The sequence below is a fragment of the Brevibacillus sp. SYP-B805 genome (assembly GCF_011059135.1).
GTDB lineage: Bacteria > Bacillota > Bacilli > Brevibacillales > Brevibacillaceae > Brevibacillus_F.
Genome location: NZ_JAALGD010000003.1, coordinates 56,457 through 171,799 on the forward strand (window position 1 = coordinate 56,457; position 115,343 = coordinate 171,799).

General features: G+C 56.9%; 116 protein-coding genes, 1 pseudogene and 1 other annotated feature (2 of these 118 cut by a window edge). Of the genes and pseudogenes, 13 read left to right on the forward strand and 104 right to left on the reverse strand.

Translation table 11 applies throughout. The features are described 5' to 3' along the window. From folE to G3578_RS05255, 7 genes are all read right to left on the reverse strand, one after another. A protein-coding gene (gene folE, locus G3578_RS05225; protein WP_165209586.1) for a GTP cyclohydrolase I FolE crosses the window boundary here: on the reverse strand, positions 1–420 show its 5' portion. The gene continues 144 nt to the left of window position 1, outside the view; only the first 420 of its 564 coding nucleotides appear in the window; the start codon lies at positions 418–420; the stop codon falls past the left edge of the window. Between the two features lie 191 nt (positions 421–611). After that, complete coding sequence (locus tag G3578_RS05230; RefSeq protein WP_165209589.1) at positions 612–884, reverse strand: HU family DNA-binding protein; 273 nt, start codon at positions 882–884, stop codon at positions 612–614. 216 nt (positions 885–1,100) lie between these two features. Next, positions 1,101–2,579, reverse strand: coding sequence for a stage IV sporulation protein A (spoIVA, locus tag G3578_RS05235; RefSeq protein WP_165210210.1), 1,479 nt, complete (start codon positions 2,577–2,579; stop codon positions 1,101–1,103). 453 nt (positions 2,580–3,032) lie between these two features. Continuing rightward, the gene (locus tag G3578_RS05240; protein ID WP_241254477.1) at positions 3,033–3,782 is read right to left on the reverse strand and encodes a hypothetical protein; all 750 of its coding nucleotides are present in this window, start codon (positions 3,780–3,782) and stop codon (positions 3,033–3,035) included. After that, entirely contained in the window at positions 3,776–4,123 is a 348-nt protein-coding gene (locus tag G3578_RS05245) for a 2Fe-2S iron-sulfur cluster-binding protein (protein ID WP_165209592.1), read from the reverse strand. Before G3578_RS05245 ends, G3578_RS05240 begins: the two co-directional genes overlap by 7 nt. A gap of 14 nt (positions 4,124–4,137) precedes the next feature. Beyond that, a complete protein-coding gene (locus tag G3578_RS05250; RefSeq protein WP_241254478.1) occupies positions 4,138–4,428 on the reverse strand; it encodes a 2Fe-2S iron-sulfur cluster-binding protein in 291 nt (96 codons plus the stop codon). A 14-nt stretch (positions 4,429–4,442) separates the two neighbouring features. Beyond that, the gene (locus G3578_RS05255) at positions 4,443–4,631 is read right to left on the reverse strand and encodes a DUF2768 family protein (protein WP_165209598.1); all 189 of its coding nucleotides are present in this window, start codon (positions 4,629–4,631) and stop codon (positions 4,443–4,445) included. 126 nt (positions 4,632–4,757) lie between these two features. On the opposite strand from G3578_RS05255, the gene G3578_RS05260 reads away from it, so the two are divergent. Then, positions 4,758–5,243, forward strand: a complete 486-nt coding sequence (locus tag G3578_RS05260) for a hypothetical protein (protein ID WP_241254479.1) — start codon at positions 4,758–4,760, stop codon at positions 5,241–5,243. Between the two features lie 127 nt (positions 5,244–5,370). On the opposite strand, the gene G3578_RS05265 is transcribed toward G3578_RS05260, so the two are convergent. The 15 genes and pseudogenes from G3578_RS05265 to prsW all read right to left on the reverse strand — a co-directional run bounded on the left by G3578_RS05265 (position 5,371) and on the right by prsW (position 17,546). Beyond that, complete coding sequence (locus G3578_RS05265) at positions 5,371–5,637, reverse strand: stage VI sporulation protein F (RefSeq protein WP_165209604.1); 267 nt, start codon at positions 5,635–5,637, stop codon at positions 5,371–5,373. A 71-nt stretch (positions 5,638–5,708) separates the two neighbouring features. Then, entirely contained in the window at positions 5,709–6,728 is a 1,020-nt protein-coding gene (locus tag G3578_RS05270) for an NAD(P)H-dependent glycerol-3-phosphate dehydrogenase (protein WP_165210216.1), read from the reverse strand. A 28-nt stretch (positions 6,729–6,756) separates the two neighbouring features. Then, on the reverse strand, positions 6,757–7,365 hold the full coding sequence (plsY, locus tag G3578_RS05275) for a glycerol-3-phosphate 1-O-acyltransferase PlsY (RefSeq protein WP_165209607.1): 609 nt from the start codon (positions 7,363–7,365) through the stop codon (positions 6,757–6,759). Between the two features lie 14 nt (positions 7,366–7,379). After that, entirely contained in the window at positions 7,380–8,693 is a 1,314-nt protein-coding gene (gene der / locus G3578_RS05280; RefSeq protein WP_165210219.1) for a ribosome biogenesis GTPase Der, read from the reverse strand. Positions 8,694–8,792: 99 nt separating this feature from the next. After that, the gene (locus G3578_RS05285) at positions 8,793–9,449 is read right to left on the reverse strand and encodes a YphA family membrane protein (protein ID WP_165209610.1); all 657 of its coding nucleotides are present in this window, start codon (positions 9,447–9,449) and stop codon (positions 8,793–8,795) included. Positions 9,450–9,504: 55 nt separating this feature from the next. Then, positions 9,505–10,577, reverse strand: a pseudogene (gene fni / locus G3578_RS05290) (type 2 isopentenyl-diphosphate Delta-isomerase). Between the two features lie 343 nt (positions 10,578–10,920). Continuing rightward, positions 10,921–12,099 (reverse strand): 30S ribosomal protein S1, encoded by a 1,179-nt coding sequence (gene rpsA, locus G3578_RS05295; RefSeq protein ID WP_165209613.1) that lies wholly within the window; start codon positions 12,097–12,099, stop codon positions 10,921–10,923. A 184-nt stretch (positions 12,100–12,283) separates the two neighbouring features. Beyond that, complete coding sequence (locus tag G3578_RS05300) at positions 12,284–12,877, reverse strand: 1-acylglycerol-3-phosphate O-acyltransferase (protein WP_165209616.1); 594 nt, start codon at positions 12,875–12,877, stop codon at positions 12,284–12,286. Then, positions 12,874–13,545 carry a (d)CMP kinase gene (gene cmk / locus G3578_RS05305; RefSeq protein WP_165209619.1) on the reverse strand — a complete coding sequence of 224 codons (672 nt, stop codon included), beginning with the start codon at positions 13,543–13,545 and terminating at the stop codon, positions 12,874–12,876. Before cmk ends, G3578_RS05300 begins: the two co-directional genes overlap by 4 nt. 143 nt (positions 13,546–13,688) lie before the next feature. Next, positions 13,689–13,868 (reverse strand): hypothetical protein, encoded by a 180-nt coding sequence (locus tag G3578_RS05310; protein ID WP_165209622.1) that lies wholly within the window; start codon positions 13,866–13,868, stop codon positions 13,689–13,691. Between the two features lie 3 nt (positions 13,869–13,871). Continuing rightward, the gene (locus G3578_RS05315) at positions 13,872–14,558 is read right to left on the reverse strand and encodes a flagellar brake protein (RefSeq protein ID WP_346773961.1); all 687 of its coding nucleotides are present in this window, start codon (positions 14,556–14,558) and stop codon (positions 13,872–13,874) included. Between the two features lie 107 nt (positions 14,559–14,665). Further along, complete coding sequence (gene ypeB, locus G3578_RS05320; protein WP_165209625.1) at positions 14,666–16,018, reverse strand: germination protein YpeB; 1,353 nt, start codon at positions 16,016–16,018, stop codon at positions 14,666–14,668. A gap of 21 nt (positions 16,019–16,039) precedes the next feature. Then, positions 16,040–16,504, reverse strand: a complete 465-nt coding sequence (locus G3578_RS05325) for a cell wall hydrolase (RefSeq protein WP_481752721.1) — start codon at positions 16,502–16,504, stop codon at positions 16,040–16,042. A 181-nt stretch (positions 16,505–16,685) separates the two neighbouring features. Continuing rightward, positions 16,686–16,850, reverse strand: a complete 165-nt coding sequence (locus tag G3578_RS05330) for a hypothetical protein (protein ID WP_165209631.1) — start codon at positions 16,848–16,850, stop codon at positions 16,686–16,688. A 21-nt stretch (positions 16,851–16,871) separates the two neighbouring features. After that, positions 16,872–17,546 carry a glutamic-type intramembrane protease PrsW gene (prsW, locus tag G3578_RS05335; RefSeq protein ID WP_165209634.1) on the reverse strand — a complete coding sequence of 225 codons (675 nt, stop codon included), beginning with the start codon at positions 17,544–17,546 and terminating at the stop codon, positions 16,872–16,874. A 91-nt stretch (positions 17,547–17,637) separates the two neighbouring features. On the opposite strand from prsW, the gene G3578_RS05340 reads away from it, so the two are divergent. Then, positions 17,638–18,606, forward strand: a complete 969-nt coding sequence (locus tag G3578_RS05340; protein WP_165209637.1) for an asparaginase — start codon at positions 17,638–17,640, stop codon at positions 18,604–18,606. A gap of 179 nt (positions 18,607–18,785) precedes the next feature. Here the strand turns inward: G3578_RS05340 and G3578_RS05345 are convergent, their stop codons facing one another. Together G3578_RS05345 and G3578_RS05350 are read right to left on the reverse strand one after the other, a co-directional pair. Beyond that, positions 18,786–20,018: a Glu/Leu/Phe/Val family dehydrogenase gene (locus tag G3578_RS05345; RefSeq protein ID WP_206529520.1), complete on the reverse strand. Its 1,233-nt coding sequence runs from the start codon at positions 20,016–20,018 to the stop codon at positions 18,786–18,788. A 114-nt stretch (positions 20,019–20,132) separates the two neighbouring features. Then, positions 20,133–21,662, reverse strand: a complete 1,530-nt coding sequence (locus tag G3578_RS05350) for a DnaB-like helicase C-terminal domain-containing protein (RefSeq protein WP_165209643.1) — start codon at positions 21,660–21,662, stop codon at positions 20,133–20,135. A gap of 117 nt (positions 21,663–21,779) precedes the next feature. Here G3578_RS05350 and G3578_RS05355 point away from each other — a divergent pair, with 117 nt between their 5' ends. Continuing rightward, entirely contained in the window at positions 21,780–22,538 is a 759-nt protein-coding gene (locus G3578_RS05355; protein ID WP_165209646.1) for a PIG-L deacetylase family protein, read from the forward strand. A 61-nt stretch (positions 22,539–22,599) separates the two neighbouring features. Here the strand turns inward: G3578_RS05355 and G3578_RS05360 are convergent, their stop codons facing one another. Beyond that, a complete protein-coding gene (locus G3578_RS05360; RefSeq protein WP_165209648.1) occupies positions 22,600–23,196 on the reverse strand; it encodes a genetic competence negative regulator in 597 nt (198 codons plus the stop codon). A 357-nt stretch (positions 23,197–23,553) separates the two neighbouring features. On the opposite strand from G3578_RS05360, the gene G3578_RS05365 reads away from it, so the two are divergent. Beyond that, on the forward strand, positions 23,554–24,420 hold the full coding sequence (locus tag G3578_RS05365) for a polysaccharide deacetylase family protein (protein ID WP_165209651.1): 867 nt from the start codon (positions 23,554–23,556) through the stop codon (positions 24,418–24,420). 6 nt (positions 24,421–24,426) lie between these two features. Here the strand turns inward: G3578_RS05365 and G3578_RS05370 are convergent, their stop codons facing one another. The 6 genes from G3578_RS05370 to G3578_RS05395 form a co-directional block, all read right to left on the reverse strand. Continuing rightward, positions 24,427–24,855 (reverse strand): hypothetical protein, encoded by a 429-nt coding sequence (locus tag G3578_RS05370; RefSeq protein ID WP_165209654.1) that lies wholly within the window; start codon positions 24,853–24,855, stop codon positions 24,427–24,429. Positions 24,856–25,111: 256 nt separating this feature from the next. Next, positions 25,112–26,053 carry an NAD(P)/FAD-dependent oxidoreductase gene (locus tag G3578_RS05375; protein ID WP_165209657.1) on the reverse strand — a complete coding sequence of 314 codons (942 nt, stop codon included), beginning with the start codon at positions 26,051–26,053 and terminating at the stop codon, positions 25,112–25,114. A gap of 58 nt (positions 26,054–26,111) precedes the next feature. Continuing rightward, entirely contained in the window at positions 26,112–26,750 is a 639-nt protein-coding gene (locus G3578_RS05380; RefSeq protein ID WP_165209660.1) for a LysM peptidoglycan-binding domain-containing protein, read from the reverse strand. Between the two features lies 1 nt (position 26,751). Continuing rightward, on the reverse strand, positions 26,752–27,327 hold the full coding sequence (locus G3578_RS05385) for a CPBP family intramembrane glutamic endopeptidase (RefSeq protein ID WP_165209663.1): 576 nt from the start codon (positions 27,325–27,327) through the stop codon (positions 26,752–26,754). 1 nt (position 27,328) lies between these two features. Next, entirely contained in the window at positions 27,329–28,891 is a 1,563-nt protein-coding gene (locus G3578_RS05390; RefSeq protein ID WP_165209666.1) for a RecQ family ATP-dependent DNA helicase, read from the reverse strand. Continuing rightward, on the reverse strand, positions 28,888–30,000 hold the full coding sequence (locus G3578_RS05395) for a YpbB family protein (protein ID WP_165209669.1): 1,113 nt from the start codon (positions 29,998–30,000) through the stop codon (positions 28,888–28,890). Before G3578_RS05395 ends, G3578_RS05390 begins: the two co-directional genes overlap by 4 nt. Before the next feature lie 85 nt (positions 30,001–30,085). On the opposite strand from G3578_RS05395, the gene G3578_RS05400 reads away from it, so the two are divergent. The 3 genes from G3578_RS05400 to G3578_RS05410 all read left to right on the forward strand — a co-directional run bounded on the left by G3578_RS05400 (position 30,086) and on the right by G3578_RS05410 (position 31,953). Further along, positions 30,086–31,012, forward strand: a complete 927-nt coding sequence (locus G3578_RS05400; protein ID WP_165209672.1) for a hypothetical protein — start codon at positions 30,086–30,088, stop codon at positions 31,010–31,012. A 97-nt stretch (positions 31,013–31,109) separates the two neighbouring features. Next, the gene (locus G3578_RS05405; protein WP_165209675.1) at positions 31,110–31,319 is read left to right on the forward strand and encodes a ferredoxin; all 210 of its coding nucleotides are present in this window, start codon (positions 31,110–31,112) and stop codon (positions 31,317–31,319) included. A 136-nt stretch (positions 31,320–31,455) separates the two neighbouring features. After that, positions 31,456–31,953 carry an inorganic diphosphatase gene (locus G3578_RS05410; protein ID WP_165209678.1) on the forward strand — a complete coding sequence of 166 codons (498 nt, stop codon included), beginning with the start codon at positions 31,456–31,458 and terminating at the stop codon, positions 31,951–31,953. Between the two features lie 47 nt (positions 31,954–32,000). Here G3578_RS05410 and G3578_RS05415 read toward each other — a convergent pair whose 3' ends face one another. Then, positions 32,001–32,564, reverse strand: a complete 564-nt coding sequence (locus G3578_RS05415) for a DNA-3-methyladenine glycosylase I (protein WP_165209681.1) — start codon at positions 32,562–32,564, stop codon at positions 32,001–32,003. A gap of 218 nt (positions 32,565–32,782) precedes the next feature. Next, positions 32,783–33,021, forward strand: a binding site (T-box leader). Positions 33,022–33,083: 62 nt separating this feature from the next. On the opposite strand from G3578_RS05415, the gene G3578_RS05420 reads away from it, so the two are divergent. From G3578_RS05420 to G3578_RS05430, 3 genes are all read left to right on the forward strand, one after another. After that, positions 33,084–34,238 carry a pyridoxal-phosphate-dependent aminotransferase family protein gene (locus tag G3578_RS05420; RefSeq protein WP_165209684.1) on the forward strand — a complete coding sequence of 385 codons (1,155 nt, stop codon included), beginning with the start codon at positions 33,084–33,086 and terminating at the stop codon, positions 34,236–34,238. Next, on the forward strand, positions 34,231–35,814 hold the full coding sequence (gene serA, locus G3578_RS05425; RefSeq protein ID WP_165209687.1) for a phosphoglycerate dehydrogenase: 1,584 nt from the start codon (positions 34,231–34,233) through the stop codon (positions 35,812–35,814). The genes G3578_RS05420 and serA overlap by 8 nt, the downstream gene beginning before the upstream one ends. A gap of 122 nt (positions 35,815–35,936) precedes the next feature. Then, positions 35,937–37,178 carry a cation:proton antiporter gene (locus G3578_RS05430; protein WP_165209690.1) on the forward strand — a complete coding sequence of 414 codons (1,242 nt, stop codon included), beginning with the start codon at positions 35,937–35,939 and terminating at the stop codon, positions 37,176–37,178. A gap of 161 nt (positions 37,179–37,339) precedes the next feature. Here G3578_RS05430 and G3578_RS05435 read toward each other — a convergent pair whose 3' ends face one another. From G3578_RS05435 to G3578_RS05735, 60 genes are all read right to left on the reverse strand, one after another. Next, positions 37,340–38,476 (reverse strand): HAD family hydrolase, encoded by a 1,137-nt coding sequence (locus G3578_RS05435; RefSeq protein ID WP_165209693.1) that lies wholly within the window; start codon positions 38,474–38,476, stop codon positions 37,340–37,342. Further along, positions 38,454–40,232, reverse strand: a complete 1,779-nt coding sequence (locus tag G3578_RS05440; RefSeq protein WP_206529521.1) for an ATP-binding protein — start codon at positions 40,230–40,232, stop codon at positions 38,454–38,456. Before G3578_RS05440 ends, G3578_RS05435 begins: the two co-directional genes overlap by 23 nt. Before the next feature lie 37 nt (positions 40,233–40,269). After that, entirely contained in the window at positions 40,270–40,986 is a 717-nt protein-coding gene (locus G3578_RS05445; RefSeq protein WP_165209699.1) for a response regulator transcription factor, read from the reverse strand. Positions 40,987–41,077: 91 nt separating this feature from the next. Next, on the reverse strand, positions 41,078–42,301 hold the full coding sequence (ccsB, locus tag G3578_RS05450; RefSeq protein ID WP_165209702.1) for a c-type cytochrome biogenesis protein CcsB: 1,224 nt from the start codon (positions 42,299–42,301) through the stop codon (positions 41,078–41,080). A gap of 12 nt (positions 42,302–42,313) precedes the next feature. Next, positions 42,314–43,948, reverse strand: coding sequence for a cytochrome c biogenesis protein ResB (resB, locus tag G3578_RS05455; protein ID WP_165209705.1), 1,635 nt, complete (start codon positions 43,946–43,948; stop codon positions 42,314–42,316). A gap of 12 nt (positions 43,949–43,960) precedes the next feature. Further along, complete coding sequence (gene resA / locus G3578_RS05460; protein ID WP_165209708.1) at positions 43,961–44,485, reverse strand: thiol-disulfide oxidoreductase ResA; 525 nt, start codon at positions 44,483–44,485, stop codon at positions 43,961–43,963. 103 nt (positions 44,486–44,588) lie between these two features. Continuing rightward, on the reverse strand, positions 44,589–45,320 hold the full coding sequence (locus G3578_RS05465; RefSeq protein ID WP_165209711.1) for a pseudouridine synthase: 732 nt from the start codon (positions 45,318–45,320) through the stop codon (positions 44,589–44,591). 86 nt (positions 45,321–45,406) lie between these two features. After that, a complete protein-coding gene (locus G3578_RS05470; RefSeq protein ID WP_165209714.1) occupies positions 45,407–45,940 on the reverse strand; it encodes a spore maturation protein in 534 nt (177 codons plus the stop codon). A gap of 12 nt (positions 45,941–45,952) precedes the next feature. Continuing rightward, positions 45,953–46,543: a nucleoside recognition domain-containing protein gene (locus G3578_RS05475; protein ID WP_165209717.1), complete on the reverse strand. Its 591-nt coding sequence runs from the start codon at positions 46,541–46,543 to the stop codon at positions 45,953–45,955. Next, positions 46,536–47,717, reverse strand: coding sequence for a D-alanyl-D-alanine carboxypeptidase family protein (locus tag G3578_RS05480; RefSeq protein WP_165209720.1), 1,182 nt, complete (start codon positions 47,715–47,717; stop codon positions 46,536–46,538). Before G3578_RS05480 ends, G3578_RS05475 begins: the two co-directional genes overlap by 8 nt. Before the next feature lie 90 nt (positions 47,718–47,807). Then, the gene (scpB, locus tag G3578_RS05485) at positions 47,808–48,392 is read right to left on the reverse strand and encodes an SMC-Scp complex subunit ScpB (RefSeq protein ID WP_165209723.1); all 585 of its coding nucleotides are present in this window, start codon (positions 48,390–48,392) and stop codon (positions 47,808–47,810) included. Between the two features lie 3 nt (positions 48,393–48,395). Further along, the gene (locus tag G3578_RS05490; RefSeq protein ID WP_165209726.1) at positions 48,396–49,148 is read right to left on the reverse strand and encodes a segregation/condensation protein A; all 753 of its coding nucleotides are present in this window, start codon (positions 49,146–49,148) and stop codon (positions 48,396–48,398) included. 61 nt (positions 49,149–49,209) lie between these two features. Further along, positions 49,210–49,875, reverse strand: a complete 666-nt coding sequence (locus tag G3578_RS05495) for a site-2 protease family protein (RefSeq protein ID WP_165209729.1) — start codon at positions 49,873–49,875, stop codon at positions 49,210–49,212. A 278-nt stretch (positions 49,876–50,153) separates the two neighbouring features. After that, complete coding sequence (locus G3578_RS05500; protein ID WP_165209732.1) at positions 50,154–50,591, reverse strand: peptidylprolyl isomerase; 438 nt, start codon at positions 50,589–50,591, stop codon at positions 50,154–50,156. 99 nt (positions 50,592–50,690) lie between these two features. After that, positions 50,691–52,517, reverse strand: coding sequence for an EAL domain-containing protein (locus tag G3578_RS05505; protein ID WP_165209735.1), 1,827 nt, complete (start codon positions 52,515–52,517; stop codon positions 50,691–50,693). Between the two features lie 147 nt (positions 52,518–52,664). Further along, the gene (lysA, locus tag G3578_RS05510; protein ID WP_165209738.1) at positions 52,665–53,987 is read right to left on the reverse strand and encodes a diaminopimelate decarboxylase; all 1,323 of its coding nucleotides are present in this window, start codon (positions 53,985–53,987) and stop codon (positions 52,665–52,667) included. A 161-nt stretch (positions 53,988–54,148) separates the two neighbouring features. Further along, entirely contained in the window at positions 54,149–55,621 is a 1,473-nt protein-coding gene (locus tag G3578_RS05515; RefSeq protein ID WP_165209741.1) for a spore germination protein, read from the reverse strand. Further along, positions 55,548–56,189, reverse strand: coding sequence for a stage V sporulation protein SpoVABEA (spoVAEA, locus tag G3578_RS05520; RefSeq protein WP_165209744.1), 642 nt, complete (start codon positions 56,187–56,189; stop codon positions 55,548–55,550). The genes G3578_RS05515 and spoVAEA overlap by 74 nt, the downstream gene beginning before the upstream one ends. A 34-nt stretch (positions 56,190–56,223) precedes the next feature. Continuing rightward, positions 56,224–56,574 (reverse strand): stage V sporulation protein AE, encoded by a 351-nt coding sequence (gene spoVAE / locus G3578_RS05525; protein ID WP_165209747.1) that lies wholly within the window; start codon positions 56,572–56,574, stop codon positions 56,224–56,226. Positions 56,575–56,576: 2 nt separating this feature from the next. Beyond that, positions 56,577–57,608, reverse strand: coding sequence for a stage V sporulation protein AD (gene spoVAD, locus G3578_RS05530; protein ID WP_165209750.1), 1,032 nt, complete (start codon positions 57,606–57,608; stop codon positions 56,577–56,579). 19 nt (positions 57,609–57,627) lie between these two features. Beyond that, positions 57,628–58,104 carry a stage V sporulation protein AC gene (gene spoVAC, locus G3578_RS05535; RefSeq protein WP_165209753.1) on the reverse strand — a complete coding sequence of 159 codons (477 nt, stop codon included), beginning with the start codon at positions 58,102–58,104 and terminating at the stop codon, positions 57,628–57,630. Between the two features lie 79 nt (positions 58,105–58,183). Further along, entirely contained in the window at positions 58,184–58,603 is a 420-nt protein-coding gene (locus tag G3578_RS05540; RefSeq protein WP_165210225.1) for a stage V sporulation protein AB, read from the reverse strand. Then, entirely contained in the window at positions 58,603–59,214 is a 612-nt protein-coding gene (locus tag G3578_RS05545) for a stage V sporulation protein AA (RefSeq protein ID WP_165209756.1), read from the reverse strand. Before G3578_RS05545 ends, G3578_RS05540 begins: the two co-directional genes overlap by 1 nt. A 95-nt stretch (positions 59,215–59,309) precedes the next feature. Beyond that, the gene (gene sigF / locus G3578_RS05550) at positions 59,310–60,065 is read right to left on the reverse strand and encodes an RNA polymerase sporulation sigma factor SigF (protein WP_165209759.1); all 756 of its coding nucleotides are present in this window, start codon (positions 60,063–60,065) and stop codon (positions 59,310–59,312) included. A gap of 11 nt (positions 60,066–60,076) precedes the next feature. Continuing rightward, positions 60,077–60,523, reverse strand: coding sequence for an anti-sigma F factor (spoIIAB, locus tag G3578_RS05555; RefSeq protein WP_165209762.1), 447 nt, complete (start codon positions 60,521–60,523; stop codon positions 60,077–60,079). 1 nt (position 60,524) lies between these two features. Then, positions 60,525–60,878, reverse strand: a complete 354-nt coding sequence (gene spoIIAA, locus G3578_RS05560) for an anti-sigma F factor antagonist (RefSeq protein WP_165209765.1) — start codon at positions 60,876–60,878, stop codon at positions 60,525–60,527. A 144-nt stretch (positions 60,879–61,022) separates the two neighbouring features. Further along, positions 61,023–62,195, reverse strand: coding sequence for a D-alanyl-D-alanine carboxypeptidase family protein (locus G3578_RS05565; protein WP_481752719.1), 1,173 nt, complete (start codon positions 62,193–62,195; stop codon positions 61,023–61,025). A gap of 111 nt (positions 62,196–62,306) precedes the next feature. Continuing rightward, positions 62,307–64,400: a methyl-accepting chemotaxis protein gene (locus G3578_RS05570; RefSeq protein WP_346773962.1), complete on the reverse strand. Its 2,094-nt coding sequence runs from the start codon at positions 64,398–64,400 to the stop codon at positions 62,307–62,309. A 234-nt stretch (positions 64,401–64,634) separates the two neighbouring features. Further along, complete coding sequence (locus G3578_RS05575; protein WP_165209768.1) at positions 64,635–65,600, reverse strand: ABC transporter ATP-binding protein; 966 nt, start codon at positions 65,598–65,600, stop codon at positions 64,635–64,637. Positions 65,601–65,613: 13 nt separating this feature from the next. After that, entirely contained in the window at positions 65,614–66,609 is a 996-nt protein-coding gene (locus G3578_RS05580) for an ABC transporter ATP-binding protein (protein ID WP_165209771.1), read from the reverse strand. A gap of 24 nt (positions 66,610–66,633) precedes the next feature. Then, on the reverse strand, positions 66,634–67,563 hold the full coding sequence (locus G3578_RS05585) for an ABC transporter permease (protein ID WP_165209774.1): 930 nt from the start codon (positions 67,561–67,563) through the stop codon (positions 66,634–66,636). A gap of 2 nt (positions 67,564–67,565) precedes the next feature. Continuing rightward, positions 67,566–68,492, reverse strand: coding sequence for an ABC transporter permease subunit (locus G3578_RS05590; protein WP_165209777.1), 927 nt, complete (start codon positions 68,490–68,492; stop codon positions 67,566–67,568). Between the two features lie 75 nt (positions 68,493–68,567). After that, entirely contained in the window at positions 68,568–70,259 is a 1,692-nt protein-coding gene (locus G3578_RS05595; protein WP_165209780.1) for an ABC transporter substrate-binding protein, read from the reverse strand. A 544-nt stretch (positions 70,260–70,803) separates the two neighbouring features. Further along, complete coding sequence (locus tag G3578_RS05600; RefSeq protein WP_165209783.1) at positions 70,804–72,114, reverse strand: pyrimidine-nucleoside phosphorylase; 1,311 nt, start codon at positions 72,112–72,114, stop codon at positions 70,804–70,806. A gap of 37 nt (positions 72,115–72,151) precedes the next feature. After that, positions 72,152–72,961 (reverse strand): purine-nucleoside phosphorylase, encoded by an 810-nt coding sequence (locus tag G3578_RS05605; protein ID WP_165209786.1) that lies wholly within the window; start codon positions 72,959–72,961, stop codon positions 72,152–72,154. Between the two features lie 16 nt (positions 72,962–72,977). After that, positions 72,978–74,153, reverse strand: coding sequence for a phosphopentomutase (gene deoB / locus G3578_RS05610; protein ID WP_165209789.1), 1,176 nt, complete (start codon positions 74,151–74,153; stop codon positions 72,978–72,980). Positions 74,154–74,198: 45 nt separating this feature from the next. Then, positions 74,199–75,086 (reverse strand): site-specific tyrosine recombinase XerD, encoded by an 888-nt coding sequence (xerD, locus tag G3578_RS05615; protein ID WP_165209792.1) that lies wholly within the window; start codon positions 75,084–75,086, stop codon positions 74,199–74,201. A 93-nt stretch (positions 75,087–75,179) separates the two neighbouring features. Next, on the reverse strand, positions 75,180–75,419 hold the full coding sequence (locus G3578_RS05620; RefSeq protein WP_165209795.1) for a DUF4227 family protein: 240 nt from the start codon (positions 75,417–75,419) through the stop codon (positions 75,180–75,182). A gap of 64 nt (positions 75,420–75,483) precedes the next feature. Beyond that, the gene (gene ald / locus G3578_RS05625) at positions 75,484–76,614 is read right to left on the reverse strand and encodes an alanine dehydrogenase (protein ID WP_165209798.1); all 1,131 of its coding nucleotides are present in this window, start codon (positions 76,612–76,614) and stop codon (positions 75,484–75,486) included. A 96-nt stretch (positions 76,615–76,710) separates the two neighbouring features. Next, positions 76,711–77,172, reverse strand: coding sequence for a ferric iron uptake transcriptional regulator (gene fur / locus G3578_RS05630; RefSeq protein ID WP_165209801.1), 462 nt, complete (start codon positions 77,170–77,172; stop codon positions 76,711–76,713). A 139-nt stretch (positions 77,173–77,311) separates the two neighbouring features. After that, entirely contained in the window at positions 77,312–77,938 is a 627-nt protein-coding gene (gene spoIIM / locus G3578_RS05635) for a stage II sporulation protein M (RefSeq protein WP_165209804.1), read from the reverse strand. Positions 77,939–77,995: 57 nt separating this feature from the next. Continuing rightward, positions 77,996–78,496 (reverse strand): dihydrofolate reductase, encoded by a 501-nt coding sequence (locus G3578_RS05640; RefSeq protein ID WP_165209807.1) that lies wholly within the window; start codon positions 78,494–78,496, stop codon positions 77,996–77,998. Next, positions 78,493–79,284 carry a thymidylate synthase gene (locus G3578_RS05645; RefSeq protein WP_241254481.1) on the reverse strand — a complete coding sequence of 264 codons (792 nt, stop codon included), beginning with the start codon at positions 79,282–79,284 and terminating at the stop codon, positions 78,493–78,495. Before G3578_RS05645 ends, G3578_RS05640 begins: the two co-directional genes overlap by 4 nt. A gap of 61 nt (positions 79,285–79,345) precedes the next feature. After that, entirely contained in the window at positions 79,346–80,539 is a 1,194-nt protein-coding gene (locus tag G3578_RS05650) for an endonuclease Q family protein (RefSeq protein ID WP_346773963.1), read from the reverse strand. Then, positions 80,532–81,089, reverse strand: a complete 558-nt coding sequence (locus G3578_RS05655) for an NUDIX domain-containing protein (protein WP_165209810.1) — start codon at positions 81,087–81,089, stop codon at positions 80,532–80,534. Before G3578_RS05655 ends, G3578_RS05650 begins: the two co-directional genes overlap by 8 nt. Before the next feature lie 165 nt (positions 81,090–81,254). Then, positions 81,255–82,445, reverse strand: a complete 1,191-nt coding sequence (locus tag G3578_RS05665) for a DUF3866 family protein (protein ID WP_165209815.1) — start codon at positions 82,443–82,445, stop codon at positions 81,255–81,257. Positions 82,446–82,566: 121 nt separating this feature from the next. Next, positions 82,567–83,682: a M20/M25/M40 family metallo-hydrolase gene (locus G3578_RS05670; RefSeq protein ID WP_206529501.1), complete on the reverse strand. Its 1,116-nt coding sequence runs from the start codon at positions 83,680–83,682 to the stop codon at positions 82,567–82,569. A 94-nt stretch (positions 83,683–83,776) separates the two neighbouring features. Then, positions 83,777–85,333, reverse strand: a complete 1,557-nt coding sequence (locus tag G3578_RS05675; protein WP_165209818.1) for an acyl-CoA carboxylase subunit beta — start codon at positions 85,331–85,333, stop codon at positions 83,777–83,779. Then, positions 85,330–86,172 (reverse strand): methylmalonyl-CoA epimerase, encoded by an 843-nt coding sequence (gene mce / locus G3578_RS05680; protein ID WP_165209821.1) that lies wholly within the window; start codon positions 86,170–86,172, stop codon positions 85,330–85,332. Before mce ends, G3578_RS05675 begins: the two co-directional genes overlap by 4 nt. A gap of 34 nt (positions 86,173–86,206) precedes the next feature. Continuing rightward, on the reverse strand, positions 86,207–87,859 hold the full coding sequence (locus tag G3578_RS05685; protein ID WP_165209824.1) for an acyl-CoA mutase large subunit family protein: 1,653 nt from the start codon (positions 87,857–87,859) through the stop codon (positions 86,207–86,209). Between the two features lie 271 nt (positions 87,860–88,130). Further along, positions 88,131–90,242, reverse strand: a complete 2,112-nt coding sequence (locus G3578_RS05690; RefSeq protein ID WP_165209827.1) for a copper amine oxidase N-terminal domain-containing protein — start codon at positions 90,240–90,242, stop codon at positions 88,131–88,133. Positions 90,243–90,636: 394 nt separating this feature from the next. Then, a complete protein-coding gene (locus G3578_RS05695) occupies positions 90,637–91,902 on the reverse strand; it encodes a hypothetical protein (RefSeq protein WP_165209831.1) in 1,266 nt (421 codons plus the stop codon). 306 nt (positions 91,903–92,208) lie between these two features. Continuing rightward, a complete protein-coding gene (locus tag G3578_RS05700) occupies positions 92,209–93,456 on the reverse strand; it encodes a hypothetical protein (protein WP_165209834.1) in 1,248 nt (415 codons plus the stop codon). 143 nt (positions 93,457–93,599) lie between these two features. Further along, positions 93,600–94,307, reverse strand: coding sequence for a HipA family kinase (locus G3578_RS05705; RefSeq protein WP_165209837.1), 708 nt, complete (start codon positions 94,305–94,307; stop codon positions 93,600–93,602). 187 nt (positions 94,308–94,494) lie between these two features. Next, positions 94,495–95,802, reverse strand: a complete 1,308-nt coding sequence (locus G3578_RS05710; RefSeq protein WP_165209840.1) for a dihydrolipoamide acetyltransferase family protein — start codon at positions 95,800–95,802, stop codon at positions 94,495–94,497. Between the two features lie 17 nt (positions 95,803–95,819). Further along, entirely contained in the window at positions 95,820–96,803 is a 984-nt protein-coding gene (locus tag G3578_RS05715; RefSeq protein ID WP_165209843.1) for an alpha-ketoacid dehydrogenase subunit beta, read from the reverse strand. A gap of 12 nt (positions 96,804–96,815) precedes the next feature. After that, entirely contained in the window at positions 96,816–97,817 is a 1,002-nt protein-coding gene (locus tag G3578_RS05720) for a thiamine pyrophosphate-dependent dehydrogenase E1 component subunit alpha (RefSeq protein ID WP_165209846.1), read from the reverse strand. A 16-nt stretch (positions 97,818–97,833) separates the two neighbouring features. Then, positions 97,834–99,255, reverse strand: a complete 1,422-nt coding sequence (lpdA, locus tag G3578_RS05725) for a dihydrolipoyl dehydrogenase (protein ID WP_165209849.1) — start codon at positions 99,253–99,255, stop codon at positions 97,834–97,836. A gap of 129 nt (positions 99,256–99,384) precedes the next feature. After that, complete coding sequence (gene bcd / locus G3578_RS05730) at positions 99,385–100,476, reverse strand: branched-chain amino acid dehydrogenase (RefSeq protein ID WP_165209852.1); 1,092 nt, start codon at positions 100,474–100,476, stop codon at positions 99,385–99,387. A 228-nt stretch (positions 100,477–100,704) separates the two neighbouring features. Next, the gene (locus G3578_RS05735) at positions 100,705–102,780 is read right to left on the reverse strand and encodes a sigma 54-interacting transcriptional regulator (RefSeq protein WP_165209855.1); all 2,076 of its coding nucleotides are present in this window, start codon (positions 102,778–102,780) and stop codon (positions 100,705–100,707) included. A gap of 126 nt (positions 102,781–102,906) precedes the next feature. Between G3578_RS05735 and G3578_RS05740 the strand changes: the two genes are divergently transcribed. After that, positions 102,907–103,164 carry a DUF2627 domain-containing protein gene (locus G3578_RS05740; protein ID WP_165209858.1) on the forward strand — a complete coding sequence of 86 codons (258 nt, stop codon included), beginning with the start codon at positions 102,907–102,909 and terminating at the stop codon, positions 103,162–103,164. A 52-nt stretch (positions 103,165–103,216) separates the two neighbouring features. Here G3578_RS05740 and G3578_RS05745 read toward each other — a convergent pair whose 3' ends face one another. The 9 genes from G3578_RS05745 to G3578_RS05785 form a co-directional block, all read right to left on the reverse strand. Beyond that, a complete protein-coding gene (locus G3578_RS05745; RefSeq protein ID WP_165209861.1) occupies positions 103,217–104,062 on the reverse strand; it encodes a UDP-N-acetylmuramyl pentapeptide phosphotransferase in 846 nt (281 codons plus the stop codon). Beyond that, positions 104,053–104,742: a glycosyltransferase family 2 protein gene (locus G3578_RS05750; RefSeq protein WP_165209864.1), complete on the reverse strand. Its 690-nt coding sequence runs from the start codon at positions 104,740–104,742 to the stop codon at positions 104,053–104,055. Before G3578_RS05750 ends, G3578_RS05745 begins: the two co-directional genes overlap by 10 nt. After that, positions 104,729–105,286 carry a copper transporter gene (locus G3578_RS05755; protein WP_165209867.1) on the reverse strand — a complete coding sequence of 186 codons (558 nt, stop codon included), beginning with the start codon at positions 105,284–105,286 and terminating at the stop codon, positions 104,729–104,731. Before G3578_RS05755 ends, G3578_RS05750 begins: the two co-directional genes overlap by 14 nt. A 9-nt stretch (positions 105,287–105,295) precedes the next feature. Then, positions 105,296–106,459, reverse strand: coding sequence for a putative cytokinetic ring protein SteA (gene steA / locus G3578_RS05760; RefSeq protein ID WP_165209870.1), 1,164 nt, complete (start codon positions 106,457–106,459; stop codon positions 105,296–105,298). 165 nt (positions 106,460–106,624) lie between these two features. Next, complete coding sequence (locus tag G3578_RS05765; RefSeq protein WP_165209873.1) at positions 106,625–106,798, reverse strand: DUF2759 family protein; 174 nt, start codon at positions 106,796–106,798, stop codon at positions 106,625–106,627. A 181-nt stretch (positions 106,799–106,979) separates the two neighbouring features. Further along, positions 106,980–107,756: a class I SAM-dependent methyltransferase gene (locus tag G3578_RS05770; RefSeq protein ID WP_165209875.1), complete on the reverse strand. Its 777-nt coding sequence runs from the start codon at positions 107,754–107,756 to the stop codon at positions 106,980–106,982. Between the two features lie 5 nt (positions 107,757–107,761). Then, positions 107,762–108,544, reverse strand: a complete 783-nt coding sequence (locus G3578_RS05775) for a class I SAM-dependent methyltransferase (protein ID WP_165209878.1) — start codon at positions 108,542–108,544, stop codon at positions 107,762–107,764. Positions 108,545–108,778: 234 nt separating this feature from the next. Next, positions 108,779–109,600 (reverse strand): metallophosphoesterase, encoded by an 822-nt coding sequence (locus G3578_RS05780; protein ID WP_165209880.1) that lies wholly within the window; start codon positions 109,598–109,600, stop codon positions 108,779–108,781. 67 nt (positions 109,601–109,667) lie between these two features. Further along, positions 109,668–110,231, reverse strand: coding sequence for a carbonic anhydrase (locus G3578_RS05785; RefSeq protein WP_165209883.1), 564 nt, complete (start codon positions 110,229–110,231; stop codon positions 109,668–109,670). A 133-nt stretch (positions 110,232–110,364) separates the two neighbouring features. Between G3578_RS05785 and G3578_RS05790 the strand changes: the two genes are divergently transcribed. After that, a complete protein-coding gene (locus G3578_RS05790; RefSeq protein ID WP_165209886.1) occupies positions 110,365–111,138 on the forward strand; it encodes a class I SAM-dependent methyltransferase in 774 nt (257 codons plus the stop codon). Positions 111,139–111,264: 126 nt separating this feature from the next. Further along, on the forward strand, positions 111,265–111,783 hold the full coding sequence (locus G3578_RS05795) for a GNAT family N-acetyltransferase (RefSeq protein ID WP_165209889.1): 519 nt from the start codon (positions 111,265–111,267) through the stop codon (positions 111,781–111,783). A 167-nt stretch (positions 111,784–111,950) separates the two neighbouring features. Here the strand turns inward: G3578_RS05795 and spo0A are convergent, their stop codons facing one another. The 3 genes from spo0A to recN form a co-directional block, all read right to left on the reverse strand. After that, positions 111,951–112,739, reverse strand: coding sequence for a sporulation transcription factor Spo0A (gene spo0A / locus G3578_RS05800; protein ID WP_165209892.1), 789 nt, complete (start codon positions 112,737–112,739; stop codon positions 111,951–111,953). 245 nt (positions 112,740–112,984) lie between these two features. Beyond that, positions 112,985–114,322, reverse strand: a complete 1,338-nt coding sequence (gene spoIVB, locus G3578_RS05805) for a SpoIVB peptidase (protein ID WP_165209894.1) — start codon at positions 114,320–114,322, stop codon at positions 112,985–112,987. A 320-nt stretch (positions 114,323–114,642) separates the two neighbouring features. Next, positions 114,643–115,343, reverse strand: the 3' portion of a protein-coding gene (gene recN, locus G3578_RS05810; RefSeq protein ID WP_165209897.1) for a DNA repair protein RecN. It continues 1,051 nt past the right edge of the window; 701 of the gene's 1,752 nt are visible here — the last part of the coding sequence; the start codon falls outside the window, past its right edge — the gene reads right to left on this strand; its stop codon occupies positions 114,643–114,645.

A 115,343-nucleotide genomic window follows, 5' to 3' on the forward strand; every position in this document is an offset into this window, starting at 1 on the left:
CACCACGCCGTGCGGATCCAGCTTTTTCATGATGGCATCGGCGACCGTCGAGGTGATGCGCTCCTGCAGCTGCGGGCGGCGCGCCACGGTTTCAACGGCCCGGGCCAGCTTGCTTAAACCGACAACGCGCCCGCCTCTGGGAATATAAGCGACGTGCGCCTTGCCAAAAAAGGGAACCAGATGGTGTTCGCACATGGAGTAGAAGGGAATATCTTTCACGAGCACCATCTCTTCATGCTCTTCGCTGAAGACCGTCTCAAAGTATTCCTCTTCGTTGACTCCCATGCCTTCAAACGCTTCTTCATACATCTTGGCTACACGTTTCGGTGTATCCAACAAGCCTTCGCGATCCGGGTCTTCCCCTACAGCCTCCAGAATCATGCGTACGGCCTGCTTGATTTTTTCGTGGTCGACTCTCATTTCTGTGTTTCCTCCTTAACGATCCGGGGAGAATCTGCGAGCTTCAATTCTCCCAAATGCCGGAGCCCGGTCTGTGTCTGCGAGATGTATCCATCGGGCGATAGATCACACCCATCTTACCACAATGCTCGAAAAAAAAGCAAAAAATCCACATTTTGCAATGTGGATTTTTTATGTAGTCTCGTAGTAGATTACTTGATGGAGTCCTTCAGTTGCTTTCCAGGTTTGAAAGCTGGAACTTTGCTTGCTGAGATTTGGATCTCCTTACCGGTTTGTGGGTTGCGGCCTTTACGAGCGGCGCGCTCGCGAACTTCGAAGTTACCAAAACCGATCAGCTGTACTTTTTCGCCTTGTTTCAGAGCGCCGGCGATGGCGTCGAGAACGGCGTCAACTGCTTTCGCAGCATCTTTTTTCGTGAGTTCGGTAGCCTCTGCTACTTTTGCCACGAGTTCTGTTTTGTTCATATCTTTCACCTCCCCTCAAAGGTATGGTGTCGTTATTACAACTCTTAACCGAAATGCTTGATTTTATACGCTTTTGGCTGTTTTTACCGCTCTGACAAGCTTATAGTAATACACCACTTCTGTAAATTCAAGCCCCTTCCTGTCGAATTCTACCGAAAATCACAAAAAGACTCCCATCCCAGGGAGCCTTTGGTCTTATTTTGCCCTTGCATCGTTTTACAGGATGATCGCGATTAAGCCGCCCGATCCTTCGTTGATAATCCGCCCCAACGTTTCCTGCAGCTTGTAGCGTGCGTTGTCCGGCATCATCGTGATTTTGGCCTGGATGCCTTCCCGCACGATCGAATGGAGGGAACGGCCGAAGATGTCGGAATTCCAGATGGAAAGGGGGTCCTTGTCGAAGTCCTGCATCAGGTAACGAACCAGCTCTTCGCTCTGCTTCTCCGTCCCGATGATGGGGGCAAACTCCGATTCCACATCGACGCGGATCATGTGGATCGACGGAGCGGTTGCCTTCAACCGGACGCCGAAGCGCGGGCCCTGGCGGATCATCTCGGGTTCGTCCAGCGTCATCTCATGCAGCGACGGCGCAGCGATGCCGTAGCCGGTCGTCCGTACCATATGCAGCGCTTCCGCCACCTGGTCGTATTCCCGTTTGGCGTGGGCAAATTCCTGCATGATTTTAAGCAGGTGGTCTTTGCCGGTGATCTCCACCCCGACAATCTCCATCAGGATCTGATCGTACAGTTCATCCGGGGCATACAGGTCGATTTCGGCGATGCCCTGCCCCATATGCATGCCTGCCAGCGCCGCCCGTTCCACAAAGTCGTATTCCCCAAACATGCCTACCACGCGGTCCACGTCGCGCAGACGGCGGATATCCTTGACCGTATCCCGGACGGCTTCTTCATAGTTTTGGCGCAGCCAGTGGCCGTTTTCCAGCACCATGACCCAGCTTGGCAGGTTTACGTTCACCTCGTGAACCGGGAATTCAAAGAGCACTTCCCGCAGCAGGAGGAGAATCTCGTTTTCGTTCATGTTGTCCGCAGATACGGCCAGCACCGGAACGTCGTATTTCTCCTGCAGTTCCGCCCGCAGAAGCTGCACTTCTTCGGTGCGCGGCCTGACCGAGTTGACGACGATCACGAACGGTTTGCCTACTTCTTTCAATTCGTTGATGACACGTTCTTCCGCTTCCACATAGGCGCTTCTCGGAATCTCCGCGATAGAGCCATCCGTGGTCACCACAATCCCGATGGTGGAGTGCTCCTGGATGACCTTGCGCGTTCCGACCTCCGCGGCTTCCTCGAATGGCACCGGTTCTTCATACCAGGGGGTGTTTACCATCCGCGGTCCATGGTCGTCTTCGAAGCCTTTCGCCCCATGCACTGTGTATCCGACGCAGTCAACGAGGCGGACATTGATGCTCAAGCCTTCTGCCACATTGATCTGCACCGCCTGGTTGGGAACGAACTTCGGCTCCGTCGTCATGATGGTCCGGCCGGAAGCGCTTTGCGGCAGCTCATCGGTCGCGCGGATCCGTTCCGCTTCGGACGCGATGTTGGGGATCACGACCTGCTCCATAAAGCGTTTGATAAACGTGGATTTTCCCGTACGAACAGGCCCGACCACGCCGAGATAAATATCGCCGCCCGTTCGTTCCGCAATGTCTTTGAAGATGTCGATACGTTCCACCATCGATGACCTCCTTCTATTTGTCTATTGATACACTATGACTGTTTTTCCGATTTATCCCTCGGTTCCGTTCTTTACACGAGGGTCTCGTACTAGAGTCGTGGACAGTACATGTATATGTCGGGAGGCGGATCATAGAACAAAAAAGAAAAGCGCCTCTGCAAGAGACGCCACAGATTGATGGCAAACTTCTGTTTGACGCATGGAGTAATGGGGCCAAGCGAGCTCCTTTGACGACCGACTCAGCGGAGAAACGAAGACGCGGGAGCAAAAGGGGCGTGAGTCTCACATCCCTGAGACGCCCAGATGTTGAGCCCCCGCCCGCGTCGCGTTTCGGAGCGGACAAAAGCCAACTTCATTGCTGGTCGTCAAGAGAGCGAGCAGGAACCATTATCCATGCGAAAAAAGACTTTGTCTGCAACTGAAGCGCCTCTGAAAGAGTCGCTTGTCATCTTATTGGGGCAGCAGGCGGGGCTCGCCGTTTTCCAGGGCATACGGAAACGATTTGACAGGGACGAACATGGATTCGCGGGCCATCACATACCGCGGGTCCGTGTCTTTGGGCACATTCGCGCTGGGATTGTTCCGCAGAATCGTGGCGATGTCGGCGGCATAGTCGATTCCCACTTCTCCCTGCGCGTTCATGATCAGCGGCAGCAATTGATTGGTTACCATGCTGTCGATCTGCACCTCTTTGGTGCCGAGAGCCTGAAAGTCAATCAGATAATAGCCGTTGCCCAGGTCCTTTCCCAGCGGCAGTTTGCCAAAATTGTCCCGATACCGGTTGACGGCATGCTGCACATCCGCCACTTTGCTCACCATGCCGAGGTGAATCAGCTTCACGGTCGGCTTCCAGTCCACATCGATCAGGACATATTTATAGAGGCCGCCCTTTTCGAAGGAGTTGGCGGGCGCATCCGGCAGGTACCGGGGCATCAACCGGGAGAAATCTATTTCATATTTTTCGAAAATGGGAGTATCCAGCGGCTTCGTCGCAATCGGCAGCACGCCGGTATCCTTCCTGTATTGCTCCACCGCTTTCTGCGTCGCCTCCAGATAAAACGTGCTGGGCACCTGGTTTTCCAGCCTGCGCTCATTCGGGTACAAACACCCCGTCAGGAGGGCGGCCAGCAGAACCAGGAGAAGCCCTGGCAGGGCATGGCGGCGTATCTCCCGTCCCGTACGCTTCTTGTCAGCTACCATAGATCATCCTCCTCGGCGCGCTGGCGCTCCAGCGCCGCCTGAACCACCGATTTCAGCTTGTTTTCAGGGATGCGCAGGGTGCAATCCTGGTCCGTAGTCTTCGCCTGACACGCCAGGCGCACCCCGCGGTTCAAATCGTCCTCACTCATGATCCGCTGCTCCAATGCAGTAGGCGGGCCCAGCCTGCCTTCCTCCACGATGACCTTGCACATCAGGCAGGAGGCATGGCCGCCGCAGCGCTGCGGGATCACGACGCGATTGGCCTTGGCTGCATGGATCACCGTCTGGCCGGCGCGCACCTTGATCGTTTTGCCGGCGGGCAGAAATCGAATCTTCGCCATGGTGCTCCCTCCGGTTAGTATGGGGAATGGACGAGCGTGATGTTTCCGGGGGCAGTCACCTGGATCTGGCAGCCCAGACGATATCCTTCCGCCCGTTCTGCCTTGCGGAGGCGCAGCTTCTCCGCCTCGGTGACCTCGTTTAAACATTCCGCCCCTTCCACCACGCGGGTCCTGCACTGGGCACAGATGCCCCGTTCACAAGCGTATCCCCATGGAATGTTGTGCGTTTTGGCAAGCGTCACGATGGTGGTATCCCGTACCGCTTCTATTTGAAAGGTCCCTTTCCTTGAAGTAAGCGTCAACATCGCCATTGCTCCTCCTATGCAAACAACACGACCACAATCATGCCGAATATGAACAGCAGCAGCAGGAATGCGACGGTTTTCAGCAGAAAACGGAGCAGCCCGTTTTGCAGCTTCCGCGCGTACAGTACCAGAAAGTTGCACACAAACATAAAAAAAATTGCTAACAACGAGATATTCATCTTCGTCATGGGATCGATCGTCATCTTTCCAGAGCACCCTTTACCTGATTTCTCTATATCTCCGTCATTATAGCATACTTTTCGGGATACGAACCTAGTTTCGGGCAGACGCATAGACTATCGTGATGATTCGCCTATGGAGGGAGAATGATGAACAGTCGAAAATGGCGCAACCCCTACAGCCCGCTCGCAAAAAAAGCCGGTAAGGCTGCTGCCGTACCTGCGGCTGCCGTACCCGCCACAACCGCTTCCCTGTCCGTGCCTGCCCCAAAATCCTTGTCTGTCCTTGATTTGCGCTCATCCGTCTCCCGGATGCGCAACAATATCAAGGGGATCAGCAGCACGATCAGGCAGATGGAAGAAACCATGGATACGCTCTACGGAGCCATGCAGATGGTGGAATCGTTGGGGAGATCTTCCGCCAAAACCGGAGTCGGTCAGCAGCCCAGAGACGGCAGCGATCGCGGCCAGGCCGCGTCCGAAGAGGCGGACAATCAGCAGGAACCCGCAACCAACAGCAATCCGCTCGCCAATATCGATATGAACCAGCTGTTGAACCTGCTTCAGTCGCCGCTCGTGCAAAGCCTGCTGAGCCAGCACACGGGCGCTGCCGCCAAACGAAAAAAAGAGGGATGACCTCCCTCTTTTTTTCTTGTTCCTGTAGGCCAGCCATGTCCCTGTAGAGCCATGATTGTTCCTAGTCTTACTTTATGAAGAATTCAGTGCCTTGTAACGGTCATAATCGCCCATTTCTTCCCCGGCCTTACAAGAGTTTCTTGAGCGACTGCATGTTGTGGATGTCGATCTGCTTTTCACGGAACATCTTCAGAATCTGTTCTTCCTTTGCTTCCGACAGGGTCGTGCCGCTCATGGCCGCCAACGTTCTCAGCAGCTGCCGCACTTTCTCCTCATCCTCAAAGTCGCTTTTTTTCATCTGCCCGGCCAGCGCCCGCAATTGACCCTCGTCCACGTTCGGATTTCCTTTTGCCCGCAGCTTGTCGAGAAACAGGCGGGACACGCTTTTGCTCATGAAAACTCCTCCTCAGCCCGATAGGTTTCTCCCTATCGTATGAAGGAGCGCGGGAAATGGTGAGTTGTTTCTCAGCGGTTGAACCCCAGGTCGCCCATCTCGAACCGGCGGTCGCGCCCCATCAGCTCTTCCACGCCTTGGCGCGGCGACTTGCCTTCGAAAAGGATCCCGTAAATCGTCCGGGTAATCGGCATGTCAACCCCTTCGCGCCGCGCCAGCTTCTCCGCGGCATGGGTCGTGCGCACCCCTTCCACCACCATGCCCATCTGCCGCAGAACGTCATCAAGCGGCATGCCTTGGCCCAGCATGTAGCCTGCCCGCCAGTTGCGGCTGTGCTTGCTGGTGCAGGTGACGATCAGGTCGCCCACCCCGGCCAAACCCAAAAAAGTCATGGGACTGGCTCCCAGCTTGATGCCGAGACGCGTGATTTCGGCCAGTCCCCGGGTCAGCAGGGCCGCCTTGGCATTGTCCCCGAAGCCAAGCCCGTCCGACAAGCCTGCCCCGAGCGCGATGATGTTCTTCAAGGCGCCGGCAATCTCGGCACCGATCATGTCGGCATTGGTGTATACCCGGAAATAGGGGGTCATGAGCAGATCCTGGGCGGCCAGCATGCTCTTCTCGCAGTCGGATGCCACCACGACGGTCGTCGGCGAGCGCAGAATCACTTCTTCCGCATGGCTTGGCCCGGTCAGAACGGCAAGGCGCTCTCCGATGGCGGCCGGCACCTCTTCCCTGATCACCTCGGACATGCGCTTTAAACTCTCCAGCTCAAACCCCTTGGTGGCGTGGATCAAAAGCACGTCCGGCTCCAGCAGGTCAGCCAGACGGCGAACCACCTCCCGCATGGCATGGGAAGGCAGAGCCAGGATGACCGCTTTTCGGCCGGATACGGCCTCTGTCAGATCGCTGGTTGCCGCAATGGCGGGGGAAAGTGTCACCCCCGGCAGGTATTTCTCATTGGCGCGTGTGGTTTGAATCTCTTCGGCAGCCCGGGGATCCCGGACCCACAGCGTTACCTGATGCGCGTTGTCGGCGCAGACGGAAGCGAGTGCCGTCCCCCACGTCCCTGCCCCGATCACTGCCACTTGCATGCTCAATCGCTTCTCCTCCACAACTTGCTTATTTCAACGGTCTGGATGACGGGTCTCCCAGCTTGCGCTCCTTTCCCGCCAACAGGTTGCGAATGTTGGAATAATGGCGGACATAGCCCAGCAGGGTGACGAACAGGCTGACCCCGAACAACGCAGCATCGCCGGTAAAGATCCACAAGGTGACGGGGAGCGCCGTGACGAACACCAGCGATCCCAGCGACACATAGCGGGTGACGAGAATGACAAGCAGGCAAAGGATGCCGCTCACCACAAACGCCTTCCACGACAGCATCAGCGCCACCCCAAGCGTGGTGGCAATCCCCTTGCCGCCGCGGAACTGAAAAAAGACCGGCCAATTGTGCCCGATGATCGCGAAGATTCCCGCAAAAGCAACAGCAACGGTACTGCCCCCGGAGAGGTACCAGGCGATCTGCATGGCGGCCATCCCTTTGAGCATATCCAGCACCAGCACGACAATGGCCGGGCCTTTCCCCAGGACGCGCAGGGTGTTGGTGGCTCCGGCATTGCCGCTGCCATGGGCGCGGATATCAATTCCGGCCAGTTTTTTCGCGATCAGGTAGCTGAAGCTGATCGAGCCGATCAAATAGCTGATCGCCGCGGATAAGACGAACTCCATCGCTTTTCCTCTCCCTATGTTTTTTTGCGTGTCAGGATACGGATGGGCGTTCCTTCAAAGACAAAAGCCTGGCGAATCTTGTTCTCGATGTATCGCTCGTAGGAAAAGTGCATCAATTCCGGATCGTTGACGAACAGGATGAAGGTAGGCGGCTTGACGGCAGCCTGGGTCGCATAATTGATGCGCAGGCGTTTCCCCTTGTCCGTCGGCGGCGGCGCCATGATCTGCGCTTCGTTGATCAGTTCGTTCAGCGTCGACGTCGGCACGCGCATCGCATGGGATTCCGCCACCTGATTCACCTTGGGCAGAATGGTGTGGATGCGCTGCTTCGTCTTCGCCGACACGAACAGAATCGGCGCATAATCGAGGAACTTGAATTCCTCCCGGATCTCTTCCGTGAACCGATTCATCGTCTTGTCGTCTTTTTCGACCGCATCCCACTTGTTGACGACGATGATGACAGCCCGGCCTGCCTCATGGGCGTAGCCGGCGATCTTCTTGTCCTGCTCGATGATGCCTTCTTCCCCGTTGAGGACGACCAGCACCACGTCGGAATCCTCGATCGCCTTCATGGCGCGCATGACGCTGTATTTTTCGGTCGACTCGTACACTTTTCCCCGTTTTCTCATGCCCGCCGTATCCACGATTACATATTCCTGGCCGTCCCGGGTAAACGGCGTATCGATCGCGTCGCGGGTGGTTCCGGCGATCTCGCTCACGATCACGCGCTCCTCGCCCAAGATGGCATTGGTCAGGGAGGACTTGCCCACGTTGGGGCGGCCGATGATGGAGACGCGGATGACATCGTCGGCATCGTCGTCAGTTTCCACCGGCGGAAAATGCTTCGTGATCTCCTCCAGCATATCTCCCAGGCCCAGGCCATGGGCGCCGGAGATGGGAAACGGCTCTCCCAGACCCAGCTGGTAAAAGTCAAACGCTTCCAGGCGCATGTCCGGGTTGTCCAGCTTGTTGACGGCCAGCACCACCGGTTTGCCGGTCCGGTTCAGCATGCGTGCCAGCTCCTGGTCCGCATCGGTCACTCCCGTCCGGCCATCGGCGATCATCAGGATGACGTCCGCCTCATCGATGGCCAGTTCGGCCTGGTATCTCATTTGGGTCAGGATCTCATCGGTCTCTCCGAATTCAATCCCTCCCGTGTCGATCACGTGAAAATAGCGATTGAGCCATTCGCCTTTCCCGTACAGGCGGTCGCGCGTGACTCCCGGCTTGTCTTCCACAATCGCAATGCGTTCACCCACAAGCCGATTAAAAATCGTGGATTTCCCCACATTGGGTCGTCCCACGATCGCTACAACAGGCAATCCCATGGTTGTCAACACTCTCTCTCATCTTTCGTATTTCGTAGCTATCATACCATACACTCTTGATGGCGAACAACGATGAGCGTTCGATTCAGGCAGGAACGTTCACCGGTGAGCATTGGTTTTGGTACGCCATCTCCCCCAGGGCAAAATTACCGCGCGCAGGGAGACGATTCCCCTGTACAGAACTGCCCAAACCGCCGCTGCCGCCATCCAAAGCGGAAGCGCGGTCCACAGCAGGTCCTGGGCATATCCGCCTCCGATGACGCACTCCTTCAGTTGGGGCAGACAGCTGAGCATGTACAGCGCGTCGGCGAGCGGAAGCCCGATCAGGACGATAAACAGCTGCTCGCGCCAGTCTCTCGTCAACAGAAAAAGGAGAGCCAGGAGATACAGCGGCAGGAGAAGCGTTTCGTCAATCAGCAGCAGCACCGGATCCCAAAACAGCAGCTTCCGGGCGGCAAAGAGCGCAAAGACCGTGAACACGGCGGCTGCCAAGCTGCAGCCGCGCTTGTATCCGGACAGTCCCGTCCAGATCCAGGCCGCTGTCAGCAGCGGGAGGATCGTGCCGCTGACGGTAATGGCCACCGGCGGAAAAGAGAGCTTCCAGTCGGTGAAGGAACCGAGCAGATAGAGCGAAACCACCGCCAGCGCCTGGGTTCTTGTCAGATGGATGCCGCGCAGCTGCCGATCCAGGATTCCCATCCAGAGCAGCCATAAGAGAGACCATTCGAGGATCAGCGTCCGTATTCCGTCGTTCATCTCGATCTCCTCTGAAGCCAGAATCTCTTCCAAAGTATGCCCCAACCGGCCGGATTCATAACGCCCCGAAGAATTCGTCCCCCCGCCGGGCGTATGGTCTGCAGTCGATGCCGCGCATCCAGGCCCAGAGCGCTGTCTCGCCCGTAATGGTCAAGGGGCGCAGCCGCAGCTCTTCCAGCCGTCTCGTTCCCAATGCCGTCATGGCTACCTTCATCTGATGGTGAAACAGCTCGACCGCCTCCATGCAGGCATCCAGCGGCTGCGTCTGAACCATCTGCAGAAAGTAACCCGCCACTCCCACGGCCGATGCCCCCAGCGCGATAGCCTTGCACGCATCCAGTCCGTGCCGAATGCCGCCGCTCGCGATAAAATAGACATCAGGCCGCGCGCACGTTCCTGCTTCCAACAGGCTCTGCACGGTGGTGAGCCCCCACTGCTCAAACATGGCCAGCGGCTGCGGGCTGCGCCTGTTCTCGATGACGGCAAAGTTGGTCCCGCCGGAACCGCCCAGGTCAATCATGCGGATCCCGGCGTCGATCAGCTGCCGGATGCTTTCGCGGGCCATGCCGAACCCCACTTCCTTCACGATCACCGGGACCGGAACCGCTTCGGCGATCTGCCGGATATGCTCCAGGTAACCGGTAAAGTCGCGGTCCCCTTCCGGCATCAGCAATTCCTGCATGACGTTCAGGTGGATCTGCAGCGCATCGGCTTCCAGCATCTCCACCGCCTTGATCGCCTGTTCCACCGTTGCCTCCCCCCCAGATTGGCAAACACGACGCCGCGAGGATTGACCTGGCGAACCACCCGATAGCTGTCGGCAAGCGTCGGGTCTTTCAATGCGGCCATCTGGGAACCGACTGCCATCGCCAGCCCTGTTTCGCGCGCCAGCGTCGCCAGCTTTCGGTTCACCTCGGCCGTCTTCGGGGAGCCTCCGGTCATGGCATTGATCAGCACCGGTGACGACAGGGTCAGATGATGCAGCCTGGTTTCCAGCGATATGTTACCATAAGATATATTCGGTAAACTATTCGGCAAAAACTGAACGTCCTGGAATCCCTGTTTTCCCGATTGCCCTGTCGCCAACGCCTGCTGGACATGCTCCCATTTGCGCTCGGATCGGCTCAACTGTTTCTTCTCCTTTCACCATCCATGAAAAAAAGGATACGCTCCATGCGTATCCCCAGTGTGCAGACAAAGTCGGTCGATCATGGGTAATGGTTCCTGCTCGCTCTCTTGACGCCCCGCGAGGAAGCGGCCGTGTCCGCTCCGAAACGCGACGCGGGCAGGGGGCTCAACATCTGGGCGTCTCAGGGATGTGAGACTCACGCCCCCTGTGACCCCGCGTCTTTGTTTCTCTGCTGAGCCGGTCGTCAAAGGAGCTCGCCTGGCCCCATTCCTCCATGCCCCAAACAGACGTTTGTCATCAGTCTGGGGATACGCTTCATGCGTATCCCCTCTCATCCTATGGTTATTTCAATCTGTCTTTCAGGTCGCCAAACAGGTCGCCGAGCGTGACGCCAAGCGGCTGGTTATTCTCCTGCTGGAACGCCTGCTGCTCGCGGCGGTTGGCGCGTTCCACTGCGGCGGTGCGGTCTTCCTCCAGCGCCCGGATGCTTAAGCTGATCCGCTGCTCGGACGGCAGGACGTCCAGAATTTTTACCTGTACTTCCTGCCCTTCTTTCACTACCTCAGCAGGCGTATGGACATGCCGGTTGGCCAGTTGGGAGATGTGCACCAGCCCTTCGATGCCGGGTGCCAGCTCCACGAATGCCCCGAAGCTTACCAGACGCTTGACGGTCCCGGTCACCACGTCGCCTTTCTTGAACTGCTGGCCCGCCAATTCCCACGGTCCTGGCTGGGTTTCCTTGATGCTCAGGCTGATGCGTTCGTTTTCCTTGTCAACCTTGAGGATTTTTACCTTCACTTTGTCGCCTTCCTTCACGACATCGGAAGGTTTCTCCACGCGGTTCCACGCCAATTCCGAAACGTGCACCAGGCCGTCAACGCCCCCGATATCCACGAAGACGCCGAAATCGGTCAGGCGCTGAACGGTTCCCTCGATGACCTGGCCCGGCTGCAGATTTTCCAGCACCTGCTGCTTCTGCTTCTGCGCCTCGCTCTCCAGCACCGCTTTATGGGAGAGGATCACCTTGTTTTTCTCTTTGTCCATCTCCACGACCTTCAGCGTCAGCGTCTTGCCGACGTAACCCGAGAAGTCCTCCACGAAATGGCGTTCCACCATGGAAGCAGGCACGAAACCGCGCAGGCCTACATCGACCACGAGACCGCCCTTGACCACCTCTTTGACCGGCGCCTCGATGATCTCGCCCGATTCCATTTTCTGTGCCAGTTCTTCCCAGGCCTTCTCTACGACGAGCGCTTTTTTGGAGACAACCAGCTCTTCTTTGTCGTCATTTATTTTCAATACCTTCACGTCAAACTCGTCTCCCACGGAAACGACGTCAGACACCTTGTCAACATGAAGACCTGACAGCTCGCTGATGGGAATCAGGCCGTCATACTTATAGCCCACATCGACCAAAGCCTGCTTTTCCTCCACTTTGGTTACCTTTGCCTTGACAACATCCCCTACAGAGATTGTTTTAATGTCTGTAAGGCTTGTCGTGTTGCTCGTTTCTTCCACCATGAACAAAACCTCCTTAAGTACCACCCAATTCCTATGCTGACGGGATATGAAGCGGCGATAATATATATGGTAATCACTGCCCGGAAGCAATGATTAGCTGACGCAGCCCGTAATTCAGGCAAAATTAGTATTCTTCCAGATCGGTAATTCCATACTTTTGCCCCTTGCTTTTCCAAACCTCTATCTAAGATGTATATTGATCCATCAGTTCTTTGATGCGCTGCATGATCAGTTCCGTCGTTTCCTTGAGGGTTTCGGAATCGGTCCTGCCTGCCCGCTGTGCGCTCAAGTCGATCGGGCGGCCGAACACCAGCTTCACCGGCCGGAACAACCGGTACGGTCCGATGATGGCCACCGGAATGACAGCTGCATCCGATTTCAGGGCAAACATCGCTGCACCAGGCATCCCCTTGCCCAATTCCCCTGTCCGGCTTCTCGTCCCTTCCGGAAATATTCCCAATATTTTCCCTTCTTCGAGAAGTTTCAGGGTTGTGCGGATCGCGGAACGATCGCCCGCACCGCGTTTTACCGGAAACGCCCCGAACTGCGTGATGAGCGCAGAGAACACCGGAATCCGGAACAGTTCTTCCTTGGCCATGAAATGGACGACCCGATTGCAGCCGGAGCCGACGAGCGGCGGATCAAGAAGACTGATGTGGTTGGCACAGAGGATTACGGCGCCTTCCTTAGGTATATGTTCGACACCGATCACCTGCCAACGAAAAAATACCGCGAACAGAAAACGGAACAGCCTGTAAAAAATCCGATACAAGGTCACTTGGCCTCTTCACCCGTCCGCTTGCAGATTTGGAGGATATGATCCACCACGTCTTCCACAGAGCGTCCTGTGGTATCGACCAGCACGGCGTCTGCCGCCTGGCGCAGGGGAGCCACTTCACGCTCGCTGTCGCGCCGGTCGCGCTCCGCAATCTCCGCTTCCAGTTCCTCCACCGTGGTCGCATGTCCCTGGGCCATCAGTTCGGCGAATCGGCGCTTGGCCCGCTCCCGGATCGATGCGGTGAGAAATATCTTCACTTCGGCATCGGGCAGCACATGGGTCCCGATGTCACGCCCATCCATGACGACATTTCCCTGCTCCGCCATCCTGCGCTGCAGGATCAGCATCAGGCTGCGCACCGCGCCGTAACTGGCCACGATGGACGCGTACCGGCTCACCTCGGGCGTGCGGATTTCGCCGGTCACGTCCGTGTCGTTCCAGAAGACGCGCTGTTCGTTGCCGCTGCGTTCCAGCCGGATCCGGTTGTGCTGCAGGAGAGCAGCCACCGCTTCTTCATCCTCGACGGATATTCCCGCCTGCAGCACCGCCCAAGCCAATGCCCGGTACATCGCGCCTGTATCAATATACACGTAGCGTAAACGGGAAGCCACCGCTTTTGCCACTGTGCTTTTGCCCGCTCCTGCAGGACCGTCTATTGCAATATTCATCTTGTGACCACCTGTTGCCAATATTATGGTACATTGCAAAAACAAAGAAAGCTTCGATCGAAGCCTTCTCCATGAAGCCAGCGCGTCCCTTTGTTGTACAATTCTTGGTTTATCATACCATAAATCGAACAAAGGAGCAAACTTCAAGGCTGCTGCGAGATGCCTTCCAACCGCTCTGTCTCCACCAGCGCGCTCCGAACCGGATCAAAGCCGTACAGGAATTCACTGGCCAGAAGCAGAAGCCCACTGATTGCAATCAAGGCGATGATCCCTTTTTCAATCCGTCCGGAAAACCGCTTGTAACGCTCGTTGTATCGATCCATCCGTCATTCCCCGACGCCTTTTTTGTGCAGTTCCAGTTGCCGCTCATAGCACGCGCGGATGATCTTGGCCTGGTCCCCCTGCGAAATCTGGACGAATTTGACCGAAATCCACTGATGCGTACCGGCTTCCTCCGGCGCTTTGCAGCGGGTAATCTCCCCTTCCGCAAATGCATGGGCGACGCTTCCCGCTTTGCTGGGCAGCGAGAGCCAGATCAGCAGCTTGTCCCCCGGTTTGAACCGGAACTCGGCCGGACAGGTAAAGGCCAGACCGCCGCCGCTTAGATCGGTGGTGCGGGCGAGCAGGTGATAGTTCCGGACATGATCCTGCATTTTGACGGCAATATCCACATGGGTATCCACCCGCAGATAGTTGCGCCGCTGGGTGCGCGTAATCTGGTCGATTGACGCCAGCCTGATCAGCAGCAAACGGATATTCTCCCTGCGTTCCCCGAGCACTTCGGAGTGAAAATGAAATTGGGCCCCGTCTTCCCCGATGTACGATACTTCAATGGCGGTCCCTTCCGGCAGCAGCGCGGTTTTGCCGGTTTCCTCATGGATCGGAAACTCGATCGCCGCCACGTCCCCCTGAACATCAGCCACGCGCGATTTGTATGTATGCTTGCTTGCTGCAGCGTTCTGGCTGGTGATATGTATCCGAAGCATCTGTCCGACTCGCGGTAGCACGATCACGGGTCTTACCCCCTTTTGTTTGCCTGCGCCTAACCATCATTATACACGGTTATCCATGGAAACGGCAAATGGAGGAAGCTCTTTTTCAAAGAACTTCCTCCCCGGTCTTACTTCACGCCCGTATCCATTTTCACCACTTCTTCTTCATCGCCCGTCAGCGCGTTGATGTAAATCAGATACTGGTCGTTTTGAAAGTTTCCCGTGAACTCGTAGCACAGCACTTCCTTGCCGTCATTCTTGCTTTCAATGAGGGCCAGCCGCTGCTTGCTCACGTTCACGTTGGGATTTACCATCTGTCGGGCGCGCTGCATGCTTACTTTCGGTTTGGGAATGGACCGCGGCTTGTGGTTGAACAAGTATTCGGCTGCATGGAAACCGGTCACGTCCCCATTGTCCAGCGCCACTTTCACCGTGACGGCATCCGGATAGATGCGTACGCCGTTGATTTCCGGCACGAACGTAAACACCGCGAGCCCGTCATACACATCGCTTTCCGCCGCGACCATATTGGCATAGCCGTGGGCCCGCAGGAACCGGCTGCCGCTTGCTTCCGCCTGCTGCATCGTCAGCTTTTGTTCCCGGATGTCCCGCTCGCTCAACAACCAGATCACCTTGCCACCGCGTTTCGTCACTTCCAGATTGAGCGGGTTTTTCAGCCTGCTGCCGGTGAACCGCAGGCTGTATGCCGAGTACTCTTCTCCCTTGCCGTTCGAGTCGATCTCCACGTTTACCTCGCCCGGCTTCAGACCGATGAAGGCAAACGCGGCGCGCTTCGCTTCCTCCGGGCTTACTTTCGTGCCGCTTATCCCCTTGATCCGCAGCTTTCTCTTGCCATCTAGGTTTTGAATGCCGGGCCCCCAATCCACCTCGGGGAATTCCTGCACGCGCTTCTCCATGGTCTTGAAACCGTCGATAATCGTGTTATCCTCTTTTTTGTCATCGGAGGCGAGCGCTGTTTCCACATCCATCCAGCGCAGCTTCTTGTCGATGATCTTCGTCTGCACATGATCCAGCTGCTTCTGAATCGCTGCCGCATTGCTGTACAGGCTTTGCAGCGTCTTGTATTCCCGCTGCGAGAGCGGTTCCTTTGCCAAATCCCGCACGGCAACCCGGTAGGAGAAGTCCGCTACCTTGGCCAGAAATTCTTCCGTGTTGTTGAACGGCATCAGGGTAAGCGGCAGCTGTCCGACATCGGACTGCGCCGCATAGGCCAGCCTCCAGACGTTCGTCAGGCAAGGGGTAATCTGCCTGCGGGAATTGACCACGATCGACTTGCCCAATTCGTCGTGCAGCTTGTCAATATGATAGTTCAAATCATGAAAAGCCCGTTGGTACTGGTTTTCCGCCTTGATGAGAATCGAGTTCTTCTCGTTATGCTCCTGATAGCCCCACATACCGGCACCCACCAACGCTACGGCGGCAACCGGAAGTAGAACACGCGCGACAACTCCGTAAATCACCCTACCGCCTCCTTTCAATAATCACCGACAAAAGATGTGCTTGCCGATTTTCTTCACCTGCGGCCTGCTCCAGATCCACTGGGAGGTGGCTGTCGCGGGATTGAAGTAATAGACGCAGCCGCCCGTCGGGTCCCAACCCCTCAGCGCATCATTCACTGCTTTCTTGGCCGACTCATTCGGGTTGAGCCAGATCTGCCCGTCGGCCACAGCGGTGAAGGCACGCGGCTCAAAGATAACCCCCGCCGGCGTATCCGGGAAGTTGGGGCTTTTGGTCCGGTTGAGGATGACGGCGGCAATCGCCACTTGTCCTATGTACGGTTCTCCCCGCGCTTCGCCATAAACGGCATTGGCCATCAGCTTCAGGTCATTGGCAGACAGGCGGGAGGGATGGAAGGTTTTCATCGGTTTTTTCGCCTTGGCAGGCGCGGCATACTCCTGCGGCTGCATCGTATACGCGCTTTCTCCCGTCGGCCATGTTGCCGCCATCAGGCTGGCGGCGCATGCCGCGGCAATCATCCCCGTCAGAACCCTGCCGCTGATGAGCCTGCGACCCGCTTTGTTCATTCGCGATCCTCCCTCAAGAATTTCGGTTGAGCATAGTGTGGATGGAGAAATGGGGCTTTATGCAAAAAAAAGAAGAACCGGCAAGAGCCAGTTCCTTCCTGTCTTATGAACCATCCTCCATGATATGGAAGTGGCGGTTATTGTCGCACAAGCACTGCTTGAAGCCGGTTTCCACTTCGCCGGCCGGCCCCCGCCGACCGCGCAGCGTAAATTGTTCACCACATACATTGCAGCGGATGGTCACTTTGGTTCGTCCGGTTTTTGCCACAGCTCGTCTCCTCCTTACGAGCTAGTGTGGCCGACTTTTCGCCGTTTTAGAACCGAACCGGTGAGCCGACTCCACTTTTTTGAGTCCGAACCACCACAGCAGAAGCATGAACGGCAGGATCACCCATCCCCATTGTTCCACGGTCAGGAAGATGATGTTGTACAGGGCGTGCAGCAGGATCGGGATGAACAGGGAAAGTGCCAGAAAGCGGTGTTTCAGGGCCGGGCGTTCGGTGAACTTTCCTTTTCCCAGATAGTAGCCCATCCAGATCCCAAACAGCGCATGGCTGGATACGGGCAGCAGCGCACGCCAGAAGGCGATGTCCAGGCCGTTGATGATCAGATACAGGAAGTTTTCCAGGGTGGCGAAGCCCAACGATACGGCGACGGCATACACGATCCCGTCATACGGTTCGTCAAATTCCACGTGCTTGTAGGCCGTATGGTAAACCACCAGCCATTTGAAATATTCCTCCACCAGCGCGGATGAAGCGATCGCTTGAAACCATGCGTTGGTCAGGTTCCATTCCGTCTGCATGATATACTGCAGGATCATGATCGGAAAAACAAGCAGGATGCCGAAAAGAAAGGATCGCACCACCATCGAGATCGGTTCCGGCTGCAGGTTGTCGCGCAGATAAAAATAGCTCATCAAAGCAATACCTGGTGCGATCGCCGCACCCACCAAGGCAATCATCGCGCGTATTGCTCCTTTACATGGACTATCAATCATCGTACCATGAAAGGGAGTTTGTTGAAAACCCGCATCAGGAGAGGGTAGGTACTTCATGAAAAAGGTTCTGGTGATCAATACGGGAGGCACGATCGCCATGTCGGTGGACGCGACGGAGAGCGTCAAGCCGATGGATGATCAGGCGGTCGGCAAGATCCTTCCTTATCTACAGCAGTACGCGGATGTCACGATGGACAATTTTCTCAATCTGCCCAGTCCGCATATCACGCCGCAGATCATGAACCGGCTGCGGCAGCACATTGAACAGCAGCTGGCGACCACCCCCTACGACGGCATCGTGGTAACCCACGGCACCGATACCCTGGAAGAGACGGCGTTCTTCCTTGACCTTACTTTGTCCCTGTCCGTTCCCGTGGTGATCACCGGCGCGATGCGCAGCAGCAACGAACTGGGCGCGGACGGTCCCGTCAACCTGATCTCTTCCGTGCGTACGGCCATCGATCCCGCCAGCCGCGACAAAGGGGTGCTGGTCGTCTTCAACGACGAGATCCACGCCGCCCGCCATGTGACCAAAACCCACACGAGCAATGTCGCGACGTTTCAATCGCCGCAGTACGGGCCGATCGGCACCATCAGCAAGAAAAGCGTCAGCTATCACCACGCACCGCTTGAGCGCGAATTTTTCCCGGTGAAGGAAGCCGCTGCCAATGTGCCGGTATTGAAAGCCGTGGCAGGCATGGAAGCCGCCTGGATTCAATTTCTGCTGGAACAGCCCGTCGATGGCGTGGTGATTGAAGCGCTGGGGCTGGGGAACCTTCCTCCCGCGATCGTGCCGACCCTTCGGCAGGTGTTGGACAAAGGGATTCCGATCGTGCTGGTTTCCCGCTGTTTCAATGGTGAGGTGCAGGACGTGTATGATTATGAGGGGGGCGGTCGACAGCTCAAAGCAATGGGCATGATTTTTTCCAACGGCTTGAACGGCCAAAAAGCCCGCCTGAAGCTGATGGTTGCCTTGGAGCAAACGCGTGATCTGGCGGTATTGCGCGGATACTTCGAACGGTAAATAACCCCGCCCACTTGAGCTATGCTTAACCCCAAAAAGTGACGTTAACCTTCGAAGCTTCATCCGGGTACTTTTTGGGACCCCTGAACATACTGGTGTCGGCGGGGGCCTATAAACGGATAAAGTCCCCTTGCGCAAGGGGACTTTTTGCATGCGTTTATTGTATGGGAGGCAATGGATTATACCCAACCGCGGAAACGGGACGCTTCCGCCATTTTCCGCACGCCGACCATGTAGGCGGCCAGGCGCATGTCGACGCGCCGGGTCTGGGACAGGGTGTACACATTCTCGAATGCCTTCACCATCACCTGCTCCAGCTTCGCTTCCACTTCTTCCTCGGTCCAGTAGTAACCCTGGTTGTTCTGCACCCACTCGAAGTAGGAAACGGTCACGCCGCCCGCGCTGGCCAGCACGTCCGGGACCAGCAGAATGCCGCGTTCGGTAAGGATTTTGGTTGCTTCCAGCGTGGTCGGGCCGTTGGCGGCTTCCACGACGATGGAGGCTTTGATGTTGTGGGCATTCGCCACGGTGATCTGGTTTTCGATGGCTGCCGGAACCAGGATGTCGCACTCCAGCTCGAGCAGCTCTTTATTGGAAATGGTATTGGTAAACAGTTTGGTAACGGTGCCAAAGGAATCACGGCGGTCCAGCAGGTAATCGATGTCCAGCCCGTTCGGGTCATAGAGGGCCCCGTAGGCGTCCGAGATGCCCACCACTTTGGCGCCGGCATCGTGCATGAACTTGGACAGATAGCTGCCGGCATTGCCGAAGCCCTGCACCACCACGCGCGCGCCCTCCAGCTGGATGCCGCGGCGTTTCAGCGCCTCGCGAATGCAGATGGTAACCCCTTTGGCCGTAGCCGTCTCCCGGCCGTGCGAACCGCCAAGAGCGATCGGTTTGCCTGTAATAAAGCCCGGCGAATCAAACTCGCGGATGCGGCTGTACTCATCCATCATCCAAGCCATGATTTGCGAGTTCGTAAAGACGTCGGGTGCCGGAATATCTTTGGTCGGTCCCACGATTTGGCTGATGGCGCGCACATAGCCGCGGCTCAGGCGTTCCAGCTCGCGGAAAGACATTTCGCGGGGATCGCAAATGATGCCGCCTTTTCCGCCGCCATAAGGGAGATCGACGATGCCTGCTTTCAGACTCATCCAGATAGAAAGGGCTTTCACTTCATCTTCTGTTACATCCGGATGGAAACGGATGCCGCCCTTCGTCGGGCCGACCGCGTCATTGTGCTGGGCGCGGTAACCCGTAAACACCTTCACTTCTCCGTTATCCATGCGGACTGGGATGCGAACTGTGAGGACGCGCAGCGGCTCCTTCAGCAGCTCATACATCGACTCCGGGTAACCAAGCTTTTCCAAAGCTTCCTTAATGACCGTCTGGGTGGAGACAAGCAGGTTCATGCTCTCTGGTTTGTCCGACCCTTGGGCGCTGCCGGTTACCACTTCGTGTTTTCCCATTATTTACCACCTCAAAATAGTTGTCGGTAAATCCATCGTTTAGTATACACGCTTGTTTTAGGGATGAGAAGATAAAAATTGCGCTTTTTCCTTGTCAAACAGAAGTTGTACGGCACCCAGCGTCCCATTCCTGTTTTTCACCAGACTGAGCGTAATTTCATCCATCTGTTCTCCCGGATACGCCTGGCAGGGTACGGCTTCGTAGCGGATGATGGTATCCACCGCCGCTTCCACCAAAGGCAGCATCTCAACCGAACCGGGCTGCTGCACGGATGCCGCCGTGATCACAGGCGTGTCCCATTGTCTTGACCATTGGTGCAGATGATAGGCGGCCAAGGCCGGATTGCCGTGGATCAGGCTGCCGCTGCCGTCCCGCAGCGCGATGCGGAACAGGTCATCCACGAAGATCACCGGTATTTTCCCGATGGACTGGATGATCCGGCTGATCGTCGCCCCCACCTCCTGCAGGGTGACATCCAGCGTTCCTTCGATGGTCCACATGTGTTTGGCCGTTTCCGCATACTGCTGGGCGGCGGCGTTGATCTTCTCCGGCTCGATCCTGCCCGCCAGCACATCGCGCGGCGGCACCTGCAGCATGCGGGCCATGCTTCGGCACCACAGCTTGTAGGCGGTCATCTCCCACGAGACATAGACAACCGGCACTCCCTGTCCGGCGATCTGGTCGGCCATCTGGCGCAGAAACATCGACTTGCCGCTGGAGACGCTTCCCATCAGCAGGTACAGCCCGGTCGTCAACCCGCCGACCAGCTTGTTGTCCAGGTCGGGAAATCCGCTGGAAATCCCGCCGACCAGCCCTTTTTGCCGTTTCGCGTATTCCTCCGTAAAGACGGTTACACTGCGAGCGTCCGGAAACACAGGCATTTTTAGGTTTTCCGAAACCGCTTCGTTTAATAAGTTCATATACAGGTCGAGCGGGTCCTGCGCCCGCACAAACAGATCGTTCACATCGCGCAGCCCTTCCGGCAGATGGACGATGTATGCTTCTGTCGCCACATTTTCCAGGAGGGAGGCGACCCTGACGCTTTCCCGTCGGCCGGCGTCATCATTCGGGTAGCTGATGAACACCCGTTTGCCGGCAAGGGCCTGGGCATGCTGCTCCCGAAACGGGGAGAATTCCGGCAACGCCACCGCCGGCAGTTTCGCCTGGGCAAGCGAGAGCACGTCAAACACATTGCGCACCAGAATGATATCCTGCGCGATGCCGATGACAGGTTGATTGAAGAAGAGATCCGTGCGGCCGAGCAGGCTCCGGTACTTGGGCTGCCGGTTGTCAATGGTCCGGCCGACCAGATCCATCACCTTGCCGTGCTCGTCCACGATCGGAAAGATGATGCAGTTTTGAAAAAAGCCGCCGAGCATTCCCTTGCCGGCATGAAAGCCGATCTGGGGACGCTCAAAACCGAGCCGGAACTGCTCCACCGTGTCTGCATCAATCCCTCGTGACAGCAGATATTCAAGCGCCTCGGGGGTCATCTGCTTCTCATAGTGACCCACCAATTCATCGAGATCCTCCCAGGAAAAGCGTTTCGCCACCCCTTGGTGTTCATCGAAATGATGTTCTCCCATCGCGGCACATCCTTTCTGCAAGCCGGCTGCCCAGACAATGGAAGCGGGCTTGACGTAATGGTTGGAAAGCGTTATGATCGCTGATGATTTCAGACCTTTCCCGATGAGGAGGTTCCCATGAGTCTGAAAAGAATCCTGTTTGTATTCGCCCATCCTGATGATGAAAGCTTTACCTCGGGCGTCACCATCGCCAAATACGCGCGGGAAGGAGAGACCGAAATCTCGCTGCTGTGCGCCACCCGCGGACAAGCGGGCAAAGCGGGAGACCCCCCTCTCTGCTCGCCGGCCGAACTGCCGCAGTTCCGCGAACGCGAGCTGTATGCGGCCTGCGGGATACTGGGGATCAAGAACGTCGAACTGCTCGACTATGAAGACAAACGCTTGCAGGAGGTACCAACCGGGGAACTGGTCGGACAGATCCAAGCCGCCATCCGCCGCTATCGGCCCCAGATCGTGATCACCTTCCCTCCGCACGGCATCTCCGGACATCCGGACCATCGGACCATCTCCGCAGCGACCGGCCTGGCCGTCACGCAATTGGCGCCGGATGAGTCGCCCGTTCGCAAGCTGTATCATGTGACACTGCCGTCCACAGCACCGTTCGCAAACCGGCATGTGCACACGGATCCTGAAGAAAGCATCACCACCATCATCACCGCACCCGGGTATGTGCCGATCGCAGCCGAGGCACTCCTTGCCCACCGCACGCAGCATCTCTCCGTCGAGCGGGTGTTTCCGGGGGTTACCCAGGGCGATTACGCCAATGTCCGGGACACCAATACCTTTATCCTGGCATGGTGCGCCATTCCCGGTTACCGCATCGCCGGCAAAGAGTCCGATCTCTTCGCCGGGCTGGATACTTCCACTTTACCCTGAAAAACCGGAAAGGGAAATGGCAAAAAAGCGCCCGGCACGCAATATGGCACAGGCGCTTTCTTTATGCAAAATGCTTGCAGATTTCTTTCACGGCATCGTCGGCGAAGATCACCTTCCCGTACTCCTCCAGGACATAAACGGTTGTCGGCGTCGCTTCGCCATACTCCGAAAGGATCGCAATCATCTTCTGATACCTTTCGGGTTCCAGATCCACTTCTTCGAGCACCAGAAAATATTTTCCCTGATAAAAATAGGCGGCTCCCCCATAGGTTAAATAGGAGTTGATCCGGTGCGCGGCTTCTATCATATGCTCAAAGTCACGGAAAGCATAGATTGCCATGTCGCTTTCTTCCAGCGTGACTTCCAACTCGTACACTTCTTCGTCGTACTCTTCTTCCCGATCCGGAGACGAACCGGTTTTACCGCGCGTCACAATCACAACCATCCCTTGTGCCGGCAAGGCGAATACTTCAACGGCGACAGGCCCGGAAACTTCAAAGCCAAGCTCGTGATACGCCTGCTCCATCATGTCGTTGAACAGTTCATGGACCTTCGGAATGTCACGCCACATATCTTCCTTTTCGATCCCACGCTCCGAAAGATCGTCAAACGTTAAGAAGATCCTTATCTTGTCTTGACCAAGGCGCTCAACACGCATGACTGTCCCTCCTCGCCATCCGTCGTATTACAGGTTATGATTCACAGCCTGTAAGGGTTCTCCGCAATTTCCGGCGATTGTACCCGCCAAAGACGCACATTATCAAGGGTTCGTCGCCGTATGCTGCTCGATGTCTCTTTATTAGCGTTATCATATCATATCTGTGGACAAGATCATAGCAAAATAGCCGCCTGTTGTAAATGCGCCCTGAACATTCGACAATATTTGCCGGTCCCGCGCATCCTGCAGGAGGTTGTCGTTTCCTGCGCTTTCCCGGGAAAATTCGGTGGGTGGAAAAATCGCGCATGCATACGCGCCCTTCCAAATACCGATATACTGGATAGCGAGGTGATCATCATGCGAAAAGCGCTGCTCTCTGTATCGGCCTGCCTGCTCCTTGCCGGATGTTCGGCCGGCGGTCCGACCGCCCATCAGGAACCACAGGCCGCAGCACCGGCCGTGCAGCCGAAGGTCGATGGCCATGCCCCATCGGTGACTGCAGGCGGCCGCGCACAACCGGCGCTGCCTCCCCGGACGTCCGCCCCGGCCGCCAACCGCATCCCACCCTCCCGCTACACGATCAACCCCACCAACTACCGGATTGTCAATCCGGCTCAACCGAACGACAAAGTGCTGCTGCTTACCTTCGACGATGGACCCACAGGGGAAGCCACCCGGCAGCTGTTGGATATCCTGGATCGGCATCACGCCAAATCCATCTGGTTCGTGAACGGTTATCAGCTGGGGACGAAGAACAAAGATGGTTCTTATGCGATTCATCCGGATAAAGCCGCCCTGCTCAAAGAGATTCGGCAGCGCGGCCATCTCGTCGGCAACCATACCTGGTGGCACGAAAATCTGCGCCAGCTCCCCCCGGAAAAGCAGCAGGAGGAGATTCTCAGCACCAGCCGCATCATCGAAGAGATCCTCGGGGAAAAACCGGCATATTTCCGCCCGCCCTACGGCGCCTACACGGAGACGTCCCTGGCGGTATGCCGCGAACAAGGCATGCAGTCCGTGAATTGGTCCGTTGGTTCCCTCGACTGGGAAGCAAGCGTGTACAAACAACCAAACGGCATCACCAGGCAGGTGCTGCACACGGTGCATCAGGGCGGTAACATCCTGTTTCACGACCGCGTCTGGACAGCGCGCGAGCTGGATGCCTTGCTGACGCAGCTTTCCAATGAAGGCTATCATTATGTACTGCCTACCGAAGCCCCCTAGCTTTGGTCATTTTTTGCGCCGCCGGTAAGATTCCATCTCCTGCAGGAGGGCCCGGTTGCGCAGAAAGTCCTTTATTTTCGCAAGCAGCAGAATCACGGCCGCCAGCGCGGTCGGCACGGCCAGCTTCACCGTTTGAATAATCAGAAGAAACAAGGCGAAGCCAAACAGCACCGCATGAATCAGCCGCTCGGCGGCAGGCAGGCTTGGACGCAGAAACTGGCGTCCGTGCTCCTTCAGCAGCCCATGCAGCAGATAGCAGGCCGACAGAAAAGCCAGCAGGGAAACGGAGAGATGAACCGGCTTGAACATCAGCATCGCCAGCAAGTCGGTTGCCCGGTTACCGCCAAACAAGTCCTGCGGGAAAAAATCGAGCGCGATCTCCGCGCACAGCCAAGCCATGACACCCATTACCAAATCACGCCAAAAGAGAAACACCCTCTTCGCCCCCTGCGGAATGCTGCCATGGATCGTAACCCCGCCGACTTAAACGAACGCTCTACCCACTCGGCGATAGCTAGCGCTGTGCCGAGTGGGTGCCCTCTCTGTGCCGAGTGGGGGCCCTTGCTGGTGTCGGCGTGGGCCCCCAGCCTTTCCACCCTCGCTTTATCCCTTTAAAGGACTTAGACCTTCCGATAAACCAAAAAAATAACGTCACTCCTTATTTCGCCTTGGAACGACGCTGTTATCATGCTTATGCACGGGGCATGGCAGGTATGCGCACGGGGGAAGAAGCTTCCTCCAACAGCCTTTTATGAATCCAGACAGCGGCCTGCACGCCATCCCCCATGGCGATGGCGACCATTTGGGAATGGGCGACGATATCTCCCACCGCCCAGATGTTCCGGTAGCTGGTCTCCTTCGTCCTCGGATTTACCAGGACGTGGCCGTTCGGGAGCATTTCTACCGGGAAACGATGCAGCAGCCGTGTGTTCACCACGGCGCCCGGAAAGGCCACAAATCCCCTTTCTGCCGCCAGCATCTCGCCGTTTTCCAGATGAACCGCACGGAGATGCCCATCACGATGTTCAATCCGCTTGACCGCAGCCGCCACCATGTCGATACCGCTCTCTTCGAGCCGCGCGGCCACCTTGGGTGAAACCGGCTCATCGGTATGATTGATCACCGCAAGCCGATCCGTAAAGTATCTCAGTACGAGCGCCAGGCCGGCTGCCTGCGGACCGGCGCCGATCACAACCGTCCGCCGGTTTACCGTCTCATAGCCGTCGCAATCCGGGCAGATAAACAGCGTTTCCCCCAGGCAGTCATGCAGCCCGGGAATCCCGGGAAACAGATCGGAGATTCCTGTGGCCAACACGATGGTCTTCGCTTCGATCGGCGTTTCCGTTGCGGTGACGTCGACGAGAAACATCCCCTGCTCATTCTGCCGAAGATCGGTCGCCTTCGCCGCAAGAAAGCGCACCCCCAGCCGTTTGGCCTGTTCTTCCCCGGCCGCCCGCAGCTGCCGGCCGCTTGTACCTTCGGGATATCCCAGGAGGTTGCGGTATCTTCTGGCGATAAGCGAGCGTCCCTCCCCGTCATCCACAACCAGGACGGTGCGCAAACTTCTGCCCAACTGAATGGCTGCCTGCAGACCGGCGATACCGCCTCCGACCACTACCGTATCAAAGTGCATGGGCATCCCACCTTGTGTTGTTCTCACCAGATAGAATGCCCTGGAGAAAGAGCTTCCATTAACGGGATGGCAAAGGGATGTAAATCACCGTTCCCACAGCCAGCTGCGCGTTGCTGTCCATCCCGTTGTAACGGGCGATCGCGGCTGCCCCCTTGTTGTTTCCGTAGTACTGCCGCGAAAGCTTGTAGAGGGTGTCACCCTGTTTGACCACGTAACGGATCGCTTTCGGTTTTGTCGTGGCGGCCGTCTTGGGGGTGGGAGCCTTTGCCGCGGCACTGCCGGGCGCTCCCGCTACCTGAGGGGACGAGGCTTCCTTGCTGGCGGGCAGTTCTGCCGACTGTGCCACTTTCCCCTGCTCCCCGGTTTTGGCTGCCGGTGCCGCCGAGGTGGTCACCTGTCCGCCGGGGGATGGCGCAGGCGCCGGCGGTAGTTGAACCTCTGCCGGTCTCACCGTCGGGGGAGCCTCCTTGCTCACCACGTTCGCCGGAGGCTGGACCCGATTGGCCTGCAGCAGTTCCAGGGCAACCAATCCCACAAACAGGGTCCCGAACAGCACAAACCCCCATTTCACCAGTGCGGCGTAGGAAATCGTGGGTCGCCGGGAATGGCGCAACTTGCGCGAGAGCAGCTGCTCCTGTCCGGGCAGATCATGGGAGGAAGCATCCCCCCTCTTTGATGCATTCGGGGTTGGATTCACCTTATCCACTCCTTTCGTTTGGGTTTACCAATCGCAGATAAAGCGCCAGCAAAAAGTCGATCATGGCATGGGCGGCAACCGGGGCGAGCAGTCCGCCGGTGAAGGAGAACAGCCATCCCAGCAGCAGGCTGGTCAACAGAACGCTCAGCATCAAGAGCGGCTTGCGCAGGTAACGGTAATGGACAATGGCAAACAGCACGCTGGTCCATCCGTTGCCCAACAACGGCTGCAGCACACCGCGGAACAACCATTCCTCGCTCAGCCCCACAAACAGACATAGCCAAAAAGTGGACCAAATAGAAAGCCCTTGAAAGATTTTTCGGCTAATCTCGCCATCATCCTGCCAGCGTGCGGGAAGAAAATGTTCCATCCCGATGCTGCTCCCCACAACGAGCACGATCACGCCGATCACGTAGAGGAACTGCGCCCCATGCGGAAGGCCCAACAGCCGGACCGTGCCCGACAGACCATGCAGCCACAAACTCCCCGCCATCGCGCTGACAAGGAGGATCCCCTGCGACAGAAGCAGATTGAACCGCAAGATACGCTCATCCAGACGGCGCAGGCGGTCGTCCATCTCACTTCGCCTCCTGCATCTTCCGGCAGGGAAGCAGCGACGACAGCGCCTGTTCCAGATTCCACGCATCCGGTTGGGAAGCAGCGGGCAGCGGTTCCTTTCGCAGGTAATCGGCCCGCTCCAAGCCGCAATGCGCACAGCAGTGGCGATCGTACGCATACGAGCCGTTTTCCGCAAAGTATGCATGCAATCCCCTGCGCAAACATGCCGGTTGATCCAGCCACGCTTGCATCTGCTGCAGCTTGTACCATTTGTTCCGGCGGATCCGCTCGATGCGTTCCGTCATCCGCGCCGCGATGTTCCCGGCCGGCGCATCGTGCAAAAGATACCGGTACAGCCCCTTCTCTTTGACGACACGCGTAATCAGCCCCGCATCCTCCGCATAGAAAAACAGCATGTCCAGCAGTTCTTCCTCGACGCCGGCAAACGCAGCGATCTCCTGCGCGGCTACGCTGCCGCCGCCCGAAGCGAGAACGGCGACAAACCGTTCGATCTCTTCCGCCGTGGGAAACTCGCGAACCAGCATGTGCTGATGGATGGAGGCATCCTCCGGGATGACATACAGGCAGGCGTACCCCGGCAGCCCGTCGCGGCCGATCCTGCCCACTTCCTGGGCATACTCTTCCAGCGTTGCCGGAAAATGATAGTGCAGCACATACCGGATATCCGCCTTGTCGATCCCCATTCCAAACGCATTGGTGGCAACAATCACATCCAGTTCACCGGCAAGGAACTGCTCCTGCACCAGCGCGCGATCCAGGGCGGACATGCCGGCATGATAGCCGTGTGCCCTGATTCCCCCTGTCTCCATGCACAAGGCCGCCAGCTGTTCCACCGCTTGCCTGGTGCGGCAGTAGACGATGCCGGGCCCCTGCAGTTCCCGCACCGCCTGCAGGACGGCCTCACGCTTCTCGGACTCGGCAGCCATCGTCTTGATGTCATACGCGATGTTCGGCCGGTTCACCGGCTGTACGATCACATCCGCCTCCTCGATGGCCAGCAGCCGGCAGATCTCTTCCCGCACGGATCGGGTCGCGGTTGCCGTTACGGCAAGCACGGTCGGGTTTCCCAGGCGGCGTATCGCGTCCGGCAGCCGCAGATAATCGGTCCGGAAATCATGCCCCCACTGGGAGATGCAGTGCGCCTCATCGACCGCCACCAGCGAGACCCCGCGTGCCGCCAGCCTTTCCTGGACCGGACGCTGCTGCAGCTTTTCCGGCGAGATGTAGAGCAGTTTGTAATCTCCCCGCCCGATTTCGGCCAGCAGCCGCTTCAGTTCGGTCGGGTCCAGCGTGCTGTTGAGATAGGCCGCAGGGATTCGCCGTTCCTTGCGCAGGCGCTGCACCTGATCGATCATGAGGGAGATGAGTGGGGAAACCACCACCGTCAGGCCCGGCAGCAGCAGGGAAGGCAGCTGGTAGGTGACCGACTTTCCGCCCCCGGTGGCCAGGACCCCAAGCACATTGCGTCCGGCCATGACCCGGCTGATGATCTCCTCCTGCCCGTGGCGAAAGGAAGCATATCCGAAATAGGCAGACAACGCCTTCCTAAGATGTTCCTTCATTGGGTTTCACTCCTCTCTCTCTGGGCCAACGCCAGGCGGATCTGCAAATACGAATACTCTTCCCCCAGCCGGTCCTTGATTTTCCGCAGCCGGTGTGTCTGCAGTTCGTCGCTGACGGCCAGAATCCGCATGCGATCGGCCGGCTGCAGAAACGGAGAGGCATCCCACTCCGGGCAGTGCAGCGCGATCTCTACCAGATGGTCTTCCACCGTATTGCGGGTAATCCCGCGTATCCGGGCGATCTCGTCCAGTCCCAGCCTGCGCTTGAGCAGCTTGTATGTCTCCAGGGCGCTGCGGCTTACCGACAGCGAGCTGCCCTTTTCGACAGCGATAAGCCGGGATAGCAGCGGGAAACGGCTCTTCTCTTCGCCCAGCAGCCGTTCGATCATCAAGGCCAGCCCGTACCGCCATTGGATCAGGATCAGGGATGGAGGCTGCCGCCGGATCACAGCAAGCTGCCGAATCGTCAAACCGGTTTGTCCGGCTCCGGCAAATTGGCGGACGATCAGCGGCTGCACTTCCGCAGGCAGCGGTGCCAGCAGGGAATACAGCTCCCCATGCAGTTCACTCATCCAGCGCTGTCTCTCGTTCTTCTCCGCCAGCTGCTGTTTCACCCAGCTTTGTACCTGCCTGTCCTGTACCAGCGGATAGAAGGAGGGAGCTTGGGCCAGCAGCTGCGAGACGGTTTGCACCATCAAGTGAAGCCGCAGCCAAAAGGGCGGGATCCATCCCCCCGCCTCCGGCAGACGGTGAAACGGTTCGAACCACACCGCCAGCCTGCAGCGCGCCATTCCTTCCCGCAGCACCTCTTCTCCCTTCTGCGTCACAACAAAGGACGTTTTGGGCACATCCATCTGCTTCGGCTGAATCAAATTTTTGTCCAGAAGGGCTGCAACAATTTCCTCCCAATCCTCTTTCGATAATTGGGGGAACAGCCGATAATAAGGGTAAAGGCGGAAGAGATGCACATCCTGCGAGGTCTGATTGGCTTTGCGCCCGCGCAGGATATGGTACAACGCCTGCAGGGTGCGTTCGCCCGCCAGCGGCTTCATGCCGCTTAAAGCGATGAGTTGTAGGAATTCTTCTTCCTGTCGGGCAATTTCTTTCATACATGACTCCTTTTGGTTCACGAAAAAAGGGGTTTGGGCTATACTGGAATATGGCACCAATCTATTTGTTATCTGGGAGGATGACATGGCAGGACGTTTGAAAAAATCGGAATACATCCTTACGTACATGATCATCATAACACTTGCCTGCTTTGTTGGTGGATTTTTTTTGGGCGCGGGCTACATGAAAAACAGGATACAGGCGGAAATGGCAGCTGCCGCTGAAGCGGAAAAGGAACAGGCGAAGAAAGAGCAGCTGCTGAAGGAACAAAAGCTTTACAAGGAACAGGATTTCATCCGATTCTATTACAATGTGCTCGTGCCGGCCCAATCCTTCAAGGAAGAGCATTTCCAAACCTTCGCGGCCCTTCAGACAGCCTCTTCCGGGGAGCGGGACGAGCTGCTGAAAAAAATGGCAGCGTCTGCCGAAAACCACCTGAAAGAACTGGAAAAAGGCAGCGTGTCGCCGTCCTCCCCGCTGCTGGTTCAGGCCAAGCGCGCGTATGAAGAGAGTTTGCGGGCTTATTTGGATGGTATTGATCAACTGCGCTCCGCCCAGAATAGTAATGCGCTGCCTGCCGACCAACTCCACTCGATGCCGCAGCTTCATTCGTTCATCACGGGATGGCTGCAGGCGCAAAGCGAGATGTACCAGGCATTGGCATTGTGGGAATCGGCCTACATCACCAAGCGTCCCATTCCCAAGGAATTTCCCGGCGATGTGACGCTGGATAAATGGAGCTCCTATCCGTTCCTGTACCGCAGCTACCTGTCTGCCGCCTATCTCGCCCAGCTGAAGCTGTTTGACGCATACGACCCTCTGGATTTAACCGCACGCATCGATGCGCTGGTGGACGCCAAACAGGCACAGCTGCTGGGGTTGAAAGACGTGGAGATGGCGGTGAAGATGCTGGATGCCACCGATGCGGTCCGCCAGGGCGACTTTGGACAGCTGCGCGCGAAGCTGTATGGAGAGATAAAAACTCCGGAAATGCCGCTCTTTGACGAATAGTTCATTTTTAGAAGCGATTCATTCTTGAAATCTGCTGGCACAACGAATAAAATGAGGTTGAAACTGGACGTACCATCGTGTGGGAGGTGAAACGAGCATGACAACTTGGGTAGACAAAGAAACCTGTATCGCGTGCGGAGCTTGCGGTGCAACCGCTCCCGACGTTTTCGATTACGATGATGAAGGTTTGGCATACAACAAGTTGGATGACAACACCAACACTGCAGAAATCCCGGAAATTCTCTATGATGATGTTCGTGATGCTGCGGAAGGTTGCCCGACTGATTCCATCAAAGTAGAAGAGTAATCATCTTTATCGTAAAAACCACTCATGTTTCAGCATGGGGGGTTTTTTCATTGCCTTTTCTTTCCTGCCGCTTCTTGCTATAATGGGAAAGGATTTGCTTGTACTGACATAACTACTGTTTGAGGAGGTACATACGATGGCATTTACCAACAAAGTGGTCGATGCGTTTATTGAAATCCCCACCGGCAGCCAAAACAAGTATGAATTCGATAAAGAAGCCGGGGTCTTCCGCCTGGATCGCGTGCTGTATTCTCCCATGCATTACCCGACGGAGTACGGCTATCTGGACCAAACGCTGGCGCTTGACGGCGACCCCCTCGATATCCTTGTCCTGACCACCTTCCCAACGTTCCCGGGCTGCGTGATCAAAACCCGCGTGATCGGCGTGCTGATCATGTCCGATGACAAGGGACAGGATGAAAAACTCCTGGGCGTGCCTATGGACGATCCGCGCTTCGACGGCGTCAACTCCCTGGATGACGTGGCGCCGCACGTTCTGAAAGAGATCGCTCACTTCTTCGAGCGTTACAAGGACCTGGAAAACAAGACCACCAAGATTGAAGGCTGGGAAGGTCCGGAGAAAGCGGCTGCCCTCATTGACGAGTGCATCGCCCGCTACAAGGAAAGCAAATAAGGAGCATGCTGCCCACCCTCTGCCGCCGCAGGCAGAGGGTGGCGCTGTTAGCGGACCAACTCGCGGTAACGGAAGCAGTTCGTGGTATGATCCATCACCATGCCGGTCGCCTGCATGAAGGCATAGCAGATGGTGGAACCGACGAAGGCAAAGCCGCGCTTCTTCAAATCCCTGCTCATCGCATCCGACTCCGCCGTGCGGACGGGAACCTCCGCCAGGCTCGTCCAGTGGTTGATGATAGGGGTGCCACCCACGAACGACCAGATGTAGTCGCGAAACGATCCGAACTCCTCCTGCACGCGCAAAAAGGCCTGCGCATTGGTGATCGCCGCCTGGATCTTCTTACGGTTGCGCACGATGCCCGCATCAGCCATGAGCTCGTCTACCTTTTGCTGGTCGTAGCCGGCGATCGCCCTGGCATCGAAGTGATCAAAAGCGCGCCGGTACGCCTCCCGCTTTTTCAGGATGGTGTACCAGCTGAGACCGGCTTGCGCTCCCTCCAGAATCAGGTATTCCAACAAGCGCCGATCATCGTAGACGGGCACTCCCCACTCATGATCATGATAAGCAAGATACAGATCGTCCTGGGTTGTCCACCCGCATCTCTCCATCTTTCCTTCTCCCCTTTAATTCCCGGTTCACTGATTGCATGCTATCATGAGAAAGATTCACGCGGCAAGAAAAGAATGACGGTGCCGATGTAAGCGTTTTAACACACGAACATTAAAAACCTTTTTATCAAAAAATGTTCATGTTTTATCTTGTGATCTCTTGACGCCTTTCCGGGGCCGTGATAAAGTGATAAGCAAATCTGATTCAGCGAAATAGTCGAACAACAGTGATGAAGACACGCTGCACGGAAGGAAACCCTCAGAGAGCCGATGGTTGCTGCGAATCGGCGGTTCCCCTGCAGATAAGCACTTCGGAGTTGGCATGTCGAACGCCCTGCCAGTAGACATGTCCGGTTGAGCCGTTACCTCTTCAGGTCACGTACCTGGCAAGGTTCTCTTTTGCGAAAAAGAGAACGAATGAGGGTGGTACCACGAAAGAATGCCTCTCGTCCCTCACTACACCCGTAGTGAGCGGATGGGAGGCTTTACTATTTTATCCAATCAGGAGGTAGAGAAACCATGTTTGCAGACAAGCTGATTCTTCGCATTCCCGGCCCGACGCCTATCCCGCCCCGCGTGCAGCAGGCGATGGCCCGGCCAATGATCGGCCACCGCAGCGGCCAGTTTTCCGAACTGTTCGCCCGCACGGCGGAGCGCCTGAAGCCCATCTTCGGCACCAAGCAGGATGTCTACATTCTGGCGGGCAGCGGCACCAGCGCGTTGGAATTGAGCGTCGTCAATGTGCTTGCGAGCGGAGATGAGGCCGTTGTTCTTGTCAGCGGCGCGTTTGGCGAACGTTTCGCCAAAATCTGCGAACGTTACGGCATCATCGTGCATCGCCTGCAGGTCACCTGGGGCGAACCGGTTACCCCCGAACTCCTGGCGCCTTATCTGGCAGAGCGGCCGCAGGTTAAAGCCGTCTTCGCCACCTACTGTGAAACTTCCACCGGCGTCCTGAATCCGATCCGGGAGCTGGCGCAGGTGGTGCGCGAGAAGTCGGACGCCTTGTTTATCGTGGATGGCGTCAGCTGCGTGGGCGCTGTTCCCTGCGAAATGGACGAATGGGGCATCGACATTCTGGTCACCGGCTCCCAGAAAGCGTTCATGCTGCCGACCGGTCTCGCTTTCGTGGCCGTCAGCGAACGGGCATGGAAGGTGATCGACAGCCGTACCCCTCTCGCCTTTTATCTTGACCTGAAAGCATACCGCAAAAGCTTCGCCGATCGTACAACGCCGTACACGCCTGCCGTCTCGCTGGTCTTCGGCCTGGAAGAGGTTTGCGCCATGATCGAGGAGGAAGGTCTGGCGAACATTATCCGCCGCCATGAACTGATGCGGGATATGACGCGCGCCGCGATGAAAGCCCTGCAGCTGCCGCTCATGACCGCCGACGCATACGCGTCCCCGACGGTCACTTCGGTAAATCCGGGCGAAGCGTTTGATCCGGAGGCGCTGCGCAAGACGCTGCGGACCAAGCATAATGTCGTCATCGCCGGCGGACAGGCGCATCTGACCGGCAAAATCTTCCGCATCGGCCATATGGGATACTGTGAGCCGCTCGACGTGATCCAGGTCATTTCCGCCATTGAAATCTCCCTGCGCCAGATCGGCGTGGACGTGCCGTTTGGCGAAGGAGTAAAAGCTGCTCAGGAGGTGCTTGTCAACCATGTTTAAAGTACTGATTACCGATCCATTGAGCGAGTTGGGGATTCAAAAGCTGCTGGAAGCGCCCGATGTGGAAGTTACCCAGATGCCCGGTCTCTCTCCCAGCGACCTGCTGGCCGTCATCGGGGAATACGATGCCCTGCTGGTACGCAGCCAGACGCAGGTGACCGCCGAAGTGCTGGCAGCTGGCAAGCGCCTGAAAGCGGTCGGGCGCGCGGGGGTTGGCGTCGACAATATTGACGTCAATGCCGCGACCGAAGCCGGCGTCGTGGTGATCAATGCGCCCGACGGCAACACGATCTCCACGGCGGAACATTCCTTTGCCATGCTGATGGCGGTTTCCCGCAACATTCCCCAGGCCCACAAGAAACTGACCGAGGGCATCTGGGACCGGAAGAGCTTCCAAGGGGTGGAGCTGAACGGCAAGATTCTGGGGGTCGTCGGCTTCGGCCGGATCGGAACCGAGGTGGCCAAGCGCGCCAAAGCCTTCAACATGCAGGTTCTCGCCTACGACCCGTTCCTGACCGAAGAACGGGCGGCCAAGATGGGCGTCACGCATGCCACCCTCGATGAGATCATCGCCAAGGCCGATTACATTACCGTCCATACGCCGTTGACCAAAGAGACCCGCCATCTTATCAGTTCCAAAGAGTTTGCCAAAATGAAAAACGGCGTGCGGATCATCAACTGTGCCCGGGGCGGCATCATCGATGAAAAAGCGCTCTATGAAGCGATTCTGACAGGAAAAGTGGCCGGTGCCGCCCTCGACGTCTTTGAGGTTGAGCCGCCGGTGGACAACCCGCTGATCGGGCTGCCGCAGGTGGTGGTCACCCCCCATCTGGGTGCCTCCACGGTCGAAGCCCAGGAGAACGTGGCGATCGATGTGTCGGAAGAAATTTTGAAAGTCCTGCGCGGCGAACCGTTCAAAAATGCGGTCAATCTGCCATCCATCCCGGCTCATGTCCTGGAAAAAATTGAACCGTACTTCTCCCTGGGCGAGCGCCTGGGCCAATTCCTCGCCCAGATTACCGTGGGATCGATTCAGGAGATCACCATCACCTACAGCGGAGACTTGAGTGAAGTGGATACGGCGCCGTTAACCCGTACCGTACTGAAAGGGGTTCTCTCCTTCCGCCTGGGCGAAGGAGTCAATTACGTGAACGCCCCCCTCTTGGCCAAAACGCGCGACATCGCCGTGCTGGAACAAAAATCGTCCCTGAATCGCGGGTTTATGAATCTGCTGACCCTGACGATCAGAACCAATCTGGAAACCAAGTCGGTCTCCGGCACGCTCTTGAACGGCTACGGCGCGCGGATCGTCAAGATCGACGACTACGGGATCGACGTGGCGCCGGAAGGTTACCTGCTCTACATTCATCACAACGACCGTCCGGGTGTGATCGGCCGCGTCGGTACCATCCTTGGCTCCAATGACGTCAATATCGCCACCATGCAGGTGGGCCGGCGCGATATCGGCGGCGATGCCATCATGATGCTGACGGTCGACAAGCCGGTCAGCGCCGAACTGCTTGATTCGCTGGGGGAACTGCCTGAAATCAAAAGCGTCACCCAGGTGGAATTGTAAGAACGGGAATCACCCTGAGAGCTCGGCATGTTGGCCGAGCTTTCATTTTTTTCCTCTTATTCGTATAATGAAATGGATGTTTGTCTATTTTTTGTCGTCTGGTACAGGAGGTTGCCTTTTCCATGGAACAAGCTGCAGAAATTGTCCCACAAACGCTTTACGTCCTTATGCTCGTGCTCATCTCCGGCATGCTGTCGGGTAAAATTGCCCAAAAATTTAGATTGCCGGACGTCGTCTTCTTCCTGCTGATCGGCATGCTGGTCGGGCCGGTGCTGCACCTGCTGAACGTTCCAAGCGACACCCCGATGAATCAGCTGATTCTGGTGCTTGGTGCCACCTTGATCCTGTTTGACGGCGGGCGGTTAATCCGGTTGGAAACGCTGCGCAAGGTATGGCTGACGGTCGTGTTGTTAAGTGTGCCGGGCGTGTTTATTACCGCCTTGATCGTGGGGCTGGCCGCCGCCTATTTCCTTGGCATTCCGTTGATGTATGCCCTGCTGCTGGCCAGCATCATCGCTTCGACAGATCCCGCAACGCTGATCCCGGTGTTTAAACAGGTCAAAATCCGGGCCAAAGTAAAAGAGACGGTTGAAAGCGAGTCGGCCTTCAATGATGCGACAGGATCCATCTTAACCTTCTCCCTGCTGGCCGTGGTGATGGGAACGGAAAGCGTCTCCATCGGGGCAAGCATCATTCAGTTCCTGAAGTCTTCGGTTGGGGGCATCGCAACGGGAGCGCTGGTCTCCACCGCGCTGGTCTATCTGGTGGGCCACCGGAAAGTAGGTTTTCTGCGCGACTATACGACGATCGCGATGATCGTGGCTGCAATCGGTTCCTATTATCTTGCCGACTCTCTCCGGTTCAGCGGCTTCATGGCAACGTTCGTCGCGGGCTTGATCTGGGGGAATGCTGCCATTTTCGGCATCCGGATGGACGAGAAAGCTGAAGAGATGGATCATGTAGCGGAGAATCTGACCGTGATCAAGCGCATGCTGATTTTTATCCTGCTTGGCAGCCAGGTAGACTTCCAAGCGATCTTCCAGTACTTCTGGAGCGGACTGCTGGTTATTCTCGTGTTCATGTTCATTGCCCGCCCGATCACGGTTTTCGCCTGTGCGCTGCCGGACCGCCGGGCGCGCTGGACCAAGCAGGAGATGCTTTTCATGTGCTGGGTCCGGGAAACAGGCGTCATTCCGGCCGCGCTCTCCGGGATGGTCGTCGGCATGGGGGTTCCGCACGCCGACGCAATCGCCTCTGTCACCTTCCTGGCGATTCTGGTCACCATTCTGCTGCAGGCCAGCACCACGCCGTATGTGGCACGGAAGCTGGGAATCGAAGAAGTCGCCGAGAAGGCGGTCCGTTAATAAGCAATCAAAAGACCCTCGCAGCCATCAAGCCGATGGCTTCCGAGGGTCTTCCTTTTAGCATTTAGGAAAGTTTAAGATCTTTAAAGTACTAAAGTGAAGTTGGAAAGGTTGGGGGCCCCCGCCGACACCAGCGTTTGCTTAAGTCGGCGGGGGTTTTTTTAGCCGAGGATCGAAAGAATTTCGCTCACATCGTTTAAAATGTAGTCCGCTTGTTCTGCTTCGAACTTGGCACGGGCCTCCTGGCCGGACAATCCGGTCAGGGTAGCGGCGAATTGACAGCCGATCGCCCGGGCGGCCAGCAGGTCAGCGAGCGAGTCGCCGACGATCAGGACTTCCTCCCCGTTTGCGATCGGCAGCGGGTAGGACAATACTTCCTGATCGTCCCTGTCCAATCCGAGCAGCCCTTTCACATAACAATATGGGTGAGGCTTGGCCAGCGGCGCCTTGTCGGGAAAGGCGGTTTCCGCCTGCAGCACGTGGGAAGCCGTTACCACGCGGTTGGGGTCGAACAGATCCAGCAGGCCCAGTTCGGCCAGGGGCACATGGGTCTCGATGGTCGGTCTGCCGGTGCCGATGCCCAGGATATATCCTTTTTCCTTTAACGCGGTCAGGATGCTGCGCATCTTCGCCGGTTCCACAATCGGGATTTCGTCTTTGAGAAAGCCCTTTTTCCCTTTCTGCATGCTCTCCCTGCCGATGGAGGCTTCAATCCGCTCGTCACCGAGATACCATTCCTGAAACGTTTCCTGGCAGAGTGTCCACAGTTCGCTGTTGCGCGAGAAAATCGACGTTTCGATCCCGCAGCGCTCACGGGCGATTTCGTTCAGATAGAGCAGCAGCTCCGATTTCTGCAAAGACGACTTGGCAAAGTCAGGCGTAAACGCTGCATAGTCGATGGCAAAACCGCTGGCATGGGTTTCCGCCAGCCTGCGCACCCGCTGCAGCGCGGTCCGGTCGATCTGCTGGGTCAGCAGGTCGCGCACCTCTTCTGCGGCATGGGGCTGAAGCGCCTGGCACAAACGGATCAACTGATAGGAGAAGGTCAAGTAGACCATGTCCCAGTTGGAATTAATCCCGCGTGACTTGATGAAGTTGAGCACGTCATCGGCCGCGAACACCGTCCGGCGCACCCGCCGGATGACCTCCTCCTCAGGCGCAGGCGTAAATGTATCGCCGGAAAGCCCGAGATACTGCCCGCTGTGCAGCAGCTCCCATACCGTCAGGGCGGATGCGTCAAAATACCGCTCCTCGCTTAAAAATACCCCGTCTACGTCAAAAAGAATCGTTCGAATCATGGCCCCCACTCCTGTCCTTGCTTTCTCTATGATGCGGCAGGCTGATGGTGAACGTGGTTCCTTCCCCCAGCTTGCTTTGCACCGTAATCGTACCGCCGTGCGCTTCCACGATATTTCTGGCGATCGCCAGCCCCAATCCCGTGCCCGCCCGGCCTCTTGTCCGCGCTTTGTCCGCCTTGTAGAACCGCTCAAATACAAACGGCAGATCCTCCTGCGGGATGCCGCTTCCCGTATCGCTTACTTCAATCAGCAGCGGCTCTTCCTGCAGGGCTCTGAGGGTGACAAGTCCGCCATTGGGCGTATGGCGAAGGGCATTGTCGATCAGGTTGGTCAACACCTGCTCCATCCGGTCAGGGTCGAGATAGGCGCTCTCCCGCGCCGTCTCCATCGCCAGCTGCAGACCGATCCCCCGCTCCCGTGCCAGATTGGTGAATTTGCGCTGGATTTTCTCCAGATAGGGCTGCAGCGAGATGGTTTCCCGATGCAGTTCCAGATGCCCTGCCTCCATCCGTGCCAGATTCAGCAGTTCGTTAACCAGCTTGGACATGCGCACGGATTCATCGTAGATAATCTTGGCCAATTCCTTGTGCTCTTCCGGCGATGCCGCGATGTTATCCATGATGGCTTCGCTGTATCCCTGCAGCATGGACAGCGGCGTGCGGAGCTCATGCGACACGTTGGCCACGAAGTCTGTGCGCAGCTTGTCCAGTTTTCGTTCCCTGGTCATGTCCCGCAGAACGGCAACCGCGCCGCGAACCTGTTCCCCGTCATACAGCGGAACCATCAGCGTTGACCAGATCCGCCCCTGCAGCGGAATATCTTCATACACATCCTGCTCGCTCTCGGTCAACCGCTTGTACAGCGAGAAGATCGGCGCGGCTTCCCCCGGGTGCTCATACGACCAGTCCCGGAGGAAATGCTCGGCCGGCGGATTGGTTACTACGATGCTGCCCTCCGCATCGATCATGATGACGCCGTCCACCATGCTGCTGAGGACGGTGGCCAGCTGTTCCTTCTCCTTGGATAAGGCATGCACCAGCTCGTTCAACCGGCTTGCCATCGTGTTGAAGGTGGCAGCCAGATCCCCGATTTCGTCCGTGGTGCGGATGGGAATCTCCGCATGAAATTCCCCTTCTGCAATCCGTTGGGCCGTCTGCTTCATGACACGCAGCGGATAGGTGATCCGCGACGACAGGAAGAAGGCAAACACCGTGGTCAGGATAAAGCCGATGACACCGACGACAAAAATCAGCTTGCGCACTTCCGCAACCGTGCTGTCATAATCTTCGATCGGCTGGTACAAGATCAGGGCGCCGCGCTCGCCATCCCCGGCTGCCAGCGGGACCGCCACGGCCAAAATCTGCTGCCGGCCGTCCGGGTCGTTGAAGGCACCCGGGAACATCAGGCGCTCCGGCTTCGGATGCTCCCCGCGAATCGCCCGGTTCAAGCCCAGCTCCGGCTTCTGCAGCAATTCATCAACCGGAATGCGGGGAACCGTGGCCGGCAGCTCAAATTGACCGACCGGCTCCAACTTTTCGTTAATGGCAACAAGCCCGGTCCGGCGGGCGACGCCCAGCGTAGCCGCCAGCTGCAGCGCCTCGTCGAGATGTTCCGTCGTTTTCAAATGGCTGGACAGCCCTTCCGCCGTCACTTGCAAATCTTCTGCCTGCTGCCGGAAGAAGTAGGTGTCAAACGATTGGACCAACAGCAGGCTGAACAAGGTGAGCACAAGCGCAAACAGGGCGATGATGGTCATCCAGAGCTTGCCGACGACACTGCGAAAAATATCCACGTTACTTCGGCACCTCGAGCTTGTAGCCGACGCCCCAGACGGTCGCGATCATCTGGGCCGCATCCGGGGACACCCTGTTCAGCTTTTCCCGGAGCCGCTTGATATGGGTATCGACCGTGCGCAGGTCGCCGAAAAAGTCGTAATGCCACACATCTTTCAGCAGTTCTTCCCGGGTGAATACCTTGTCCGGGGAGAGCGCGAGGTAATGCAGCAGCTCATACTCCTTGGGGGTGAGGTTTACCTCCTGCCCGCTTGCCGTGACCTTGTGGGCATCATGGTCAATCGTCAGATGGGGGAAAACCAGCACCGAATGGCTGCTGATCGAATCCGTTTTCAGATAAGCCGTGGCGGACGCGCGGCGCAAAATCGCCTTGACGCGATACACCACTTCCCGCGGACTGAACGGCTTGACCACGTAATCATCGGCCCCTGCCTCGAAGCCGTGCACCCGGTTGGTCTCTTCCCCTTTTGCCGTCAGCATGATAATGGGCGTCGCCTTGTGTTCCCGGATGCGCTGGCACACTTCCATGCCGTCCATGCCCGGCAGCATGATGTCAAGCAGGATGATGTCGAAATCCTCTTCCAGCGCGATCGCAACCGCCTGTTCACCATCCTCCGCCTCTTCGATCTCGAAATTTTCCCTTTCCAGATACATGCGCAAGAGTCTTCGGATTCTCTCCTCGTCATCGACGACCAGAATGCGCACTTTTTGCTCCATGGCAGACACACCTCTCTCGACATGGTATGGGAAGATAGATAGACCAAAAAGCTGGTGGTCGACCAGCTTTTGCTTCCGCAACGGCAGCCGGTTATACGCCCGCATAGGAATGAAGGCCGGCGATAACCAGATTGACGACAACGAGCGTAATCAGGATGATAACAAACCCGATGACGGACATCCATGCCGACTTCTCCCCCACCCAACCGCGCGACAGGCGCAGATGGAGATAGGCGCTGTAAAACAGCCAGACGATGAACGCCCACGTCTCTTTCGGGTCCCATCCCCAGAAACGGCCCCACGCCTCCTCTGCCCAGATCATGGCAAAGATCAGGGCGCCGAGCGTAAAGACGGGGTAGCCGATGGCGATGGCGCGGTAGCTGATCTCATCCAGCAGTTCCGGCTCGATCCCCTCGACGGTCCGCTGCAGGGCGGCCCCCAGCCGCTTGCGCACCAGCAGCCGGAGTCCCCCGTACAAGACGAGTCCGGAGAGGATGGACCAGATCATCGTGTTCAGCTTGCGGGCCGCGTCTTTTCCTTCCATCCACGTTGGCGCTTCCATGAGCGGGTTCATCGGCCCCTGCTTGACGATGGTGGCGCCGGCCGGTGCGACGATCGCGGGCAAGGTATAGGTCACCTGCTGATTGACCACCTGTCCGGTATTGGTCATCTGCTGTGTCGGCAACTGGAAGACCGTGTTCTGGTCCAGGCGGGAAAACGTGGAATCCAGCACGATGAAGCCGACCAGCATCAGCACGACGCTGAGCACGATCTCCAGCCACAGGTTGGCGCGGCTTTTCCCTTGTTGCGGAACCGTCCGCACCAGGTACATCAGACCGGCGGCAAACCCCACGGACAAAATCCCTTCCCCCAGCGCGGCTGTCGTCACGTGAATCTGCAGCCAGTAGCTCTGCAGGGCCGGGATGAGCGGGGTCGCTTCCTTGGGAAAGACATAGGCATAGCCAAGCATCAGAATGCCGAGCGGAATCACGAACGCCCCCAGCACGGTAAGGCGGTAGATCCGATACAGGATCAGGTAGGCAAAAATGATACAGAAATCAAGGAAGGCCATGAATTCGAACATGTTGCTGGTCGGGCTGTGTCCGCTGGCGATCCAGCGGGTCACGATGTAGCCGGCATGGGATAGAAAGCCGATGACAGCCAGAATGTACGCCAGGCCTCCAAAACGCCGTTCATGCTCCCTGGGGTCGCGCCCGGACCATTGTTTTCCCGTCACCGCCACCACAAACAGGATGGATGAGCATACATAGAGGATAAAAGCCGCATTGAGCAGCCAGTTGCTAATGGTGATCAACAGTTTCCCTCCCTAGGACTTCCCTTTTTGCACAAGCGTGACGGGCCAATTCATCTTCGCGATGAGCAGCTCCATCTCCTTGCGCAGGCCGAACCAGTTCTTGTTGGTATGACCGGCCAGATGGAGCCTGCCGTTTTCCCACTGCACCCAGATGCGGCGATGCTGCCAGTACGTTCCCATGACGACGCCGACCATGAATATCAGCGCGCCAAAGTAGATTACCGGCACCGCCTTATCCTTGCGCACCATCAGGCCGGAGATGTCGATGAAGTCAGGCATCTTTACCTCCAGCGCATACCGGGGGTCCTTGCTGTCGCTGATGACCGTTCCGGACACATAAACCAGCTTCTCTTTGACCCCCTCCGCCGAAGCGATTTCCAGCGCAAACATCGGATTGTTGGGCTGGTTGGTCTTGGTGGCGGGTTTTCCGTCATTTCCCATGACAAAATCGGGGAAATAATCGAGTACGCGGACGGTGATCCCTTCCGCCACCTGCTGCTCCGTCTGCGGGGCATACAGGTCCAGCTTCAGGGAGCCCACCTGCTTGTTTCCCGCCTTGCGGTCCAGCACCGCGAAGTTAAGGGCCCCCAGTTCCATCTCTTTCACGCCCGATTGGTAGATGGCCAGGTCTTCATAGATCATCGGGTGATTCACGAGGATCGGCCCTTTCGCCACCTCTGCCAGCTCCGGCTTGGCTCCCGGAAGGTCCGCATTCTTGTTCACATAGAGAACGGCGTCGGTCTGATAGGTTTTCGGAATCGCCCCGCCGTTCAGATTCAGCTTCTCCGGCATTTCGCTTTCGTCCCAGTATTCCGTCTTGTACGCCACATTTTTCACATAGTAAGGGGTTTCCGGAATCGAGACGGTTTGCCCTTCCCGCACCCAGACGAACTGATCCAGATAAAAGCCGGGGATGCTGCGCAGCAGGACACCGAAGAGGAAAATGATCAAACCGATATGGTTAATGTACGGGCCCCATCGGCTGAAGCGGGCTTTCTCCGCCAACAGCGCGTTTTCTTCCCGGAAAAGGCGGTACCCTTTCCGGGCAAGAAAATCGGCGGCAGCCGGAAGCGCGGCGGCCGGATCAATGGACGCCTCCTCCGGCGAATTGCCATAAAGCTTCTGCCCTTTGAGAAACGACAGGTGCTGGTTCAGTCGCGGCCTGCTCAGCGCCTTGTACAGCGGGATCACGCGGTCCAGGCTGCAGATCACCAGCGAGGTGCCGATGAAAACCAGCAGGGTTTTAAACCACCAGGAGGAATACAGGTTGTGAAATCCCAGGGCATAATAGATTTCACCGATTTTCCCATAGGTTTCTCCATAGAAGCGGGCGATATCCGCTTCGGTCGACACCGGCACCGGTATGTAATCCTGCTGCGGGAAGATCGTCCCGACAGCGGAGGCAATCAGGGTGATGAGGATCAGGGCAATCGCGATCTTGACCGACGAAAAGAAGTTCCAGATCCGGTCGATGATGGTACGGGAGTAGGTCTGGGAACGCCGGGCCATCCCCTCGTAGCGCATGTCCGGAAAGGCTGCCTGCTCCGGCTGGCCGCTCTCCTGGAAGTCTACCGGTTTCCCACAGGATTCGCACAGCATCGTCCCCACCGGATTGGTATGTCCGCATTCGCATTTACGCACGTCCATGTTTTTCCTCACTCACTCCAAGATTTGCGCCACTTTCTGCGCGATGATCGCATCCGTCATTTGACCGATGTAGATCTCCTCGATCTCTCCCTCCCGATCGATGAAGAACGTGGTCGGAATCGGGCCGATCCGATACAGCTTGGTGATCTGCAGGTCACGGTCAAGCAGGATCGGGAATTTCGCGCCATACTGTTCGATAAACGACTGGACCGCTACAGGCGTTTCACCGATGTTCACGCCTACCACAACCAGTCCCTTGTCCTTGTTGGTTTCATACTGTTTTTGCAGGGCGGGCATCTCCGCCTTGCAAGGCTCACACCAGCTGCCCCAGAAGTTCAGGACGACGGCCTTTCCTTTTAGATCGGACAGCTTCATGGGCGTACCGTTCAGCTGCGGCAGGCTGAAATTGGGCGCAGCATTGCCTGCCTTCACCTGATGCGGATCCTTCACAAAGCTCGTATACAAGGCAAAAACGAAAGCGATCAGCAGAACCCCGAGGATCGCTACGCGAATCGATGTCCGTTTTGTCGTGTTCATGGTTTCTGTCACCCAGTCTGCATCTTTCTATTTTTCTATTATAACGTTCCGCCAATCGCGGCTCTCTAAGAATTATGAACAGATTTTGAACGATGGGCACCGTCTAGCGCGCCCTCGCGGCAATCTCATCCTTGAGCCGCTGCACCTCGGCCGCTGTCAGATGGCGATAGGCGCCGCGCTTGACGCCCTCCAACGTGAGAAAGCCCAGACGTACCCTCTCCAGACTTGCCACCGGGTGGCCGATTGCCTCGCACATGCGGCGCACCTGCCGGTTCCGGCCTTCATGGATCACAATCTCCAGGAGGGCGCGGTTCCGTGCCCGATCCGTCTCCAGCAATCTGGCCTCACCGGGAGCCGTCATCCCGTCTTCCAGCATGATGCCTGCCGCCAGCCGACGCACTTTTTCGGCCGAAGGAATGCCGATCACCCAGGCGTGATACACCTTGTCGATCTCAAAGGACGGGTGGGCGATCCGATTGGCCAATTCCCCGTCATTGGTCAACAGCAGCAGTCCCGCCGTATCATAATCCAGCCGTCCGACCGGATAGACCCTCTCCCGGATGCCGTCCAGCAAATCGGTCACGACGCGGCGGCCTTCCGGATCGTGCAGACTGGTGATGACGCCGGTGGGCTTGTTGAGAAGAAGATAGACCGGAGCCTCCCGCTTAATGGGTTGTCCGTCCACCACGATGTCGTCCTTCGCGGGATCAACCTTGGTCCCCAGCTCCCTGACCACCGCGCCGTTCACTTTCACTCTGCCCTGGGTAATCAGCTCTTCGCATTTCCTGCGCGAAGCCACCCCCGCCTGGGCCAATATCTTTTGCAAACGCTCCATGCCTGTAACACCTCTTCATCATCATACCCATTTCTATCAGTGTGGACAAGAAAAAGGAAAAAACTCCCCCATGCCGGAGAAGTTCTTCAGAGGAAGACGAGATAGACGACGATGATCGAGGCGACGACGCCCGCCAGATCCGACCAGAGCCCTACTTTCAGCGCGTAGGCGCCGTTGCGGATGCCGACCGCTCCGAAATAGACGGTCAGGACATAGAGCGTCGTATCGGTGCTGCCCTGCATCGTGGCGGCCAAACGGCCCAGCAGGGAATCGGGGCCGTAGCGGGCGATGATGTCCGTGGCGATGGCAAGCGACCCTGTGCCTGACAGAGGCCGGAGCAGCGCGATCGGCACGATCTCCCCCGGAATATGCAGCCAGTTGCACAAGGGCGCCAGCGCTTTCAGCAGGAGATCAAGCGCCCCCGACGCGCGGAACATCGTGATGGCCACCATCATGGCGATCAGATGCGGCATGATTCTGACGGTTGTGACGAAGCCGCCCTTGGCTCCGTCGACAAAGCTCTCGTACACGGGAACCCTTCTGTGCCAGCCATAGACGAGAATAAACGAGATCAACAACGGGATCGCCCACATCGAGACGAACGAAATCCACTGATACATCCGTCTCCCCTCCTACGGTGCCCGTCTGTTGGCAGCACGCCGGTACCAGCGGTCCAGCAGCAGCGCGATCCCTGTGGCGGCGAACGAAGCCATCAGGGTGGAGCCGACGATCTCCACCGGATTTGCGGAGCCGTACTGCATGCGGATGGCGATCATGGTGGTCGGGATCAGGGTGATGCTGGCGGTGTTGATGGCCAACAGCGTACACATGGCGGGCGATGCCTGCTCTTTGTTCGGGTTCAGCTTTTGCAGCTCCTGCATGGCCTTCAGCCCCATGGGCGTGGCCGCATTGCCCAGCCCGAGCAGATTGGCGCTCATGTTGGAAAGGATGTAGCCCAGCGCCGGATGCCCCTTCGGCACATCGGGAAACAGACGCCGCACGACGGGGGAAAGCGCTTTGGCCATAAGCTCCATCAGGCCTGCCTTCTCCGCAATGCGCATGATCCCCATCCAGAAGGCGAGCACGCTTAACAGCCCGAAGCTGACGGTTACCCCCGTCTTCGCTCCTTCAAAGGCGGCCTGGTTGATCACCTCAATCTTGCCGTTGATGGCGGCCACCACCATGCTGACCACGATCAGGCCAAGCCAGATGACATTAAGCATGCAGGACACCTCCTGCCGCGATCCGCCATAATAGGCTCCAGAACGAATCTTCTCCCTCCCGCATGGCCTCGGATTTCAGCGTCGGAGCAGCTTCCCGCACGGACAACGGGATCCTGCCGATCAGCTGCTTGCCCAGGAAGATCTGCAGGAAGCCGACGTGCGTCCCTGCCATGGCCTCTTCCAGCCGGGGTTGGAAAAGCTGGACGCGCGAAGTGATCTGGGACGTCTCCGTATTCCGCAGCGGATAAAAAAACTCGTTCAGCGTCACCAGTTGCAGATTCTCGTCTTCAGAGGCGATCGGCACATCCGGATCGATGGTTTCTCCTTTGCTCACCACTTTCACCGGCTGGAACGTGTGAAATCCCCAGTCGAGCAGCTTCATGGAATCATCCCAGTCATCGGGCGCGTTCAGGGTAATGGCGGCCAGCTGCCGGCCGTCCCTCGTGGCGGAGGAGGCCAGGCAACGTTTGGCCAGCTTGGTGTAGCCGGTCTTGACGCCATCCGCCCCCTTGAAGAGCTGCAGCAGCTTGTTTTTGTTCTGCAGCCGCCTCTCCCAGCTCTGTCCTTCCCAGGCGATGTTTTTCACTTTCGTGGCGACGATCTGCCGGAAGACCGGATTTTTCAGCGCATAGGCGGAGAGCTTCACCATATCGACAGCCGTCGAGTAGTGCATATTGCTGTCGTCCAGCCCGTGCGGATTCATGAATTGCGTATGGGTCATCCCGATGAGGGCCGCCTTCTCGTTCATCATGTGAACAAAGCCCGGCACGGAGCCGCCGACGTGGATCGCAATCGCCGTCGCCGCATCGTTGCCGGAACGGAGCATCAAGCCGTACAGCAGTTCCTCCAGCGTCAGGTGTTCCCCTTTGCGCAGATAGATGGAAGAACCCTCCACCCCGACGGCTTCCTGAGGAATCTCCACCACATCCTGCAGATGGCCTTCCTCAATGGCGACGATGGCGGTCATGGTCTTGGTCAAGCTGGCGATGCGCATCTTTTTGTCCCCGTTCTTTTCATACAGGATGCGGCCGGAAGCAACATCGATCAATGCCGCCGCTTCCGCCGAAATGACCGGCGGTTCGTCTGCCCCCTCCGCCACTACGGCAGAAACTGGCAGGGTGAAAAACAAAAGAAAAACGACGAGTACGCCGGATAAACGTCTCAGGTACTTCATAACGTCCTCCCCATCGTTTGGCAAAATGAACCGATTGGTACAAGTATATGGAGACAAGACGTCGGTTAGTACCGCTACGTTGCCGGGGTACTAGTCGCCATCCTCGCCGGACACGCGGGCAAAGAGCGCCGTCGCTTCCATCCGCGCTTCTTCGATATTCAGGTTGACAGGAGGTTCGGGAAGATCTGCCAATTCCCTCAACCCGAAGTACTCCAAAAATTCCTTCGTCGTGGCGTACAGAATCGGCCGGCCGACGCCTTCCGCTCTTCCCGCCTCCCGGATCAGTTGCTTCGACAACAGGGTTTGCAGCGCCTTTTCGCACTTAACCCCGCGGATCTCCTCAATGTCGGAGCGTGTGATCGGCTGTTTGTAGGCGATGATGGCCAGGGTTTCCAGCGCGGCCTGCGACAGCGTGGATTGGCCGGGCGAAGTGGCCAGCTTCTCGAAATAAGGCGCGTGCTCGGGCAGCGTGGTCAGCTGGTAGGCCCGGGCAACCTCCACGATCTGGATCCCCCGCCCCTGTCGGCGAAAATCAGCCTTCATATCCTCCAGCAGATCGACGACGGTCTCCTCAGGCAGATCCACAATGCCGGCGATCTGCTTGGCATCGAGCCCTTCGTCCCCCGAGATGAACAGCAGGCCTTCGATGATCCCCTTGATTTTATCGAAATCCATCGGTTACCTCTCCTTGGACGAATTGTCACAGATCAGAATGTCCTGAAACAACTGGGTTTGGATGCAGGTCACCTGCTTGGCTTTCATCAGTTCAAGCAGGGCAAGAAACGTGGTGACGATCTGCGTGCGCGTCACTTTTCCCGTAAACAGCTGGAAGAAGCGAACGGTGCCGCCCCCTACCTGCAGCAGCTGGCGAATCTCGTCCATCCGGTCCTTGATGGAGATCTCATCCCGCGCCACCTTGGCCACCGGCTCTTTCTCCAGCGTCCGCTTCACCAGTCTTTCCAGCGCCGCCAACAGATCATACAGAGTGACATCCTTGATGGGATTCTCCTCCTCGCGCACGTAGGGAGTGAGATCTTCGGCTGGACGGGTAAACACCTGGCTGCGGCCGATCTCCCGCTCCCGCAGCTCTTCCGCCAGCAGCTTGTACCGCTTGTATTCCAGCAGCCGCTGCACCAGTTCTTCGCGCGGGTCGGCCTCTTCCACTTCCATGTCAAAAAGCGGCTGGAAAACTTGTTCCTCCTTCTTCGGCAGGAGCATCTTGCTCTTGATCGCCAAAAGGGTAGCCGCCATCACCACGAACTCGCTGGCCACGTCGAGCTGAAGCTCCTGGGCCTCCTCCAGCACCGCCATGTACTGTTCCGTAATCTCCGCGATCGGAATATTATAGATGTCCACTTCCGCCCGGTCGATCAGGTGCAACAGCAGATCGAGGGGCCCTTCAAACGAATCCAGTTTAATGCTGTAAGCCAATGCCATCCCGCCTTCTGGTACGCTACTTCTCCTGACAATGGGGTTTCGTTCCATCCTGTTGCTAGATCATGGCGGCGAGCAGATTGGCCAGGGACATGACATTCTCCAGTAACCACTGTAGCGGAATTCCCAGAATGAGATTGCTGAAACCCGGAAGAAAAATGAGGAGCAAAAGAAGCCATGGACCGTAGACATCCAGCTTGTGAAAAAACGGATCCCACCGGCGCGATGCCAGAAAGCGCAAAATGTTGGAGCCGTCCAGCGGATGAATCGGCAGCAGGTTAAAGACAAACAATCCGCAGTTGATCACGAGGGAAAACCACAGCGTCATCTCGACCGCATCTTGCATCTTGTCCGACAATTGCCCCCATACCTGGTAACGTTCCATCAGGGCAATCGCTGTGCCGAACACCACGGCGAGTATGAGATTGACAAACGGTCCCGCAGCTGCCACATACACCATCCCCAGCCGCTTGTTCCCCCGGAAGTTAAACGGGTTGACCGGGACAGGCCTCGCCCAGCCGAAGGGGCCGAACAGGATCAGGATCAGCCCGAACGGATCGATGTGCGGAATCGGATTCAACGTCAAGCGGCCCTCGCGCTGTGCCGTCGGATCGCCCAACCGCCAGGCCACAAAGGCGTGCGCCCATTCATGCAGGGTAAAGGCGATCACAAAGGCGATCAACCGAAAGGGAACCGTCTCCCATTCAAAGTGAAAGAGATTCATTCACAGCCTCCTGTTATGCGTCAATCGCTATACACTAGGATACCAAGAGAGCACGGGCGACACAAGAAGGGATTCGGCTGCGGGAACACCGCCGAAACAGCGCTCCGGCACACACCAAGCTGCCAAGCAAGAAAGCCATTCCCTTTACAGAAAGAGAATGGCATGCGTACGTTCTATCGCGGAACGGCGTTTACCTTTACACACTTACAAGCAAGTATCGGTGAAAGATGGGATCCCCGCCGATACCAGCGAGGGGCACCATCCGGCAAGGCGGGATGTTATTCTTCAAAAACCTTCACTTCTTTCATTTTGTCACCCTGCCTGATCTGATCCACCACGTCCATGCCTTCCACCACTTTGCCGAAGACGGTATGCACGCCGTCCAAATGGGGGAACGCGTCGTACGTGATATAGAACTGGGAGCCGCCCGTATCCCTGCCGGCATGCGCCATCGCCAGCACGCCTCGTTCATGCTTGTGCGGATTTCCTTCCGTTTCGCATTTGATGGTGTACCCGGGTCCGCCCGTGCCGTTTCCAAACGGGCAGCCGCCCTGCGCGACAAAGCCGGGAATGACGCGATGGAAGGTTAAGCCGTTATAAAATCCCTCGTTCGCCAGCTTTTCGAAATTGGCGACCGTTCCAGGCGCGTCTTTTTCGTGAAGCAGAATTTTTACCGTTCCGCCTTTTTCCATCTCGATCTGCGCATATTTGCTCATCTGTCTGAACCCCTTTCCAAAAAATCCCGTCGTCATGGACGGCACCCCTCGATTATACGCTACTTCCCCACGAAATGAAAACCGTCGGTGCCGTCATGCTCACGGAACCACTCGCAAGGGTCCGGCATGCTGCATCTCCCGCTCGATGGGCAGCTCGTCCGGAAGGCCGGGTGTCGGGGTGGAGACAGCGGCCTGGGCGAGCCTGTGCGTCGCCAACCAGTCCAGCAGGTGCTGCACGGATACCACACCCAGATAGTCGCCGTGTTCATCCACCACGATCACGACATCGTAGAGATGGTTGGCTTCCCTGGCCATGGCCCGCTTCGCCACGACGTCGATTGTCTCGTCGCTGCGCACGATGAGCGGGCTGCTGTTCATGATGGGGGCGACGGGCCGTTCGTAATAGAGGGAAATGCCGTATTGTCCCCCCAAAATCTGATACAGTTGAAAACGCATCACCAACCCGACCGGCTTGTTGTCCTCCAAAATGACGACACTTTCACCCCGGCGGTGCTGCTCGAACATCTGATGGATCTGGCGCACTTTGGTGTTCGGTTCGGCATGCAGGGACTTGGTCACCATCTCCGCCACTTGGATCAAGCCGGCGTGCCGGCCGGGGCTGCTCCCTTTCCGCTTTTCCTGCAGCTGCCGGATCACGTTCATGGCGGCACCGGAGGCTTGCGTCATGCCTTTGGCCGGTTTCCCCACATAATATCCCTGGCCGTATTCAACCCCCAATTCGATCAGGGTTTGCAGTTCCCTCTCCGTTTCGATGCCTTCCGCAATGATGCTGCATTTCACCTTGTCCGCAAACTGCACGAACGTCTCCAGCAGCGCCTGCTTGATGGAATCGGTATCAATGTGGCGGATTAACGACATATCCAGTTTGATAAAATCCGGACAGATCTCCGCGATCGACTCCAGACTGGAATACCCCGCCCCGGCGTCATCCACGGCGATGAGATACCCCTTCTTCCTATATGATTCGATGTTTTGGCGAAAAACGGCATAGTTGGCAATCGCGTGCCGTTCCGTAATCTCCAGGACAATGTTCTGCGGGTGGAACTGCAGGTCGTTCCGGATGCCAAACACGTTTCCCCGCAGCAGCAGCGGATCATCAATCGCGCGGGGATCCAGGTTGAGGAACATTTTTTGGGACGGTTTCAGATAGCGCACCTGTTCCAATGCCCGCCTGCGGCAGATTTGCTCGAGCCGAAACAGATTGTCCGTCTCTTCCGCAATCGCAAACAGGGCGGACGGTGAATGAAACGGGCTGTTTTCCGGCCCCCGCGCAAGCGCTTCCCAGCCTAAAGGAACGCCATCTCTCAGGGATATGATCGGCATGAAGCGCATCTGCACCTCTTCATGTTGAAGCAGGCGATAAAACTGCGTGATCTGCTCGTATTTCTCCGAGGCAAGCCCGCATTTCGCCATATGGACGGCATGTTTGACCGAAGTGTACATTTCGTTCACGATGTCCTTGCCGGGAACCTCCGCATAGCCGATATGAACCCGCAGTTCTTCCCGATTGACAAAAGGGGCCTGCCGGTTCAGCATGGTTTCCATGCGTTCCTGCAGCGTGATGGACAGGAGGCGGCATTCTTCCGCGTTCACGCCCTTCGGAAAGGAGGCATAGATCGCCCAATCGTCTCCCCAGAGCCGTTGAATTCCCAAGACTTTTCCTTTGATTTCGAGAATCATGCGGGAGGCATGCAGCATGGCATGTTCAAAAAGGCGCAGCACCCTTTCTGCGGCGGGGTCGCCGTAGCAATTCTCAATCTCCGGCAGTTTCACGCAGGCGAGATAAAACAGGGCAACGGTTGCCCCCTTGCCAATCTCCCGGGAGATCGCCGCTTTCAAACCATATTTCGTTTCCGCCGTATGGATGATCCGTCGGCGGAACAGGGCAAACAGGGATGAGAGCATGCAAACGGTCCTCCTTCTCAGTCATCCCCATTTTCGCAAGCAACCGTAAAGGCTTGATGAAGCCATGGTGAAGGTTCGGTAAAAGATGACAACTTTTCTCCACTCACACAAAAAAACAGCCCTTCGCCATGCGAAGGACTGCAGCCGTTAGCGGTGAACATGGTGCCGGTTGGGGAGACGATCATGCCTGATCAGATCAGCCAGACTTTCCCGTTCCACCACGCATTCCGCTTCCCCATCCTTGACGAACACCACGGCCGGGCGCCCGATGCGGTTATAGTTGTTGGACATGGCATAGCCGTAAGCGCCCGTGCAGGATACCGCCAGGATATCGCCGGGCTGGGCGTGCTGAAGCGGCAGGTCCCAAATCAGCATATCCCCCGTCTCACAGCATTTTCCCGCAACGGAGACAAGGTCGTTCACCGGCTCCGTCATCCGGTTGGCAACCGCCGCTTCATAGCGGGCCTCGTACAGGGCCGGACGCAGGTTGTCCGTCATGCCCCCATCCACCGCCACATATTTCCGCAGATTCGGAATTTCCTTGACAGAGCCGATGCGGTAGAGCGTCGTCCCGGCATCGCCCACGATGCTGCGCCCCGGCTCGATCCACAGCTCGGGAAGCGGCAGGTCATGCTTGGCAAACTCGGCGCGCACGGCCTGCGTAATCGCCTGGACATACTCCCTGGGGGTCAGCGGCGTGTCCTCCGCCGTATACCGGATGCCAAACCCGCCCCCGACGTTCAGCACTTCGCTGATGAAGCCGTCTTTCTCCTTCGCCTCGCGCAGCAGCTCGGCCAGCCGTGCAATCGCGATGACAAAACCGTCCGTGTCAAAGATTTGCGAACCGATGTGGCTGTGCACCCCAAGCAGCTTGAACGCCGTGCTCCGCTGCGCCAGATGCATGGCCTCCAACGCCTGGCCGCTCAGCACGTCAAAGCCAAACTTGGAATCCTGCTGCCCGGTCGAGATATACTCATGGGTATGTGCCTCCACACCCGGCGTGACGCGCAGGAGGATGTTGACCACCACGCCGCGCTCCTGCGCCATCTCCTCCAGAAGAGCCAGCTCGTAGAAGTTATCCACCACGAAGCAGCCGATGTTGGCGTCAAGCCCCATCCGCATCTCTTCCGGTGATTTATTGTTGCCGTGAAAGTGTATGCGCTCCGCCGGAAACCCCGCCTGCAGCGCGGTATACAGCTCACCGCCGGAAACGACGTCCAGGGACAGGCCTTCTTCCTCCACCAGTTTGCACATGGCCATGGTACAAAACGCCTTGCTGGCATAAGCGACCTGAAAGGCGAATCCGGACTCGCGGAATGCCTGCACATAGCTGCGGCATTTCTCCCGGATCAGCGCTTCGTCGTATACGTACAGCGGCGTGCCGAAGCGCTGCGCCAGCTCGACCGTGTCGCATCCGCCGATTTCCAAGTGTCCCCGTTCGTTAATCCGACTCGTTCCGTGCAAATACATCTCTGGCTCCTCCACCTTCGCGAACTTAAACTTTCAAAAAGGATAAAACCAACCCGACAAAAAGCGTACGCTCCTGTCGGGCATGTTGTTCAATCAGTACATAAATTATCACTTACTATAACACAATGGTCATAAGCTTACAATGGGGAAGACTCCGATCGCTACTGCCGGGAAGTATTCTGCGCCTTGATGACACCCGGCCGGCTTCCCTTCAGGGGGATGGGCAGACGGAAGATCGTATCTTTCATCCCCTGGAAATCAAACGGAATAAACGGCCACAGGTACGGGGTATCCAACGAGCGGGTCATGGCGAGAACGATCAAAATCGCGACCAGACTTGCCACCAATCCCGTCACGGAGAAGATCCCCGTCATCAAGACGAGAAAGATGCGAACCAGCCTGTTGGCCAGTCCCAATTCATAGCTGGGCGTGGCAAAGGTGCCAACGGCGGCAACCGCGATATACAGGATCACCTCCGGGGAGAACAGCCCCACCTTGATCGCCACCTCCCCGACCAGCACCGCTGCGATCAACCCCATCGCGGTGGCAAGCGGCGTTGGCGTATGAATGGCAGCCATCCGCATGAGATCCATCCCTACTTCGGCGAGGAGAAACTGGGCCAGCAGCGGAATGCTCCCTTTCTGTTTGAGTCCGATAAAATCAAGTTCGTCCGGGACATAGGAGGGATGCAGATCCAGCAGGATCCAGAGAGGCAGCAAAAAAATGGAAGCAAGGATGCCGAAAAACCGAACCCAGCGCAGATAAGCGCCCACAACCGGCCTCTGCCGGAACTCCTCCGCATGCTGGACGTGGTGAAAATAGGTGGTCGGCGTGATCATCACGCTCGGGGACGTATCCACATAGACCAGCACATGGCCTTCCAGCAGATGGACCGCCGCCACGTCGGGCCGTTCCGTATAGCGGACGAGCGGGAACGGATTCCACGACTTGCCGATGATGAACTCTTCCACCGTTTTTTCCGCCATCGGAATGCCGTCCACATGGATCTCCTGCAGCCGTTTTTTCAGCTCTTTTACCAGCCGGGGGTTGGCCACATCCTGCAGATAGGCGATCGCCACATCCGTTTTGGAGCGCTGGCCGATCTGCACGATCTCGAAACGAAGCCGCTCATCCCGGATGCGGCGCCGGGTCAGCACCGTATTGATCACCAGCGTTTCCGTAAACCCGTCGTGCGCCCCCCTGACGACCCTCTCCGTGTCAGGCTCTTCGGGCGTGCGACCGGGGAAAATCTTGGCATCCAGAATGATTCCCTGTGTTTCGCCCTCGATGATCAGCCCGATCTGACCCACCAGCAGCTTGTCGATAAATTCGTTCCTCGTTTTTACCGTCGCCATCTGATAGTAAGGAATGTACCGATGATACAGGAGCTCAAAAACATCGCCCTGCATCTCCCTTTCCTTCAGATCGTTCAGATCGCGCAAGATCATCGTGACGAGATGATTGTCGGCAAAACCGTTTATGTAATAAAGCAGGATCTCTTTCCCGCCGATGGTGATCTCGTGTACGCCGACATCATAAGTGACTCCGACCCCCAGCGCTTCATTGAGATGGGACTTGTTCTCTTCCGCGCTTTCCGTGATGGGACTCTTCAGGCTCTCCTGCGCTTGTGCCATGCCATCCACTCCTTTCCAGAATCCACTTCACCGCCGTCAGCGTGATAGGGCAGCCGTAACGCTCGTTATCTTTCCCCTCCATCTTCCCGATATCCCCAATACCGATGATGTTGGGAATCCTGCACCTGTTCAGGACATCCACCGTATCCCCGTAAATGCGGCCATCCAATTCCTTGTCGGCATAGCCCTCCTTGTCAACCGCCTCCGCGACGACCCTGCCCCGGTTGTCGACCGAGTAGGGCACCCGTGCGCCGCCAACCCATTTGGTGTTCGAAGCTACGGCGATCGCACCGAGCACCTGAATCTCGGGATGATGCACCACATACTCGAGGGCCTGTTCCCCGCTTCCCCTGCCGCAGTCCCCGTTGTCGTCAAACATCACCAGGACAGGATCATGGTCCGCCATCTTGATCAATTCGACCATCTGGCTGCCGGTGAGCGGGGTGGGGTTGCCGGCGGATAGAGAGATGCAGCGGCCGCCGACCTGCTGCGCGACAAGCTCCACTGCTCGCTGGGCAATCGGATCGCCATCCGTGATCAGAATGACTTTCCGGCGTTTTGGCACCATCGGTCACAGCCCCCCTGCCTTCCCCATCCAGGCATTACCCCTTCGGTCTGAATACCAGCGACGCCAGGAAGCCAAAGGCGATCGCCGCCGAAATGCCTGCGCTGGGCACTTCAAAAATGCCGGTTGCCACGCCGATCACGCCATGTTTCTCCGCTTCCGCAATCGCCCCGTGATACAAGGCATGGCCGAAGCTGGTGATCGGTACGGTCGCCCCGGCTCCGGCAAATTCGATAAAGCGGTCATAGAGTCCAAAAAAGTCCAGCGCAACCCCCGCAACGACAAGCAGGCTCATCACGTGCGCCGGGGTCAGCTTGGCTACATCCATCAGCAGCTGCCCCGCTACACAAATCAGCCCCCCCGCGATAAACGCAATCACATATTCCACGGCTAACGACCTCCTTCCAACACTACGGCATGTGCCACACAGGGAATGGAATTGCCCTGCTGGTAGCTGACCGGGCTGTGCAGCGCACCCGTTGCGCAAACCAGGACCCGCTTCAGCTTGCCGCTATTCAGCTGCTCCATCAGATAGCCATACGTTACCGCGGCGCTGCTCGCACACCCGCTCCCTCCGGCAAACACCTCCTGATCGGGGGAATAGATCATCAGTCCGCAATCGTCGTACACCTTGCCCATGTCATATCCGCGCGCTGCCATCATTTCCTTGGCGATCGCATAGCCGACCGCAGCCAGGTCTCCCGTGACGATCAGATCATAATCCTGCGGCGTGCGCCCCAGATCCTGAAAATGGGCAGTCAACGTGTCCACAGCGGCCGGCGCCATGGCTGAACCGAGGTCAAACGGATCCTTGATGCCCATATCCACCACCTTACCGATCGTCGCGTGGGTCACCCTTGCCCCCTTGCCCCCCATCCCGACGACTGCCGCACCCGCTCCCGTTACCGTCCACTGGGCGGTGGGCGGCTTTTGTCCGCCGTATTCGGTCGGATAACGGTATTGACGCTCTGCGGTCGCATTGTGGCTGCTGCAGGCCGCGACAGCGTATTTCGCGTACCCGGCGTTAACGAGCGCGGCCGCATTGGCCAGCGTCAGCATCGATGTCGAGCATGCGCCGTACATGCCCATGGTGGGGATCGTCAGCATTTCGGCAGTAAAGGTGGCGGTGATGTTTTGGTTCAGCAGATCCCCTGCCAGAATCACATCGATTTCCTGCTCGGTGAGATTCGCTTTTTGCAAGGCAATGCGGATCGCATCCTCCATCAGTCGGCGCTCCGCTTCCTCCCAGCAGTTTCCCCCCGCATACAAATCAGGGTACACTTTGTCAAATGACGAACCCAGCGGTCCTTCCCCTTCCTTCGGTCCCACTACCGCAGCTGATGCTTGAATCCGTACATCCTCCAAAAACTGCCATGTCTGTCTGCTGATCCGGCTCTTCGCAGCAACTGCCGTCGTGTTCACACGTGATCCCTCCCCGCCATCAAATCCAGCCCAACAAGCTCTTGATCAGCGCTGCCACAAATGCGGCGACGACGCCGAATACAATCACCGAACCAGCCAATTTGAACATGTTGCCGCCGACACCCAGGACAAACCCTTCGCTGCGGTGTTCGATGGCAGCGGAGGCGATCGAGTTGGCAAACCCGGTTACCGGCACGGCCGAGCCCGCCCCGGCATACTGGCCGATGTTATCGTAGATGCCCAGCCCGGTCAGCAGCACGGAAAGAAAAATCAACGTCGCCACCGTCGGGTTCCCTGCCGTCTTCTCCGTAAAGTTGAACATGTAGATATAGAAGTTTTGAATCACCTGGCCGAGCAGGCAGATTGCGCCGCCTACCCAAAAGGCGCGAAAGGAATTGAGCAGCACGTTTCGTTTGGGTTGATACTTCGCCGCCTGCTGCTGATACAGCGCCTTTGACATCGGCATGGACGGCCCTTTTTTCGTGTTGGTTGCCATCTCGTTCACTCCCTTTTATCCAGTACATCCATATTGTTTTCAACAAGCAAAACCGTCTATGAATGGCGATATTTGGCAATCAGAGGTGCAGAATCCACTGCAGCAGGGAACCCAGCGTCTTGCCGAACACCATGGCCATCAGGAAAGCCAGTATGGACTGATCCACCTGCAGCCGCTTCGCCAGGATGGGAAAGACGTTCAGCACCTCGGTCAGCCCGGCCGCGAGCGTTCCCACAAAGATGCCCGCCAGCAGGCCGACAACGGCTGTCATGGCCACAGGCAGATCAATCGACAGAGAAAAAAAATCGGCAACGGTAAACCAGAGCGCCCCGCAGACCAGCGCCCACTCGTAGCAGTGGATATACCGCTGCGAATGGGTGAGCTGGGTGAGGCGCGGGATAATATCCAGCACGATGATGAACGCGACAAAGCCGCTGCCGACGGCCAGTCCTCCGCCCAAGCCGATCAAGACGAGCCCAGCGTCCTGCCAGACGGTCATCACTTTCTTTTTTCATTCTCCTTGTTCTCGTGCTGGATATAATATTGATCCAAGCTCTGCTGGTAGAGAAAGAGTTCGACCTCCAACGGACTGGGCTCTTCATGGATCCGCTTGCGAAAAATCTGGTTAAAGAAGAGGATCATGCCCAAGCCGATCCCGACCGAATACGGAATCTGCAGCCACAGCGGATGTTGATCCTCCCGGCCTGTCAGCAGCAGGTGGAGCCGCTGGTGCACCTGCAACATGCTCACATCCGTATGGAAATTCATGATAGCCATGCCGGAGCCGATAAACAGGACGAGCCAGACCAGGGCGACCAGGAGCGGTTTGGGAGTTTTGCGCGGACTCCTTACTTCCACGATGATCTGGGAGGCCCCCTGCACCTCCAGCGGAACATCGGGGTAAGCAGTCCGCAGCGTGCTGATCACCTGCATGATATCGATGATGATCAGCTCGCCGTCTTCCGGCTTGACATGATAGACCGGCAGCTGGCGCAAGGTTTCTTCCCGCTTTCCGTCCCAATACAACTGACAGATATCCCCCAGGGTGATGACATCCCGGGGCTTGATCGACAATCGCTTGCGCAAACGCAGAAAGAGCGGCATCTCCACAGCGTCTCCCCCTCTCTGTTCTTGGTAAGGCTAGTATGCGCGTCATCCAGACGGAGGATACGGATTTCCCCCCAAAAGAAAAGCGACCGGTCGAGCTACTGCTCGATCTGGTCGCGTATGGTCTGCAGGATTCGTTTTTCCAGCCGGGATACCTGCACCTGGGAGATCCCCAGCCTCTCCGCCACCTCGGACTGGGTCTGGTCCTTGTAGTAGCGAAGAAAAACAATAAGCCGTTCGCGTTCCGTCAGCCGGCTGATCGCATCTTTCAGCGCGATCTGGTCAAACCATTTGCTCATGCTGTCATCGGCAATCTGATCGATCAGGGCGATGGGATCGCCGTCGTTTTCAAAGACGGTTTCATGGATGGAGGAAGGGGCACGGTTCGCCTCTTGGGCAAAGACCACCTCTTCGGGGGAAATACCCAGCGCCTCGGCTACTTCCCCGATGGTCGGGGAACGGCCAAACGTCTTGTACAGCTCGTCTTTGGTTCTGCGCACCTTGTTGGCGGTTTCCTTCAGCGAGCGGCTCACCTTCACGGTTCCGTCATCCCGCAGGAATCGCTGGATTTCCCCGATGATCATGGGAACCGCATAGGTGGAGAATTTGACATCGTACTCCAAGTCAAACTTATCGACCGCTTTCAGCAGGCCGATGCAGCCGATCTGGAACAGGTCGTCCGCTTCATAGCCGCGATTGATAAAACGCTGGACAACGGACCAGACCAGACGAATATTGCTGTTCACGAGAAGTTCGCGGGCCTCCGCATCCCCGTTCTGGCTTCTCGCGATCAGTTCCTTCACTTGATCGTTTGTCAGGAATGGCTGACTTGCGTTTTTGATATCGGCTCCCATTGGCACTACCCCTAATTCTGCATCGCTGCTGAGCGTGAAAGGCGTTTCGTCAAGCGAATCTGCGTCCCTTTGCCGACGCAGGTGACGACCTCGATGGTATCCATGAAATTCTCCATGATCGTAAACCCCATGCCGGAGCGCTCCAATTCCGGTTTGGTGGTAAACAATGGCTGCATGGCCTGATCCACATCCTCAATGCCTTTGCCTTCATCCTCGATGACCAGTTCGATGGTGTCCTCCTCCAGCTTCACCCGGATGCGCACCATGCCTGCCGGATCTTCCTCATAGCCATGGATGATCGCATTGGTTACCGCTTCCGACACCACCGTCTTGATCTCTTCCAGCTCTTCCATCGTCAGATCCAGCTGGGAGACGAAAGAAGCAACAGCCACCCGCGCAAAGGATTCGTTCTGGCTGAGGGCGGCAAACTCCACCTGCATGACATTGCGTGTCGCCATCTTACGCCACCCCCAATACAAGCAGCGCTTCCGCTTCATTCTCGCGGAACTTGATCACCTTGAACAGGCCCGACATTTCGAAGATCCGGTAGATCATCGGGTTAATGGAGCAAACCACCATCTCACCGGCACGGGCCGAAATCTGCTTGTATCGGCCGAGGATCACCCCGATTCCCGAGCTATCCATAAACGCCAGGTCGGCAAGGCTGAGCACAAGATGACGGATGTCCGGATGGTTCGTGAGCACGCCATCCACCTTGGTGCGCAATTCTTCCGCGGTGTGATGGTCCAGTTCCCCCTGCAGGCGGACGACCAACACATCGCGTTTGGTTTCCAACTCAATCTGAAGACTCATGGCTGACACACTCCTTCTTCCCGTGATACTCTCTCTTTTCTCTCCTTCAAAAACCAATTCCTGCCAGTCGACAAAAGAACAAAAAAATCGAGAAGCCTTGTTCGATTCGAGGCAACTCGATTCTTTTCGCGATGTCAGGGTTGTCTACTGATAACTGAGCAGAATGTTCTTCGAGGTTCGCTTGAGAATCTCCCACAGGCCTGCTTGCTGGATCGTTTTTTCAGGAAAGAGGTTGATGCGTGCGACCTCTTTGCCGTCTTTTGTGCGAATAAAGATATGCCCGATCACATCCTCTTTCTTCACAGGCGCCTTGATACGCGGGGCAAGCACAATCTCCCTGTCATACATCTCCGGCGTCTCGCCTTTTCTCGTAAGCAGGCTTACCTGGTGGGGCGTGACGGCATTCACGGTTGGATCCTTGCCCTTGTCCACCGTGATCGCTTTCACTGTCTCCCCTTTTTTGTACAACGGGAAGACCTGGTAGTGATTAAACGCATAATTGAACATCGCCGTCACTTCGCTGTTGCGCGTTTTGGTATCCGGTTCCCCGAGCACGACGGCGATCACCCGCATGTTGTCGCGTTTGGCCGTAGCCGTCAAGCAATATTTCGCTTCGGAGGTGTACCCGGTCTTCAGCCCGTCCACCCCTGCGTAAAAGCGGACCAGCCGGTTGGTATTGACCAGCCAGAAAGGGTTGGCGCTGTCCTTGCGCAGATAGTCCTGATAAATGCCGGTATATTTGGTGATCAGTTCATGTTTCAGCAGTTCCCGCGACATGATCGCGATGTCCATCGCAGTCGAATAATGGTCGGGAGATGGCAGCCCGTTGGAATTGACAAAATGCGTATTCTTCATGCCCAGCTGTTTGGCTCGCTCATTCATCTTGGCGACAAACGCTTCCTCCGTTCCGCCGATATGCTCCGCCATGGCCACGGAGGCATCGTTGCCCGATGCAATGGCGATTCCCTTGATCATGTCTTCCACAGTCATCTCTTCACCCGGCTGCAGGAAGATTTGGGAACCGCCCATGGAAGCCGCCCGGTCGCTGGTGCGGATCTTGTCGGTCAGCTTCAGCTCGCCGCGCTCGATCGCCTCCATGATCAACAGCAGCGTCATCACTTTGGTGATGCTGGCGGGCGGCAGTTTTTCGTGCGCATTTTTTTCATACAACACCGTTCCTGAATCCATTTCCATCAAGAGTGCCGATTTCGCATGCGGCGCGAAGTTCACCTGCTGCTCGGAAGCAGCGGCAGGCGACGAGGAAAAGAAGGCAAAACAGACCGTCAGACTGATACCTGCTCGCAAGATTCGCATCATAGCGTTCTCTTCCCTCCGTTTCATGCTCCTATTCTCCCCGTTGCCGGAGGAAAATATTCACAAAAAAACGACCACCCGCAAGTTTTTTGCCGATGGTCGTTTCTTGCCCCGTCAGATGACAAACCGTTTCACATTGTCCGTCAATTTTTCCGCGAGCCGCTTCAACTGTTCCACGTTCTCCGTCATCCTGGCGATGGAGGCAAGCTGGACATCAACCGTTTCCACCACACCCCCGATGGTGACATTGATTTCATCCGACATGGCGGAAAGCCGTCCCATCGCCGAGGAAACCACTTGATTGCCGGCCGCCATCTCTTCGGAGGTGGCCGTCATCGCTTCGCTTTGTTCCGCCGCCGACTGGATATCCGACACGATGTGCCGGAACGCTTCCCCCACCGATTCGACAGAACGCAAACCGGCATTCACCTTGGAAACGATGCCGTCCATATAATCGCTCATCTCCATGGCCTCATCATTGATGGAACGGGCGATGCCGGCGATTTTGTCGGAGAAGGCGCTGCTTTCTTCCGCCAGCTTGCGTACCTCGCTGGCGACAACGGAGAAGCCCCTTCCCGCTTCTCCCGCCCTCGCCGCTTCAATCGCCGCATTCAGCGCCAGCAGGTTGGTCTGGGAGGCGATGGTGCTGATCATCTCGACGATACTGGTAATCTCCTTGGCACGGTCGCGCAGGCTGTGCATCCGCTTCGCCGTAGTTTCCACCTCATCGGAGGCGCTGCGCACATGGGAAATCACTTCGTGCACGAGCGTCATGCCGTCCTGCGCTCTGTCAAACGTGCGGGATGTCGCCAGGGATGTCGACTCAGCCGCAATGGCCACCTGCTCAACGCCCTGGGAAATTTCCGCGATCGTGGCGGCCGTCGACTGCACCTCGGTCGCCTGAATCGCCACTTTCTCCGAGATGGTGAAAATGCTCTCCGTGACCACATCGATCGCCTTTTTGTTGCTGTTCGACAGCTCATTCAACTCTTCGGCGGCGGTATGCAGATGCGTTGCCTGGCTTTGCACCAGGGCAATCAGATTGCGCAGCTCGCCAACCATGCTGTTCAGGGTCCGGCCTACTAGGGCCACCTCGTCATTGCCGTTAACCTCCGCATGCACATTGAAGTCTCCGCTGCCCACTCGCTCCATATCCCGGGCGATCGCCAGAAGCGAGGTGCGGATCCGTTTGGCAAACCACCAGATCAACAGGGCGGCGATGGCGGCGATGGGAATGCTCATCAGCAGAATAACGCCGGCCATGCTGTTGATCTCCCCATACACCTCATCCACGCCGGTCGTCAGCACGAAAAACCAGCCCAATGATGGAATCGGGGCGAAAGCGGCAAACGATTCCTTTCCCTGCTCGCTGTACAGGAGGCTGTCGCTCTTCTTTTGCCCCATCTTTTCCATCATTTCCTTGTAATCAGGCAGTTCGGTCAGCAGCATCTGATTGTTGCTTTTGGGGTCCTTGTGAGCCACAACCAGGCCGTCGGGTTTCACGATAAACGCCTTGCCTTCGCTCATAAACGGAATGGTTGGGATCTTGGCCAACCACGGCTCCATCGTGAACGCCACCACAAGCAGACGGCTGGTGTCGTCATTTTTGTCCCCGATGGGGGAAGCTATGTACAGCAGGCTTCTTTCGGCACCGCGAACGATCTCTTCATCCGAAAACTGCGGCGCTTTCGTCTCCATCGCCTTTTTGAAATATGCCTTTTGTTTGAAATCAACGTCGCTGTGCCCGGTCATGGAGTAAAGCTCGCTGCCGGTTGTTCCGTCCACCAGGTAGATTTTCAAAATTTCCTGATGGGCCTGATTCAGCAGGCGGAACTGCTCAAGAATCAGCGTCTCCATATCGGTCGTCATGACCCGCTTGGAGGCTGTGGACTTGACCGAAGTCATGATTTTGCCAAGCCAGTCCTCCACGCTGGCGCTGTGCTGTTCCGCAAGCATCTTGGCCTGCTTGGAGGTAATGTCGATCAGGGTTTTCTTTGAGTAGGAAAGCGCGATGAACTGAAGCGAAACGACGACGACAATTACCAGGATAATGCCAAAAGCGATCATTTTTTGAGCGATTGACCCGGAAAACCAGTTGACGAAAAACGAGCCTTCCTTCCTGTTTTGAGCCAGCGGCTGCTTTCTCCATTTTCTGAGTGCTGATTGAATCAACTTGTCCACAGAAAAAGCAAACATACGTTTCCCCACATGTATCCCCCTTTTGCCAAATGGACCCTATCCCGGCAGACAAATGTCCCAGAAACAAGCCTCCAGCGAAACTTCAAGCAGGAAGAAAGCACGATGTTTTCTTGAGGCAATATCTGACACTTTTCAACTTCATCATATAACAATTACCCGAAATATGAAAGATTGGTAAAGAAAACCACCCAACCAAGCAAAGCCTTGTGTCGGGTGGTAACTGTTCTCCCTTGATCCGCTCCATCAATTATACAAATGGCAAGCGGTAAAATGACCCGGCTCAACCTCTTTCCATACCGGTTCCATCGCAGCGCATTCCGGCATCGCTTTCGGGCAGCGCGTGCGAAAATGGCAGCCGCTCGGCGGATTCATCGGGCTCGGGACATCCCCCTGCAGCACGATGCGCTCCCGCTTGCGCTCCACTTCCGGATCCGGAATCGGGATGGCCGACAACAGCGCCTGGGTATACGGATGCAGCGGCTTCTCATACAGCTTCTCGCTCTCCGCCAGCTCCACCATTTTGCCCAGATACATGACGGCCACGCGATCGGAAATGTATTTCACCATGGACAGATCGTGGGCGATGAACATGTAGGTGAGTCCCATTTTCTCCTGCAGCTGCTCCAGCAGGTTGACGACCTGTGCCTGCACCGAGACGTCCAGCGCGGAGATCGGCTCGTCACACACGATGAATTTCGGCTCCACGGCCAGGGCGCGGGCAATGCCGATCCGCTGCCGCTGGCCGCCGGAAAACTCGTGCGGGAAGCGGTCTATATGCCCAGGGTTCAAGCTAACCAGGGAAAGAAGCTCCTGGATGCGCTCCTTCCGCTCCTGTCCCGTCGCCAGCCCGTGGATGTCCAAAGCCTCCCCGATAATATCTCCTACCGTCATCCGCGGGTTGAGGGAGGCATACGGGTCCTGGAAGATCATCTGCATGTTGCGGCGCATCGCCTTCAGTTCGCTGCCCTGCAGTTTGCTGATGTTTTTCCCTTCAAAGATCACTTCGCCGGCGGTCGGTTCGTACAGGCGCAGAATGGTTCGTCCGGCCGTGGACTTCCCGCAGCCCGACTCGCCGACCACGCCCAAGGTTTCGCCGCGATTAATGGTAAACGAAATATCGTTGACGGCCTTCAGCGTCTGGCCTCCAACCTTGAAAAACTTTTTCAGATTGCGCACTTCAATCAATGTTTCCTGTGTTTGTGTTCCCATCGTGCGCTCCCTCCTATGAACCAGTCTTGCCCTGCGCAAGCGGATGATGCAGCCAGCAAGCCGATTGATGATTGCTGCGAACCATGTCCAGTTTGGGGTCATACAGTTGGCATACGCGCATCGCCGATTCGCACCGCGCTGCATATCCGCAGCCCGCCGGCGGTTTCAGCAAATCAGGCGGCGTGCCGTAAATCGGCGTCAGCGGTTCGTTCCGGTTCTGATCCAGCCGCGGTACGGAACGCAGCAGGCCTTTTGTATAGGGGTGCTGCGGGTTGTAGAAGATTTCGTCAACCGTTCCCGATTCCACAACTTTTCCGGCGTACATGACGATCACCCGCTCGCACATGTCAGCGACGACGCCCAGATCGTGCGTGATCAGGATGATCGACGTGCCCAACTTTTTCTGCAATTCTTTCATCAGCTCGAGGATTTGCGCCTGAATCGTCACATCGAGCGCGGTCGTCGGCTCGTCCGCGATCAGCAGCTGAGGCTGACAGGCCAGCGCAATCGCGATCATCGCCCGCTGCCGCATGCCGCCGGAAAACTCGTGCGGGTACTGGTTGACACGCCGCTCCGGCTGGGGAATGCCGACCATTTCCAGCAGTTCCACAGCGCGTTTGTGGGCAGCAGCTGCGCTCATTTTGTGGTGTTTGGTCAATCCCTCGGCAATCTGCTTGCCCACCGTCATCGTCGGGTTAAGCGAGGTCATCGGGTCCTGAAAGATCATCGAAATCTCTTTCCCGCGCACCTTCTCCATTTCTTTTTCGCTTTTCTTCAACAGATCCTGTCCATTGAACAGGATGCTGCCCTGTTTGTACTGAACCGGCGGCTGCGGCAGAAGCTTGAGGATGGACTGGGCCGTGACGCTCTTGCCGCACCCGGACTCGCCGACGATGCCGATCGCTTCTCCTTTGCCCACCTCAAAGTTGACGCCGCGCACTGCCTGTACTTCCCCGGCATACGTATGAAATGTAACGTGCAGGTCGCGCACTTCCAGTATTTTTTCCATTTTTTCCACCCTTTGCTTCACAAGTTATTTACGCATCCTTGGGTCAAGGGCATCCCGCAGACCATCGCCGAAGACGTTAAAGGCAAACATCGCCAGCGAAATCAAAAATCCGGGAATGAACAGCTGATAGGTATTGCCGACAAGCAGACTAACCAGTGCATCGTTGGCCATCGTCCCCCAGCTTGCTTGCGGCGCCGGTACGCCCAGGCCGAGGAAGCTGAGCGTCGCCTCGGCGAAGATGGCAGTAGGCACGGTCAATGTGATGTTAACGAGGATCGGTCCCATCGTGTTGGGAATGATGTGCTTGCGCAAAATCCAGCCGGTGCTGGCACCAAGTGCAAGCGCAGCCTGTACATACTCCTGCTCTTTCAACTGCAGCACCTGGCCGCGCACAAGCCGGGCCATCGGGATCCAGCCGGTGAGCGTCATCGCGATGATAATCGTCCACAGGCCCTGTCCCATCACGACCATCAGCAAAATCACCATCAGCAGGTACGGCACCCCGTAGAGCACTTCGGCGATACGCATCATGATATTGTCGACGCGGCCGCCTTTAAACCCGGAGATGCCGCCGTAGATGACACCGATGACAAAGTCGATCAATGCCGCCATCACCCCGATAAACAGGGAGATGCGCGCACCGTACCAGGCGCGTGTAAACAGGTCACGTCCCGAGGTATCCGTACCGAACCAGTGCTCAGCGCTCCAGCGCAGATTTTTCGCCTTAAAATCGATTCCGTGGTACGTGTAGCCGCTAATCATCGGGCCGATAATCGCCATAACCACCAGCCCGACGATCAGGAACAGTCCAACCATTGCCAATTTATTCATTTTTAAACGGCGCCACACATCTGCCCAGTAGGAGATGCTCGGACGCACGATCTTTTCCGTCTCCATTGAATTGTCAGCTACAGGCTGGAACAGTTCGGCAGTCAACTGCGGTTCATGCTGCATTTTTACTCCCCTCCTGTAACTTTGATGCGCGGATCAATCCACGTATACAATACGTCGATAACAAAAGTAAGAAAGATCAAAACCGCACTGTAGAAAACCGTAGAGCCGAGAATAACCGGATAGTCACGGTTGAAGATTCCTTTTACAAACATTTCGCCCATACCGGGTATGCCAAAAATGTGTTCGATCACAAAACTTCCCGTTACCAGGTTGGTCGCAATCACACCCAGTACGGTGACAATGGGCAGAATCGCGTTGCGGATCGTATGTTTCAGAATAACCATGCTTTTGGCGATCCCTTTTGCCTTAGCGGTTTTCACGTAATCCTGCGACAGCACTTCCAGCATGCTGGAGCGCATCAAGCGCGCCGTAAAGGCCATCGGCATCGCGGCCAGCGCAAGCGACGGCAGGATCGTATGCTTCCAGGTTCCCCACTGCGCAGGCGGCAGCAGCCCCCACTCCACGGCAACGTAGTTGATGAAGACAGTAGCAAGGATGAAGTTGGGCACGGAAAGACCAATGATTGCCAACACCATCGAGAGGTAGTCCGGATAGCGATTGTGGTAGAGCGCGGCAAATACACCGAAGATGATGCCAAGCGTCACCCCGATGATCAGCGCCTGCAGACCGAGATGCAGGGAAACCGGGAAACCTTCCCTGATGTAATCGTTGACAGTCAGCGTGCTTGACTTGATCGACGGTCCAAAATCAAACTGCAGAAGCGATTTCAAATAAAGGCCGTACTGTACGTACAAAGGCTCGTCCAGATGATAATACCTCATCAGATTCTCGAAGACGCCCGGCGGCATTTTTCCTTCTTTTGCAAATGGATTTCCTGGGATACTGTGCATCAGCACAAAGGTGAGTGTGATCACCATCCACAGTGTCAAGAGGGCCCAGCCGAGGCGCTTTAAAGTAAACCGTAACACCGAATACCCTCCATTCGTGTTTGCTTAATGAAGGGGGAACGCGCCAAGCATTCCCCCTGATTGATCCCTTGGTGATTACTTCTGGATGTCAGCGTATTTAAGTGTCGGATATTCTGTCGCCAGTGCGTAAACGCCTTTGACGTACGGTTTAACCGCATACGGCTTGGTGTAGAAGTAAATCGGCATGACCGGCATCTCGTCCATGAACAGTTTCTCGGCGTCACGCATTGCCTGCATGCGCACCTTCTGGTCGTTGGACTGTTTTGCCTTCTCAACCAGCGCGTCGTATTCCTTGTTCTTCCAGCCGGTATCGTTCTGCGTACTGAGGCTGGTAAACATGTCCATGAACGTCATCGGATCCATGAAGTCGCCAATCCAGCCGGCACGCGAAATATCGTAGTCAAGCTTGTGCTCTCTGTCGATTTTGACCTGGAACTCGGCATTTTCCAGTTCGCATTCGATGCCGAGGTTGTCGCGCCACATGCTTTGGATCGCTTCGGCAATCTTCTTGTGGGCGTCCAGCGTGTTGTACAGGATCTTGAACTTCGGCATGCTGGTCAGGCCTTCTTCTTTCAAGCCTTCTGCCAGCAGTTGTTTGGCCTGTGCAACATCTTCCTTGAAGTAGTCGGTTTGATGGAATTCGTTGCCGTTTTCGTCAACCGAGCCGAGAGCTACGAGCCCGTAAGCCGGTTTTTGTCCTGCCTGCGTAACGTTGTCGACGATCGCCTGACGATCGATCGCCATCGCCAACGCTTTACGTACTTTCACGTTGTTAAACGGTTTTTTGGTCGTATTGAAGCGATAGAAGTAAGTTGCATACTCCGGATCGATATGCAGTTCCGGGCTGTTGGACGATTTCAGCTGGCCGATTACGTCGGTCGGCAGCGGATAAGCAAGATCCAGATCGCCGCTGCGGTACATTTGCCATGCCGTGTTTTCGTCTTCGATCATGGCCCAGTCGATCTCGTCGATCTTGATCTTGTCCTTGTCGAAATAGTTTTCGTTTTTCACCATTTTCAGGCCTTCTTTATGCTTCCACTCCGTCAGCTTGAACGGTCCGTTGGAAACGAAGGTGGAGGCGTCGTTGGCCCAGTTCGGATTTTGCTCCTGAACTTTTTTGTTCACCGGGAAGTAGGTATAGAAACCGGCCAGTTCCAGGAAGTAAGCGGTCGGGTTGGTCAGTTTCACCTGCAGGGTTTTGTCGTCGAGCGCCTTTACCCCTACTTTGTCTTCCAGCGCCTTCAGTTTGGCAGGGTCTTTTTCTTTGCTGGTGTTGTACGCTTCGGCTCCTTCAATGTAGTAGAGCTGGTAAGCGTAGTCGGAAGCGGTGTTGGGATTGAGCGCGTATTTCCAGGCAAACTCAAAGTCGGCAGCGGTTACCGGGTCGCCGTTCGACCATTTGATGCCGTCGCGCAGATGGAAGGTATACGTTTTTCCATCCGGGCTGATGTCCCATTTTTCCGCCATCGCCGGTTCAATTTTGTTGCCCTCTACAACCTCGGTCAGACCAACGAACAGATGGCGCAGCGGCCAGGATTCATGCGTCCCCTGTGCCTTCGCGGGATGGAGCGAACCCGGCTCACTGGAGTTGTTGACGCGCAGGATCTTCGGCCCGGAGCTGCTGCTGTCGGTCGATCCGCCATTGGTAGCAGTCTGTCCGCCGTTATTGTTCTGGGCAGTGTTTGAACCTGTATCCCCGCTGCAGCCCGTAAGCGCTAACAGCCCGGCAAGGGACAGACTCAGCAATACAGAGATGCTTTTTTTCACTGAATTACCCTCCTTAATGATATATTTTGTATAGAGATGGACTGCGCGGCTGTTCTGCAGCCAGGCTCATCCAATGCTCTCCCCGTTTTCCGGAAATTTTCCGAAAAATTATGAGGAACTCCGGAAGCCGCGATTCAGAAGCAGCGCATAAGTAGCGAATAAATGCGCATCTTTGTTTTTTCCTGCAAACCGCACTGCTCTCGCAACAAACAAAATTATCATTTTTCGAAAAAAAGTATTTTATTTAACAACACAATACATAATATAAAACACAAATCAACCGTTGTAAATATAACCCCTGAAATTAATGGACGGGACCCGCTTATTTTTCAGCCGGATAACCGAAAAACGGCAGCGAATGAGAATATTCAAATATTCCAAGGTTAACTCAGGGCGGCCGTTTCAGAAAATTGGCAAAACGAGCATGAGAGGAAGTATGCGAATCCGCCAAGACAGCAGGAGAGGATCGGGAGAAAAGGGGCGGTTCTTTCCTTTTCCCCCCATTTCTCCCTATTATATATACTGGGTGAATCATCTGTCCAGATTAGGTAGCTGCGACGGTTGTGTAAAGCAAGTTTGGCCGTTCAACCGGTTCTGCCGAAATCTCAATCGCCGCCATTATCTCACGGCGGGCTGTTTCCGCGCTTTCCGGACTGTTGGCATAGACGGTCGCCAAGCGCGAACCCGCAGTGACCGGATCAGCAACTTTACCATTCAACAAAATGCCGACCCCCAGGTCAATCTCCATCTCTTTGGTCAGCCGGCCTGCCCCCAGCACCACGGAGGCCCGCCCGATTTTCTCCGCGTCTATTTTCGCAATAAAGCCGCTTTGTTCAGCCAACACGTCCAGTTTGTACGCCGCTTCGGGGAGGAGTGACGGATCGTCTACCACACGGGTGTCCCCGCCTTGAGCAGCAATGAGCTGCCGGAACTTCTCCTTTGCCGCACCGCTCTCAAGCAGCTCCTGCAGGTGCTCACGCGCTTGGGCAAACGTCTCGTGCCGACCTGCCAGCATCAACATATGCGCCCCGATGGTCAGAGCCAGCTCCGTCAAATCGTCCGGCCCCTTCCCCGACAGGCAGGCGATCGCCTCCCGCACTTCCAGGGCATTCCCCACCGCATAGCCAAGCGGCTGGTTCATGTCACTCAGCACGGCTACGGTTTTTCTTCCCACCTGCCGCCCGATCTCCACCATGGTCCGGGCCAATTCTTCCGCTGCCTCCACCGTTTTCATAAACGCGCCGCTTCCCACCTTCACATCCAGCAGGATCGCATCCGCTCCTGCGGAAATCTTCTTGGACATGATGGAGCTGGCGATCAGATGCACCGATTCGACGGTGGCTGTCACATCGCGCAGCGCGTACAATTTCTTGTCGGCAGGAGTCAGGTTGCCGGACTGACCGATCACCGCAATGCCGATGTCGCGAACCTGCGCCAAAAACTGCTCACGGGTTCGCTCCACCTGAAAGCCGGCGATCGACTCCAGCTTGTCGATGGTTCCGCCGGTATGGCCCAGACCGCGGCCGGACATTTTGGCTACCGGGATGCCGGCAGCCGCCACGAGCGGTCCCACCACCAGCGTGGTCTTGTCTCCTACCCCGCCCGTGCTGTGCTTATCCACCTTCACACCGGGAATCCCGGATAAATCCAACTGCTCTCCCGACGCGGCCATGGCCATGGTCAGCTCGGCGGTTTCCCGCGGAGTGAGCCCGCGCAGCACGACCGCCATCGCCCATGCGGACATCTGATAATCCGGAATGCTTCCTTCCGTATAGCCTTTGACGATAAACCGGATCTCTTCCGGCGAATGCTCCTTGCCATCCCTTTTGTCGGCAATCAAATCAACCATTCTCATGTCGTTACACCTCGGCTCCGATACATTTTCGCGTCCCTTACATTCTGGCAATGATGCCGTGAATGAGGGACAGGAAGGTGGTTTTCACCTTCTCGGTGGTTTCCATCACTTCCTCATGGGAGAGCGGCTGATCGAGGATACCGGCAGCCATGTTGCTGATGCAGGAAATGCCCAGCACGTTCAACCCCATGTGGCGGGCAACGATCACTTCCGGAACGGTGGACATGCCGACCGCATCGCCGCCCAGGTAACGGAACATGCGGATTTCAGCGGGCGTTTCGTAGCTGGGGCCAAGCAGTCCGACATACACCCCTTCCCGCAGAGCAATGCCCAGCTCCTCCGCCACGCTTTTCGCCAGGGCGCGCAGCTTCCGGGAGTACGCTTCCGACATATCGGGAAAGCGCGGGCCGAAGCGCTCGTCATTGGGTCCGATCAGGGGGTTGCGGAAGGTCATGTTGAGATGGTCGGCGATCAGCATCAGATCTCCGGGGCGGTAGCTTTCGTTGATGCCGCCCGCCGCATTGGTGATGATCACCGTCTCCACCCCGATCAGCTTCATCACCCGGATGGGGAATGTGACCGCATCCAGGTCGTGGCCTTCATAATAATGGAAACGCCCCTGCATGGCCACCACCTGTTTGCCCTCCAGCCTGCCGATCACAAGCTGCCCTTTGTGCCCGACGACCGTGGACCGGCTGAACCCCGGAATCTCTTGATACGGGATGATGACCGGATTTTCAATCTCTTCCGCCAATACGCCCAGTCCGGAACCCAGGACGAGGCCGATGGTCGGCTTCTCCGTCAATTTCGCTTCGATCGTTTCTTTTGCTTGTTGATACAGATCCATGGTATTCCACCTCTTGTTACAAACTGGTCAGGAAGCTCTTGCCGATGGCAGGCATGGGGACGCCAAAATTGTCCGCGATGGTGGCCCCGACATCGGCAAACGTTTCGCGCACGCCGAGCGATCCGCCACTCGGCAGGCCTTTGTAGAAAACCAACAGCGGCACATACTCCCGGGTATGATCCGTTCCGTGATGGGTCGGGTCGTTGCCGTGGTCGGCGGTGATGATCAAAAGATCGTTCTCCTGCAGGTGCCCCACAATCTCCGGCAGACGCGCATCGAACTCCATCAGGGCGCGGCCATACCCTTCCGGATCGCGGCGATGGCCGTACTTGGCATCGAAATCAACCAGATTGACGAAGCTGAGGCCCGTAAACGCTTCCTTCATCGTGCCGATCAACTGATCGACCCCGTCCATGTTGTCCTTCGTCCGGATGGCCCGCGTCACCCCTTCGTCCGCGTAAATGTCGGAGATTTTTCCGATGGCGATCGATGCGAAGCCGTGCTCCTGCAGGCGGTTCATGACGGTTGGCGCGGGCGGCTTCACCGAGTAGTCATGGCGATTGGCCGTCCGGACGAACGCGCCGGGCTTGCCCACAAACGGCCGGGCGATCACCCGCGTGACGGCATACTCGTCGCGCAGCGTCAGTTCTCTTGCCACCTCGCAGATCCTGTACAGTTCCTCCAGGGGAACGATCTCTTCGTGGGCCGCAACCTGGAAGACGCTGTCCGCCGACGTATAGACGATGACGGCGCCCGTGCGCATATGTTCTTCGCCCAGTTCGTCCAAAATGGCGGTACCCGACGCCGGTTTGTTGCCGAGCACCTTGCGGCCGATGCGCTTCTCGAACTCGTCGATCAGCTCTGCAGGAAAGCCGTTGGGATAGGTGCGAAACGGGGTGGAAACATGCAGCCCCATGATCTCCCAGTGGCCGGTCGTGGTATCTTTCCCGACGGAGATTTCCTTCATTTTCCCCCAATGGGCGCGCGGCGTCTCTGCCGGCGACACATGGTGGAGCGGCGCGATATTGCCGAGACCGAACGATGCCAGGTTCGGCAGCGCAAAGCCGGGCACCCGCTCGGCAATATGGCCCAAGGTATGCGCCCCTGTGTCGTCGAACTGGGCGGCATCCGGCAGTTCTCCAATTCCTACGCTATCAAGCACGATCAAAAAGATACGCGAAAAACGCGGCATGGCGACTCCTCCCTGTCGGTATGGATTTGATGAAAAAAAGAGAGCCTACGCTCTCGGATGTGTCTTGGCATAAACGTCTTTTATGCGGGTACGAGTAACGTGCGTATAGATCTGGGTCGTGGAAATATCGGCATGGCCAAGCATCTCCTGGACCGAGCGCAAATCGGCTCCATTCTCCAGCAGATGGGTGGCAAAGGAATGCCGCAGCGTATGCGGCGTAATCTCCGTGCGAATATTTACTTGTCGGGCGTAGCGTTTCATGATTTTCCAGAAGCCCTGCCGGGTAATCTGCTTGCCGAGATGATTGAGAAACAAGGCGGTTTCCTGCTTTTCTTTCAGCAGCTTCGGCCGCCCCACCTCGATGTACTGCCGAACGATCTCGATCGCCATCGAGCCAAGCGGGATGATGCGCTCCTTTGACCCCTTGCCCAGGCATTTGACAAACCCCATCTCCAGATTCACATCCCCGATCGAGAGGGAGACCAGCTCCGAAACCCGGATGCCGGTCGCATACAGCAACTCCAGCATCGCCTTGTCCCGCAAGCCTGCCGGATGATGCACCTCGGGGCCATCCAGCAGCCGCTCCACCTCTTCGATGGTGAGCACCTTGGGCAGCCGCTTCTCGATCTTCGGCGTTTCCAGATGGATCGACGGATCTTTCTCCAGATGCTTGTCACGCACCAGGAATTGATAAAAGGCGCGGATCGATGCCATATTGCGTGACAGCGTCGCCGTCGCCCTTCCCTTTTCCTGCAGGGTGAAGAGATAGCCGATGATATGTGAACGGGTGGAATCGCGGATGTCCGTAACGCCATGGTCGCGCAGATACGCCGTGTACGCCATCAAATCGCGCTGATAGGATTCCAGCGTATTGGCCGCCAATCCTTTTTCCACGGCAAGAAAATGGATGAAGTGATCGATCAGCATCTCCATGAAGCGTTTCTCCTTCAGTGAAAGTGAAAGTTTCTTCTAAACCTTTCCACACCGAACGAGAAAATTCCTCTTTTTTCATGGGGAAAAAAGAGGTTACTCCCCGACCAGATAAAAGAGCTGCAGGCGGCCTGCATACCAGCTTCCATCCTGCGGGGATGGGCCATTGATCAGCTTGACCACCTTCACGGCATTCCCGTTGGGTTCCCGGTACGGATTGCCCGGCAGCACATGGTCGGTCAACAGCAGTATAATTCCGTAAGAGAGAAGCGCACAGGTGACGAACAGCAGCATGAAACGCAACGCCTCCATGAGCCTGCGCATGGGAACCGCCATGTTGTCGCTCCCTCCCTTGTTGTCGTTGCCTCCATTATATGCGGCCTGCCATCGCGCCATGCGCCTATACCGATGCTTCCTGCACAATCTCTCCGAGAGGCGTGTACGGGAGATTCAGGGATGTGGCCACCGCTTCGTAAGTGATTTGTCCCTCGATCACATTGACGCCCCGGGCAAGCGCTTTGTTTTCCGCGATGGCTTTTCGGTACCCTTTGCTGGCGATCTGCAGACCGTACGGAATGGTCACATTGGACAGAGCAAGCGTTGACGTGCGGGGAACTGCGCCGGGCATGTTGGCGACCGCGTAATGGACCACGCCATGCTTCACATAGGTGGGATCGCTGTGCGTGGTGATCCGGTCCACCGTTTCAATCGATCCGCCTTGATCGATAGCCACGTCCACGATGACGGAACCAGGAGCCATCGTCTTGACCATCTCTTCGGTAACCAGCTTCGGCGCCCGCGCCCCGGGGATCAAGACGGCCCCCACCAACAGGTCCGCCTCTTTCACCGCCTGCGCGATGTTGTAGGAATTGGACATCAACGTATGCAGGCGGCCGTGGAACTGGTCGTCCAATTCCCGCAGCCGGTTGGCGTTGACATCGATCAAGGTGACATCGGCTCCAAGCCCGATCGCCATTTTGGCCGCATTGGTGCCGACAACGCCTCCCCCAATAATCACGACCCTGCCAGGGGGGACGCCCGGAACACCGCCGAGGAGAATCCCCTTGCCGCCGTGCGGTTTTTCCAGGAACTGCGCGCCGATCTGCACCGACATGCGTCCCGCCACCTCGCTCATCGGCATCAGGAGCGGCAGGTGACCGTCCTCGGTCTGAATCGTTTCGTAGGCGATGGCGATCACTTTCTTCTGCCGCAGCTGTTCGGTCAATTCGCGCTCCGGTGCCAGGTGGAGGTATGTAAACAGAATCAGGTTCTCCCGAAAAAACGGATATTCGTCCGGCAGAGGCTCCTTCACCTTGCAGATCATCTCCGCCTTCTCCCACACCTCTTTGGCCGTGGACAGGATCCGGGCCCCTGCCGCCTTGTAATCTTCGTCCGGAAATCCGCTGCCCGTGCCCGCCTGCGTCTCCACGTACACCTCATGGCCGGCCTGAATGTAGGCGGCTGCCCCGGCGGGAGTGAGGCCGACGCGATTCTCGTTGTTCTTGATCTCTTTTGGTACGCCGATGATCATCTGGTACGCCCTCCTGCTGTCAAAGTATCACAGGTATAGGATGTCCAGATGGGCGGGCGTCAAACGAAAAACTTCTCTGCCGCGAGAGAAGTTTTCTTATTTGAAGTCTTCGATATTCACCTTGTCGATACAGCGGTGGCAGATGCCATAGAATGTCAACCGGTGATCAAGAATGGAGAAATTGTAGACCGTTTTGACTTTCTCTTCAGCTGACACCAGCAGATCCTCAAAAATCTCGTCGACCGTACCGCAGTTGAGGCACACCAGATGATGGTGGTGGTATTCCGCATTGTCATCGCGCAGATCGTAGCGGGCCACGCCATCCCCGAAGTTCATTTTGTGGATGATTTTCAGTTCGCTAAGGAGATCAAGCGTGCGATACACCGTGGCAAGACCGATTTCGGGGGCTTTTTCCTTCACCAGAAGGTAGACATCTTCCGCACTCAGATGATCTTCCTCGTTTTCCAGCAAGACACGAACAGTGGCTTCACGCTGCGGCGTCAATTTATAGTTTTGGGAATGCAGCTGCTGTTTAATCTTTTCTAATTTTTCTTCCATGATTGCCCCTCCCCGCTCGCCTCTGTGCTTGGCCAGCATATGCCCCATGGCAGGACACAAAAGCATGAAAACCTGTTCCTATTATAGAGGAGGGCATTCCTTGAAGTCAAATACATCTGTTCTTACATGATAATTATTCTTAATTAATCACGTATTGCATCAAGGCGGGCGAGACATAGGTTTCAAACAGGGCGGCGATCGTCAAGACAGCCAGCATGGCGAACACGAGGCCGGTGTAGCTGATGAAGTAGGGCAGGATGACATCCCGTTTGGACAGCAGGCGCGTTCTGATCAGGCGCAGCGAAAAAGAGATCCCCCCCACCCCGACGATCAGCAGGGCCGGGACGATCAGCATGTTTTGCGGCAGCACGCCCACCAGCGAGAAGGTGACGCCCTGCCACTGCAGCTGGTCAACGAGAAAGCCTACGGTAAAGCCGACGATCACCCCTTTCAGGAACAGGAGCAGCAGGATGAGCGGCAGACCGATGATCGAGAGCCCGAGGATCCACATCACGCCGATCGTTTTCAGATGATAGCCGAACGTTTGCTGAAAATGGAGGCCCGGATCGGCAATCCCGTTTTCATCCATGTTGGCGAAAAAATAATGGAGAAAGCCGATCAGCTCCTGCTTTTGCGAAAGATCCAGCGCGTTGACGATCACTGCCCCGAAGATCACGCCCATAGCAAACAAGACGACGGCAAACAGATAAAGGGACTGATGCTCCTGCATATAGGCCTGCAGCGTATGGCGTACGCGTCTCTTCATCCCGCTTCCTCCTACCCGAACCCTGGTTTCTACCAGCGTATGCGGACAGGCCACCCGCTATGACTGACCGGCTTGCTTCACCCTCTCCCAGACGGTAAAGCGGTATGGGTACGGGTTCTCTTCATTCTGAGTACCGGGCTCGCTGGAGATCAGCCGCCATTCGGACTCGTCGTAAGAGGGAAAATAGGCATCGCCCGTAAAGGCATGGTCGATCAAGGTAATGTACATGCGGTCGGCAAACGGCAGAAAGAGACGGTAAATCTCGGCTCCCCCGATCACGAACGCTTCTTCTTCCTGCGGCAGACGGGCCATAAGCTCATCCACGGAATCATAGGTGGTACAGCCTGCCGGACGGAAATCCTTCCGCGTCGTCAGGATGATGTTTCTCCGGTTGGGCAGCGGCCTGCCGATCGATTCATAGGTTTTGCGCCCCATGATGACGGTTTTTCCGCTCGTGACCCGCTTGAAATACTGCAGATCCGCCGGCAGGCGCCAGGGCAGGCCGTTGTTGCGGCCGATCAGCCGGTTTTGGTCCATGGCAACGATCAGGGAGATCATACCGCTACGTCCATCTCCAATCTGGGATGATGCCGATAATCGATCAGTTTGATATCATCCGCCGTAAAATCATAAAAGTTGGTAATCTCCGGATTCAGCCAGAGCTTGGGCGCCGGATACGGCTCGCGCCGAAGCTGCTCTTCCAAGGCGGAGAAGTGATTCTCGTAAATGTGGACGTTGTTCATGTAGTGGACGAATGTGCCCGGAACCAGGCCCGTCACTTGGGCGACCATATGGATCAGCACCGCGTACTGCGTGAAATTGAACGGCACGCCCAACCCAAGATCGGCGCTGCGCTGGACCAGCGTACAGTTGAGACGTCCGGCGCTGACGTCCCACATGGTCATAAACGCGCATGGCTGCAGCGCCATATCATCCAGATCGTTCAAATCCCACAGGCTGATGATGTGGCGCCGGCCCTGCGGGTCCCGCTTCAGACCATCGATCAGCTTGTCGATCTGCTTGTGTTTGCGCACCTGGTAGCCGTACGCCTTCCCGATCGTCCCGTCCTCCCGGGCCCACTCATCCCAGACCGTCACGCCCATCTCCTGCAGCGTCTTCACGTCATTGCTTTGCAGCACATAAATCCATAACAGCTCCTTGACCGCCGTTTTGAAAAACACCTGCTTGGTGGTCAGGATGGGAAATTCCTTCTGCAGATCGAACGTGAAGGAACGGCCGAACAATTTCTTGGTGGGAATGCCCGTCCGGTTGTTGTCATAATACCCGTTTTCAAGTACATCCCTGACCAGGGCAAGATACTGCTGATCCGCACTGTTCATCGTCATGCGACTCCCCTTTTTAAGCCAACATCGCTCAGTCCATTATAGAGAGCATGACCGCGCTTTGTCATCCTCTCTTTTCACATGTCTGCACCCTGCCATAAGTCCCTGCACCGCCGGCGGAGATGGCCAGCTTGCCGGCTCTGGCCAGGATGATCGTCCTGGCCGCCGCTTCCCCCACGATAGACGCCAGCTGTTCCTCGTCCGTGCGGTGCAGGATATTCATCTCCGTGCCAAACGCCTGGTACAGTTTTTCCCGCGTCTTTCGTCCCACCCCGGGAATGAATTCGAGCGGGATCTGTTCCACATACGGCGGGCGATGGGGTGGATGAACGCCGGCCGGCAGGTCAGCCAGCTGCTCCACGCGTTCCGCTACTCCTCTGACCACCGCCTTGTACCCGCAGTGCGGACAGCGCCCGTCCCCTTCCACCGGCAGCGGGGCATGGCACGACTGGCAGGTGGTCTGATGGTATTTGCCCAGGCGGGGATGCAGACCGTAGTTGGCTGCCACGCCTCTCCCGTCCGCACGCTGCAAGGCTTTGCGCCACTCTTCAAAGCACGGTTCGGCCATGCGGATCGCCTGGTATTCCCGCCCGATTTTGGACAGCGAATGGGCATCGGAGTTGGTGACGAATGTCTTGTCGTGCAGTTCGCTGAGCCGATCCGCCATCTCCGTGTTGGCGGAAAGGCCCAATTCGACGGCATTCACCAGCGCCGGGTCGAGGACATCGGCCAGCCGATCCGCACAACTGCCGTACAGCCCCTTGTGAGGCGTGAAAATATGGGCGGGGATCAGGATCCCTTCCTGTGACGCCAGATACTCCTGCAGTTCATGCAGGCCGGCCGCGATCCGCTGCGAGCTGAGGTTGACGTTCTTGCAGCGGGCGGAGAGCCAGCGCGTGAACCGGGACATCTTGTCCAGCGTGGGCAGATAGCAGAGAAAATGGGCCTCCCCGCGCCCCGGTTCCTTGATCTCCACTTCACACCCCAACAGCAGCATGGTCTGCTTGTAGGCGATGCCTCCGAGAGGATGGGGAACTGCCTGCCTGCGCTCCATCAGCTCGGCCAGCTCCTCCTGCACCTCCGGGGCATGGGCGTCGATGATGCCGATCATCTCCATGCCCTTGCGCTCCGACGCCTCTTCCAGAATGCGCGTCAGCGTCATCTGCCGGGATGCGGTTATCTTGACCGGTCTGCCGCTCTGTGTGCCGCCCACATGGATATGCAGGTCGCAAAAGAAGGAACGCAAACGGTCAGCCACGGCCTTTCAGCACCCGATTCTCCCAGGCGTACAAAGCAAGCACCGTCTTCGCGTCGCGTATCTTGCCCGTGCGATGCAGTTCATGCGCCTCTTCCAAGGTAAGCGCAAGCACCTCCACAAATTCATCTTCGTCCAGACGGGTTGTCCCCGCCTTCAGCCCGGTTGCCACGTAGAGATGAAGCAGTTCATCCGCGAAACCGGGCGACGTGTAGAAGGAGCTGAGATGCTCAAAATGCTCCGCGTGATACCCCGTCTCCTCCTCCAGCTCCCGCTTGGCACACGCAAGCGGATCTTCCCCCTTCTCCAGCTTGCCTGCCGGGATTTCCACGATGGTCAGCTCCAGGGGCTTGCGGAATTGACGCACCGCAATCATCTTTCCGTCATCCGTCAGAGGCAGGACGGCCACGGCTCCCGGATGATGGACGATCTCCCGCTTCGCTGTTTTGCCATTGGGCAGCACGACCTGATCCACTTTTACCTGAATGATGCGTCCGTCATAGATCGTTTCGCTTGCAATGGTGCGTTCATACAAGGCATCTTTGTCAGCCATTTCATCCACCTCAACGGTCATTTTTGGTCTAAACAGACGGTTTGATCCATAAGCTTACAACGAGAAAGGCTTGTCCCAGACGCAACCCAACGGAGGCGATCTTTATGAAAACGTACACGGCACGCGGCCAGCTGCGCATGGTGGGCAAAGTGTGGGAGATCCGCGCTACGCTTCGCCACATGTCCAAAAAGAACGAAACGCTGCAAGAATGGCTTCTGCGCCGAGACAGGGCGACCAGACGCTAGGCGGCGCTCCCCTGCTGACCGCTTGCAAGGCGACTTCTGCCGCAAGAAACGCTGCCTGAAACGGCGACGGATCGTCCGCCAGCGTCCGCCCCATGGTGGCAAGCGGCAGCGGATAGCTGGCCTGAAGCGACTCCATCTCCGCGAGGGAAGGCGCGTCCAGGACGACACGGAGGTGCCTGGCTTCCATCCGGTCTTCGCTCTCCTGCGCCTCCAGCAAGGCATCGCGGTCATCTCCAAAGCGCGGGACGGGCAGCATCACCGGACGGAGCGTGAAGCGCTTCAACACCGTACGGGTATGATGGCTCATCCCCTGATGGCGCGGCCGCGGGTCGGAGAAGCTGATGCGCGGGACGACGATCGGGATTCCCCCGAGCAGCGAGACCGCATGGATCACCTCGGCAAGCTGCATCCCGGAAAACCCCAGCGGTGTCCCCGTCCCGGCCACCCCTGGACCCAGCAGACACAGCAGCAGATCCCCTTTGGCCACCCATTTGGCGGCCAGCAGACCAGTATGGAGATTGACGGCCTCCAGATCGCCGCCCCAGGCTTGGCCGGTCGTCACCGTGGCCTTAAGCAAACCCAGCCGCCGCAGCGTCCGGACGTGGCGGCTGACGAGTATCGGTAGCGCTGCGCCGTCCGGCATGATATACACCAGGCTGCGGTCCGGCTCCCGCTGTTTGAGCGCAAGCACGAGCAGGGGCAGCAGGCTGTGCAGTTCCCCAATCAGCACGGGGGTGCCTTCCAGCGTAAGCGCGTCATTAACAAACAGCGCATGATGCGGACTGTTCTGCTCTTCGACGGCATCGACGGCCAGCTGCAGGGGGGAGTAGCGCATTTTGACGATATGCCCCCACGCGGTCGGGTAGAGATCGGTTTCTCCCGCTTGCTCCAGTCTGCCGATCACGAAATGATACCCTCCTGTTCCCAATCCCAACACGCCTGCGGTGGTATTGATCAGCACACGTTCCCCCGCGCGGCAGCGCCCTGTCTCCCGCCAGTAGCAGAACGCCTGCCCGATGGCACCGCTGCCCAGATGGCGGATCGACAGCGTCTGCCATCCGTTCTCTTCGCCTGACACACCCAACACTTCCGCTGTGGCTACACGCAGCATAGAGGCCCTCCTTTCCATCCCCCTTCCATCGTATGCGGCAGAGGAGGCCGCCATACAACGGAATGGGAAAGGAAAAAGAGGATGGGTCTTCCCCCGTCCTCTTTCACATCTCTGCCGTTGTCTATTCAAGCACTTCCTGAATAATGGCCAGCACCAGCTCGGCCGCTTTATTCAATTCCTCGATCGGCATCCGCTCGTTTTTCGTATGGATCTCCTCATAGCCGATCGCCAGGTTGACGCTTGGAATCCCGTAGCCGTTGAAGTGGTTGCCGTCACTGCCGCCGCCGCTCTTGACCAGTTCCGGTTCGCGGCCCACCCGTTTCACGGCGTTCATCGCTTTTTGCACGACCGGGGTATCCTGGTCGAACTTATAGCCATGGTACATGAAGATGACCTGGTTTTCGCAGCGAGCGCCCATCTCCGCCGCCGCTTCTTCATAGGCGGTGGTCATTTTCTTCACCTGCTCCTCCAGCTTCTCCATCACGAGGCTGCGCGCTTCCGCCCACACTTCCACGAAGTCGGTGACGATGTTGAACGCTTTGCCGCCCTCAAAACGGCCGATGTTGGCCGTGGTATCCTCATCGATCCGCCCCAGCGGCATGCGGGAGATCGCCTTGCTTGCGACCGTGATGGCGCTGATGCCGTCCTCCGGATTGACGCCGGCGTGAGCGGCTTTGCCGTGGATTTTGGTAATGATGCGGTACTGCCCGGCACCTGCCACGGTGATTTTGCCCACCGGTCCTTCCGAGTCAAAAATAAAGCCCATGTCCGCCTTGAGCAGGCTGGCGTCCATGTTGCCGGAACCCAGGAGCCCGGATTCTTCCCCGACGGTAAACACCACCTGAATCGTCGGATACGGCAGGTTGTTTTCCTTTGCGGTGCGGATGCCTTCCAGGATGGCGGCGATGCCCGCCTTGTCATCGGCACCGAGAATCGTCGTGCCGTCGGACACCACATAGCCGTCCTTGACGGAAGGTTTCACCCCATTGCCCGGGACCACTGTATCCATATGGCTGCTGAACAGAATCGTCGGTCCCTTGGCTGTGCCGGGAAGGGTGGCCACCAGGTTGTTCGCTTCATGGCCGATCTTGGCGGCCACATCGTCCTCTTCGACGGTGAAGCCCAACGCAAGCAGTTTTTCTTTCAAAACTTTCTGGATCGCGGCTTCATGTTTCGTTTCGCTGTCGATCTGGACCAATTCCAGAAACTCGTTTAACAATCGTTGGTAGTTGATCAAGGCAATTCCCCCTATGTATGGATTGGACGGCTAACTTGATTCGGCTCTATCAGTATAAACCAAACCGGCAAGTTTCTCCATACGTTGGGCGTGATTATAACGGAATGTTGCCGTGCTTTTTGTCCGGCCGCTTTTCCCGTTTGCCGCGCAGCATCTCCAGGGAGCGTTTCAGATGCTTTCTGGTTTCGCGCGGGTCGATCACATCGTCCACCATGCCATGTTCGGCGGCTACATACGGGTTGGCGAATTTCTCCCGGTACTCCGCGATTTTCGCCTGGCGGGTAGCGGCCGGATCATCGCTTTGTTCGATCTCTTTCGCGAAAATGATGTTGGCTGCCCCCTCCGGCCCCATCACGGCGATCTCCGCATTGGGCCAGGCGTACACCACGTCGGCGCCGATTGCCTTCGAATTCAGCGCGACATAGGCGCCGCCGTACGCTTTGCGGGTGATTACGGAAATCTTCGGCACGGTCGCTTCCGAGTACGCGTACAAAATCTTGGCGCCGTGGCGGATGATGCCCCCGTGTTCCTGATTGATGCCCGGGAAAAAGCCCGTTACGTCCACAAACGTGATCAGCGGAATGTTGTAGCAATCGCAGGTGCGGATGAAACGGGCCAGCTTGTCCGACGAGTCGATATCCAACCCACCGGCCATCACCTTTGGCTGATTGGCGACCAGGCCGACCACCTGGCCGTCGATCCGGCCGAATCCCACCACGATATTCCTGGCAAAATTGGGGTGGATCTCCAGAAAATCGCCATGATCGACGATCAATTCCAGCACTTTCTTCACATCGTACACTTTTGTCCCAGCCACCGGAACCGCATCGATGATCGCCTCGATCCAGTCCCCGGGGTCCCCGTCATAGTGGAGGCGCGCCGGTTCTTCGCGGTAGTTCTGCGGCAGGAATGACAGCAACCTGCGCACCTGCGCCAGCACCTCTTCTTCCGTCGCCGCGGTGAAATGGGCGTTTCCGCTGATGGAGGAATGAACCGCGGCGCCGCCCAGATCTTCGCTGCTGATCTTCTCGCCCGTTACGGTCTCGATCACTTTCGGTCCGGTGATAAACATCTGGGAAGTTTTCTCCACCATGAACACGAAGTCCGTGATGGCGGGCGAGTAGACCGCCCCACCGGCACACGGCCCCAGAATGACCGAGATCTGCGGAATCACGCCGGAATAGATGGAGTTGCGGTAAAAAATATGGCCGTAGCCGTCCAGCGAGACCACGCCCTCTTGGATGCGGGCGCCCCCGGAGTCGTTCAATCCGATGACGGGTGCCCCGTTTTTCGCCGCAAGATCCATGATGTTGGCAATCTTTTTGGCATGCATCTCCCCGAGCGCGCCCCCAAACACGGTGAAATCCTGGGCAAACACATAAACAAGGCGGCCGTTTATTTTCCCGTAACCCGTGACGACCCCTTCCCCGGGCGCTTCCAGCTTATCCATGCCGAAGTGGGCGGCGCGATGCTTGACGAAGGGCTGCAGCTCCACAAAACTGTCGGGATCAAGCAAAATGTCAAGCCGCTCGCGTGCGGTCAGCTTGCCGCGATTGTGCTGCGCGGCGATCCGCTCGTCGCCGCCGCCCAACTCCACCTTCCGCTTGCGTTCGTACAATTCGTCGATTTTTTCGTACATCTGGTCGCTCATTCGCTCTGGTGCTCTCCCTTCGCTGCCGGATATTGGCACAATTCAAACAGGACCCCGCCGGCCGCCTTCGGGTGCAGGAAGGTGATCTGCGCTCCATGGGCCCCGGTTTTGGGGGTCTCGTGGATCAGCGGGACGCCGTTCTCCTTCAGTCTGGTCAGCCGTTCTTCGATGTCATCCACATCGAGGGCGATATGATGAATGCCTTCCCCGCGCTTCTCCAGAAACCTGGCGATCGGGCTGTCCGGGCCAAGCGGCTCCAGCAGTTCGAGACGGCTCTCCCCGATGCCGAGAAACGCGATGCGCACCTGCTCGCTCTCCACCACTTCGGTTCCCAGGAGCGGCAGTCCCAGTTGTTCGGTGTAAAAAGGCAGCGCCGATTCGATGCGGCTGACCGCGATCCCGATGTGGGCGATTTTTTTCGGCGGCTGCACCAGGCTCATCCGCTTGCGCTTTACGTTGTTGCGGATAAAATCCGCCGTCACGGCTGTGGGGGTTCCCGGCGTGAAGATTTCCGAGATGCCCTGGGACTTCAGAAAGGGGATGTCCTCCTGCGGAATCACCCCTCCCCCCACCACCAGAATATCGTCTGCTCCGTGTTCACGCAGCAGTCTCACTACCTCCGGAAACAGTTCGTTATGAGCGCCGGACAGGCAGGAAAGCCCGATACAGTCCACATCCTCCTGAATGGCCGCGTTCACGATCTGTGCCGGCGTCTGCCGCAAACCGGTATAGACGACCTCCATCCCTTCATCCCGCAAAGCCTGGGCCACGACCAGCGCTCCCCGGTCGTGCCCGTCCAGTCCCGGTTTTGCGACGAGAACGCGTATCTTTTGATTCATAGTTGCTCCTCCCTTTCATCGAACATGCCATGCTCTACACGGGCCGATACTCTCCGAACACCTGCCGGAGCACGCCGCAAATCTCTCCGATCGTCGCATAGCTGCGCACGCAGTCCAGGATGAGCGGCATCAGGTTTTCGCTGCCTTCCGCCCCTTGCTTCAGGCGATTGAGCGTTTGCTCGACACGCTCCCGGTCACGCCGAGCCCGCAGCGCATCCAGCCTCTCTTTCTGCTTGCGGCCAAGGGTGGGATCGACGCGCAGCAGTTCCGGCTGGGGTTCGTTTTCCAGCTTGAAGCAGTTCATGCCGACGACCAGTTCCTCCCCGCTTTCGATCCGCCGCTGCGTTTCGTATGCCTGCTTGTGAATCTCCCGCTGCATGTAGCCGGCTTCCACGGCAGCCACCGCTCCGCCCATTTTTTCGATCTTCTCCAGGTATGCAAGCGCTTTGTACTCAATCTGATCGGTCAGGTACTCCACATAGTAGGAACCGGCGAGCGGGTCAACGGTATCGGTCACGCCGCTTTCGTACGCAATGATCTGCTGGGTCCGCAGGGCGATGCGCGCCGACTCCTCCGTCGGCAGTGCCAGGGCTTCGTCGCGCGAGTTGGTGTGCAAGCTCTGCGTGCCGCCCAGGACGGCCGCCAGCGCCTGGATGGTGACGCGGACGATGTTGTTGTCCGGCTGCTGGGCGGTCAGGGTGGAGCCGCCGGTCTGCGTATGCACGCGGAACTGCCACGACTTCGGATTCTTCGCGCCGTACCGCTCCCGCATCAGCCGCGCCCACATGCGGCGGGCTGCCCGGAATTTGGCGATCTCTTCAAAGAAGTTGTTGTGGCCGTTAAAGAAGAACGACAATTGCGGGGCAAAGCGGTCGATATCCAAGCCGGCCTGCAGCGCTGCTTCCACATAGGCGATACCGTCCGCCAGCGTAAACGCCACTTCCTGCACGGCAGTGGACCCCGCTTCCCGGATGTGATACCCGCTGATGCTGATGGTGTTCCATTTCGGCACATGCTCGGCGCAGTAGGCAAAAATATCGGTGATCAACCGCATGGAAGGTTTCGGTGGGAATATATAGGTCCCTCTCGCAATATACTCTTTCAAAATATCATTTTGGATCGTGCCGGACAGCTTCTCCGAAGGCACCCCCTGCTTTTCTCCCACGGCGATGTACATGGCCAGGAGCACGGCAGCAGGAGCGTTGATCGTCATCGAAGTGCTGACCCGATCCAGCGGAATGCCTTCCAGCAGGATCTCCATATCCTCGAGGGAATCGATCGCTACCCCGACTTTGCCTACTTCGCCCGCCGCCATCGGATCGTCGGAATCGTAGCCGATCTGGGTAGGCAGGTCAAACGCAACGCTTAACCCGGTCTGTCCCTGCTCCAGCAGATAACGGAAACGTCGGTTGGTCTCCTCGGCCGAGCCGAATCCGGCGTACTGCCGCATCGTCCACAAACGTCCCCGGTACATATTGGGCTGCACGCCGCGAGTATAGGGATATTCGCCCGGCAGTCCAACCTTTTCCATGTAAGCGTCATCAATTTCTTTTGGCAGATAAAGGGGGGCTACCTCTATATCGGATGAGGTGGCAAAGCGAGACTTGCGCTCGGGGGCTTTGGCCAACCGTTCGGCCAACTGTTGTTGCCACTGCTGATAGAGTTGGGTAAAATCTTCTTTAGCCAAACGAACACACTCCTTCTTGTAGCGGTTCAACGCATACACTCTGGATACCATTCTAGCACAGCAGCGCCCATTTTCACACGCGCCATTTCTCTTTCTTTTGCACGTTTTCAAGGAGGTTGCATGATGAAACAATCGACCGTGGCAAAAATTCTGATTTTGCTGTTGGTCCTGGCCTTGATTCTTCCGACGGTATTTACGTTTCATCCTTAACGCTTGATTGACGAACAGCAGCAAAATCCCCCTCGCGCCGGAGGGGGATTTTGCTGTTTCCTTATTTATATACGCCGATGCTGGCTGTTTTCGCGTCCCAAACCACTTTGTAACCCAACCGATCGGTGATGAATCTGAGCGGAACCATCGGCATGCCGTTTTTCAATACGACAGCGGCTGGCAAGGTTGCCTCCGTTACTCCCACACGGGCCTTGTTGGAACCCACCGTGAGACGAATCACATTGGTGCCGCTGATAATGGCCACGGTGCTGTTGTTCCACTGGGTCGTCAATGCCAATCCATCTTTAAAGAACTGGGCCGGTACCATGGTGGTGCTGCCGTTTGCCAGATAAGGAGCGGCTGTCAGCGGGAAGGTCTTGCCTCCCTTGGTGAAATTGGCAACATTGAGTTTGATGCTCGCCGCATTCGCCGGCAGTGTCGTACCGGTAGAAGGCGTTGGCGTGGACGGCACGACCGCGCCGCCGATTCCCACCGGACGGGCAAACAGGATGCCTTTTTCTTTCGAGCTGTATACGCCGAACGTGTAGATGGTTTTTTGACCTGCCGTCACGATGTTGGCAGCCTGATTGATGACCACATTCACCCTAGTGCCGGCCGGAATATCCTGCGCGGGATAAATCGCAATGTTATTGCCGAGCACCGATACGTAGCTGGCCGGAATGCCGTTCACGGTTACATTGGCAGGCGCGATGTACGGCGGTACCTTGAAGCCGGCCGGAACCACGACAGTCAGGAAATCCTGCCCTTTGACGAGCGGCACGTTCACGCCGTTAATGCCGATGTTAATGCCGGTTGCCGCCCACAAATACGGTCTGGTCAAGGAGACGGTTGACGTGCTGTTGTCGACAGGCGTAGCCGGAACTGGCGCCGGTGTCGGCGTCGGTGCCGGTGCGACCACATTGGTGATGGTGAACTTCCTGGAAGTGATGGTCTTGCCATCCACCGTCATCTTCAGGTCATAGCTGCCCGGCGTTTTCGGGTTGGTGATCCACGCCGAGTAGGAAAACTCCACTTCGACATTGCTGCTGGAAGCCATGCTGTCCGAAGCCGTCACCCATACCTTGTTGCCCGATTTGTAGATTCTCTTCGCCGGTTTGCCGTTTACGGTCACATCCGAGGCGGTAAGAATGCCCGGGATCATGTCGGAAGACGGGAATTCCACGATCACATCATCGCCGCCATGAAGCTTCTTGCTCCCGAAGTCCGCCTCGAAGCTGTAGCTGGAGCGGGCACCTGCCGCCGTGTCAGACAGGGAGACAGAGAAGTCGGAGCTTGCACTCGAGCTGGAATCTTCGTCGATGGTGAACTCGTCGGACTCGTAGTCCACTCCGTCATAGGTGACGGTGATGGTGTAATCGCCGGCGTCCGGGTTGGTAATGCCGAAGTCCTCGGAGAAGGAGATTTCCAGGTAATCGTCGCCATCCACATCCTCCGGAATTTTCAATTCCACTTCGTCGTCGTCAATACGGATGTCATCCACTTCGTAGCCGTTGATCTCCACGTCTTCCGTGTCCACATCATCTTCGTCCGGCAGCATGTCGGCATCCGGGAAGGTGACCGTTACCCATTCTCCTTCTTGCAAATCGTCGCTGTCGCTGTCAAGGTCGAACTGATCCAGGTCGTAGCTGGAATTGGCCCCTTCCGTCTCATCGCTTAGGTCAACGGAGTAATCGCCGTCGCTACTGCTGTCACTGCCGTCGCCGATGGTAACCGTATCGTACTCCTCATCATCGTCATCATTGTCGGTATAGACGGTAACATCATAATCGTCGTCATCTTCCGGATTGATTACACCCGGAATGGTAACCTTGATGGTGTCTCCTTCGTCCAGATCCTCATCCACCTTGACGATGATTTCATTCGCATCGTCGTCAACCGTAATGCTTCTGTATTCCACATCGACATCTACATCATCTTCATCTACTTCGCTCAAATCAAAGTCGCTGTCAAAATTGATGTAAAACTTCTGCCCGGAGTCGAGTGGTTCATCTAGGGTGAATTTCACCTTGTATTCTACATCATCTTGTTCCGTATCGTAATCATCGGCCGTTACCTTCACATCACTGATCGCAAACGCTTGGGGAACAAGGGCGAACTGTGTGGAAATCACGGTGGCTGCGAGTACAACCGGAAGTAACTTTTTCTTTTCCATATGATCCTCCCATCTTATCAGTCTAACTGGCAGAAATCTTTTGAATGATTTCAGTCTACCATAAATAGAGAAACGAGGAAATGTTTTCGCATGTGTTTCACCAGATTGATCGGTTTTTGGCGAAACATTTCCATCACCCGCAGATTACAGGTACCCATTTACTATGACGCAGAGCCCAGGAAAAAGGTTACAGGCGAAACCCCAAAATTTTTCGACAAGGCGGTGCAGCGTTTCGGTGGATTAGAAAAACTCGGCTTGTCGCCCGGTCCTTATGGCGAAAGCCGAAGTTTTTCTTATACTTTCATCCTCTAACGCGTTAGCGAAATTAACTTTCTGAAAGTGCAACGAAAACCAAGGCCGATCGCGGACCTTGGTTTTCGTGCTTGTACCATCCCTATTGGGTAATGGTAAACGGCTTGGAAGTGATCGTCTTGCTGTCCAAGCTCATTTTCAATGTATAATTGCCGGCTGTTTTCGGATTTTTGAGATTCGCATTGTAGGAGAATACCACTTTCACGTTTCTCGATGCCTGCTGCGTGGTGGATGCAGTCAAGGTGACGGTTTTGCCGGATACCTTGGCGCTTCTTACCTGCTTGCCATTGATGGTGATATTGTAGCGGGAGAGCGAGGACGGCAGCATATCGGCGCTCGGGAATTCAATTTTCAATTGTTTGCCCGCTTTGATCTGGCTGCTGCCGAAGTTTGCTTCAAAGGTGTAGCTGGAACGGGCACCCGCTTTGGAGCTGGAGAGCGAAACCGGGAAATCCGTGCTCTGTACCGGCTTTTTGATTTCAAACGGTTTGGACACATATTCGTAGTTATCGTATTCGACCTTGACGGTGTAATCGGTGTCGTGATCCGGATTTTCGATACCGAAGCTCTTGAAGAATTCGATTTCCAGGAAATCGTCGCCATCCGCGCTGTTCGGAATGCCAAGGATGACTTCTTTGCCCGAGATCGAGATATTTTTCACATCATGGCCGTTGATCGCCACATCCTCTTTATCGACATCCGCATCATCGGGCAGCATGTCGGCGCTCGGGAAGGTTACGACCACTTGGTCGCCCGCGTTCAGTTCATCGCTTTTGCGATCCAGATCAAACTCTTTGAGCAGATAGCCGGAAATATCGCCTTCATACGGACTGATGACCGACACGTCAAAGGCATCATCGATGGTATCCCCATCATCGTCGTCATCGTCATCATCGTCCTCTTCGATGGTGACGGTATCGTAATCATCATCGTCGTCATTATCCGTGTAGACATAGACATCGTAATCGTCCTCGTCATCCGGGTTGGTGATGCCGTCGATGGTCACCTTGATGGTGTCGCCCTCACTGTAATCTTCATCCACCGTGATCTCGACGACATTGTCATCCACATAGACGTCGTCCGGTTCCTCGCCGTCAACCTCCACGTCATTGGTGTCGAGATCATCAATCTCGAAGTCGCTGTCGAATTCCACATAAATGGTATCTCCGGCGTCAAAATCCTCGTCCAGGGTAAACTTAATGGTATACTCGGTCTCCTCTCCCGGATTGTAATCATCCGCCGTCACCCTTACGTCGGAGATGGCATGGGCGGCCGGCACATACGAGAAATGAGTGGCACTGAGAGCAGTTGCAAATAGTACAGGTAACAATGTGCTCTTTTTTTTCATAAAATACCTCCACTTTTTTCTAATTTACTAGACTTTTTTTCCAGCTATTAGACTACCATAAAACGAGAATAGAGGGAATGTTTTCGCAAGAATTTCTCTTTTTTTATCAAGAATTGACGAAATTCTCAGCTGGAAATCTCATAGCTCTCCAATAACTAAGACGAAAATCATGGGAAAATCGTTACACCTTCCGCCCAAAAATTTCCTCTCTGATGGAAAAACAAAAAAGCCCCCTTTCTTTGGCAGGCGCCATTGTCAGCCTGCCGCATGGGAGCATAAGGGGGCGGTCGTCCTGGTTTTTTGCCGTTATGGTGTGATGGTGAACGGTCGGGAGGTGATCTTGATGCCGCTCATCGTCATCTTCAGTTGATAGGTTCCCGGATTTGTCGGATTCTTCAGGTTGGCGGCACTGGTGAAGACCACCTTGACGACGCGCGAGCTTGGCACTCGGCTGGACGCTGTCAAGGTAACGGTACTGCCGGATACACTCACGTTCCTAGCCTGGAAGCCGTTTATCGTGATATTGAATCTGCTGAGCGAATCCGGGATCATGTCGGCGCTGGGGAACTCCACCTTCAGCTGCCTGCCCGCCTTGATTTGATCCTTTCCAAAGCTTGCCTCGAACGCATAGCTGGCGTGCGCCCCCGCCTTGTGGCTGGAGAGGGATACCGGGAAGTCCTTGCTGACGACGGCTGGCTGAATTGCAAACGCCTTTGATTCATACTCGTAACCGTCGTATTCCACGGTGATGGTGTAATTCGAGCCGTTTTTCGGGTTTGTGATGCCGAATCCCCGGAAAAACTCGATCTTCAAAAAGTCGTCGCCGTCAGCACGCCTCGGAACGCCGAGAATTACCCTGTTTTTGGCGATATCGATTCTGGATACATCGTAGCCATTGATGGTCACATCCTCGGTATCGACATCTCTCTCATCGGGCAGCATCGAGGAAGAGGGGAAGGTGATCTCCACGTCCTCCCCGCTTTCCAAATCATCGCTGCGGCTCTTCAGGTCAAAGGAGGAAAAGATATAACCGGCTTGATCGCCCTCAACCGGACTGGTCGGCGTCACCGTGAACACATTTTCTTCCGCGTCATCATCATCTTCCCTGATCTTGACGGTATCGTAATCCCTATCGTCGTCGTTGTCCGTTTCAACCCAGATCCTATAAGAACCTTCGTCATCCGGGTTGGTGATCCCGTCGATCGTCACTTCGATGGTGTCATCCTCGTCGTAATCCTCGCCCACTTCGATCTCGATCACATTGTCATCCACATAGACATCATCCGGTTCATCCCCGTCGACCTCCACATCGTCCGTGTCCAAATCTTCGTCAATCTCAAAATCGTCGTCAAATTCGATGTAGATATGGTCTCCATCGTCGAAATCTTCGTCCAGCCTGAATTCGATGGTATACGACGTTTCCTTCCCCGCGGTATCATCGTCAGCAGATGCCTTCATCTTCGAAATCGCCTGCGCGGCGGGGAGGTGGCTGAACTGCGCGATAACCAGCGCGAGCGCAAACAAAACCGGCAGCCATGGATTCCTTTTTTTCATAATGACCTCCTCACGAGTAAAATGTTTCTGATGCAACCGCTATCAGACGATGATGCTACGTGCAACGAAGGGATTTCCTACAGGCTTTTCCGGCTGAAAGTCTGATACCGGTTAAAAGATAAGACGTTTGAATCCATATTTTGTCACACAATTCCGCAAAAATTTTTCGTGCTCATCAGATCGACCAAGATGTTTCGCCGATGCAGGAGAAAGCGCCGAAGAATGCGTTTTTCCCTTTGTTTCAGGCAGCCGCGCGGAACGCTTCGCATGGCCATGTCAATGGCGGAAACAGGCAGATTCCGGATTTTTTGGATCATGGGAGCAAAATGTTCGGCCTTCAGATGGACTGCCAACCCCTTTGGCACTTTACAGCGAAAATGCGTCTGCTTCGGCAGGTGGCGGTTCCGTCCGTGTGTGCGCAGCCCCAACGCGCCATAAAACGCCTTTTCATGATCGATCAAATACCAGCTGTATTTGTCGGTGGGCGCATTGCGGTAGAGGATCAGGTTGCCCGCCGCCCGATCGGCATTGGCGATCCAGGTGTCAAACACAACCACCTGCCGAAGCAGTTCGAACTGATTCACATATTTCTCCGGATTGGCATGCACGTTCTCCCCCGCCATCCGCCAGGTTACGACTTCCCGGGCCGGCATCTTCCATGACACGATGCCGTACACATTTTTTCCGCGCTTCCCTTTCAATACCGCTGTGCGTACTTTTGCCGCAGGCAGTCCCAAGCGGTTGGCCAATGCGCGGGCGATGTATTCGCAGGCAACCGCCAGCCGGTACTGCTTTGGCCTTTTCTTACGGGTGAACCGAAAATACGCCTCCCTTCCGCGCTGATCTTCCACCAACCAGACCACCCGGCTTCCCTTTCTGCGCAAAAACGCTTTCCACCGCCATCGCAACCGCAGGACCCGACCATCCCTTTCCTGTAATTTCGAGCGGATGAGAAACGTGTATCCATTATCATTGTATGACGAAAAAATGACAAAAAACCAAGGTCCTGGGAAGAATGACCTTGGTTTTCCTGCTAACTTAATAGATTTTGGTTTCCGGACCGATGTTCTCGAGCTTCTGTTTGACGCTCTGGAGGAAACGGCCGCAGATCAGGCCGTCCAGCACGCGGTGATCCAGGGAGAGGCAGAGGTTGACCATGGAGCGGATGGCGATCATGTCGTTTACCACCACCGGGCGCTTGACGATTGCCTCCACGCTGAGAATGGCCGCTTGCGGCGCATTGATGATCGGCATGGACAGGACGGAGCCGAACGAACCGGTGTTGTTGACGGTAAACGTTCCGCCGCTCATGTCATCCACCGTCAGCTTGCCTGCGCGGGTGCGGGCGGCCAGATCCTCGATCGCCTTGGCCAGGCCGTAGATCGATTTCTGGTCGGCATCCTTGATCACCGGAACGTACAACGCATCTTCGGTGGCGACCGCGATGGAGATGTTCACGTTTTTCTTCACGATAATCTTGTCGCCCGCCCAGGTGGAATTGAGCATCGGATATTCCTTGAGCGCTTCCACGACCGCCTTGATAAAAAACGGCAGGAAGGTGAGGTTGACGCCTTCTTTGCGCTTGAACTCGTCTTTGATCTGGTTGCGGAAATTGACCAGATTGGTAACATCCACTTCCACCATCGTCCAGGCATGCGGTGCTTCGTGCTTGCTCTGCACCATGCGGGCGGCGATCGTTTTGCGCACCGGGGTCACCGGAATGACCTGATCGCCTGCCGCAACCGGAATATCGAAGGAGGCTGGGGCGGGAGCCGACGGTGCAGCCGGAGCCGCCTGCGCGACGGAAGCAGCCTGTGGGACGGAAGCGGCCTGCGGCTGTACCGGCTCGGCCTGCGCGCCTCCCTGTTCAATGAACTTCAAGACATCTTTGCGCGTGACGCGCCCTTCTGCGCCTGTTCCTTGCACGCGGGCCAGATCAATCCCGTGTTCCTGGGCGAGACGCATCACGGCCGGTGAATAGCGTTGTTTCGCGGCGCCAGCGGCTGCGGCAGGCGCGGGAGCGGCGGGAGCCTGGGCTGCCGCCGGGGCGGGAGCAGGTGCCGCTGCCGCTTCTTTTGCTTCCGCCGGTACGTCCGCCGCTGCCGAACCGCTTTCCTCAATGGAAAGAATATGGGTTCCGACGGCCACCGTCTCCCCCTCGGCCACGACAATCTCCGTGACCCGCCCCGACACGGTGGACGGCACTTCCGCATTCACCTTGTCCGTGGATACTTCCGCAAGCGGATCGTATTTGTTGACGGTATCGCCCACTTTCACCAGCCACCTGGTGATCGTGCCTTCCGTGACGCTTTCCCCGAGCTGGGGCATCAGCACTTTGGTTGCCATGAGTATCCTCCTTGCGATTAGAAGTACGCCAACTCGCGCATGGCTTCATACACTTTGTCAGGATTGAGCATGAAAAATTTCTCCAGTGGCGGACTGTACGGCATCGCCGGAATGTCCGGACCCGCCAGGCGCTTGATCGGCGCATCCAAGTCAAAGAGGCAGTGTTCGGCAATAATCGCCGCCACTTCTCCGCCGATGCCGCCTTCCTTGTTATCCTCGTGGATGATCAACACCTTGCCTGTCTTGGAAGCCGCCTCCACGATTGCTTCCTTGTCCAGCGGGTAGAGGGTGCGCAGATCGAGGATATGCGCGCTGATGCCTTCCTGGGCCAGTTTTTCCGCCGCCTGCAGCGCGAAATGAAGCGTCAGGCCGTAGGAGATGACCGTGATATCCGTTCCTTCCCGCTTCACGTCCGCCTTGCCGATCGGCAGCACATAATCGTCCTCCGGCACTTCCCCTTTGATCAGGCGATAGCAGCGCTTATGCTCGAAAAAGAGCACCGGGTCGTTATCGCGGATGGCCGCTTTCAACAAGCCCTTGGCATCGTAAGGCGTGGAGGGGGCCACGATTTTCAGGCCCGGGGTGCTGTTGAACATCGCCTCCACGGATTGCGAGTGATAGAGCGCACCGTGCACCCCGCCGCCAAACGGTGCGCGGATGGTTAACGGGCAGTGCCAGTCGTTGTTGGAACGGTAGCGCATCTTGGCCGCTTCGCTGACGATCTGATTCACCGCGGGCATGATGAAGTCGGCAAACTGGATCTCCGCGATGGGACGCATCCCGTATGCTGCCGCACCGATAGCCACACCGACGATCGCCGATTCGGCGAGCGGCGTATCGATCACCCGCTCCTCTCCAAATTCCTCGATCAAACCGGCGGTCGCGCGGAATACGCCGCCGCGCACGCCGACGTCCTCGCCGAGCACAAACACGTTGGGATCGCGGCGCATCTCTTCCCGCATCGCCATGGTAACCGCATCGATAAATGAAATGACTGCCATGATCGTTCCCCCTTATTCGCCGTACACATGCAGCAGCGCCGATTCCGGAGCCGCATACGGCGCGTTTTCCGCATATTCCGTCGCTTCGTCCACTTCCTGCTGCACGCGTTCCGCTATGGCTTGTTCCTGCGCTTCATCCATAACCCCGCACTCCTTCAAGTACTGGGCAAAGAGGAGGATCGGATCTTTCTTCTTGGCCTCTTCCACTTCTTCACGCGTCCGGTAGGTGCGGTCGTCATCATCGCTGGAGTGCGGCACGAGACGGTACATGACCGCTTCGATCAAGGTCGGCCCTTCGCCGCGCAGCCCGCGTTCGCGCGCTTCTTTCACCACCCGGTAGACTTCAATCGGATCGTTGCCGTCCACGCGCACCCCTTTGAAACCGTAGCCGATGGCGCGATCCGCCACGCTTTCGCACGCCAGCTGTTTCTTCAGGGGCACGGAAATCGCGTACTTGTTGTTTTCACAGAAGAAGATGACCGGCAGCTTGTGCACTCCAGCGAAGTTGGCCCCTTCGTGGAAGTCCCCCTGGTTGCTGGAACCTTCGCCAAACGAGGTGTACACGACAAAATCCTTCTTCTGCATCTTGCCGGCAAGCGCAATGCCCACCGCGTGCGGAACCTGCGTCGTCACCGGGCTCGAGCCTGTGAGAATGTTCCATTTCCTGCCGCCGAAATGCCCCGGCATCTGCCGGCCGCCGCTGTTGGGATCCTCCGGCTTGGCAAACGCGGACAGCATGCAGTCGCGGGCCGTTTGCCCGAAAACCAGTACGAGACCGAGGTCCCGATAATACGGGCAGAGATAATCATGCCCTTTTTGCAGGGCGAAAGCGGCACCCACCTGGGCCGCCTCCTGACCCTGGCAGGAGATGACAAAGGGCACCTTGCCCGCGCGGTTCAGCAGCCATTGCCGTTCATCGATCTTGCGGGCGAGCAGCATGTAATAGTACATGTCCAGCACTTGCTGATCCGTCAAACCTGCTTCTTCGTGACGTTTTGTTGTCGTCATCGCCATTCCTCCCGTTCGGACTTTATGAATGAATCGCCAAGCCATCTACCGCCAGCGCCGCTTCCGCGATCGCTTCCGCGAGTGTCGGATGCGGATGAATGGTGTGGGCAATCTCCCAGGGAGTGGCGTCCAGCACACGGGCCAAACCGGCTTCGGAGATCATGTCGGTCACATGCGGCCCGATCATGTGCACGCCCAGCAGATCGTTTGTCTTCCCATCCACCACCAGCTTGACAAACCCGTCGTTTTCCCCGTGTACGAGTGCTTTCCCCAATGGCTTGAAGCTGAATTTGCCCGTTTTCACTTCATAGCCTTGCTCTTTGGCCTCCGCCTCGGTCAGGCCAACGCTGGCCACTTCCGGACGGCTGTAGGTGCATTTCGGCACCTTGGTATAATCCATGGGATGGGGATGCAGTCCCGCCATGTGCTCGACCGCGAGTATCCCTTCATGGGAGGCAACATGGGCGAGCTGCAGGCCGCCGATCACATCGCCGATGGCGTAGATGTGCGGCTCAGCTGTCTGGAAGTGCTCGTTGACCACGATGACGCCGCGCTCCACTTTTACTTCCGTCGCTTCTAGCCCCAGGTTCTCCACGTTGGCTTGGCGGCCGACGGACACCAGCATTTTCTCAGCCGAGAAGCTTTGCACCTCCCCGTTCACTTCCGCTTGGACCGTTACCTGACCGTCTGACTTCGCAACGCTGTCGGGCAGCACCTTGGCCCCCGTCACGATATTTACTTTTCGTCTCTTTAACAGACGGGCCAACTCTTTGCTTACCTCTTCATCCTCAAATGGCAGGATGCGGTCCGCATATTCCAGCACCGTCACCTGCACCCCAAAGTCATTCAGGAGAGACGCCCATTCGATCCCGATGACGCCGCCGCCCACGATGATGATGGATGAAGGCAGGGAAGCCAGCTCCAGCGCTTCATCGCTGGTGATCACATATTCGCCGTCGATCGCAAGACCCGGCAGCGTCCGCGGGCGCGAACCAGTTGCCAGCAGCAGAAAGCGGGGCACGATAATCTCCTGATCGCCGTTCTCCTTCTCGATCCGGACCGCTCCCGCCTGCGGCGAGAAGATGGAAGGCCCCATCACGCGGCCAAACCCGTGAAACACCTGGATTTTCCCTTTGCCCATCAGGTATTGGACACCCTTGTGCAGTTGATCGACGATCGCCTGTTTGCGGGCCTGTACCTTGCCAAAATCGTAGCCGATGTTGTCGGCAAGAACGCCGTATTTGTCTCCTTCTTTCAGGGTCGCGTACACCTCGGCGCTCCTCAGCAGCGCTTTGGATGGGATGCAGCCGCGATGCAGGCAGGTGCCCCCCAGTTTATCCTTTTCGACGACGGCCACCTTCATGCCGAGTTGCGCCGCGCGAATCGCCGCCACGTATCCGCCTGTCCCCCCTCCGAGGACAACGAGATCGAACTCTTGGGACATGGTTCCATTCTCCTTTTCTAGCAAGCTGGGAACTGCAAACACGCAAGAAATGCAGAGCACAGGGGGAGGCCCGGGCGAATTGTCGCCCAGGCACCCGCGCACTGCCCCACTAGCCTATCATACCATGTTTCACTTGCTTAACACGGACTTTCCGTCTTTCAGGAACATGCTTCGCGATTTGGCGACCCGCGCAATCCGCTCTTCCGCCATGCGGTCGGCCGCTTTGTACGACGGGATGCCGTCCCGCTCGGCGATTTCGAACACCCGCAGGATGTTATCATAGATGGTTTCCACCTTTTTCAGCGCACGTTCGCGGTTGTAGCCCTGCAGCTCGTCGGCCACATTGATCACGCCGCCCGCATTGATCACATAGTCGGGGGCGTAGATCAGCCCCATCTCATGGATGATGTCGCCGTGCCGGTCTTCTTTCAACTGGTTGTTGGCCGCACCGGCGATCACTTTCGCCTTCAGCAGCGGAATCGTGTCATCGTTAATGACGGCGCCAAGGGCACAGGGAGCGAAAATATCGCAGTCCACGCTGAAAATCTCATGGACACCGACCGCCTTCGCACCGAAATCCTGCACGGCCCGGTTCATGTTCTCTTCATTGATGTCCGTCACGATCAGATGTGCGCCTTCCTCATGCAGATGCTTGCACAGGTTGTAGGCCACGTTGCCCACGCCTTGGACGGCGACCACCTTGCCCGACAGGTTATCGCTGCCAAACGCCACCTTGGCGGCCGCCTTCATCCCGCGGTATACTCCGTACGCAGTGACAGGGGAGGGATTGCCGCTTGAGCCGAATGCGGGGGAAACCCCGGTCACATAGTTGGTTTCCAGATGGATCAAATCCATGTCCGCCACGGTGGTCCCCACGTCTTCGGCGGTGATGTAGCGGCCGTTCAGACCCTGGATGAAGCGGCCAAACGCCCGGAACAGGGCCTCGCTCTTGTCTTTTTTCGGATCGCCGATGATCACCGCTTTGCCGCCGCCGATATTCAGGCCGGCTGCGGCGTTTTTGTAGGTCATGCCCCTGGCCAGCCGCAGCGCGTCGATAATGGCGTCTTCTTCCGATTGATATGTCCACATCCGCGTACCGCCCAGCGCCGGGCCGAGCGTGGTGTCATGAATCGCAATGATCGCTTTGAGGCCGGAGTTTTCATCCTGGCAAAACACCAGCTGTTCATAATCATATTTCTGCAGGTAATCGAAAATCTTCATGGATAAAAACCTCCTGTATATTGTGGCGATACGTTATGGCAATACGCTACCATGCATCAGCCTTACTAGGGTTTGCTGGAAAAACAGCCGCTATGTAACCATGCAAAAGATGTGCCAAAGAGAGGCAGTTATGAAAGCGCTTTATTTCTTCATCTTTGCCTCCTCCCCCCAAATAAAAACATGCAAATTTTTGCGCATCCATGCAAAAATTTGCATGCAAAATCTTTCTTAATGTTCTCCCTGGGAAACCTGATCGCCGATTCCCAGCCGTTCCAGCTTGTAATACAGGCTGCGGATGGAGATCCCCAGCCTTTTGGCTGCTTCCGTCCGGTTTCCTTTGGCCGCCGCCAGTTCCCGCAGGATGTGAACGCGCTCCGCTTCCTCCAGCGCCTGTTTCAGGGTCAGGCCTGTCGACGGAACTGCCTGCGGCCCCCCGCCTTCATTCCCCATCTTGCGTTCCAGGGGAGGCAAATGATTGGGAAGGATGACCGTTTCATGAAATTTCATGTGGATCATGGCCCGCCCGAGAACATTCTCCAGCTCCCGCACATTGCCCGGCCAGTGGTAGGCGCGCAGAATCCGCAGCGTCTCTGGCGCGATCCGCTCCACATTGCGGCCGTATTCCAGATTAAATTTGCGCAAAAGATGCTGGGACAGCGGTTCGATGTCTTCCAGCCGCTGGCGGAGCGGCGGAATATGGATGGGGATTACATGCAACCGGTAATACAAATCTTCACGGAATTTCCCCGCCTGGATCGCCGATTCCAGATTGACGTGGGTGGCGGCTATCACGCGGACATCGACGGGGATGGCCTTGCTGCCGCCGACGCGCACGATCTCCCGCTCCTGCAGCACCCGCAGCAGCTTGGCCTGCATGCTCATCGACAGTTCCCCGATCTCATCAAGGAAGATGGTCCCGCCGCTCGCCTCTTCGAACAACCCCCGCTTCCCGCCCCGGCGCGCTCCCGTAAAGGCTCCCTCCTCATAGCCGAACAATTCGCTCTCCAGCAGGGATTCCGCAATGGCCGCGCAGTTGACGCGGATAAACTGGTTGTATTTGCGCTCGCTTCCATTATGGATCGCGTGGGCGAACATCTCCTTGCCGGTTCCCGACTCCCCGCGCAGCAGGACGGTCGCCGGTGTCAGGGCCGCTTTCCGGGCCTGTTCGATCGCTGATTTCATCGGTTCGCTCTCCCCGATGATATGTTCAAACGTATATTTGGCTTCCAGGGTGCGAATGATGCGCCGCGCTTTTTCCAACTCTTCGCTCAACGTCTTGAATTCGGAAATATCGTGGATGACGCCGACACTGCCTTTTAACACGCCGTCCACCATCACCGGCGCCACGTTGACCACGACGTCCTTCCGCTTCGGGCCCAGCTTCATCGGAACGCCGCGCACCGGTTTTTTCGTCTTCAGCACCTGCATGTGCATGCTTTCGCCTTCGGAAATGTCGACGGTGGCCGGCTTGCCAATCACATCTTCTTCCGTCAGGCCCGTCAAGCGGGTGTAGGCCGGATTGATCAGCAGGCCGATCCCATTCGCATCCACGACGGAGATCGCTTCGTCGGAGGAATGAATGATTGCCTGCAGCATGCTTTTCAATTCCTTCAGATCCGTTACCTCTTCCGCAAGGGTCATGATCTCCGTGATATCGCGGAAGATGGCCACCGCCCCGATCACTTCTCCCTGTTCGCTGCGGACGGGAACGCGATTGGTGATGATGCGTGTCCGGTTCGGCAGGACCTGCTCCTGATTCAATTCGGGCTGTCCCGTCTGCAGGACGATATGCAGCCTCGTGTTGGGGATGCTGTGCTCCGCCAGGGTGCCGAGCACCTCCTTGGCCCCGATGCCCATCAGCCGCTCCGCCGCCTTGTTGAACAGGGTAATGATCCCCTGGCTGTTGACGGCGATAATGGCGTCGTGGGTGGAGTTCAGCATGGTCTCATACTCCCGCTTGCTCTGCGAGAGGCGGGTGATCAGCTCATCCCGCTCCTGGATCAGGCTGATCACCATACCGGTAAACGACCCCGGGACCAGAACGGTTTTCGGCTGTTTCAACCGGAGAATCTCCGCATAGGTCTCCCTGTCCCCGGTCAGCTCCAGGATGATGTCGATATCGTGCTGCAGATAAGGATGGTAGTCCGTGCCCACTTCAATGCCAAGCGATTTGGCCAGCGCGATACCGGGCGCATCCTCCCGGGCATCCGTCACGGCTACCACGCGGATCTGCTCCATTTTGGCAAACACCTGCAACAGCGCCGTTCCTACCCTGCCCGCGCCGATGATGAGAAGCTTGTGCATGACCCATCCTCCTTATTGATGGAACCCCAAGTCCTGTCCTTTATTTTATCTCATTTTCTTCGTTGGACAAGTGCGCCTCCATCCATTATCATGTTTGGAGAAAAACCTAAAGGAAGTGTGTCTTGCATGCTCGGGCAAAAAATCGTGGCCCTGCTGATCATGCTGATCCCCGCCGCCATCGCCGTATACGGCATCAAGCTGATGCGCGACGCGTTCTTTCTCATGTTTAATCCGGCGATCGGCTTTCTGTGGGGCAAATTCCTGCTGGGATTCGTCCTGTTTGCCGTTCCGGTCACGTTTATCGGCGGCTTTATCCTGCACCATGACCGCAAGCGGAACCGCGTGCAGCCCCGCTTCATGAAGCGGGAGGATGAAGAGGAGTAAGAGGCACTAAAAATCAGCGTACCAGCCCCTTCGGGAGGTACGCTGCTGCTTTTCACGTCTGTCTTCCCCACTGATCCAGGCGCCGCAGCCAGCCGACCGCTTCGATCACCCGGGAGAACGACCAAAATTCCGCCAGCACATGCAGCAGCCCAAACACCATGACGAACAAACATTCGAGCGAAAGGGGCAGGGTTGTCATCAGCCAAAAACCGGCGATGAAGCCGAGATAATTGGCCCCGGTATCCCCAAGCATCAACCGGTGCCGGGCGTCCGGAAAGAAGAGCAGGCAGGAGCCCGCCAGTGCCGGGATTATCCAGACATGGGCGGCGAGGCTGGCTTGGGACAGCAGCAGCGCGAGCGAGGCCAGCAGCCAGAATGCCTTGATCGCCCGCGTCGGCCGCACATCGAAGAGATTGAGCAGATTGGCCGCCAACGAAAGCAAGGCCGTATGCACCAGCAGTTCCGCGACGCCGTCCGACAAGGCCAACGATACCAGAAAAGCGGTGGCCCCGCCTCCCCACGCCTTCCACATCCCGCTGGTCATCCTGCCTTCCCGCAGCAGCGTGGTCACATGGCCGCGAAATCCCTTCACGTCCTTCTCCGCGGAACAATCATCCTGCCAGCCCCACAACGCCATGGCGACCGAGCCGCACATTAGCATCACCAATTCCCGCACGTGGATGGGGAACGCCCGGGTCCAATGCGCCGCCATGACCAGCACCGCGACGGTCAAGGCATGGTAGCAGAGTAGGAAAAGGCCGCCCGCCGTCGGAATGGCTCTGCCCAGATAATTCACGCGCACCATCCCCCTGCGCTGCAGCAGCCGCAGCCCGGTGCGAAACAAGACGAGATGCAGCACCGCCGGCAGCAGGACAGCCAGCGTCAGCATCAACCCCATCGGCTGGTCTCCCGTTCCTTCCATTTTTGGCCCAGCGCGCGTCCGATTGCGAAAAACTCGCGCCCCCTGTGCAAGCAGCCGTACCAATCGTTTCCCGTTTCCCGATGCGAAAAGGGGACGGCTACTTCCATGACCCGGAAGCCTGCGCGCAGGGCGTCGATCGTTAACCCCACCTCGATGCCAAACCCATGATCCAGCTGTCCTGCCGCCGCCAAGACTTCCCGTTTGACCGCCCGCTGCCCGGAGAGGGGGGCGCTCGGCATGAAGCCGGTCATCCATTGAATGCCGCGCCGTGCCAGTCCTTTTGCCAGGCCGAATCCCGCCCTGCGCGCAGGGCCTGGCAGGATGGCAATCGCCATGTCACATTCATCCGCCGCTACCGGCGCGAGGAGCCGGGCGGCATGGGCGGCACTCTCGCGCAAATCGCCGTCCAGCAGCAGAATGATTGCGCCGTTCGCCTGCCTCCATCCGGTCTGCAGCGCAAACCCCTTCCCACGGTTTGCGTCCAAACGGATCAGGCGGTCGGCCCATACCGCCGCATGCTCCGCCGTCCCATCCCTGCTGCCGTCGTCCACCACGATCAGTTCGTCACACGGGACATGGCTGCGGACCGCCCGCAGGGTCGCGGCGATGTGGGGCGCTTCGTTGTAGGCCGGAATAATCACGCTAACGCTTTTCAAGCTCCACCCTCTTTTCCTTCATCAACATCTGCACGCTCTCCAGCAGCTTCCACTGTTTGGCAGGGGAATCCGGCATGCTCTCGACATGAAGCCATTTGCTCCCGGACGGCAGCAGCCGGGCCCAGGATGGCAGTTCCCTCCCAATGATCAGGAGCGGGTCTTCAACCATCTGCCGGTCGGGTTGATAGGTCTGCACCTCCACGCCCACCGATTGCAGGACCCGCTGCAGCTCATCGATGCTCAGCTCCGGCGGATGCCAGACGTATACTTTCTGCCCCTGCAGATCTTCTGCGTACCGAGCGGCCATCAGATGGATCACTTCTTCATTGCTCCGCTCGACCTGAATGATCAGCCGGTTCACCTGCTGCTTCAACTCGTTGTTGCTTTTCAACGCTTTGTCGTACTTGGCTTCCATGCTGCGCAAAAACTCTTTTTCCGTCAGTGAAAACCAGGATTGGCCAGCCGTGCCGCCGAGCAGTATCCCGATGCCAAGCGCCAGAAAAATGGCGGCGATGGTGATCAGATGGTAGCGCACATGTATCATCGTCTGTCCCTAGAAAGAGAAGGTGCGCCACTGCACCCACAGCATCTGCCCGACATGCCGGGTTACCGGGTTGATGGCCAAGATCGCCAGGATCGGCACGAGCGAACAGGCGACGAACCACGCCCAGGTATTCCATGTCAGCCGGGGCTGATATAGCTGGCTTACCCCTTTGGCATCGATCAGCTTCGGGCCGATTTTGGTGCGGACAAGCAAGGTGCTGGCCATTCCTTTCCGTCCTTTTTCCAGAAAGTCGATCATGTTGGTATGGGTGCCAATCGTCACGATCAGCTGCGCCTGCTCTTCATACGCCAGCAGCATCGCGACATCTTCGCTGGTTCCTGGAGCCGGCAGCAGATGATAGGAAACGCCGAGCCTGGCTACACGCGCCTCCCCCGGAGCCCGTCCATCCGGATACGCATGCACCACAATCTCCGCTCCACAGCATAATGCCCGATCCGATACGCTGTCCAGGTCCCCGACGATCATGTCCGGCCGATAGCCGTTCTCCAACAGCGCATCCGCCCCCCCGTCAACGGCGATCAACACAGGGCGGCAATCCCTTATGTAGGAGGAAAGCATGCGCAGATCTTCCCGGTAGTGTTTGCCGCGCACCACCACCACGACATGCCGGTTGGCCATTGATGTGGCCAGCGGCAGTTTGCGCAGCGGCTTCAAAAACAAATCTTTTTCCCAGCTTGCGTACAACAGCGTGTTATCGATAAACGCCGACAGGGTACGATCCAGCTGCCGGTTGGCTTCCTGCCATTTGGCCCGGACGTCCGTCGCCAAGACCCGGCGCAGATGGGCAACCGTTTCCCAGCCGTCAGACGTTTTGCGCAGCAGTTGCTCGCCGGCTACCGCCAGCGTCGTCCCGTCCGGCAGATCCATCAGCTGCTCCTTCCCGCTTCCAACGGTTTCATAGAGCGGAATGCCGGCTTCCAGCAGCCTTTTGGCTCCCTCGGCCGGATACGTCCCCGTTAAAAAGGGAAACGTGTTGACCACGGCTCCCACGCGCGCCTCCAGCAGCGATTCGGCGGCCACTTCGTCCACATCGGCATGGGCCAGCAGGGCGATCTGGTTGGGCTGAATCCGTTTGCACAACTGCTTTGTTTTGCGGTCGGCGACGACTGTGGAAACAAACAGATCGGAGTAGGTTCGTTTGCGCTTCAACAAGATGCCCACCTCCAGCCTTAGTATGACAAATATTGCCGTCTCTCATTCGCCCAAAAGAAAAGAGATTGCGCAGCTGCACAATCTCTCGAATTCCTGTTAAAATTACCCGGCCGACACAGGCAGGGACCAATCTATGCCGCTTCAGTGCTTTACCGAAGGCGAGGCTTACGCTTTCGGAAGGGTCGCATAGTAGATGATCAGCGCATCGCAAAGCAGAAAGACGGCGAGGGATACCAGGCCGAATCCGACTGCAAATTTATTTCTTGCCTTCCAGGATCGGATGATTCCCGCGAAAATCAGAATGGTAAAAATGAACATCAGGATATCAAACAGATTCATGGGATGACAACTCCTTTAAGCATGATAAGCGAACCGGAATAGAATGCCACTTTTCATTATAGTGGGTACCTTCCCTTGAAACAAGTCGTTTCCCCAATTGTGACAAACCATTCACAATTGGCTTCGCCTGGCTGATATCTATTACGCTTCCCCTTTTTCCGGCAGCTCATCACCCTTTTTTTCAAGGACGTCGCCCCACCCAGATGGTCCAGCGATCCTTTTCCACAATCGGCCCCTGATCCGGTACCCGCTCCAGCATATAGGAAACCAGCTGCTGCAGCTCATCCTGCGTAAGCTCGTGCAGAATCGACCGGCCCTTGCGCGACAGAAGATCAGCCGCCAGTTCATCCGCGCCGGCATATACCTTGCGCGTTTCCCATGCATGCAGGTGGGCAATCGCCGTGAACCCCGCCGCCGCCAGTTCCCGGACCACCTTTTCCGCTCCCGGCCTGCGTGCTTCCTCCACCTGCAGGAGACGGGGAAAACAGGCAAAGAAATAGCCCCGCAGATGCTCGGCCGATCCCGGCAAGCGCACATCTTCCGGCGTCCGGTCCTGCAGGAGAATGGTTCCCCCCGGCTTCAGCAGCCGGAACGCTTCGGCCAGACAAGCAGGCAGATCGGGCAGGTGGTGAATCAGCGCCCGGGCAAAAAGGATATCGGCTGTCTGATCTTCCAGACCGGTTGCCGCCGCATCTCCCTGCTGAAAGGCGATCTGCCGGTATCCCCTGCAGTTCTCTTCGGCAGCCTCCAGCATCACGGGCGAGAAATCGATGCCGATGACACGCCCGGCTCCAAGGTCAGCCCAGGCTTTGGCGTAAATCCCGCCGCCGCACCCCAGGTCTACCACCGTTTTCCCTCTGGGGTCGGCCAACTCCACGATCAATGATGTCCAATCGGCATGCGCTTCCCTGCCGACATAGCTCGCTTTGTTCGTTTGCGCATGAAAATCGATGCCCATTCGCTTCACCTTCTTTCCAGGAGAATCATCCATTCGTCAACTTGCAGGGAAACCACCTTCCCCGCTTCCGTACGAACGGCGAAATACGCACGGGTCTGCGGCGGCGCGTTCAGGATCCATTCCTCTACCTGCTTTCGCTGTTCCGGGGAACGGGCCGTCCGCGCCACCCACTCCGGAAAAGCATAGGTTTTCTTGCGCAGCCGCGAGCGTTTCTCCTGCAGTCCGGCCTCATCTAGCCACGCCCGCCATTCGGAAACTGCCGGACAACGGACGTGGCTGCCATCCCGAAGCTTTTCCATGGTGTTTAGAAAGGCGGCAAGCTCCCCATCCTCCGGGGAGACATTGTCGATCAGGAGAAACATGCCGCCCGCCCGCAGCACCCGGCTTGCCTCCCTGATAAACCGGTCGGGCCGGGGAAAATGATGCGGCGCGATCCGGCAAGTGACAACATCAAACGCATCATCCAGAAAAGGCAGGGATTCGGCGTCCGCCACGACGTACCCGACGTTGTCGCACCCGCTTTGGCGAAGATGTTGGGCCGCTGCCTGCAGCATCTCCCTGGTTAAATCCGTCGCCAGCAGATGGCGCACGTATGGAGCCAGCGCCTTGACGACATGTCCGCCGCCTGTGGCGATATCCAGGCAATGCCAATGCGGCTGCGGGTTGAGCCATTCCACCAGGAGCTGCAAATCCTCTCCCTTCGCGTGGCTTTCGCTGGTAACATACTTGCCGGCATTGGCGCCAAACTGCTTTTGAACCTCCTGCTTCACCCTTTGCTCGTTTTCCATTCCGGATCACCTCTTGCTTTCACTATAGATCAAAACGTTGGGCGATTGTTATAGAATATTGCGAACTGTCTGTCAAGAAATTCGCCTGCAAGAGGGAGCATGTCCATAGGAAGCTGGACAGCTTCAGCGGCGTTAAAAAAGTGATCGCTTATCCGCTTTAGCAAAAAAGCCGACTCGCGCTTTCTGCGCTTTGTCGACTGGATGGTGAAGCATTATGGATAAGCTGGCTGCCTTTCAACCCGCCGAGATCCCGTTTCTCTCTTCAGAGGCGAGCTGCAGGGTAAGCAGCGCGATTTCCGGCGGGCACCACAATCTGACCGGCAGCAGGGTGGTGCCCACTCCCCGGCTGGTATACACCTGCAGGGAGGCGTTCTTTACCCGCTGCCAGCCATCTGGATATTTTTTTCCCAGCTGCGGGGTGAGCAGATGGCCCACAAGCGGCAGGCGAACCTGCCCGCCGTGGGTATGTCCGGAGAGCTGCAAGGAAACGGGATGGGCGGATGCCTGGTCGGCAACATCCGGCTCATGAACCAGCAGCACGACACAGCTGCCCTCAGGCACCCAATGCAGCGCCGCCGCCACATCGGGACGGCCGTACAGCGCATCATCCAGACCGGCGACAACCAGTTCGTCCGCTCCTCTCCGCACCCGGACATGGCTGTTGCGCAAGAGTCGAAACCCGCTCTGCACCAACGCCCGGGTGACCCCGTCCACCCCCGCCCGATAGTCATGATTGCCCAGAACGGCATACTTGCCAAGGGGCGGCCTCAATGCCGCCAGCAGCGGGATCGCCTCCTCCAGACACGCCACGTCCGTATCGACCAGATCGCCTGTAAAACAGATCATGTCCGGCTGCAGGGAGCGCAGCCGGTTGACCAGGCGCCGCAAGTCCTCCAGATCATGATAATGGCCCAGGTGAAGATCGCTGAAATGTCCGATACGCAGGCCGTGAAAGGAAGCGGGAAGGTCCGTCAGCCCGATGGCCAGTTCCCTTACCGCCAGACAGCGCCGTTCTGCAAACCGCTCAAAAAGACCGAAGCGGTCAAGCCAGCGCACGAGTCTCCGGATGGCGTCTTTTCCCCTTTCCCGTGCAGGGATGTTCCCGGGCCGCCCCGAGCATGCGTCAGGATTCATAACCGTTTACCACGAGATCCAGTTTGCCCGTTTCCGGATCGATGATCAGCCCGTGAACGGGAATGTCATCGGTCAGCAAGGGATGGCGTTTAATCATGCGCACGCTGTTTCTGACACTCTCCGCCACATCGTCAAACCCCCGGAGCCACCTGTCGAGATTAATGCCGGCATTTTGCAGGACCTCGATGGTCTCTTTCGGCACACCGCGCGCAACCACTTTTTCCAAAAACCTTTCCGAATGGATAGCGCTCATCCCGCAGTCATAATGGCCGACGACGAGAACTTCCGCAGCATTCAGCTCATAGATCGCCACCAGAATGCTGCGCATGATGCTGCCAAATGGATGGGAGACGATCGCCCCCGCACTTTTCACGTGCTTGAAATCGCCGTTTCGCAAATTCATCGATTTTGGAAGAAGTTCCACCAGGCGCGTGTCCATGCATGACAGCACAACGATCCGCTTGTCGGGGAATTTGTCCGTTTTGTACGCTTCGTATGCTTTGTTTTTGATGAATTCCTGGTTGAACGACAAAATGTCCTGCAGAATGGTCACGTGCCACCGCCTCCTATATGATCAGGCTCGCCTATAGGACAAGCCTATCGGTTTGATAATCTTTATAGATTGGATTTCTCGCATATTTCCTGGTAAAAACAAGGTAAATGTCAGAATAATGAGGTGGCTGGAAATGTCCAAAAACAGATGGGATGCAACACTCTATGATACCAAATTGTCCTTTGTTTCCGAACTGGGAAAAAGCATGATCAGCCTGCTTGACCCCCAAAAGGGCGAGCGGATTCTTGACATCGGCTGCGGGACCGGGGATCTGGCGGCGCAGATCGCGCTCAGCGGTGCCATTCCCACGGGCATCGATCTTTCTGCCGACATGATCGACAGAGCCCGTCAGAAATATCCGGCCCTTCGCTTCGAGGTGGCCGATGCCCAAACGTATCGGACGGATGAGCGATACGATGCCGTGTTCTCCAATGCGGCGCTGCACTGGATGAAACAGCCGGCATCCGTTATCCAATCGGTCTGGCTCGCCCTGCGGCCCGGCGGACGATTCGTGGCGGAATTCGGGGGCAAAAGCAATATCGGCAGCATCCTGGATGCGATCGCACAGGTGCTTACGCAAAGAGGCATTGATGCCGAAGAGCGCAATCCGTGGTATTTCCCATCGGTTGGCGAATACAGCGTTCTTTTGGAGCAGCAGGGCTTTCGGGTGACATATGCCGCCCATTTCGACCGTCCGACCCCTTTAGGGGATGATGAGCATGGTCTAACGCACTGGCTGGATACATTTGCCAAAGACTTTTTCCACGATTTTTCTCCTGCAGAGAAAGCGCACGCCTATCAGGAGATCGCTGACATCCTGCGTCCCCGCCTGTATTCGGACAACGGCTGGACAGCGGATTACAGCCGCATTCGGATTCTGGCGGTAAAGCCCGCAGAGGTGAAGTAGCCCTGCAAGCATTTTATCATAGGGCATTCTCCTGCGCGAGACATAGCACGCAGGAAGGGGCGCGAACGGACAGTAAAGTGGAAAATGGGAGGTGATCCTGCAATGACACATGCTGGGGAGGCCCATATGAAACCATTATCCCCTTTTGCACAGATACAAACGGAGAGACTTATCCTGCGCACACCACGCCCTGGCGACGAACATGCCATCTTCGCCATCCACGCCCATCCAGAAACCAATCAACACAACCCTGCCGGGCCGATGAAAGACCTGTCGGAAGCGCAGCAGCGCCTTTCCCGGTGGATGGAGGATTGGTCGGTGCACGGCATTGGATACTGGTGCATCTCTACACGGAACGATCCGCAGGTTATCGGGGTGAGCGGCGTTCGGGTAATGGAATGGTCTGGTCGTCAAGTGTTGAACCTATACTATCGATATGTACCCGATGCATGGGGCAAGGGCTATGCGACCGAAGCGGCAAAAGAAGCCGTTAAAGCGGCGAATCGCCATTTGCCAGCGCTGCCCGTAGTTGCCCGAACACGCCCGACCAACATTTCGTCCATGCGGGTGGCGGAACGGGCAGGGCTCGTTCGCCGACCGGAATTGGATACAGCTGAGCATGTGGTGTACGCCATCGGGTGGTGACAAAACAAACCGTGCGCTTCTTTCGTTGGGTGTTCCAGGCAGAAAAAGCCGGGCTATTAAGTCCGTTTACGGTTTAACGGTTTGGCCTGCCAAAATAAAACATCCCCTTTATCGGTTTTTTTGGAAACCGATAAAGGGGGAAATGGATTTATGCAGCATATGTATCGCTAACTGATCTTCGCCTCGATGCGCAGCTTGTCCGCCACCATCGCGATGAATTCGCTGTTGGTGGGTTTCGCCTTGGTATTGGAGATGGTGTAGCCGAACAGGTTGGAGATGGAATCGAGGTTGCCCCGCGACCAGGCCACTTCGATCGCATGGCGGATCGCCCGCTCTACCCGGCTTGCGGTGGTGTTGAATTTCTTGGCGATATCCGGGTACAGCACCTTCGTGATGGAACCGAGAAGCTCGACATCGTTATACACCATGGTGATGGCTTCCCGCAGATAGAGATAGCCTTTGATATGGGCCGGGACACCGATTTCGTGAATGATATTGGTGATGCTGGCGTCCAGATTGCGTCCTTTGACAGCCAGCCCAGTGACCGGCTTCACCGTAGAGACCAGCGGTGCAGCGGCCTTGTTGTTCATGATCTGGCGGATGCGCTGGGCCAGCACTTCCATGTCAAACGGTTTCAGAATATAGTACGCCGCCCCCAGCTCCACCGCCTTCTTCGTGATTTCCTCCTGCCCGAAAGCCGTCAGCATAATGATTTTCGGCTGCGGAGAAAGGCGCATCGCCTGAATCTGCTCCAGGACGGCCAACCCATCTAAATGGGGCATAATAATGTCCAGAATCAGGATATCAGGAATCCGCTCCTGCAAAATCTTCAGGACGTCATTGCCATTGAAGGCCACACCCACCACTTCCATGTCGCTCTGGCTGCTGAGGTACTCTTCAAGAAGATTTACAAATTCCCGATTGTCATCTGCCAACACGATATTGATCCTGCTCAAAATCTGTTCCTCCTTACGATCCTGGTAATCGCCATTTTGTAAAAAATGAGTGGCTGCTGGAACTAAGATGTATATCAAAAATCGTGGCTTCCCAAAAGTTTCAGCGTTTCCAAGTCAAACTATTCGACAAGGGATATGCAGTTCCTGCCAATGACGAAAGATTGAATGATTTTTCCGATTATTCGACAATATTTTGCGTAATCCGATATGCGATAGACCGCCCCCGAAAAGAGGCGGTCCGCCTGTCAAGCTGCCTTCCCACCATCCATCTGCGCAGAGGGGGATGTGGAGCGTATCGGTATGCCTGCATCCTGCAGCATCCACTCGATAAAACAGCCGTATCCGGATGTGGGATCATTGACAAACACATGGGTAACCGCTCCGACCATCTTGCCGTTTTGAATGATGGGGCTGCCGCTCATTCCCTGCACGATGCCGCCTGTCTTCTCCAGCAACCGCTTGTCGGATACCTTGATGATCATCCCTTTTGTAGCCGGGAAATGCTGCTTGACCACGTTGACGATCTCGATATCAAACGCTTCCACTTCCTGCCCGTCCACGACCGTCAGGATTTTGGCCGGCCCCTCCTGCACCTGTTCCGCCAGAGCGATGGGGATCGGTTCCCGATAGACGCCGCGCTTCGGCTGGGCTTTCATCCGGCCGAAGATGCCAAAGGGCGTGTTTTTGGTGATATTGCCCAGCACTTCGCTTTCATTGTAAAAGCGGGCCAGCTTTTCCCCCGGATTGCCGCTTTTCCCTTTTTCGATGGACGTGACGCGCGCCTGAATGATTTGGCCGTCTCCCACTTCGATGGCCTGACCTGTATCCACGTCGGAAATCATGTGGCCCAGGGCGCCGTAGATACCGCTTTTCGGCTCATAAAAGGTCAAGGTGCCTACACCGGCTGCCGAATCCCGGATGTAGAGCCCCATCCGCCATTCGTTGTCCTTGATATCCCTGGCTGGCATCAGGGAGAGGGAAAGCTTCTCCTTCCCGCGAACCACCAGCAGCTGCAGCGGTTCGTTTTTGTTCCCGGCTTCATTTACCATCTTCTTCACATCGTTCATATCATTGATAAACAGATCGTTCATCTTGATGATCATGTCGCCCACATGAACACCGGATCGCTCTCCCGGCGAATACTTTTCTTTTCCGTTGTTTACCAGGTGATGGCCGACGACCAGAACGCCTGCGGTTTGCAGCTTCACCCCGATCGATTGGCCGCCCGGTATGACACGCAAGTCAGGCAGGACGTTTACTTTCAACGCCTTCAGCGGGATATGGCGCCATTTCAGCTGCAGCCGGGCCTCGCCCGCCTTCTTCGGCTCTACGGATAAGGGTTGACTGAGATCGACCGGTACCTCCCGTGCTTTTTTCCCGTTGACCGCGACGATCTCCGGATTGCTGTTCACCAATGTACCCATGACCGGCATCGAAACCTGTACCTGTTTTTGGCTTCCTTCAAACAGTCGCAATTCATTTGGTACGGAAGTGAGGTTCTGAAACGGTGCTGATGTCACGATCAGCGCGGTGATGATGAGGAAGAGACATCCCGTCCATAGTCTTCTGTATTGGCGGATCACCAGCAATCACTCCTACGTTGCCTACCTACACCTGTTGATGCACCTCCATTGGGTATCTTTAATGTTGCCGACAGCCTGCGGGATTATGACAGTAAAATAACCCCGCCGACTTAAGCGAACGCTCCACCCACTCGGCGATAGCTAACGCTGCGCCGAGTGGGGTCCCTTGCTGGTGTCGGCGGGGGCCCCAAACATAACCCCGCCGACTTAAGCGAACGCTCCACCCACTCGGCGATAGCTAACGCTGTGCCGAGTGGGGTCCCTTGCTGGTGTCGGCGGGGGCCCCAAAACTTTTTTGTGACTTTATCACTTTCATGAACTTACACTTTCTGATCTGCCCAAAAAGCTGTCTTGACAGCCTTGCGTTCTTTTCCCAACAGAATCATTTCCCGGGCATGTTCCGCCGTTGTTTGGGTCACCGCTGCGCCGCCGAGCATGCGGGCCAGTTCGTTAACCCGCTCTTCCTCCGACAGCAGGGTGACGGTCGTGACGGTTTCCCGCTCATCCATCTCTTTGCGGATATAAAAATGGGCGTCTGCCAGGGAAGCCACCTGCGGCAGATGGGTGATGCAGAGCACCTGCCTGTTTTGGGCCACCCGGGCAAGCTTCTCCGCGATGGCCTGCGCCGCCCGGCCGCTTACACCGGTATCCACTTCATCGAAAATCAGGGTCTCCACCTGTTCGGCATCGGCCAGGATCGTCTTGATCGCCAGCATGATGCGGGACAATTCCCCGCCCGAGGCGATCTTGGCCAATGGGCGCAGCGGTTCGCCCGGGTTGGGCGAGATCAGGAATTCCACCTGATCCATTCCGCTTTCATCCACATAGCGTTTGACCCCTTCCACCTCGATGCCGTTTTCATCAGGCCGCTGGCGCACTTCAACGGCAAAGCGGGCGCGCTCCATGTGAAGTTCCTTTAACTGCTGCTCGATGGCGGCGGCCAGCTTCCCTGCGCACTCCCGCCGGATCATGCTCAGTTCCAGCGCCTCGACCGCCAAATCGGCGGCCAGTTCGCGCAGCT

What these genes read in the sequence shown, in the direction of transcription:
- G3578_RS05230 (WP_165209589.1), bottom strand. Translation starts at nt 884, where the DNA reads ATGAACAAAACAGAACTCGTGGCAAAAGTAGCAGAGGCTACCGAACTC.
- G3578_RS05240 (WP_241254477.1), bottom strand. Translation starts at nt 3,782, where the DNA reads ATGGTAGCTGACAAGAAGCGTACGGGACGGGAGATACGCCGCCATGCC.
- G3578_RS05245 (WP_165209592.1), bottom strand. Translation starts at nt 4,123, where the DNA reads ATGGCGAAGATTCGATTTCTGCCCGCCGGCAAAACGATCAAGGTGCGC.
- G3578_RS05250 (WP_241254478.1), bottom strand. Translation starts at nt 4,428, where the DNA reads ATGTTGACGCTTACTTCAAGGAAAGGGACCTTTCAAATAGAAGCGGTA.
- G3578_RS05255 (WP_165209598.1), bottom strand. Translation starts at nt 4,631, where the DNA reads ATGACGATCGATCCCATGACGAAGATGAATATCTCGTTGTTAGCAATT.
- G3578_RS05260 (WP_241254479.1), top strand. Translation starts at nt 4,758, where the DNA reads ATGAACAGTCGAAAATGGCGCAACCCCTACAGCCCGCTCGCAAAAAAA.
- G3578_RS05265 (WP_165209604.1), bottom strand. Translation starts at nt 5,637, where the DNA reads ATGAGCAAAAGCGTGTCCCGCCTGTTTCTCGACAAGCTGCGGGCAAAA.
- G3578_RS05270 (WP_165210216.1), bottom strand. Translation starts at nt 6,728, where the DNA reads ATGCAAGTGGCAGTGATCGGGGCAGGGACGTGGGGGACGGCACTCGCT.
- plsY (WP_165209607.1), bottom strand. Translation starts at nt 7,365, where the DNA reads ATGGAGTTCGTCTTATCCGCGGCGATCAGCTATTTGATCGGCTCGATC.
- der (WP_165210219.1), bottom strand. Translation starts at nt 8,693, where the DNA reads ATGGGATTGCCTGTTGTAGCGATCGTGGGACGACCCAATGTGGGGAAA.
- G3578_RS05285 (WP_165209610.1), bottom strand. Translation starts at nt 9,449, where the DNA reads ATGAACGACGGAATACGGACGCTGATCCTCGAATGGTCTCTCTTATGG.
- rpsA (WP_165209613.1), bottom strand. Translation starts at nt 12,099, where the DNA reads ATGGTGGAAGAAACGAGCAACACGACAAGCCTTACAGACATTAAAACA.
- cmk (WP_165209619.1), bottom strand. Translation starts at nt 13,545, where the DNA reads ATGAATATTGCAATAGACGGTCCTGCAGGAGCGGGCAAAAGCACAGTG.
- G3578_RS05310 (WP_165209622.1), bottom strand. Translation starts at nt 13,868, where the DNA reads ATGGATCGATACAACGAGCGTTACAAGCGGTTTTCCGGACGGATTGAA.
- G3578_RS05325 (WP_481752721.1), bottom strand. Translation starts at nt 16,504, where the DNA reads ATGGCGGCAACATGGCCGACGGGAGAAAGCGCGTATACGATGCAGCCG.
- prsW (WP_165209634.1), bottom strand. Translation starts at nt 17,546, where the DNA reads ATGATTGCCTTGGTGGGTGCGGCGATCGCACCAGGTATTGCTTTGATG.
- G3578_RS05340 (WP_165209637.1), top strand. Translation starts at nt 17,638, where the DNA reads ATGAAAAAGGTTCTGGTGATCAATACGGGAGGCACGATCGCCATGTCG.
- G3578_RS05345 (WP_206529520.1), bottom strand. Translation starts at nt 20,018, where the DNA reads ATGAACCTGCTTGTCTCCACCCAGACGGTCATTAAGGAAGCTTTGGAA.
- G3578_RS05350 (WP_165209643.1), bottom strand. Translation starts at nt 21,662, where the DNA reads ATGGGAGAACATCATTTCGATGAACACCAAGGGGTGGCGAAACGCTTT.
- G3578_RS05355 (WP_165209646.1), top strand. Translation starts at nt 21,780, where the DNA reads ATGAGTCTGAAAAGAATCCTGTTTGTATTCGCCCATCCTGATGATGAA.
- G3578_RS05360 (WP_165209648.1), bottom strand. Translation starts at nt 23,196, where the DNA reads ATGCGTGTTGAGCGCCTTGGTCAAGACAAGATAAGGATCTTCTTAACG.
- G3578_RS05365 (WP_165209651.1), top strand. Translation starts at nt 23,554, where the DNA reads ATGCGAAAAGCGCTGCTCTCTGTATCGGCCTGCCTGCTCCTTGCCGGA.
- G3578_RS05375 (WP_165209657.1), bottom strand. Translation starts at nt 26,053, where the DNA reads ATGCACTTTGATACGGTAGTGGTCGGAGGCGGTATCGCCGGTCTGCAG.
- G3578_RS05385 (WP_165209663.1), bottom strand. Translation starts at nt 27,327, where the DNA reads ATGGACGACCGCCTGCGCCGTCTGGATGAGCGTATCTTGCGGTTCAAT.
- G3578_RS05390 (WP_165209666.1), bottom strand. Translation starts at nt 28,891, where the DNA reads ATGAAGGAACATCTTAGGAAGGCGTTGTCTGCCTATTTCGGATATGCT.
- G3578_RS05395 (WP_165209669.1), bottom strand. Translation starts at nt 30,000, where the DNA reads ATGAAAGAAATTGCCCGACAGGAAGAAGAATTCCTACAACTCATCGCT.
- G3578_RS05400 (WP_165209672.1), top strand. Translation starts at nt 30,086, where the DNA reads ATGGCAGGACGTTTGAAAAAATCGGAATACATCCTTACGTACATGATC.
- G3578_RS05405 (WP_165209675.1), top strand. Translation starts at nt 31,110, where the DNA reads ATGACAACTTGGGTAGACAAAGAAACCTGTATCGCGTGCGGAGCTTGC.
- G3578_RS05410 (WP_165209678.1), top strand. Translation starts at nt 31,456, where the DNA reads ATGGCATTTACCAACAAAGTGGTCGATGCGTTTATTGAAATCCCCACC.
- G3578_RS05415 (WP_165209681.1), bottom strand. Translation starts at nt 32,564, where the DNA reads ATGGAGAGATGCGGGTGGACAACCCAGGACGATCTGTATCTTGCTTAT.
- G3578_RS05420 (WP_165209684.1), top strand. Translation starts at nt 33,084, where the DNA reads ATGTTTGCAGACAAGCTGATTCTTCGCATTCCCGGCCCGACGCCTATC.
- serA (WP_165209687.1), top strand. Translation starts at nt 34,231, where the DNA reads ATGTTTAAAGTACTGATTACCGATCCATTGAGCGAGTTGGGGATTCAA.
- G3578_RS05430 (WP_165209690.1), top strand. Translation starts at nt 35,937, where the DNA reads ATGGAACAAGCTGCAGAAATTGTCCCACAAACGCTTTACGTCCTTATG.
- G3578_RS05435 (WP_165209693.1), bottom strand. Translation starts at nt 38,476, where the DNA reads ATGATTCGAACGATTCTTTTTGACGTAGACGGGGTATTTTTAAGCGAG.
- G3578_RS05440 (WP_206529521.1), bottom strand. Translation starts at nt 40,232, where the DNA reads ATGACCATCATCGCCCTGTTTGCGCTTGTGCTCACCTTGTTCAGCCTG.
- G3578_RS05445 (WP_165209699.1), bottom strand. Translation starts at nt 40,986, where the DNA reads ATGGAGCAAAAAGTGCGCATTCTGGTCGTCGATGACGAGGAGAGAATC.
- resB (WP_165209705.1), bottom strand. Translation starts at nt 43,948, where the DNA reads ATGGACGTGCGTAAATGCGAATGCGGACATACCAATCCGGTGGGGACG.
- resA (WP_165209708.1), bottom strand. Translation starts at nt 44,485, where the DNA reads ATGAACACGACAAAACGGACATCGATTCGCGTAGCGATCCTCGGGGTT.
- G3578_RS05465 (WP_165209711.1), bottom strand. Translation starts at nt 45,320, where the DNA reads ATGGAGCGTTTGCAAAAGATATTGGCCCAGGCGGGGGTGGCTTCGCGC.
- G3578_RS05470 (WP_165209714.1), bottom strand. Translation starts at nt 45,940, where the DNA reads ATGTATCAGTGGATTTCGTTCGTCTCGATGTGGGCGATCCCGTTGTTG.
- G3578_RS05475 (WP_165209717.1), bottom strand. Translation starts at nt 46,543, where the DNA reads ATGCTTAATGTCATCTGGCTTGGCCTGATCGTGGTCAGCATGGTGGTG.
- G3578_RS05480 (WP_165209720.1), bottom strand. Translation starts at nt 47,717, where the DNA reads ATGAAGTACCTGAGACGTTTATCCGGCGTACTCGTCGTTTTTCTTTTG.
- scpB (WP_165209723.1), bottom strand. Translation starts at nt 48,392, where the DNA reads ATGGATTTCGATAAAATCAAGGGGATCATCGAAGGCCTGCTGTTCATC.
- G3578_RS05495 (WP_165209729.1), bottom strand. Translation starts at nt 49,875, where the DNA reads ATGAATCTCTTTCACTTTGAATGGGAGACGGTTCCCTTTCGGTTGATC.
- G3578_RS05500 (WP_165209732.1), bottom strand. Translation starts at nt 50,591, where the DNA reads ATGAGCAAATATGCGCAGATCGAGATGGAAAAAGGCGGAACGGTAAAA.
- G3578_RS05505 (WP_165209735.1), bottom strand. Translation starts at nt 52,517, where the DNA reads ATGCTCTCATCCCTGTTTGCCCTGTTCCGCCGACGGATCATCCATACG.
- lysA (WP_165209738.1), bottom strand. Translation starts at nt 53,987, where the DNA reads ATGTATTTGCACGGAACGAGTCGGATTAACGAACGGGGACACTTGGAA.
- G3578_RS05515 (WP_165209741.1), bottom strand. Translation starts at nt 55,621, where the DNA reads ATGGCACAAGCGCAGGAGAGCCTGAAGAGTCCCATCACGGAAAGCGCG.
- spoVAEA (WP_165209744.1), bottom strand. Translation starts at nt 56,189, where the DNA reads ATGGTGCCAAAACGCCGGAAAGTCATTCTGATCACGGATGGCGATCCG.
- spoVAC (WP_165209753.1), bottom strand. Translation starts at nt 58,104, where the DNA reads ATGGCAACCAACACGAAAAAAGGGCCGTCCATGCCGATGTCAAAGGCG.
- G3578_RS05540 (WP_165210225.1), bottom strand. Translation starts at nt 58,603, where the DNA reads ATGACCGTCTGGCAGGACGCTGGGCTCGTCTTGATCGGCTTGGGCGGA.
- sigF (WP_165209759.1), bottom strand. Translation starts at nt 60,065, where the DNA reads ATGGGAGCCGATATCAAAAACGCAAGTCAGCCATTCCTGACAAACGAT.
- spoIIAB (WP_165209762.1), bottom strand. Translation starts at nt 60,523, where the DNA reads ATGGCGACACGCAATGTCATGCAGGTGGAGTTTGCCGCCCTCAGCCAG.
- spoIIAA (WP_165209765.1), bottom strand. Translation starts at nt 60,878, where the DNA reads ATGAGTCTTCAGATTGAGTTGGAAACCAAACGCGATGTGTTGGTCGTC.
- G3578_RS05565 (WP_481752719.1), bottom strand. Translation starts at nt 62,195, where the DNA reads ATGATGCGAATCTTGCGAGCAGGTATCAGTCTGACGGTCTGTTTTGCC.
- G3578_RS05575 (WP_165209768.1), bottom strand. Translation starts at nt 65,600, where the DNA reads ATGGGAACACAAACACAGGAAACATTGATTGAAGTGCGCAATCTGAAA.
- G3578_RS05580 (WP_165209771.1), bottom strand. Translation starts at nt 66,609, where the DNA reads ATGGAAAAAATACTGGAAGTGCGCGACCTGCACGTTACATTTCATACG.
- G3578_RS05585 (WP_165209774.1), bottom strand. Translation starts at nt 67,563, where the DNA reads ATGCAGCATGAACCGCAGTTGACTGCCGAACTGTTCCAGCCTGTAGCT.
- G3578_RS05600 (WP_165209783.1), bottom strand. Translation starts at nt 72,114, where the DNA reads ATGAGAATGGTTGATTTGATTGCCGACAAAAGGGATGGCAAGGAGCAT.
- G3578_RS05605 (WP_165209786.1), bottom strand. Translation starts at nt 72,961, where the DNA reads ATGGATCTGTATCAACAAGCAAAAGAAACGATCGAAGCGAAATTGACG.
- deoB (WP_165209789.1), bottom strand. Translation starts at nt 74,153, where the DNA reads ATGCCGCGTTTTTCGCGTATCTTTTTGATCGTGCTTGATAGCGTAGGA.
- xerD (WP_165209792.1), bottom strand. Translation starts at nt 75,086, where the DNA reads ATGGAGATGCTGATCGATCACTTCATCCATTTTCTTGCCGTGGAAAAA.
- G3578_RS05620 (WP_165209795.1), bottom strand. Translation starts at nt 75,419, where the DNA reads ATGGCGGTTCCCATGCGCAGGCTCATGGAGGCGTTGCGTTTCATGCTG.
- ald (WP_165209798.1), bottom strand. Translation starts at nt 76,614, where the DNA reads ATGATCATCGGCGTACCAAAAGAGATCAAGAACAACGAGAATCGCGTC.
- fur (WP_165209801.1), bottom strand. Translation starts at nt 77,172, where the DNA reads ATGGAAGAAAAATTAGAAAAGATTAAACAGCAGCTGCATTCCCAAAAC.
- spoIIM (WP_165209804.1), bottom strand. Translation starts at nt 77,938, where the DNA reads ATGAAGAGACGCGTACGCCATACGCTGCAGGCCTATATGCAGGAGCAT.
- G3578_RS05640 (WP_165209807.1), bottom strand. Translation starts at nt 78,496, where the DNA reads ATGATCTCCCTGATCGTTGCCATGGACCAAAACCGGCTGATCGGCCGC.
- G3578_RS05645 (WP_241254481.1), bottom strand. Translation starts at nt 79,284, where the DNA reads ATGACGATGAACAGTGCGGATCAGCAGTATCTTGCCCTGGTCAGGGAT.
- G3578_RS05655 (WP_165209810.1), bottom strand. Translation starts at nt 81,089, where the DNA reads ATGGCTGACAAAGATGCCTTGTATGAACGCACCATTGCAAGCGAAACG.
- G3578_RS05665 (WP_165209815.1), bottom strand. Translation starts at nt 82,445, where the DNA reads ATGCTGCGTGTAGCCACAGCGGAAGTGTTGGGTGTGTCAGGCGAAGAG.
- G3578_RS05675 (WP_165209818.1), bottom strand. Translation starts at nt 85,333, where the DNA reads ATGAGCGACCAGATGTACGAAAAAATCGACGAATTGTACGAACGCAAG.
- mce (WP_165209821.1), bottom strand. Translation starts at nt 86,172, where the DNA reads ATGAATCAAAAGATACGCGTTCTCGTCGCAAAACCGGGACTGGACGGG.
- G3578_RS05690 (WP_165209827.1), bottom strand. Translation starts at nt 90,242, where the DNA reads ATGGAAAAGAAAAAGTTACTTCCGGTTGTACTCGCAGCCACCGTGATT.
- G3578_RS05695 (WP_165209831.1), bottom strand. Translation starts at nt 91,902, where the DNA reads ATGAAAAAAAAGAGCACATTGTTACCTGTACTATTTGCAACTGCTCTC.
- G3578_RS05700 (WP_165209834.1), bottom strand. Translation starts at nt 93,456, where the DNA reads ATGAAAAAAAGGAATCCATGGCTGCCGGTTTTGTTTGCGCTCGCGCTG.
- G3578_RS05710 (WP_165209840.1), bottom strand. Translation starts at nt 95,802, where the DNA reads ATGGCAACCAAAGTGCTGATGCCCCAGCTCGGGGAAAGCGTCACGGAA.
- G3578_RS05715 (WP_165209843.1), bottom strand. Translation starts at nt 96,803, where the DNA reads ATGGCAGTCATTTCATTTATCGATGCGGTTACCATGGCGATGCGGGAA.
- G3578_RS05720 (WP_165209846.1), bottom strand. Translation starts at nt 97,817, where the DNA reads ATGGCGATGACGACAACAAAACGTCACGAAGAAGCAGGTTTGACGGAT.
- lpdA (WP_165209849.1), bottom strand. Translation starts at nt 99,255, where the DNA reads ATGTCCCAAGAGTTCGATCTCGTTGTCCTCGGAGGGGGGACAGGCGGA.
- bcd (WP_165209852.1), bottom strand. Translation starts at nt 100,476, where the DNA reads ATGAAGATTTTCGATTACCTGCAGAAATATGATTATGAACAGCTGGTG.
- G3578_RS05735 (WP_165209855.1), bottom strand. Translation starts at nt 102,780, where the DNA reads ATGCACAAGCTTCTCATCATCGGCGCGGGCAGGGTAGGAACGGCGCTG.
- G3578_RS05740 (WP_165209858.1), top strand. Translation starts at nt 102,907, where the DNA reads ATGCTCGGGCAAAAAATCGTGGCCCTGCTGATCATGCTGATCCCCGCC.
- G3578_RS05745 (WP_165209861.1), bottom strand. Translation starts at nt 104,062, where the DNA reads ATGGGGTTGATGCTGACGCTGGCTGTCCTGCTGCCGGCGGTGCTGCAT.
- G3578_RS05755 (WP_165209867.1), bottom strand. Translation starts at nt 105,286, where the DNA reads ATGATACATGTGCGCTACCATCTGATCACCATCGCCGCCATTTTTCTG.
- G3578_RS05765 (WP_165209873.1), bottom strand. Translation starts at nt 106,798, where the DNA reads ATGAATCTGTTTGATATCCTGATGTTCATTTTTACCATTCTGATTTTC.
- G3578_RS05770 (WP_165209875.1), bottom strand. Translation starts at nt 107,756, where the DNA reads ATGGGCATCGATTTTCATGCGCAAACGAACAAAGCGAGCTATGTCGGC.
- G3578_RS05775 (WP_165209878.1), bottom strand. Translation starts at nt 108,544, where the DNA reads ATGGAAAACGAGCAAAGGGTGAAGCAGGAGGTTCAAAAGCAGTTTGGC.
- G3578_RS05790 (WP_165209886.1), top strand. Translation starts at nt 110,365, where the DNA reads ATGTCCAAAAACAGATGGGATGCAACACTCTATGATACCAAATTGTCC.
- G3578_RS05795 (WP_165209889.1), top strand. Translation starts at nt 111,265, where the DNA reads ATGAAACCATTATCCCCTTTTGCACAGATACAAACGGAGAGACTTATC.